Origin of the sequence: Crocosphaera sp. XPORK-15E (assembly GCF_034931425.1) — a bacterium.
Classification (GTDB): Bacteria; Cyanobacteriota; Cyanobacteriia; order Cyanobacteriales; family Microcystaceae; genus UHCC-0190.
In genome coordinates, this window is record NZ_JAYGHQ010000008.1 from 135,591 (window position 1) to 235,477 (window position 99,887).

Genomic DNA, 99,887 nt, shown 5'->3' on the forward strand with positions numbered 1-99,887 from the left:
CATTGTATAGAGTCGATGGGAATTAGGCAACATATTTGATGATTTCTGGTTTAAATTGCTGATGCTCATTGAGTATCCAGCTTTGTAGTTCAGTTGCTTTACCTAAGATAACAGAAACAATCAAATAAGAATATGCAGGCCAAGCAATAACACGATCAAACTCAGAAGGAATAGCCGGATAATCAGGATGAGAATGATAAATTCCAATCAAATTAATTTGGCGATCGCGGACTTCTTTTTGTACTTGTAAAAGAATCTCTGGCGCAATACTAAAACGGTTGTTCTTACTTAAAGTTTGGCCAGTAGAACTTGGGAGATGAGGTAAACTTTCATCAGTGTGAGGACTCCAATTATTCTCAGTTTCCCGTACTTCTAACACAAATTTGTGCTGATTTTCAAGGGTTCCCAAAAGTAACCCACAACACTCTTGGGGATAAGTAGTTTGAGCATGGAGACGAATTTGCTGAAGTTGAGTTGTCGTGAGATAAATCATGGTTGATGATATCTTGCGATAAGATAGTCAAGTGATCAATTCGGGTGTCATAACCTGTAATTTGCTGGGGAGGCAAGAGAAGCCATGGACAATAATGACTGGATTAAGCAATTATTGCTAGTAGGAATTGGAACAACGTCACTGGCAGCAGAAAGATTAAAAGAAGTCAGCGAACAATGGGTCAAAGAAGGTAAAATTAATCCTGACCAAGCTCAAGCCTTTGTTGATGATCTCATGACACAGATCAAAACAGGACAGGGTAATTTTGAGGGTAACATGGAACGTCAACTCCGCAATATGTTACAAGATTTAGGCGTACCTCGTCAGTCCGAAATGGATGAATTAAGAGGACGTATTGACCGTTTAGAACGTCAAGTGAGAGATTTAGAGAATAAGTTATGGCGTTAAAGAAAACCAACCAGGGAAACAGAAAATCTATGCGAGAAATTTTGATTAGTTTTGGCCTTATTGCTGCCTGTAGTTTATTATTGCTACTGAGTTCTGTGTTTAGTAGCCCTAAACAACCAACAGCGATCGCAGCTACCCTCAAAGGTGAACTCACCGAAAACATCACCCAAATTACTCCAGAAACCCTTTTAACCCTGAATATTACCAATAAGGAACTGACAAAAATGGACTTAGAAAACACAGTAGAAACGCCCTCTGGACTCAAATATGTTGAAGTCAAAGAAGGAGACGGGGCCAGTCCCACCACGGGAAAAACAGTGACAGTCCACTATACAGGAACCCTAGAAAATGGCAAGAAATTTGACAGTTCCCGCGATCGCGGTCAGCCTTTCTCGTTTAAAATTGGTGTAGGACAAGTCATCAAAGGTTGGGATGAAGGAGTTGCTTCGATGAAAGTTGGAGGACGACGAACTTTAATTATTCCTGCTGACTTAGGTTATGGTGCGCGGGGTGCTGGTGGTGTTATTCCTCCCAATGCAACCCTAATTTTTGATGTGGAATTGTTAGAGGTTAAATAATACAAAGCAAGAGACATTTTAACAGTCTCAGAACTTAAGTACAAGCCTATCTGTAGAGGTAATTCATGAATTACCCCTACAAAAAACTAATAATGTAAAGTAATTGATGAAGCAGATTTATGCAGTTAACATGGCTTGATAATAATTCCTGGTTAATAGAAATTGCCGGAAAACGCATTCTTCTTGACCCTTGGTTAGTAGGATCTTTGGTATTTGGTAATTTAGACTGGTTATTTAAAGGGGTTAAATCAAAAACCTATAATTTGGGGGAACCTATTGACTTAATTCTCTTGTCCCAAGGATTAGGCGATCATGCTCACATTCCTACCCTAAAAGAATTAGATCATAATATTCCTGTAGTTGCTTCTCCCAATGGGGCCAAAGTAGTCCAAGAATTAGGTTACACCCAAGTGACATCCTTAGCTCATGGGGAAAGTTATACCTTGGATAATCAGGTAAAAATTAAAGCATTTCCAGGTTCTCTTATTGGCCCCCAATTAGTCGAAAATGCTTATGTCATCATCGATTTAATCACAGAACATAAACTTTACTATGAACCCCACGGTTATCATAGCTCCAGCTTAACAGAAGAAGCCCCCATTGACGTTGTTTTAACCCCTGTGGTGGGAATTAGCATTTTGCATCTTCTTCCCGTCTTACAAGGGCAAAATACCAGCCTTAAATTGTGTCAAACCTTAAAACCTCAATTTATTCTTCCCACCGCAGAAGCAAAAGATACAGAATATGAAGGAATACTCGCTACTGTGTTGCGACAAGAGGGAACGATAGAAGGGTTTCGTCAACAATTAAGGGATCATCAGCTTTCCACCCAAGTAATGACCCCGAAACCTGGGGAAATAGTACAATTAGAGTTTAAATCAAGGGAAAAGACAACAAGCCAGGGTTAATTCTGCTATAACTAAAATAGCCTTAATTAACCCATATTTTCGGAAAATTTAGTGAACTGGTATCTAGTGTCTGTCCGTCCTAACAAGCGAGATTTATTCTTAAAGCATTTAGATTTTGCCATTGATAAAAATCAGCTAAAAGAATTATTTGTTGATAGAATATCTCCCTCAGATCCGATGTATAAAGATATGATATTAATCCAAATCAGTAATCTGAAATTAGCCCAAACTCAATTAAGAGGAATTGAGCATTTTCAACGGATAGAACCGAGGCCTTTAACCGAGAAGCAACTGGGGCAGTTTGTGGGGAAATAATCGTCACTACGCGCCGAATTCAGAACGGTTTTGGTGATTATAAGGTTTGGGGTCAATCAAGATAGTTTTTGACAAGGAATAACAGGAAAAACGTCTTTTTTTTCTGTTCAGAGAGGGAGTTAGAGGGGGAATTTTTTCTATTCCTTAACCCCTAACTCCTAACCCCTAATTCAACGACGAGAAGCACAAGCATTTAACGCCTTTAACACTTGATCGGGGTGTTTTTCCATCATAAAGGCTTCCATTTCATAGGGTAAATCTTGGGGATCATAAAGATTTAAACTTTCCCAATCAGCAGACCCCAAACTGACTAAAATGGAACGATAGGTAGATGAATCTGTCTTCATAATTGGGATCACATCACCATTATCAAATCCTGCCGCACAGTCTTGAACGACGTGCCAACTTTCATGGGCTAAAGTTTCGATATAAAGGGTAAAATCTTCTCGATTATTTTGACAAATAGTCATCCGGTTAGGTGCGGGTTGATAATGACCTAATAAACCTGGTTGACAACTTTCATAACTAATAGAAACACCAGCTTTTTGTAAGGCAGTTAAAAATTTACTTTCATAAAAATTATAGCGACTCGAACCATCTCCCGATAAATCGACACACTGTCCATTATTGGTAATTAAATAATTGCTATAATCACAATTGTTGATATGATAAGGGCTGTTGCGGGAAAATTCTTGTGCCATCACGGGGGTAGCCAAAATGAAGCTGCTAGAAACCAAAGAAGCACAAAAAGCAATCGTTGTTCTCATAGATCATAGACTCTCACAATAGGGTTCTGCTATATTATTGAGTGTTCCCCAATCTCTCTGAAAAATCTCGGTTGAGGAGATGATTTAGATCACAGTTGAAATGTGACTACTATCACAGAAAATTGTCTCAACTTAGTTAGATTGACGAGAATGTTAATTGTAGTCATCATCTTGGGAATACTAAACAAGAAGCTTTCATACTCATTAATTCATTAGCTGTTATGGTCATTCAACGAATCCTCAGCACTCTCGTTGTGGTTACAAGTATCACATTAACGGCGCAGGTTCCCCAAACTCTAGCGGAACAATCTTGCTTTTTACAAGGGACCAACGGACAGAATATTGATTTAGGTCATCTCTGTGGGGGAGGCGCACCTCATCCGCCCAAGTCTAACGCCTCAACCAACCAAACTGTTTTTAGAGTTCCCATTAAACGCCGAGATTCAGGTATTCCGGTGGTTGATGTGACTTTTAATGGTAAACATACCTTTGAGATGCTCTTTGATACAGGAGCCAGTGGGATTACCATTAGTACCGATATGGCATCAGTGATGGGCTTAAAACCCGAACGAGGCTCCTTCTCTCAAACAGCAGGGGGTGTAGTTCCCATTGGTATTAGTAAGGTAGCTTCTGTGAAAGCAGGGGAACTGGTATCATCAAGTATAGAAATTGCCATTAATCCAGCCCTTCCCATTGGCTTGTTGGGACAATCATTTTATGGGCATTATGATGTGATGATTAAGGAAGATACTATCGAATTACGGGCAAGGTAAAGAGTAAGTAATAAGTAATAAGAACAATAGGGGAAAGACTTCTGTTACTATGCTTGTTAAAGTTACTAATATTTGAAGCCATGTTTGCTAAAGCAACCTTACCCTGGATAGCAACATTTTTACTGAGTAGTTCCCTTGCACCTGCGATCGCCTATCCTAACCCCTCTTTAATGCTCGCTCAAGGGGCTAATAATCAACAACTTGATGATTTACTACGGGCCGGCAGAGAAGCGGTGGATGCGGGAGATTATCGACAAGCGATCGCTATTTATGAGCAAGCATCTACCATGGATGGGGACAATCCGAAAATCTTTTCTGGTTTAGCTTATTTACACGCACAACAGGGTAATTATCAAGCAGCAGTTAAATATTATCAACAAGCTCTAAAATTAGATTCTAGTAATGCGGATTTTTATTATGCTTTAGGGTATAGTTTGGCGAATATTGGGGATAATAGGAACGCATCTTCAGCTTATTATTATGCCATTCAACTTGACCCAAAATCAATTAAAAGTTACATCGGGTTAGGAGTTGTTTTGCTGCGTCAGGGAGACTATGAAGGGGCAGCAGAATCCTATAAACGAGTGATTGCACTTAATCCGAATAATCCTGAAGCTTTTGCTATTATGGGGTCTTCTTTACTGCAACAAAAAGAGGTTGAGAAAGCGATTCAATATTTAAGTAACGCGGTGGATCGGTTTCCGAGGAATAGTGAATTAAGATTACAATTAGCCAGTGCATTTTTACAAAAAGGACAGTTGGATTTAGGGTTAAAACAGTTAGAAACTGCTGAAAGAATTGATCCAAGTAATTATAAAGTTCAATTAAAAATTGCTAGGATTCTTGAAGTTCAAAATAATTTAGATGAAGCCTTAAAAATTTATCGAAGAATTTCCTATCTTAAGCGCAAATCTCCTGAAGCTCATGCAGGAGTAGGCAGAATTCAATTAGCCCAAAAAGATTATTTAGGTGCTATTGTAACTTATAAAGATTTAATTGAAATTATTCCCCAAAATCCTGAACCTTATTATTATTTAGGAGTTGCTTTTAAAGAGAGAGGCAGAAAAAAAGAAGCAAGAAAAGCTTTAGATCAAGCCCGTCAACTTTATCAGCAATATGATAACAAGGACGGGATTACCAAAGTTGATGAATTGTTAAAGAAATTGTAAAAGTTTTGTCTCAAGAACAAAAATGGGTTGGTAATTAACAACTTTTTTCATTAGAATAAGCTAAAAAGAAACTTCTTTAAGGAGCAATTATTATGGTAAGAACCCTTTCAACGATGTTACCCCTCGGCACAAAAGCCCCCGATTTTGCTTTAGTTGATGCCGTATCAGAAAAGACTATATCTTTAGATACTTTTGGGGACAAAAAAGCCTTATTAGTGATGTTTATTTGTGTTCATTGTCCCTTTGTTAAGCACATTCAGGAAGAATTGGCTAAACTCGGAAATGATTATGTTGAGCAAGGCCTAGGGATTGTGGCTATTAGTACAAATGATATTATAAAATACCCTGATGATTCTCCCGAAAATATGAAGCTAATGGCAGAAACTTTGGGATTTAATTTTCCATTTTGTCATGATGAAAGCCAAGAAATTGCTAAAGCTTATACTGCCGCTTGTACTCCTGATTTCTTTCTATTTGATCGCAACAAAATCCTGGTTTATCGTGGACAATTAGATGATAGTCGGCCCGGTAATGCTCTCCCTGTCACTGGAAAAGATTTACGGGCAGCCATTGAAGGGGTTTTAGGGGATAAATCTCTTGATTCTGAGCAAAAACCTAGTATTGGTTGTAATATCAAATGGAAACCAGGCAATGAACCCCCTTATTTTGGTTAAGCTTGCCATTACTTTTAATCGTGGGTTACGGTGGTTCATAAATTAACCGATGAGTAGCATAATTGATCGCCACCTAACCCACCCTACACAAAAATTTAGGAGATAAATAGGGTGAAGGGCGTTATTGAATTAGATACGGTAGATTTAGGATGGTCATTAGGAATTATGGCGATGGCTATTGTTCTATCAAATTGGCAAAAATTAGGCTTAGAAGGACAATTATTGTTAGCCACAGGGCGATCGCTACTACAACTATTAGTCGTCGGTTATGCGATCGCTGCCATCTTTGAATTAAATCATCCTCTCCCTGTTTTAGCCATTTTAGGGGTAATGTTAACTATTGCGGCCAAAGTCAGCCGAAATCGCATTCCTCATAAGGGTAGAGGCTTATTTGCGCTGATTTGGGGTTCTTTATTCGTCAGTAGTGGTTTAACCCTCAGTTATGCCCTAATTTTGATTATTCAGCCGGAAACTTGGTATTCTCCCCAGTATTTAATTCCTTTGACTGGTATGGTTTTGGGAAATGCCATGAATAGTGGATCATTATCAGGGGAACGTTTGGTTAATTCTATTAATCATAATCAACGGGAGGTAGAAACCTATTTATGTTTAGGAGCGACTCCGCAACAGGCGATCGCTACTTATCGAAAAGATGCCATTCGGGTGAGTTTAATTCCTACTTTAAATCAAATGATGGTGGTGGGAATTGTGAGTTTACCGGGAATGTTTACGGGACAGGTTTTGGGGGGAAGTGATCCTTTAAATGCGGCTTCTTATCAAATTTTGATCCTTTTTATGATTATGTTAACAAATATCCTAACGGCTATTTTAGTTACAGAAGGAGTTTATCGTCAATGCTTTAATGAACAAGCACAGCTAACTATTTAAAAGGGAACTGTCAACAGCCAATAATTAATTATTAGTTATTTTCAATGATGATGAATATATTCGTTTCAATAGCAATTTTATCTTTGATTATTTGGCTATATTTATTACTCTTTAGGGGAGGATTTTGGTTCAGTAATCAACGAATTAATCCTAATTTAAAGCCCTTAAATCATTATCCTTCTGTTTGTGCTGTTATTCCTGCCAGAAATGAAGCGGATGTCTTACCAATTAGTTTAAAATCTTTATTGACTCAAGATTATCCTGGCAACTTTTCTATTATTTTAGTGGATGATCAAAGTGATGATAATACGGGTAATGTAGCCCAAGAAGTCGCCAATAATTGCCAAAAATCTGAGGGTTTACAAGTCATTTCAGGACAACCTTTAGCCCCAGGTTGGTCAGGAAAATTATGGGCCATGGAACAGGGAATTTGTCAAGCCCAAAAACAAGAAAATAAGCCAGATTATTTCCTGTTAACGGATGCTGATATTGAGCATCATTCTAGCAATTTACGGGAATTAATTACTAAAGCAGAAGAAGAAAATTTGGCTTTAACTTCTTTGATGGTTTGGTTAAGATGTCAGAGTTTTTGGGAACGATTTTTAATTCCTGCTTTTGTCTTTTTCTTTGAGAAACTTTATCCCTTTTCTTGGGTAAATAATCCTCGTAATAAAATGGCAGCAGCAGCAGGAGGATGTATTTTAATTCGTCGGGATATTTTAGAAGAAATTGGCGGTATAGAAGTCGTTAGTAAGGCGTTAATTGATGATTGTTCTTTAGCAGCCGCAGTTAAAGCTAAATTACAGGAAAATAGCGAAAATACCACTCAAGGAATTTGGTTAGGATTAAGTGAAAAAACCCGAAGTTTACGGCCTTATGATAGTTTAGATTCTATTTGGAATATGGTAGCAAGAACAGCCTATACTCAGTTATATTATTCCCCTTTCTTGTTATTAGGAACGCTGTTAGGAATGATTTTAGTATATTTAGTTGCACCAATTAGTTTAATTTTAGGGGTGCTTATGGGTAATCAATTAATAGGAATAATTGGGGGAATTACTTGGTTAATGATGGCAATTTCTTATATGCCTACCTTAAAATTATATCGCTGTTCTCCACTGTGGGGATTTAGTTTACCTATTATTGGTCTTTTGTATAGTTTAATGACTTTAGATTCTGCTTGGCGACATTGGCGCGGTAAAGGAGGAGGTTGGAAAGGGAGAGTCTATTCAATTAATAATTAACCAATCATATTACACAATTGTAGAGACGTTTCAGAAAACGTCTCTACTGGTTAAATTAGTTAATCGTTTAAAATTTATTAATCTTGGCTAAATATTGATCTAACTTTTCATTGGTTTCTAGGTAATTGAGAGTAGGGAAGTAAACGGTAGTTAATTGACATAATATTGACAAACTTGCTCAAAGCTGTATATATTTAATAAGGAAATAAGTTTAACCAAGAATATGACCCGAACTTCCACCGCATATTTTGATAATCTCCCCGAAAAGTTTGAAGAAGGCAATCAAGAAGCTTTGGCCGCTTTTGGTAAACATATCCATTGGGGTTATTGGGAAAATCCTAAGACAGCGACTGGAAATCTAGATGATTTTGCCGTAGCTGCTGATAATTTATCAAAAAAAGTTTGTCAAGCAGCTTCTATCGAAAATAATCAAAATATTCTCGATGTTGGTTGTGGTTTTGGAGGCACTATTTCCTGGTTAAATGATAACTTTAATCACTTAAATTTGGTCGGAGTTAATATTGATGCTCAACAATTAGTTAGAGCTAGACAAAAAGTTTTACCTCAAGCTACTAATACCATTGATTTTGTTGAAGCTAATGCTTGCCAAATTCCTTTGATGCAACCGGATTTTGATCGAGTGTTAGCCTTAGAATGTATCTTCTCCTTTCCCAGTCGTGAGCAATTTTTTAAGGAAGCTTATCGTCTCTTAAAAGAGCAGGGAAAACTGACAATTTGTGATTTTCTTCCCACCAAAAACTTTGCTGGAATTTGGCAATGGATTGAACATAAAATTAATCCTCTAGTTGGTCAAACTTATGGTAAACCAAAGGCAAAGAATGCCTTACCTATTAACTTCATTCCTATCTCAAAATATGAAGAAATTGCCAAAAAGACAGGGTTTAAATTAACAAAAATAGAGGATATTAATCGCAATACCCTTCCCACTTATCCCTTGGTTAATCGTTTAATGTGCCAAGATGGTGATGACAATATGGTGCGCTCTACTCAAGGACTTGAATTTGTCAGTAAATTGGGATTAATCCGTTATATGATTCTTGATTTTGAGAAAGATTAACGATTAAGGTAAAAAACGATCTAATGCTGCTTTTAATTGTTCAAGTTCCTCCTCAATATTACCTTCTTTAGCCGCACGAGCAACACATTCATTCAAATGTTCATCTAAAATTAAACGAGATACCCGATCAACGGCTCCTCTAACTGCTGCTAATTGTATCAAAACTTCAGGACAAGGACGACTTTCTGATACCATTGTTTTTACCCCTCTGATATGGCCTTCAATGCGAGACAAACGGTTAATAATTTGCTTTAATGAGGCTTCACTATGAACATGAGTATGGGGAGTCTCATGATCATGATGATGGGTATGGGTGTCAGTCTCTGTAACCATTATGGACTTAGGGGAAGTAGTAGATTCAAGTTTGTTAGAAGTCAATGGATTTACTGGTAACTTTAGATAATGTTTACATTCTGACATATTTTTTCGTATCAAGATTAACAAATTGTAAATAAATTTACAATTTGGCTACCCACAAAAAAATTAGTTGTGCTAGATTTAATACGATTTATTTTACCCTAATTTTCTTAAATAACGCGAGACAGCAAAAACATCGAAAATTCTAGGATAGATCCAGTAAGTTTTCCCTGACCAAGCTTTAAAGGTTTGGTTTAATTTTGTTTGTCTTATAATTATTCTATTCTTATGTTTGAAAATCGGTAATTAATCGTCAATCTCACTTATTATTTTTTCAACAACATCAATTAAACAACAATGAAAACAAACTGGAAAACAGATGAATTAGTTGAACATGGCCACTATAAAAACCAGGAATTAGATTTAAGAAGAATCGGGTTAAATCCCAATTTTTGGTATCCTATTGCTCAATCAAAAGATGTTAAAAAAGAAAAAACTTATGGTGTAACATTTGGAGGAGAACCCATTGTTTTAATTCGCACAAAATCTAATCATGTTTTTGCTTTAGAAGATCGTTGTATTCATCGACAAATTCCCTTAAGTCAAGGGGTTGTCTGCGGTTCTAAGCTTAAATGTACTTATCATGGATGGACGTATGATGAGACAGGAAAATTAGCAGGAGTTCCCTATTTACCTCAAGGAATACCTATTCCTAAAGGCGTTAAAAGTTATCCTTGTCGAGAAGCTTATAATCATATTTTTATCTTTCCAGGAGTAGCAGAATTAGCAAAAACTGTCCCGTTTCCTGAGATAGAAAATTCAACAAATAATGATTATAAAACGATGTATTTTTCCCGTCGAGTTAACTGTCATTATTCCTTTTTACTCGAAAATTTGATGGATATGAATCATCAATTTTTACATCGACGTTTGATGGGAAAAGTTAAACCAAGTTTAATCGAAAATTCTCAAGGAGATAATTGGGTAGAAGCGAAATATAAATTTAAAGGTGAACCCCACCCCACTGCACATTTAGTGTTAGCTGCGGGACGAAATAAAGAGGAAACTGCAACAGATTTTGATATTATGACCATTCGGACAGAATATCCTTATCAAACCCTAACAGTTTGTGGGCCAAATTCGAGCTTACCTGCATTAAAACTTTGGGTTTCATATATTCCCGTTGACAAGGAACAAAAAATCAATCATAGTTTTGGAATGTTGATGATTCGTCGTCCTAAAATACCAGGATTATTAACCCTTTTATGGCCGTTGATGCGATACTTTACAGGAGAGATTTTTGCTGAAGATAAAATGGCAGTAGAAACAGAACAAAAAGCGTATGATATGCAAGGAGGAGACTGGAATCAAGAGATTTTTCCTTTGTTACTTGATGTCCGAGAATTATTAAGAACAAAAGGCATTCCTTTAAATCAATAATTTCCATCCGTAGGGTTTAACGGCCGTTAAACCCTACTAATTCTTTTAGAGTCATTGTCTCGTAACGTTCAAAAGGTTGATGAATCCAAGGATTATCAGATAAATATTCTACATAATAATCAGGTTTAAAAACAGAACAACTTTTATACCAAATTACTGCCGTTTTCATCTCTTGAATATCTGAGAGAGAAGAATCTTTTAACCATTGACTCACTTGCTGTAAACTTACCCCAGAATCAACTAAATCATCCACTAATAAGATACGATTTCCTAGCTTTTTATTGGTCATTGCTAAATGTTCACCAATATTTAATTTTTCCCGAAGACGGTTATCTATTCCCCCATAGGAAGCCGCCGCTACAATAGCTAAAGGAATATCATAGAGACGACTCAGAATATCCCCAACTCGCAACCCACCTTTAGCAATACAAACAATTTGATTAAATTGCCAATTAGATTGATAAATTTGAACTGCTAAAGTTTCAATCTGTTGATGATATTCTTCCCAGGAAACATATAAATCTGACATAGGAGGCAAAAAACAGGAATTGAACTTATTCTTATTTTTCAGAAAATTCTGAAATCATGGGATTATTAAGTTGAGAAACAGGTAAAGCAGGTTTTGAATTATCAGAAGGAATTTGACCCCGTAACTGTCCCATTAAACTCGCCATTTCTAGGGCATTCATGGCATAATTCCAACCCAAATTACTCTTAATTCCTGCCCGTTCTAAGGCTTGTTGCATGGTATCAGTGGTTAAAATGCCAAAAACGACGGGAACCCCTGTTTGAAAGCCTGTGGCGGCAATACCCTTCGCTGCTTCTGCGGCTACATAATCAAAATGAGGGGTATGGCCGCGAATAATGGCCCCTAAACAGATAATGGCATCATAATTACCTAATAGGGCTAATTGACGGGCCACCATCGGAACTTCAAAACTACCAGGAACCCACACATAGTCAACTTGAGTCCCGTTAGGGTCAACATTCACCCCATGACGCTTTAAACAGTCTTGACACCCCGATAAAAGCTTGTCTGTGACTAAATCATTAAAACGACCAATAACAATGGCAAAACGTAAAATAGATGGGTCTTGGGTAAAGGTTCCCTCAAAAATGGTCATAATTGTCCTAAAAATTTCTACAATAAAAATCCCCATCTCTAAGCTTAGCTAAAGATGGGGAAATGGGCCTTGCCACTCTTAAACCACGAAGAAGTTTAAAATAGCAACTAATAAAACCAAAACAGTCCAAATGGCAGAACCTAGATATAGTAAGGGTTTAGACTGATCCCAGTTTTGAGGAGACGCATAAGCAACGGGAACGCCCACCACCATAACAAAGGAAAAGAAAACGAGGGCAGCTAAAACTATTTGAAAGACGATAGACATTTTCGGATTCTCCTAAATTTTTTCTGAAATAAGTATAAGTCACATTATATCACCGCGATCAAACGAAATGATATGAGTTGATGGCGATCGCTTTGCTCCTGAGTCGGACTTTAGCTAGAATATAAAAATGGTACAAAAATTCTAACTTGAGAGAATCTGACTTCGTTATGTTGGCCCAACCACTGAAATATAGGGAGATAATAAATATTTTTGCGCCACTATCTTAGCAATTTCAGGGGTAATTTTAGCAATTTTTTCCTGAAAGTCTTGATCAAATTCAATGCCTAATCCTAATGTCTCATACCAACCGTATAATTGGGCAACTTCAGCATTAGTTTGTTTTCCTAAAGCATATTGTCCTAATAACTTATTTTTGGCAGTTTGTAATTCTTCAGGGGTTAATTCTATTTTACATAATCGTTCTGTTTCTTGCTGTAATCCTTCGAGGGCAATTTTAGTATTAGTTGGGGCTGTTCCAATATAAACCACAAATTGAGAAGGTTCTAAACGGGTAGAATAAAAGGCAGAAACATCATAAGCTAAGCCTCTTTTTTCCCGTAATTCAACAAATAAACGACTTGATAATCCATTGCCTAAATAGGTACTTAATAATTTAAGCACAGCATAATCAGGACTGCTGACTCCAACGGTTAAATAACCTAACATAATGATAGATTGTTGGGTCTGTTGATGCAGAATTTTTTCGCAAGGATCAGAGGTTAAACTCGGAAAGGAAGATAAGGGTAAAGGTTCAGGGGGAATTTGCCAATTACCAAAGGTTTTTTTTATCAATGTAACGGCTTCATCTAAAGTAATTTTTCCTGATAAACTAATAATTAAATTATCAGGTCTAAAATAAGTTTTATGACAATTTTGTAAATCTTCTCGACTCAATTGATTCACTGTTTCTTCTGTGCCTAAAATTGAACCACCATAGGGATGATCCCCATACATGGTGCTTCGTAATTGATTAAAAGCAACATTAAAAGGTTGTTCTTGTTGAGAACGAATTGTTTGACAAATTAACTGTTTTTCTAGGGTAACTTCTTCTTCAGGAAAAGTCGGCGATCGCAGAATTTCTGCTAATAATGCCAACATTTCTGGAAAGTCCCCAGAAACGGTTTTCAGACTCATCATAAAATAATCCGTGGCCGTATCACCTCCTAACCCGGCCCCAATAGACTCGATCGCTTCAGCAATTTCAACGGAAGATAATCTTTCTGTTCCTTTTGTAATTACAGTCGCTAATAAATGAAAAATTCCCGCTTTTTCCCTTGTTTCCCACAATGAACCCGCATTTTTGAAAAAGAAACGCCCAGAAATTAAATCAGCAGTGGAGTTTTCTCGAACAATTAATGTGATTCCATTATCTAAAACTAAACGATGTAGGGACTGTTGTTTTGGGTGGGTAGGGATGGACATTTTTGATGAGTAATGGTTCATGGACTAGCAAGGTTGCATGATGGTGATAGCATACCGTTCTGGTGACAGATATTGACGGGCAATTCGTTGTAAATCCTTGGCGGTATATTGTTCAATGATAGTAGGATAGGTTAAGGACAGTTCTGCACTGGCTAAGGTGTGATAATAACCATAAAGGCCGGCCAGTTGACTGGGGGTTTCTGTCGAAAAGATATAATCATGACAGAGTAACCGTTTAACCTTGCTTAATTCTGCTTCTGTGACTGGTTCTTGTTGTAATTGGGCCAAGCGATCGCCGATCAATTTTTCCACCCGATCTAACTGTTGGGGTTCTAACCAGGCCCCAATAGTAAAGATACTGGAGTCCCGTTGCAAGGAAAAACTACTTTCAATATCCCACACCAGTTGTTTTTCTTCTCGTAATTCTCTCACTAAACGGGAGGTTCTTCCACACCCTAAAATGACTGAGAGGAGATCCAACCCAACACTATCTTCTAATCTTTCCACCCCTGGGCCTATCCATCCCATTAATAAGCGTCCTTGGGCCAAATTCGGCAAATACATCTTATTTCGTCGAATTTCTACTAAGGGGGGTTCATGGTTAATTTGAGTAGGGGGACATTCTGAAGGGACACTAAACCCATCAAAGGTTTTTTCGACTAAGGACAAGGCCTGATCTTCTGGAATATTCCCTACCACCACCACCGTCATGTTATTTGGTTGATAATGGGTACGATGAAAACAACGCATCTGATGGGGAGAATATTGCCGTAGTTGGGTTTCATGGCCTAAAATGGGCCGTCCGTAGGGATGATGTTGATATAACGTCTCGCATAGGGTTTGAAACCCTAACCAGTCAGGATCATCAAAAGATGCGCGAATTTCTTCGAGTACCACCTCTCGTTCCCTGATAAATTCTTCATCGGGAATTTCCGCTTTTAACAAAATTTCCGCTAAATAGGGCAAAGTCTGGGGTAACTGAGTTGCTGCGGTGGTGAGGAAAAAATGAGCATAATCATGACTGGTAAAGGCATTAGTTACACCTCCATGATGTTCAATAACTTGATCAAACACCCCTGGCAATATGTGCTTACTGCCTTTAAAGATCATGTGTTCTAAAAAATGGGCCATCCCTCCCCATTGAGTGGGTTCTGCGATCGCCCCTGCTTTTACCCATACATCTACCACTGCCACTGGGGTAACATCAATTTGTTGATGAATAAGCGTCAACCCGTGGTTTAACTGGATAATCTTAGCGGGAAAACCCAAAGGTGTGCAGGGATTTATTTGTTGTACCAATGCCTAAAATTGTTATGGCTTCTTTAATATTAGGTTATCTTAGAGGCTTTTGTCTTGCCATCTCCCCCGTTATGTCTGGAAACCCTGACATTCTTGTGATAATTCTTCAAATGGAAAAACCGCCGCGCCGTTTTACCTCAGTTTATGACCTGGATAAACCAGGTGGGTGCCGACTTCTTAGCGTTTTCGTTTCCGAGTACAAGCTCGGTCTACTGCCACGTAAGCTAATTAGCTCCCTTAAACTCAAAGCAAGATCAAAAAACTTTATTGGCAGTCACCAACACAGCAGCTTTCCTTTTCTATCTTAATCATTTTTACGGAACGCGGCCAATGGCCAGGGAAAAAATTTTTTGATCTGGGTGTCTGGCTCATTTTTTTTCGATTTCTGAAACGGGAAAGTATTTTAACGGCCACTGCCATAGAACAATTCTAGGGTTTTCACCGTCAAAACTTGAGGTGGTGTAGCATCAGGAGGATAGAGAAAATCAACGGCTACATCGCGCTTTTCTCCAGGTGCTAGGTTAATTCTGACCAAAGGATCACCCTGTTGTCCTTGTCGCTGGACAAGGTGAAAGAACTTCTGTTGTGAGTTGCCAGTTTCATCTTGATAGCTCACCTGTACTGTGCCACGAAAAAATACTTGACCTTGGGGACGGTGGGTAAAAATCAAGCGATCGGCGTACTGATTTTCCTTAAAGGGGGTTTGTAACGTTACTGCTACGGTTTGCCGTTCATTGGTTTTATTGACCAGAGGCAGGGTTAAATTATAGTGAACCCCATAATTACCATGAGCTTGATAAGCAGTATCAGCATAACGCACTAACATGGGCGCACTTTGAATTTGTTGAGTGCCATGGGTTCCGGTGGTTACGGTACTGAGGGGATAGGAAAAAGCTGATCCCCGTTGAGGAATACTAAGATAGGGTTTCCCTGGTTGATCTACCAGTCTTGCTTGCCATTCCGAACCCACAGAAATACCCGCCACGCGACCATAAATAGTCTTGTCAGCTAGATAAACATTAGGAGGAGTAGGAACGAGATCTCTGGGATAAATTAAGTTTCCTTTCGTTACTAAATGTCGCCATTCATTGAGGTTGGGTTCTCGGTAAACGGTGGTTTCTTCTGATGTTTGAGCCACTTCGTACTGGGCTAAATTCGCCATATAGAGGGGGCCATCACTATAAACCCGTAAGAAGGTAGAACGGGCATTACTGGGGTTGATAGGGAGGCTAAACAGCATCCGAGTTTGATAGGGAGGGATGACAATACGACGGGATAATTCTTGTTGGTTGACTCCCCGTAGAATATCTCCCATGAGGCGGGAACCTGGCCCAGAAAATACCCGTCCAGAAGGATCTTCGACAATGGAGGGAAGATTGATAAATGGGGCATCTGTAGAGTTGACATAACTGGCCCCTTGTAAGACTCGAACTACTACTGTTTCGGAGGTTGGGTTATGTACGAGAAGTCCCTGGTATAGTTTTCTGGGTTGGGATGGTCGAGAGATATGATGGGTAAAAACGTCAAATCTTCCCTGTATCGGGTAATTTAGATGGGCGTTGGGGTAGCGTTTACCGTTGGGGGGAAAGGTGGAGAGAAGTACCCCTTCGGTTGAGACGACTTCGGGACTATTGCTATTGAAGACTAGGACATCATTGAGTTTCCCCGGTAAGGGGCGAATTTCCTGGGGTTGGGTAACAAAGTGGGGTTGTGTTTCCCGATAAGTTAAGGGATAGGAGGCTGTTTGTCCGATTAATAGTGACGATAACAAGGAAAGCATAGATTCTGAACCAGCAATTTTAAAGTGAGTTGATAATTTAACTTTATTTTTAGATTGCCGTCATTTACTCGAAATTGTCAATCCCTAAGCAAAAAAAACGCATAATTTCCAGATTAGTTCTTTAACTGAGTCTAGCTCCCTAGGATAGCACAGATTAAATCAAGGGTGTCACGAAAAGTTCCTTGTTATCCATTGAGATTCTCTATTTAATCCATAGAAATCGGTAAATTTGATAGTTAATCCTGAACAAATTGATGATTTTAGCTTTTTTTGTTGATGATTGGTTTAGCTAATTTGACAAATTGATGAGTTTATCTGATAATTTCTCTGTTGATCAAATTGAAGGAAAAATCATGGATATTGTTCGTATTATTTGCGCTATTATTCTCCCGCCTCTTGGTGTTTTCCTACAAGTGGGAATTGGGCCACAATTCTGGATTAATATTTTATTAACCCTGCTTGGTTATATTCCAGGTATCGTTCACGCGGTTTGGGTAATTGCAAAAAAATAGTCAATTTTTGAGATTAAAATTTTAATTTTTAGGGCAGGTTTAAGTTAAACTTGCCCATTGTATTTTGATGTTTTAATTAACTTTTTAAATCCATAATAAGTGTTTTTAAATACCCAATTTCAGTCAGACAATATGGCTCATATTTTCCATCTTCCGATAGAATTGGATATTGATATAATTGCTCGATCAATGATTGAATATCATCAGTTGTATAGTTGCCGTTAGGATAATCATTTAAAATTATTTCTTCGACTATCGTAATTTGTCTTCTTCTAATATCAACTAATTTATCTAAGTTTAGGTTTAAAGTTTGTCTTAAGTCTCTATCAATCTTTTCATTATCAGAATAAATTTTTCCACTGCTGCTGTACTTAATTAAACTTTCACAGTTGTTATCTGTAGGGTTAATAGTGATTGTTATTTCTGCTTTACTTGCTGTACAATGTTGTCTTTTATTTCTTCGACGAGAAGGGCCATTTCCCAAACAACTCCCCAATAAGTTACTATATTCTAGTTCTAATACCTTATACTCAGTTTTAGGTAGCCAATGTTCAATACTCATTTTGTCTATATTTATTGTTCCCAAACAGTAACAACAAATATAACCTTGTTCTTGTAATAAAGTATTTCTTAAATCATTTTTAGGGCTATACTTTCTATATTTAGGTCTTATTTGTTGATAGTATTCTAAAAATTGTAATATAAATCGGTATATTCTTTTTTGCTTAAAGATAGGGATCAAGATAGGTAAAGCAAAAAATACGATGAGATAATCGCCTTCTTGCTTTTTTTGATTAATATAGTCTGACAAAGATGGGGGTTGTTCTTGTTTTTCAATATATTTCATTTAACTCTAGATCTCAGTTTAAATGTTGTATTTAGACTAACAATGTCTAAATCATCTTCTCCCAATAAGTCAGATAATTCATTGATTTTAGCTTTTGCTTCTCTTAGCTTAATATCATCTTTTAACTTAAAACCTTCATCAATTAAGTCTAAACAATCTCGTATTTGTTGTTTAATTTCTAGAGGTCTTTCAGGCACTTCCATGATTTCAGATAAGATTGAATTAGAATCTCTGCCATAAGTATAATAATCTTCATCCTTGGCAGATATAACATTACCATCTTCTAGAATAAAAACATTTTCTCTCTTTACTTTACTTAATACTTGGGGGGAATGAGTGGTAACAATAAATTGACAACTGGGAAAGGTTTTTGTTAATGCTGGAATGATTTCTCTTTGCCATTGGGGATGTAAATGAGCTTCTATTTCGTCAATTAAAATCATACCATTCCCTTGTTTTAAAACCTCATTAACTTCTAGACCAGGATTTGCGATAGCCAAACGTCTCGCAATATCTGCCACGATTAAAATACACTTTTTTTCACCTTCTGATAACTGTGATATGGTTAAATCTATACCATTTTTTGAAATAGTTAATTCTGGTTTAATTGAGATTGAGTTAAAAGATGATTTGTCAGATTTGGTTCTAACAATACGCAAGTCAGAAAAATTGGTCTTAGAAAGATAAGTTAAAAATATTTCTAAAGCATTTCTAATAATTTCAAGTTTTTTACTTCTGTATTCAAAATTTTCTCTAAGTCTCACTTCATTTTCATAATTTTCTTGTTCACTAAACCATTGAAGAAAGTTTTGATAATCATTTAACTCTTTAATTAGGGTATTGTTATAAGCAGCAAATTGATCAGAATGTAGATGTAATGATTTTTCAGCAAAAATTTGAAACATTTTTTTATAATCACCTATTTTATAGATTCTTAATGCACTTGTTTGATAATAAACTAGAATAGGTATGGGATAATTTGATTCTTTTCTAATTCTTTCAGAAAGTTCTTTATTATATTTTATTAGAGAAGTATTTTCGGCTTTTGATAATCCTCGATAACTCGTTAACTTCCAAAGATTGTCTAAATTATTATTTTTGTATAAAATACTATTAATTAGAACAGAAATAATTGATTCTTTTTGACTATCATTAATATCATTGCTGTTGATTCCAGTTCCAGGAAATTGTCGATAATCTATGGTATTTTTGAAGTCGCATATCACTCCATAAATAAAAGCAAAAATAAACTTATAAACGCCATCTAAAATTGATGTTTTACCCGAACCATTAACCCCGATAAATACGGCTAAATCTTTGGGTAACTCTAAAGAAAGTTCTTGAAAGCCTCTAAAATTAGTAAATTCTATTTTTTTAATATACATTGTAAATTTCTCAACTTAAATCAATAAAAATTCTACCAATTTTCTCACACTAAATAATATGTCTCTTTCCCCAACACCCAACCCCCAACCCCTAATAATAAACATTCATTACAACTTGATTAAGGAGGCCACCCCGAATGATAGGCTAAAAAATGCACGTTTATTACTGGAAAAGCCACGATGACTGGAGTTAATGATACACCCTATCTCCTTCGTGCAGCACAAGGAGAAATATTAGACCGTCCACCTGTTTGGATGATGCGACAAGCTGGACGCTACATGAAAGTATATAGGGATTTACGGGATAAATACCCCAGTTTTCGTGAAAGATCTGAAAATCCCGACCTCGCCATCGAAATTTCTCTGCAACCTTGGCGAGCATTTCAACCGGACGGGGTGATCATGTTCTCTGATATTCTAACCCCTTTACCTGGAATGGGTATCCCTTTTGATATTATTGAAAGTAAAGGGCCCATTATTGACCCTCCTATCCGCACTCAAGAACAAGTAGACAACTTACGTCCCCTTGACCCGGAAGCGTCTCTACCTTTCATTAAAACCATTTTACAAACCTTACGACAAGAAGTGGGAAATCAGTCCACTGTGTTAGGATTTGTAGGCTCTCCTTGGACATTAGCTGCCTATGCCATTGAAGGAAAAAGCTCTAAGACCTATTCTGTTATTAAGAGCATGGCCTTTTCTCAACCCGAAATCTTGCATAGCTTTTTGAGTAAAATAGCTGATGCGATCGCAGTTTATGTAAGGTATCAAATTGACTGCGGGGCCCAAGTAGTGCAATTATTTGATTCATGGGCCGGCCAATTAACCCCTCAAGATTACGAAGTTTTTGCCTTACCTTATCAACAACAAATAGTCCGTAAGGTTAAAGAAACTCACCCTGATACCCCTCTCATTCTGTATATTAGTGGTAGTGCTGGTGTATTAGAAAGAATGGGTCAATCTGGGGTAGATATTATCAGTGTAGACTGGACAGTAGATATGGCCGAAGCAAGACAACGGTTAGGTAAAATGAAAGTCCAGGGAAATATTGATCCTGGGGTCTTATTTGGTTCCCATGACTTCATTAAAGCGCGTATTCTTGATACGGTAAGAAAAGCGGGACGGGGTGGCCATATTTTGAATTTAGGTCATGGTGTTTTAGTGGGAACCCCGGAAGAAAATGTCCGTTGTTTCTTTGAAACTGCGAAACAGGTTGATAAGTTATTAGGTGTTCCTGTTTAATTTGGTTGTAGGGACATAATATATTATGTCCCTACAAGACAATGTTGGTCAGAAAGTGTTATCATTCCCATCATTGTCTATAATCCCCTTATTGTAACGAATGAAGCGAATTTTTATTACAGGTGCTAGTGGTTGTATAGGTCATTATATGGCAGAAGCTCTGATTCAGGAAACGGATCATGAGCTTTATTTTTTAGTGAGAAATCCAGATAAGCTACAATTTGATTATTTAAGTCGTCCTAATGTTCATATTCTCACGGGAGATTTACAGAATATTGAACAATTTAGTGACTTATTAAAGACGGTTAATATAGCCATTTTAGCAGCAACCAGTTGGGGAGGAGTTACGGAATCTTATGAAATTAATGTTATCAAAACCCTAGGATTAATCCAATTATTAGATCCCCAAATCTGTGAGCAAATTTTTTATTTTTCAACCGCAAGTATTCTCGATCAACAAAATCAACCCTTACCCGAAGCTGGAGAGTTTGGAACCAATTATATTCGCACTAAATATCAATGTTTTATGCAATTAAAAGAATTACCAATCTATCAAAAAGTAACCACTCTTTTTCCTACCTTAGTGTTTGGTGGAGAACCCAATAAACCCTATTCTCATTTGTCTGGGGGTATTGGTGATGTTATTAAATGGATAGACTTAATTCGCTGGTTTAAAGCGGATGGTAGTTTTCATTATATTCACGCCAAAGATATTGCTCAAGTAGTTATCTATTTAGTCGATCATCCTTTACCTGAAACTGATGAAAAGTTAGTCGTTTTAGGGAACAAAAAAACAACCGTTGATGAAGCAGTAGAAGTCATTTCTGCTTATCTTAATAGACGGATTTATTTTCGTATTCCCCTATCAATTACCCTGATTAATTTCTTTATTAAAGTATTTCGTTTAAGGATGGAAGATTGGGATAGATTTTCGATTAGTTATCGTCATTTTACCTATAAATCGACCTTTACTCCTGCTAATTTTGGACTAAACAATTATTGCACAACCATTGATGATGTAATGAGATTAAGTGAGGGATAAAATCATTAATCTGACCAAAAAACAGCCCGAAAATCCAGAGAATTAGGTTCAGAAATTAACCCCATTCTTTCCACAGGAACGGCCCAACTTGAATGAATAATTATTTGTTGTAAACTCAAAGAGGGTTGAGAACCATCTTCATAATATTCTGTGGCATCCCATAAAGGCTGAGCGTGTCTTCCATTAATAGCAACCACCTCCCCTTTTTGATTTAACAATGGCCCGCCACTCATTCCTTTATAAACATCATTATTAAACCCAACTTGATAGCCCCCTTCTAAGGCTTTGTTTAAAATACTAACAACTTTTCCTGATTTAAAGGCAAACTCATCAGACTGAATATCAGGAATTTTTTTTGTTTTATAATGAGAGTTATTATAACCAGAAAAAGGGAAGCCAACAGCATAAACTTTGTCCCCTTCTTTCAAACTCAAAGATTTTCCTAATTTGGCAACAGCATAGGTTTTTTCTGCTGCAAAAAATTGTAATAATCCTAAATCATCTTCTCCAAAATTAACCGTTTTAACTTCCGTTGCCAAGTAAACTTTGTTATCAAAAGTTTGTACCTGATAGGAAGAACTTGCAGCACGAATAACATGAGCATTAGTAACAACTAGGTACTGGTTTCTATTTTGTTTAATTATAATTCCTGAACCGATATGTTCCCCATCAGAAAGCAGTTTAACGGTGATGATTCTACCCTTTTCATAGAGTTGAGTATCAGAGAGATTTTCTCTGTTAAAAAAGGGAGAGATATCAGCAAAGTTCTGGGTATTACTAGGAAGGGGAATAACAAAACTGCCTAAACACATTGTCAGTCCCCATAATCGCCAATTCATGGTTTAATTTCCTCTACGATAAGGTTTCATCACAATATTGTTATTTAATTCTACTGTAGTTGATGAAGTAGGGTGTGTTAGACAGCTAAAATCCTTGCTTTAAATAGGATTTAACAATCCGTCGTAATGCACCAATTTAGATATTCAATTTGACTTTCATCAACCACAGGAAGGGTACGGATTAAGGTATCTAGATTAACTGAAGACTCCCCATCATTTCTAGGGGAATCAATATTAGGGATTTTGAATGATAGGGGGTTTCCTGTCCGAATTCCTTTATTAATATCCAAGAGTTGCCTTAAGATTAGCTTAGGATTAGCATCCTTTTTTAGAGTGACTAAAACATCCGTTTTTCCCCCTGTTTTTGTACAAGGGCCATTGCGAAATTGTGCTGGACATAAAACCGGATAATTATTGACCTCACCAGTAACAATTTCCTTCAACTTTCCAGAAGCAGCAAAATTACGAAAACGTTTAGATACTTCTTGACAACGTTTAGTATCAGTCCATCCTGATTCTTGAAAGGCCCCAGATTCCCATTTAATCAAAGCAGCTTTTCCTCTGGGAGTATCAACAAAAGTATGCCATTCTTGATTTAATTTAGCACAGAAAAATTTTGCTTTTGTGGTGCTGGCATTACTAGGATTAGGGCTAATAATATTACTAGCAAATATGACTAATAAAAGAGGGGGAATTTTAATTAATGACAAATTTTTCATCGTTCACTACCTTACTTCACACTAGGGGAAAATTAAAACAAAGATTTGCTGATTGTCTAGGGGATAAATTCTAAAGATTCGATAATCTCTAGAGCAGTTTCCTCGAATTTAGAATATTCCTTGATGGCCGCTTCATAGGTAATCAAGTAGACTTTTTCTCTATTCTTAATTGTAATCAATTTTTTTTGAATGTCAAGATTATCTTCTTTCCCTGCATAAACAATCTGGTACGCAGGATTACCCGCAAGAGTAATGGCATTAGTTGCACTAATCTTAGCAGAGGGTAAGCTGATGCTAATTTGCTCAATATTATCCTGATTAATTTCGTCAAGAGGTTTTGTTTCTTGATAAAGTTCCATAATTATTCTGGGTTCAAAATCAAACTTACTTAAAGATTTATTGGGAGTAAATTTAACAAAATCTTTGATAAAATTATTGGGTTCATTGGCTGTAAATTTCCAAGTAGAAGGATAGGTTAATTTGATACCGTAACCTGAATATTGAGATTTTATCAAAGGAGTTTTAACAAAAGGAACAGGTGTATTTTGGCCGATCTCTGCTGGTTTTTTAACAAGTAAAAAGGAAAGAAAAGCAATGATTACTAAAAGTAAAGTAATGAGACTGGATAGTAAGATAACTCCTGATTTATTGAGTGGTTGCTGAGGTGTTATTATATTGGTTTTTTGGATTTTAGTCGGCTTAATAGAAGAAAAATTAGGCAATAAATTTAACCATTTTTCAATAGTTTGTGGTCGAGCTTTAGGAAAAATAGCTAATCCTTGAATAATCGCTTGATTGAGTTCATTGGAAATTGCCGGATTAAAATTTTTAGGTTCAATTAAAGTCTCAATCTTATCTTTTCTATTTCTTGCTTCTGGGGGAGCATTCGAGGTAACACAATAATATACAGTAGCAGCTAATCCATAAACATCAATTTGTTCCCCTGCTTTACCAAATATAGGAAAAGATTGCTCAAGGGCAGTATAACCACCTGATGCAAATGCTGTCATTGGTTTGGTCTGATTAACATTAAATTCGCGGGCAATACCAAAATCAATTAATATAGCTTCATTTCTCTGCTCTCGAATCATAATATTATCAGGTTTAATATCTCGATGTAAGATATTTTGTTGATGAACCCATTGTAAAGCAGAACCAATTTGACGAATATAATTAAGAGCATCAGTTTCTAATAAAATTCCTCGATTTGCTACCCAATCATGTAAGGTTTGTCCAGGAACATATTCCATTACTAAACAAGGTAATTGTGATTCTGTAATTAAACCCAAAACCTTAACAATATGAGGATGATCCTTACATTTCTCTAAACGTTTACCTTCCTCATAAAAATCCTGACAAAACTTATCAAAAAGATGAGCAGGAATTGTCTCTTGATTAAGGGTTTTAATAACAACGCGATCGCCTCTTTGAGTGCGAGCGAGATAAGTAATACCAAATCCCCCTCGTCCTAATTCTCGTTCAATGGAGTAATTGCCTCCCTCTAATAATTTGCCAGGTGGCCAAGTTTCAGTCATTTGACGCAAAAAAAGATAATCACAAGTTATGATAGCTCAAAAAAAAAGACGCGCTTGCTGGAAGCACGCCTTTGGCGATCGCGTCTTTCTATCTATTATTAGAGAGAAGGAACAAACTGTTCTTTTTCAGGTACATGAGTATATTCAGCGACAATTTGCCGAAATTCTGCGCCGTCAATGGTTTCCTTTTCAATCAATAATTCCACCAGGCGATCGATCACTTCACGGTTATCTCGAATAAGTTGTCGGGCTAATTGATGACCTTGTTCTGCTAAAGTTCGCACCTGATCATCAATTTTCATCGCTACTTTTTCAGAATATTCTACACGGTTCATCAAACCGCCACCTAAGAATACTTCACCCGAAGAACTTTCTAAAGATAAGGGGCCTAAGTCACTCATACCAAACCGAGTCACCATCTGACGAGCCATGTCCGCAACTTGCTGTAAATCGCCTCCTGCGCCCGTTGTTACTTCATCATGGCCGAAGACTTCTTCTTCTGCGGCACGACCCCCTAAAGCCCCTGCAATGCGGGCCATGAGTTGTGATTTAGTAGTTAACCCTTGTTCTTCGTTAGGGGTAAACCAAGTTAACCCTTGTGCCTGTCCACGGGGAATTAAGGTCACTTTCTGTACAGGATCATGATCTTTTAGTAAGGTTCCGACGATCGCATGACCTACCTCATGATAGGCAATTAACCGCTTACTCTTACTATCTACCAAGGGGGTTCCTTCCATACCAGCAACCACCCGATCCACCGCATCATCAATTTCTAATAAGGTAATTGCTTCTTTACGACGACGGGCGGTTAAAATCGCTGCCTCATTCAGTAAATTGGCTAAATCTGCACCACTAAAGCCAGGAGTCCGACGGGCGATCGATTCAATACCAACATCGGGGGCCAATTTTTTGTTGCGGGCGTGAACTTCTAAGATTTCAATACGTCCTTTGAAATCAGGCGCATCTACCATCACTTGGCGGTCAAAACGGCCCGGACGCATTAAAGCAGAATCTAACACATCAGGGCGGTTGGTAGCCGCAATAATGATAATTCCTGTATTCCCTTCAAACCCGTCCATTTCTGTCAATAATTGGTTAAGGGTTTGTTCCCGTTCATCGTTACCGCCACCGATACCTGCACCCCGTTGACGGCCTACGGCATCAATTTCATCGATAAAGATTAAACAGGGGGCGTTTTCTTTGGCTTTTTTGAATAAATCTCGTACACGGGAAGCCCCAACCCCGACGAACATTTCCACAAATTCGGAACCGGAAATACTGAAGAAAGGAACTCCAGCCTCACCAGCAATGGCCTTAGCTAAGAGGGTTTTACCCGTTCCAGGAGGGCCGACTAATAAGACTCCTTTAGGAATGCGGGCCCCAACTGCTGTAAAGCGTTCGGGTTGTTTAAGGAAGGTGACAACTTCTTGTAATTCTTCTTTGGCTTCGTCAATACCTGCCACATCATCAAACATGATGCCAGTTTTGGCTTCCATTTGAAAGCGGGCCCGAGATTTACCAAAACTCATGGCTTGGCCGGGGCCACCTGGTAAGTTACTGGAACGACGGAATAAGAAGAATAAAGCCCCAATTAAGAGGATAGGGAATAATAAATTGCCTAAAAAGCCCCATAATGCCCCTTCATTACGAATAGGATGGGATTCCAGTTGTACATCGGAAGCGCGTAATTTGGCAATTAAGTCCGGTGCATTGATAGGTAAATCTACCCGTGACCGTTGTAATCTATCTTCTAATTCAGGATCGCTAGTTTGGACGATGGCAGTCTGTCCCCCTTCATAAAGATCCACACTAAGAATACGGCCTGCATCTAAGTATTCTAAGAAGCGTCCGTAGGTCATGCGAGTATTAGCCGTATTATTGCCTAATTGTCCTGATGCGGGGGAAAAGGCCCCTTGCCACAGGAAAAATCCGACCACTAAGATCGGTAAAGTCCAGAGTAATACGGTTCTCCAAGAAATTTTCATAGGTTAAGGGTTCTCGTAATTAATCAAAATTTGTTTCTCTAACACAATCCGCTGCTTTTGTCAATAGTTTCTGGATAGAAACCGCTAATTTTGCCGGAAAAGCAGATCTAACTTAACTAAATGTAACGTAATTCTCAGATTCCTGGCAAGTTATTTGTCAAGGAGCCATGGCCCCTAAGCTTAAAATCAAGCCCCGTCCCAACAGAAACGGGAAAATTAAGCTCCGGGATGAGCTTGCTGTATGGTTTTAAGATTCAGATCGAAGCGGTTGAGGGTGGTATTGTTATTTAGACTTGAGATAATATAATAGCGATATCGTCCTTGGCCTAGACCCTTCTCCATTATTTGAAACTAGCATGACTCTGGCTGTTATTACTGATCCACCCCCATTATTAATTGATGCTGACGGTGTTGTGCGTGTTGGGAAAACTCGTGTCACCCTAGATACGGTGGTGATAGCTTTTCTCGAAGGTGCTACAGCAGAGGAGATAGGAGAGCAATATACATCACTTCAACTCCCAGATATTTATTCAACCATTGGCTACTATTTAAAACATAAGGCTGAAGTTGATGCCTATCTTTTAGAACGTCAACATAAAGCAGCAACAATTCGGCAAGAAGCAGAGCAGCGTTTTAATCCAGTGGGAATACGTGAGCGGTTACTGACTCGAAGAAATCAGCATAGGTAGTCAAATATGGTTCTATTGCTTGCTGACGAGAATTTCAATAATCAGATTGTACGTGGTATTCTTCGGCAAAGTTCCCATATTGATATTGTGCGTGTTCAAGATGTAGACTTGTCAGGAGCAGACGATCCAACTGTTTTAGAATGGGCTGCACAACAAAAGCGCGTTGTCCTAACCCACGATGTTGCTACGATGATCACCTTTGCTTACAAACGGATTGAAGCAGCATTACCTATGCCTGGATTATTTGAAGTCAGTCGCCAAGTTCGAGTAGGATTAGCGATCGAGGAAATTATATTGATTGCTGAGTGCAGTCTTGAGGGAGAATGGGACGGACAAGTACGATTCTTGCCTTTACGATAATGGTTAATAGTTAATACAGTCCGCCGCAAGATAAGCGGTAAGAAGCCCGAAGTGAGATTTTATTAATAATTCCTGGAAGGAGGGATAGTAGGCATGGTAATTGCACCCCAAATAATGTCTTTAGAGGACTATTTAAACTATGACGATGATACGGATAGCCGTTATGAACTAGAGGATGGGGAATTATTAGTTATGCCGCCTGAAAGTGACCGCAATCTTCGTATAGCTTCGTTTTTATTTGCCTATTTCCTACAAATGGGAATTCCCTCCTACCGCTTAAGAATTGGCACAGAAGTAGTAGTAAGTGGTACAAGAGCAACAGTCCGTTTGCCAGATTTGATGGTACTTACGGAGGAATTAGCGATCGCTTTGCAGTCTGCTAGTCGTTCGACAGTAACAATGGATATGCCTCCCCCTCAGTTGGTAGTAGAAGTAGTATCACCAGGCAAGAAAAATGTAGACAGGGATTATCGTTACAAGCGATCGCAATATCAGGCGCGAGGAATTGCTGAATATTGGATTGTTGATCCCATAGAGCAACGGATTACGGTGTTAAGCTTGGTCGAAGGCTTATATGAGGAAGCTATATTTGAGGGGAATGGGGCGATCGCTTCGGCTTTTTTGTCAGAGTTGGGGCAAGGATCTCAGCTAACCGCAGCCCAGGTATTGCAGATCACGGAATGACGAAAACCCAAAAACAAAGCCCCGTCCCTAGAGGAACGGGTAACTTCAGCAGAATCACCAAAAATTAGAGTTTTTTGTCCGTATTATCTTGATCATTGTTATCTTTAGCCGGGGTGGTTAAGATTTCCCAAGCGGTTTTGGCCGCTTCGTTAAGGCGATCGCCAAAACTGGTCACTTCTTTAATCACGCTATTCCACTCTTTAACAATACCATCCCAATCTTTTTCTACTTCTTTTTGTACTTGTTTGATGGCTTCATCAATGCGCTCAGGATCAAAAAGTTTCCTCTGTTCAATATCTTGGCGAATTCTCCGAACGGTTTCTAGATAATTCTCACGGGCTAATTCTCCCGCTTCTTTTGCTTCAGATAAAGCTTTACCTCTAATGGCCTCAATGAGTGCTACGGTTTCTTTTTGAATCTCACTGGGGGTTTTTGGCGTTTCTCCTGTGACAACCTCTGTATCAACCGCTTTAAGTTCATCGTCTGCTTTGGTTGTCGTCAGTGCATTTTCTTGAGGAACATTTTGCTCAGTTGTCATAATTAATTTTCCCTCTAGTGGACGTTTTACTAAAATAGATAACCCATCGGTATTATAAGCCTATGGGTTGTTGGTTGATTTTATGTTAACTCATCAAACAAGAGTCTCGCGTCTTCTTACTTATAAGTGATCACTCTGGGGAAAGTGTCGGAATATTTTCAATATAGGCCCTAACCGTGTCACAAGGTGGTTCTAAATCGTGTTGCTCTACCATTTGATGATTGTTATTATGAGGTGATGGTGCAAATAAAAATCTATAATCTTCAGCAATAACTTCTTTATCACATTTATGCCATTCTTGACTATAATCTGGGGCATATTCTGTTGGATTTAACATCCGAATTGTATAATAATCTTCTGGTAATCTATCTTGGAAATAGTCTCTAATAGTCTGATTAATAATTAAATAAGATAGCGTCCAATGATGTCCATATTCATGGGCTAAAATTTCCATTAATCTCTCTAATCTTTGTGAATGAGGCAATATTTCTACAACATAAAAATTAAGAACAATTATGGCTATTACTGATTCTATCTCATTGGGATCTTCAGTAGAGAAATAAACTTTAATATCCCAATAACCACCATAGCCACTACGACCATCATTTCTAATAATGATCTTACGTAACCACTCTAATTCAACTTCGGTAGAAAGTAGCTCATCCCTGATAAATGTTTCTAATCTTTGTAATTCCTCCTTACTAAAATTACCTGTTTTGTCATTAATTTGCATAATTAAAATCCTGACATAGTTCAGAGGTAATTTTAGCATATTTAGTTTGTTTGAAGTCTGCGTTTTATAGGTTTTGGCGTTAAATCAGCAAAATCATCATGGGTATCCGTTGTAATAGGAGCGGTTGATATATGTATAATAGTTTTACCGTCAGAATCTACCTTTTTATCCGTAAAAATATGACCTGTTTCATCGTTTAATTTTCCTGACTTGATTTGTGCCAAATAGTCTTCAAGTTCTTCTATTTCTAAGGAGGATGATCCATTTTGGCGAGCTTGAATAATTAAGTTTTCTATATATTGGGTTGTAATTCGCATTGGTTAATGTATCTCCCAAAACTACTTGTAGATCAAAAAAATCTATCTTGCTAATTATATCACATCATCCCATACAATTTTTAGGGTATATTGTTATTTTGGTTGATTTCTTGTGATTGATTAGTAGGAGATGGCAGAAATTTAGATAATATAGGCATTCCTGTTGTCCCTAAGATAGTGAATAAAGTGGTGAATACAGCGATCGTACTTAATAGTTGACGATAAGATAATGATAGCTTTCCTTGGGGTAAGATGATTAGGCCTTTACTCGAAAAGATCACACCGACGCGAAAACTTTGATCGGGTTTAACAGGTCGATTTTCTTGAGGTAATTCTGACATTGGTTTAATGTTTAAGTGGAATCTATGCTTTAGTTTTATCATGAAAAATTATTCAAAAAAGGGCTGTTTAGGATGTTTGTTCCGCCCTAAACAATGGGGCAAACAGGGCAGCATCATTAACCCTAGTTGCCCTAAAATTATCGAAATAACTATGTTATGCTTTAATCATCGCTAAATGTAGAGTGGGCATTGCTCACCAATGCTGTATTATTGTTATTACTAAATAAAATGGAAGGATAACTATGAGTTTTGATAAAGTAAAATCAAGTCCCCAAGGAAAAGAGACGCTTAAAAATGCTATAAAACAAGCAGGTTTAACTCAAGAACAATTACATATACAAACATCTATTAGTCTGGATACCATTAAAAGATTAATATGGACAAAAGATCTTAAAAAGGGTATTCCTGCGAGTGTTGATAGATTTGCTGTGGAAAATATTGCTAAAGCTTTGAATCTAAAACCGACTGATATTGTTGATCCAAAAGAATGGAAAGGGGATAAACTGTTTCAATATAGACAGAAATTTAATGCACTTATTCAGGATAAACAACGGCATTTTATTGGTCGTAAGTTTGTTTTTGACGCGATAGAAAATTTTATAAATACCCATGACAAAGGTTATTTTACTATTGTTGCTAAACCAGGGGAAGGCAAAAGTAGTATTATTGCTAATTATGTTGATACCCATCCTAATTGTATTTACTATTTTAATGTTAGATCTGATAGTCAAAATCGAGCAGATCAATTTTTAGAAAATGTTTGTAAACAATTAATTAACTGTTATAAATTGGGAGATGATCAGTTATCTTTAGATGCAACAAGAGATGGTAATTATTTTAAAGATTTATTAGAAATAATTAGTAATAAACTGGCTGATAATGAAAAGTTAATTATTGTTGTTGATGCTTTAGATGAAGTTGATTTAAACAGTCAATTAGAGGGTTCTAATGTTTTATATTTGCCTCGTTATTTACCTGATAAGGTTTATTTTATTCTGAGTAGAAGGGATGAAGATGAAATTAAACATAGACTATTAATTGAAGCACCAGAAAAGATATTTTATCTACAAGATTATCCCGAAAAGTGTAAGGAAGATATTAGAACTTATATTCAAGCTTGTATAGAAACTTTTGATGATTATAAGGATAAATTGAGAATTTGGCTTGAGAGACAAGCAATAACTAAAGAGAAGTTTATTAATGAGTTGGTAGAAAAAAGCGAAAATAATTTTATGTATTTACGCTATGTTATTCCCCAAATTGCTGACGGATATTATCAAGATTTACAGTTAGAATATATTCCCCAAGGGTTACAAAATTATTATCGTGATCATTGGGGACGGATGAAAATGGATAGAATTAAAATTAATATTGTCTATCTATTAACGGTGGTTAGTCGTCCCATTTCTCGACAGTTATTATCTGAATTTGCCACAGTGGGAGAATTACAAGTGACTGAATATAGAGTACAAGAAGTTCTCAACGAATGGTCACAATTTATTGATAAAATTCCTGTTGATGGAGAAACCCGTTATAAGGTTTATCATCAGAGTTTTGCTGACTTCCTCAAGAGTGATGAAATGGTGAAAGCAGCAGGGGTTGAAATTACTAATATTCATGGGATAATTGCTGATAGATTATGGCAAGAGTTATATGGGGATGATGAGGAAGATGAATAATAATAATATTGGGTTTAACAGTGTTAAACCCCTACGATATTCCCGTAGGGGCATAATACCATTATGCCCTCCATTATGTTCTGATTTATGCCTCAATAATATTGGGTTTAACAGTGTTAAACCCCTACAATATTTCTGTAGGGGCATAATACCATTATGCCCTCCATTATGTCCTGATTTATGCCTCAATAATAGGGGGTTTAACGGTGTTAAACCCCTACGATATCAATAATGAAAAATTAAAATGAGTAAATTACTTGACAAATTTAAAGCAGCAACTCCTGAAAAACAGGAATTTATTTTAAAAGATTTGGCTAAAGAATTAGCCAAGGGTCAACAATTTGATCGGTTGTGTCAGTTATTGACAGATTTTAATTATCTTCAAGTAAAGCTAGATAAATTAGGAGTAGCAGAATTAATTGAGGATTATGATTTAGTTCAAAACCATGAAAGTTGGGAACAACTCAGATTAATTCAAAAAGCTTTGTATATGTCAGGGCATATTCTGGATAAAGATACCAATCAATTAGCAAAAGAACTGACAAGGTTATTAGTAAATTATCAACATTTACCTAATATTAATAGGTTTTTAAAAAACACTCAACAGTATCAAGATCAACCTTGGTTATGTCTGCTGAGTCCAACTATTTCCTCACCCCTTGCACAACCTTTAATTCGGACTCTTACAGGTCATAGTAGCTCAGTAGAAACATTAGAACTAACTCCCGATGGCAAAAAGGTTATTTCTGGGAGTCGGGATTACACTCTGAAAGTGTGGGATTTAGCCACAGGGAACTTAGAAAACACTCTCACGGGTCATAGTAGTATGGTTTACTCAGTGACAGTGACTCCCGATGGCAAACAGGTCATTTCTGGGAGTCGGGACAATACCCTGAAAATTTGGGATTTAGCCACAGGGAACTTAGAAAAGACTCTCACGGGTCATAGTGGTCGGGTTTACTCAGTGACAGTGACTGCCGATGGCAAACAGGTCATTTCTGGGAATGGGGACAATACCCTCAAAATTTGGGATTTAGTAACGGGAAAATGTATCGCTACCTTTACTGCTGAAGCTGACATAAATTGCGTTGCGGTTGCTGCGGATGGGGTTATTGTTGCGGGGGATAGTTCAGGAAACGTGCATTTTTTGCGGTTAATAGGAGGGTAGGGGAGAATTTAGAATTTAGAATTTAGAAGGTAGAATTATGATTATGATTATCGGTCAAGTAATCGCACTATAATAATGATCAATGATTCGAGGTAAAGATACTTTGCCAACCCCAGAACAAGGATTAGTTTGCATTAGATTATGTCAATATCTAACAACTTTTTATCATTCAATTGAGCTATTACGTTTTGATGAACGGGACAGCATAATATTTATCTTTGCTGGAGAAGAACTGCAAATACAAATTGATCACAATGGTTTATGGAGATTTATTCAATGAAAGTCGATTTTCAACGTATGAGTAAAGCAGAATTAAAAGCTTATGTCCTTACCCATAAAGAAGATACGGAAGCTTTTTATGCTCTTGCTGATCGCCTCAAAACAGATAATCAAGACGTACCTTGGTATCCCTCTCCCACTACACCAGAAGCGATCGCTATTATGGAACAAGCTATTAATCAACATTTTAACCATTAAAAGACCAGGCGATCGCTAAATAATGCGATCGCACCATAATAGTTGTAGGAAAAACTCAATTGAGGTGTTAACAACCAATGAACTCCACTGATATTCAATATGTATCCGATGAACAAGGAAAAACCGTTGCAGTTATTGTTCCTATTGATTTATGGAATGATATAGCATCCGAAAGAGAAACCGCTTATTTAATGGCAAGTCCAAAAAATGCAGAGAGATTAAATACAGCAATAGAACAACTCAGAAGTGGCAAAGGTATCGAAAGAGAGTTAATTGAAGAATGATTCTAAAATGGTCGGAACAAGCTTGGCAAGATTATTTATACTGGCAACAAATAGACAAAAAAATGACCAAGCGTATCAATAAATTGATTGAGGATATTAAACGTCATCCCTTTGAAGGAATGGGAAACCCTGAACCGCTTAAACACAATTGGTCAGGTTTTTGGTCACGTCGTATTGATCAAGAACACCGTCTAGTATATGCTGTAGAAAATCAGGACATTCTGATTGCTCAATGTAGATATCATTATTGATTATTTGTCAAGCGATCGCATAAGAAGAATAAGTTTATGTCATTACTTTGGTAAAAAGTCAAAATCTAAAGTTTCTTCCTGAGTAAAAAGACTAATATTAGGAAAATTTTCAAGCAGTAAACCAGTTTCAATACTCGCTTGTTTTACCGCATATTCATAACATTCATTAAACACTTCCTGATAATAAACTTTCAAACTAGGACTAGATTGAAGGGTTTTTACAAGTCTCCTACGGTGTTCAAAAATAGAAGATAACCAGCTTTTAGAACGCTTTTCTGGTTGATATTGGTATTTTAATAAGTGCATTAAAACAACAATGAGATTACTTTCTAGTGCGTGTTTTTCACTCCTTCCCATTGCTTCAATTTCTTCAATTAAATTTTCATAGTCAAGTTGATTAAGTTGGCGATCTCGTAATAACTTAGCAGTTGTTTCTAACCACAAATAAAAATCTTTTTCGTAAAGAGTAGGAGTTATGTAATTGACTTTTGTAGTGATCATTGATTTTATTTTTAATCATAACACATTTTTTTGTTTTTTTGACATTTAGTTATCTGTTGTGGAAAGAATTAAACTTAAAACATTAATTTCATGAGAATTCAAAAAATATTTATCAGTAAATAATTTAGTTCTCATTTCATTTAAACTATAACTTCTAAAGACAATAAAGGGAAATTCTTGATATTGATGACCAATGGGTAAGGTATGGGTGACTGGGTAGAGTGAATGAATATAATAACTGAGAATATCTCTAAATTTATGTTCGCTTGATTCTTCTTCATTATCTATAAAATATTGTTCTATAATTTCCGCACTAATAAAAGCAAATAAAGGAATAGCATAATATTGATCTAAATATGTACTGTGTTGTTCAAGGGTTTGAGTTTTATTCGGTTTCTCCGATAAGATTTTGATAAAGTCTATCGCATCTTTAATCGATGATTTTAAGTTATCTGGAAGTTTTTTACTATACTGAAGATCTTTGAGGTTTTTGATTAATTGTTGATAATTTAATTGTTGTGGTTTTTGCTCAAGTTTTATTTTATATCTTTCTTTTATCTTTTTATCAATAATGGGAACGACTAATAAACTACCACTTATATGACTGCTTTCCAGAGGAAAATAGTTTAATAATTCATAAAAACTATGAGTAATAATTTGTAGAAAGTTATCTGATAATTCAGAACGGAAATCGAGATAAGATACTCCTGATTTAGATTGAGATTGAGATTTAACCGAATCATTCAAAACAATCTCACATTCTCTTAAAATATATTCAAGGTAACTGTAAACCTGTTCTAATTGTTGATAATTTGCATATTTTTTATGTTCTTTTCTAAGCTGTTTAATAAGACTATTAATCTTACTGCTAAAGGTTTCACCAGCAGCAGAAATAGATTTACCTCCAATGGGAATCATTAAAAAATCATTCTTACCAATTTTTCCTGACCCCATAATTCTAGTCATAATTGATGTTTTTAAGATCAATAAAATATTGATCAGTGATAAAACACTTTCTTGAATCGCTAACTGACGATTTTCCTTGTCTTCTTCCCCATCATAAATTGCTTGTTCAGCAAGATAAAATATTAATTGTTTATCCTGTTGATCAATATCTTTATTTCCTCTCCCTCTATAAATAACTTGAATCACTTCCATTAAGTTTTTTTCAATTTCAAATCTAGGAATTTCAACCAGAATGTGTTTAACTTTGGGAAAAGATAATCCGCGACTTGCAGAAGCAGTCGTAAAAATTACTTTAAGTGTATCTTGATTTAGATATTTATTAATTTCTTTTTTATCGCTATCAGATAGACTCGCATGAATTTCTAGATAATGTTTTTGATATTCAAATTCTTGAGACTTTTCAATGTTTTCAATTAAATCTTTTAATCTTCCTTTATCCTGAATATAAACAATAATTTGTTCTAAAGGATAGGTTCTCAAAAGTTGTTGTATGTCTTCTATTATTTGATTTTGAATTGCTTTTTTTAAGGCTTTTTCTTTATAAATTTGCTCATCAAATTCGAGGGATTCAATAAAAACCTTATAGGTGATATTTAAACAGTTAGCAGGATAGGAATTAGTGTTAATAATAACTGCGGGTTTCTGCTTAAACTCAAAATCCTGTAATGATAAAGGTAAAGAATTAGAAGCTTGTCTAAAAAAGATTTTATTTGGTTCTGGTGAACTATCAGAAAGATGATTCGTAATGACATCTGGATCAACAATAGAAGCATCAGCAACAATTATTTTAGTATTAAATCCATATTTGCTATTCAATAAATTAAACTGTTTGTCAATAATTTTCGTAATTCCATGAAGAAAAGAAACTCCGCTTTCATCTCCGGTAATTTCATCTATCATAAAAAATAAATGCTTAATTCTCTTAGCTATCTTTTCCATCTCACCATCAATAACCTCTCCTTTTCTTGAATTATAAGCACTAGAAAATATTCTTGATAAATTTGTTATGGTATCTCCTTGATGATTTTTTTGATATGATTGCATCGCTACAGTCGCAACAATATTATTAGATTCTTGTTGACTAATTAGAGTATTTATCGCTTCAGCAATACTGCGTAAAACGCCTTTATTATTGTTACCTTGATCTTTTAGTATATCTTCACTGTGACGATAAATTCTGGATTGGTTTAAATACTCTAAGTCTAATTCTGATTTTTGGTTAATAAAATGAATATTTTGTCTGATAAATTTATCCTTTGGGTGTAAATTTGAAAGATAATTAACAGTAATTTGTCCTTTATTTCTACTAATTAAATGAGAATTAGTAGTCATAGTGAAAATGCGATCATCACAGAGTTGATGACTTTCTTTGTCGCTAAATTTTTCAATAATATCTAAATTTACTTGTATTCTTGGACTGATATAAAGTAATAAAAAGCCTTCTTTTAAAATTCTTTCTTGCTTTAAAAATTCAGTAATAGCAGTTGTTTTACCAATTCCAGGATTTCCTGTTAAAAAAATATAACTTTTATCAGATTCTAATTCTCTCTTAATCAATTCTTGATGTGCATTTCTTAGATCTAAATTAGAATCTAAATTGAATTGTTTAGCAATATTATCAGGAATCTTAGAAATAGGACTATAAAAATCATCTATTTTCTCTTGATGAACAAAAGAAGTAATCCCATTCTCAGGAATATTTAACATAGGATAGAGAAAGTTTTTTCCATCCTTAAAGCTGTTTGCTGCTTTGCGTTTAATCACGTCTAAAATATTTTTACGTGCAGTTGAAATTTGTTGACCTTGGGGTTTATTTTTATAAATATGGTGACAAGTTTTGAGGATATCTAAATTGTCCTGACTATTATTCAGCGTCATCGAACTAATACCGCGATCGCTATATCCAAGAATATTAAAAGTTAGAGAAATATCATCTTTGAGAAGATTATGATAACCAAGAAATTGAAAGAAACTATAAGCATAACTTCCCGCTTGTATCATTTTAACGATTTCTTTGTCTTTAGTAATAAAAGCAGTGTAATGAGTTGCTAAACTGTCAGATAAATTAATTCCTGGATTTTTAGTATCTAACCCCAACTGAGAAAAAACGCTTTTCCTTTTTAAATAACTAATTTCTTTTAGTAAGATTTTTTTTAGGACTTCAATACTGTGAACATCATCTAATTCATAAATTTCTTTAATAGAAAATATTGAATAATCAAGACATAAGATATTATATTGATTTTTAGATTTAACCAGCATTAAAGTATCTGCTTTTAAAAATTCTCCCCTCTCTTTATATTGATCAATATGTTCTACATTTTTTAACTGAGAAAGAACGGCTTTATATCCTGCTGTTTCTCCTTTATCAGTATAAGTTCCTAAACTATTATCACCATGAAAATAACATTGATAATAAATAATTTCTAACTCCTTATAATTATCTCGTTTGACTCCGATTGCATCTAGGTATTCTTGAAAAAAGTTTAATCCAGATAAAAAAGATTTTTGCAAAAAAAATAGTACCCACTTTTGGATGATTTTTCGATCTGAGTCACTATTTATATTTTCACTATCCGCTAGTTTTTTAATGATTCGTGGAAATTTTAACTGTTGTAAATCTTGGGAGTATAAATCACCAAAACTATTTTTAATATCGTTTTGTTTAATATAAGTCAGGAGTCCAATATTGAACCCAACTTCAAACAAAAATCCTAATTTTTCTCCTAACTTTGACATAACTCTGTTTCCTCATTATCTGGTTTAATATTTAACAATCTTCTGACTTCTGCAAGAAAAGCTAGGGAATTAAACTCAGTTTTATTATTACTATGTTTAAAGATTGATAATGCACCCACAGAGTCATCACCAATTAGTTTTTTATAAGGATCTAATTTTAAATTAATTTTCCCTGACGCTGCTTCATACCGAGAAAAATGAAAAAGTGTCAGATAGTTAAGCAGATCAGTTTTCATCTGATTATCATTAATTAATCCTAAACGAATATCCATATCATCTAAAATTCCCTCATAAATATTTAATAAGGTTGTATAAGATATGACTCCATTATAGTGAGTATCTTTAGCGATAGTAATACCATTAAATAAATTAAAAAATACAAGTGATTGTTGACTAGAATCTTCCATAATTGTCAGTAATTCTGAAGGATCTTGAATATAAAGAGAATTTACTTCTAGTTGAGCATTTTTAACTTTAACAGCAGAATATTTATCAAAGAAAATGGGATAAATTTTAATGTCTTCTTTATCTCCTTTTAAAGCTCGAATAATTTGGGGTGACATAAAAAATAGGTCTTTATCTGTTCCTGTAATGTTTAAAGAACTAGAATAGGGAGATTTTGCAATATATAAAAAATGACGATAACCTTGCTTATAAAGTTCATTTACTTTCTCAATTAAAATATCAGGGTTATTATGGATCTGTTGACTATTATAATTATTAGCAAAAGTTCCTTGATTATACAGTCTAATTGTCTGATCTTTTTTCTGATCTTTTTGACGATATAGACAAATGACTTCTCCCATCATATTAGTAATTTTATAATCATGTTGATGATGGCGATCGCATTCTCGACTAGAAACAACAATGATCGCTAATTTATCTAATTTAGGTCTATAATTATCAAAAGAAAAGATTTTAGGAAGAATAGAATAAAGGGAACTTAGACTATTACGAATTTTAAATGTATTAATGTTCTTAATACAAAATCCTTGAGAACTAAAACGATGCTTTTCATTGAAAATATGAGATAAAACATAAGAACAAGATCTCATGAATTTTTCTTCTGGTGAAGCATCTTCCCCATCAGTCAAATGGAGACGTAATAAAGGAATAAATAAGGGGTTTTTTGCTTCATCTAAGAAGACTTTCAAGCTAATATATTTTAATAAAGAAAAAGTTAGCTGATACCAAAAAGCTTTAGGATTATCTGCATTATTAAAAATTTCTTTTTTGAGACGTTCATAGTTATAATAACAAACAATAAGGTTATTCTCTTTAAAATTATCGTTATAAATTGTTTGACATCGATTTTCTTTGGGAAATAAAACAATAGGGATAGTTTTTATGTCTCGTAAATCATACTCCATACGAAATGTCTGCTTTTCTTGAGTTGGAAAGTAGCGAATATCATTGATTTTCATCTCAACTGTAAGACGACACAATGATTCACTATTAACCGATGCTTTATCAATAGAAATATATTTTAAAGCAGCTTTAGTATTTAATCCTGGTTTAAATAAGGTATTATTACTATCTATAGTATCTGCATCTTTTTCTAAAATACCTTTACTAACACTAATTTTAAGGTCATATTTTCCCGTCTTTAAAGAATTAGGGTTTTTAATTAAGTCTGTCAATAAAGATTTTAGTCTATTAATTTTAACTGGGATATTATATTGTTCAAATCCTTTTTTAATTTGATTAAATAAGTTCTTTTTCTTTTGATCATCAGAACCCTTAAGAATTGGCAAAATAAATTGTTCAAATCCTTTTTGTGGATCATAATTTAATTCTGAAGATCTTTCATAATCATCAGCTAAAGGATTACTACGAGAAGCAAAAACAAAGTAATATAAAAAGACAATTTTTAAGGCTTTTGTTATCAGTTTACTTTTCTCAATTTCATTTCCTAATTTATCTTTATTTTCTTTGCTATCTAAATCAAGACAACTAAGATGATAATTAAAAGAATCAATTCCTCCTTCTGTCTGTACTTTGCCATTTAATTTTAATTTTAATCCAAAGACAAACTCTTGTTGTTCCTTATTTTTATCGTTAATTTCTCCTAAGTAACCTTCTATTTTAGGAATAATTGGCAAATATTCAAAAGCATAAGAAGTGTTGAAAAATTCCCGATAATTAACGTCCACTCCTTGATAATAAACTTTATAATATTCATCAGGTTTATTTTTATCATTAATATAAGTTTCTATCATCTCAAGTCGTCTGATTAAATCTTTGAGATAAATGGCATTATCTTTAGTTTTAACTTGCTCATATAAAAAATATAAATATTGAATTTTAGCAGCTTTTTGAAGTTTACCTAAAGCTTCTTCTACCATCAGCTTTTTGATTAAACCAATTCCATTATCTTGCTGATCTTGATTTTCAAATAAACTTTCAAGAATTTCTTTTAAGTTTTCTTGCTCATCTTCAGAGAATCTATTTTTATCGTCTTCTTCACCATCAATAAAATTCGCTAAACTATTTTTTAATTCAGCTAAAAAACTGGTTGGTTTTTTGACATTAATTGTTAGCTTATGAAACCTTAATAATGGCTTAATATCTGGATGATCTTTGGGAACAGTTAACCGTTGCTTTTGTAAATCATTATTTTCCTTATCAAAAGGATAATTAAACCCTAATTTGTTATTTTCTATGGCTCCTTTAAAATCAGTTAAAGGTATTGCTATACTATCTATATATTCTTGAATTGATCGACTTTGATTGTCAGGTTTACGTAAAGATTTTTGCAATAAATGCTTGATTTTTTTCTGAATATTTTTAAGCTGACTGCTAAACTGATTTTCTAAATCTGTTCTTAAGTTAATAGAAGCACATTTAGTACCTTTAGCTGTATCACTAAAAGGACTAGCAATAGATAAACAAGCAACTTGATAAGCAATTTCATCAATATTCATTAGAAGTCGCTTACCGTCCTCAGACACTTTAAAAAGTTGCTGAGATTTATCACTTTGTAAAACTTCAATAATTTTGTTCAGTATATCACTATAATCCAAACTAACTAGATTATTACTATCTTCTCTTAAAGTATTACCATTATTAGCCATTTTATTGTCATCCGTAATATGAATAATTTTTACAGAAGCTACTTGTAGGGACAATTCATGAATTGCCCCTACAAAAAACACAAATTAGGTCGCCGTTGCGTCATTCCTAATAGTTATTATTCCCAATATTAAAGCTAAAATTATCATCGATAAAAATGTAAAGATTTATTAATCGAGATAGCTTGACTAATTGGCACTAGGAGTGTTATGCTTCTGCCCTAATCCCCTTATGGTCTAACGCCTATGCAACCTATTGATTATCTCATTATCCTAGTTTACTTAATTGTTACGCTGATTATTGGCTTTATGCCCCTTTTATTTCGCAAAAGAAAAGATATTAGTTATTTCCTGTTTAATAAAAAAGATATTCCTGGTTTATGGCGTTCATTACGCAGAAATGATGATCAACAAAGTTTAGAAGACTATCACTTAGGAAATTTCCCCTGGTGGGCGTTAGGGGCTTCAGGAATGGCTTCTAATGTGGATATTGCTGGAACAATGGTTATTGCTGCCCTGGTTTATGCCTTGGGAACTCAAGGCTTTTTTATTGAGATTCGGGGCGGAATTGTGCTAATTATGGCATTTTTAATGATTTTTATGGGAAAATGGACAAGAAGGGCAGTTATTACTGAAAATGGAAAAGAAAGGCGAGTCATGACGACGGCAGAGTGGATGATTTTCCGCTTTGGAAAAGGCAAAGGGGGAGATTTTGCCCGTCTTATTAGTGCTGTTTCTAATATTGTCTTTGCTATTGGGGCAATGAGTTATTTTTCCATTGGTGGCGGTAAATTTATTGGCAATTTAATGGGAATTGATGATCGCTTTGCTTCAATATTATTAGTGGTTTTAGCAGCAGTTTATACCATCGCTAGTGGCTTTAGTGGAGTAATTTGGACGGATGTTTTTCAAGGGCTATTAATTCTTAGTGCAGTCATTTATATTTCCTGGTTATCTTGGACAACGGTGACACTCCCTGAGACATTTTCCGTATCTATTCCTGATGGTGATAGTTTCTTGATTAAGGATTGGAATTTTGCAGACTGGAGTAATATTTATCCTCCTTTTACAGCAGATTTGCCTGGTAATTATGCAATTTTTAATCTGTTTGGTGGAGTCATATTATTTTACCTCCTCAAAACAGTAATTGAAGGTTGTAGCGGGGCAGGAGGATATATGGCTCAACGATATTTTGCGGCAAGAAGTGAACAAGATACTGCATTTTTATCTTTGTTTTGGATTGTTTCAATGGCCTTTCGTTGGCCCCTGATTGCTGCTTTTGCTATGTTAGGGATTCACTATGGTTTAACTCATAGTTCACCTATTACTGACCCTGAATTAATCTTACCCATTGTCATCAATACTTATGTTCCTACAGGTTTAAAAGGATTATTGGTCGCTTGTTTTATGGCCGCCGCAATGTCAACTTTTTCCTCAATTATTAATGCGAGTGCTGCTTATTGGACAAATGATATATATGAACCTTATATGCTCAAAAAGCATCAAAATCAAGGGACTCAAATTGATTCTGAAGAACACAATAAAAAATTAGTTTTTCAAAGTCGTTTAGCTTCTATTTTAATTGTTGGGGTCGGGTTGTTTTTTAGCTTTAATTTGAGTAATATTAATGAGATTTGGGGTTGGTTATCTTTGGGGTTAGGAGTTGGATTAGGAATTCCTCTATTATTACGGTGGTATTGGTGGGAATTTAATGGTTATGGGTTTGCTTGGGGAACTTTAGGGGGAATGATTGCAGCAATTCTGACGAAAGCGGTTATTTTACCCTTAACAAATAATCCTCAAAATCAAGAATATATTCTCTTTTTTGTCCCTGCTATTTGTTCATTATTAGGCTGTATTATTGGCACTTATGCAACTCCCGAAGCCTATAAAACCGATAAAAAAGTAGTCGAAAATTTTTATAATACAACCAAACCTTTTGGCTTCTGGGGAGAATTTAGTAAAGGGTTAACGAGAGAACATAAATTTGATATTATATCTACGTTTATTGCTGTTCCTTGGCAACTATCTCTATTTTTGTTAGGGATGATGATTATGATGAAGAATTGGGACAATGTTAAAATATTGGGGTTAGGATTTTTCTTGTTATCCATTGCTTTATATTTTACTTGGTTAAGTCCTATCATCAAACAATCATTAAGAGATAACAAAAAAGCAAAATTGAAGGAGATGGAGGAAATTTCCTCGTAACCTTTACTAACTTAAAGAAAGGGTGATAACATTGTCTATAATAGTTTTTCCGACCGATTGATCGCCACATCGCACTTCACTAGGCCATGAAAAGATTCCGCAACGTTCTTATCGGTTTTTGTCTTGCTTTGTTCCTCGTACTGGGTCTTTCGATAACGGGATACGCTCAACAACAAACCCCCAATCCTAGCCCGTCACCACAGGCTACCCTAGAAACCCTTGGAGAAGGTTTTCCCGTAACCATAGACGGTTATACCCTCTTTCCGGTGCATCACGGTACAGGGCCGTTGAACGCGGAGGAGAGAGCGCTCTCTATCTCGCGACGGATCGAGAAAATTGCCGCGGATCACAGTCTTTCTCCGAATGATCTGACGATTCGAGTCGATCCGACGGATAACTCCCCCTCGATTATTTTAGGGGATAAGGTGATCCTCACCGTTACCCCCCAAGATGCCAAACTGTATCAGGGAACCCAGACGCAAATAGCGAACCACGCGCTAGAGGAAGTGAAAACGGCGATCAAACGCTACCGGAGCGCTCGCCAAGCCGATCATTTATTACGGGGCGCGATCTATACAGCGATCACCACGGTGGTGTTATATTTATTAATCGCCGCGATTCTATTCCTATCGGAGCGAATTTTTTTCGCGATCCGACGGGTGATCGTCTCGCTAGTTCCGGGATGGGGAATTCAGAGTTTTGAAATCCTGTCACCGGAGAGAATCGGGAATATTGTTCTGCGGATTCTGAAATTCCTTCGCTTTCTGGTAATTTTAACCTTAGTTTGTTTCTATTTGACTTTCGTACTACGGTTCTTCCCGTGGACGAGACCATTCGGCGATAACTTTCTCACCTATTTCCTCGATGCGATGGATCTGGTCGCTAAACAGATCGCCATTTATCTGCCGAATCTTTTCATCGTCGCTATCATCGCCGCGATCACCTACTATGTTCTGAAAACGATCCGACCATTTTTTACGGCGATCAAGCAGGGAAATCTTCGGGTGCAGGGGTTTTATCCCGACTGGGCGGGGCCGACCTATAATATTTTGCAATTCCTCATCATAGCTCTAGCCACGATACTCGCGTTTCCCTACCTGCCGGGGTTTTATTCTCCCGCGTTTCAAGGGATATCGGTTTTTATCGGGATTTTATTTTCCCTCGGTTCCACTTCGGTGATCTCCAATATCGTCGGGGGAGTGATTTTAATCTATACCCGCGCGTTTCAACTGCGGGATGTTATCTCGATCGGCGATGTGACGGGAGACGTGATCGAGAAAACGTTATTAGTTACCCGCGTCCGTACTCCCGCGAATCGCATCGTCACGATCCCGAATTCGGCTCTTTTAAATACGAACGTGGTGAATCTTAGCGTCTCCCAGAGGGAATTTGATCGTCCCCTGATCCTTCAAACCACGATTACGCTAGGTTACGATGTGCCGTGGCGAAAGGTTCACACTGTCCTCATCGACGCGGCACTAGCGACAGAACATATTCTCGCCGATCCCGCTCCTTTCGTCCTGCAATCGAGTCTCGATGATTTCTCAGTGGCCTATCAGTTAAACGCGTACACCGATCAACCGCAATTGTTTCCAATTATCTATTCGGAACTACATCAGAATATGCAGGATAAATGTAACGAAGTTGGGATCGAGATCCTATCTCCCAATTATTTCGCCCTTCGCGATGGTAATCATTCAACCATTCCCGAAAATTATCTACCGACGGATTATCAAACGCCGACCTTTGGAATTAATTCGGGGAATCGGAACGGATAAGTTTTTTAATGCACTCGGATGAGTGAAAACCCCTAAATTTAAGAATTGACAAGCATTTCAACGATCACGAAGAAATATATGGCAAATAGCAATTTACTACGTCTGTTTAAGGGAGTCGGCACATGGGCGATCGGTGGTTCCCTCGGAGGGTTGGTTGGCTCCCTGACTGCGGTGATGCTGACTCAAGCGATCAAGCAAGTTCTCGATTTCGTCTCCGGCCTAGGGACTCTCTGGATGCTGCTTCTGCCACTGCTCGGTGTTACGTTAGCGGTACTGGTACTGAACGGACTAGGTAAGGGCGCGCCCTTACAAACATTAGCTCCGCTTCAGGACGAAAATCTTGATCGGCCTGCTAAACTGAGTTGGTACATTTTCCCTCATGATGTCGCTCGAGCCGATCTGACCGGTGACGTGGTGAACACGGCCGGAGTAGAGGAGCGGTTTCCTTGGAAGCGGGCCCCGTTGCGCGCCCTCGCCATCTTGTCCACGGTCGGGTTGGGAGTGGCGATGGGAACCGAATCCCCTGCGGCCCATATCGGCGTAGCGACAGGAGTCTGGGTGGGTAGCCGCAATCCAGGACTAGGCTGGCTGGTACGTCCCTCCGCGATCGGTGGTGGTGCGGCGGCGGTGTCAGCCCTAATGGGTATCCCTCTGGTGGGTAGCTTCTTCATGTTCGAGTTGGGGCTGCGCCGAAAAATTCCCCTTACCCCGGAACGGGCGGCCGCGATGTTAGCGGGGGGACTAATGGGTTGGGGGGTCAACATTGTCTTCAACCTCAGTCTGATCCGGCTGGTCGTGCCTAGGGTTCCCCCTGCTGACTTGTGGAACGCGGTGGGGGCCGCGTTGTTCATCGGAGCACTCGCGGGTGTTATTACATCCCTATCGGGCGAGGCGATCTACTGGGCTAGAGGCTTACAGACCCGTCCGGCTGTTCGTCTGCTGTTCGGGGGTCTGGCCATGCTGGTGCTGGCACTCGTGATAGCACAAATCGCATCTCCGGCGGCGGCTTTCGGTCCGGGTGGAGCGGCCATCGTCTGGGCCGAAACCGCAGATCCTACCCCTTACCACCTGCTGGCAGTATCCTTGCTCCGAGCGGCATTCACCACTGCCGCGGTTGTGGCGGGAGGGTGTGGTGGAGTGTTTGTACCTTTCCTAGCGATCGGTGACTTGGGGGGCCGGGTGTTCGCTGATGCCTTCGGGGTGTCATCGGATCTGGCGGGGGCGGCCGGGGCGGCGGCCGGGATCGCCGGTGGCTATCGGCTACCTCTGACAGCCATGGCGATGGTGCAGGGGGTCGGTGGCCCGACAGGCTCCACCCTAACTTGCCTCGCAACGGTTGGGGTCGCTACTTTTTCGGGATTGATAGCCGCGCGGACGGCCGATAAACTCTCTGATTCCTTACGCGCGGCGATCGGCAAGAATCCATCGTCGAAGGACTAATATTACCGAAAAATTAGGGGTTCAAGCCCCACATTTTATGGCGCACAGTCCCGACAACCCCTGCTATAATGATACTACGACTTCAAATGCTCAATAGTCAGGAACCTCAGCCCTTTAGGCATGAGGCTTGAAAGAGAAATCTAGCAAGCCATTCTGACCAGACCACCCTGAGCTTGTCGAAGGGTAGCCGTTACTTGAGTCAAGACACCCTGCGGATGCGAAGCTAGTCCCCTGCTCTGTCGTTGAAAGTTAAACAGTCTTAAGGTCACTGAGACAGTGCTTTCAGCCTAACAAGCTCTTGTAACAGGTCGAAGCTAACATTACCCCAGAAATGGGAGGCTCACGCGGGTTGTTCATGGGGGAAACCCCCAAGACCACACCCGCTCCTTAAGAGCAAAACATTATGCGTACAGGGTTGTAAGGTTTGAGATGGTAATTGTCCCATTGAAAGTGCAATACAAAAGCACACCGAATCAAGCAACCCCAAGGCGGTAATGGGACAAATACAAAGCCGTCCTCCGCTATCGCGCTTAGGACGGGGTTTCTACCCAATTTTCTGATGATAGGGAGTAACAATCTAATGAGTAATAGTAGTTTTTTTACGGATTCTCAAAAACAGTTTAATGAGTCGAACCAAAAGCTTTTAAAACTCTGGGAAGAGTCCCAAACTGAGTTGTTTGAGTCACAGCAAAAGCTTATTTACAAATTGATAGATAGTATGGATGGTGGGACAAGTCAGACAAGTTTCCCGGAAAGCTTAGAGAAAGCTCTAGATTTTCAACGAGAACTCATCAATTCTTCCCTCAATGCTCAACAAGTAACAGCGCATTTAGCAATAGAAACCCAAAAGCAATTATGGGATAGCTTTTTCCAAATGACGAAAAAAACAGCCTAGAATCAGGGCTGTTTCATTCTCGAAAAAAGTTGTCATTGCGAGCCTTAGCGAAGCAATCCGTTCGCAATGACCTATTAAGAACGTATTTTCAGCCATTCTGCAATCACGGGAGGTAGGTGTTGTTGTACTTTGCTACTAACATACATACCGATGTGTCCGACGGGGAAAGAATGCACTGTATAGTCTTTTGTACCAATATACTTTTCTAAGGCTAAGGAAGACGCAGGGGGGACTAAATGATCCTTTTCGGCATACAGATTAAGTACAGGTAATTGAATATCACCTAAATTTATCTGATTATCTCCAATTATTACTTCACCTTTAATTAACTTATTTTCCTGATAGAAATCCTTAAGAAACTGTCGGTAGGTTTCCCCCGCAAGATCAGGACTATCAAAGATCCACTTTTCCATACGCAGAAAGTTAATCAGCTTGTCTTCGTCATCCATGATGTCTATAAAATCTATATATTTCTGAATCCCTAGCTGCCAAGGTTTTAGCCTCACAAACTCGAAGTTGAGATACTCGCCGGGGATATTACCTAAAGCATCCACCATTAGATCAACATTGAAAGCTTCTGCCCTCAGAGTGCAGCCCCCCTGCATATTCAAAAGTGTATTTGAGAGTTTAAAATCGACTGGGGCAATCATTACAATTAGGTTTTTAACCTTTTCTTGATAGATAGCACTGTAGCAGAGAGTAAATATTCCACCCTGACAAATTCCTAGCAGATTAATTTTGTCTAAATTATGCTTTGTTCTGATGAAATCAACACAGTTATTAAGATAGCCATTAATATAGTCATCTAGAGTCAGCCAACGGTCAGCCCTGGTAGGATAGCCCCAATCAATTAGATAAATATCCAAACCCAATTTCAGTAAATTAGCAACTAATGAGCGATTTTCTTGTAAATCAACGATCAGAGGACGATTGATCAAGGCATAAACCATCAGGACAGGAATGCTCAATGGCTGTTCTACTACTGGCTTAAAGCGGTATAAAACAACTTTGTCCTCACGATAGACCACCTCTTTAGGTGTTACCCCAATTTCGAGGTCTTCTTCCCGTAGGTGACTCAAATTTGGGGAACCTTTGGCCATTTTTTTTGCGATTTCAGTATACTTTTCGACGGCTTCCTCAAAAGGCATTGGCATCATTAGAAACGGCAGCATGGTTTTATATTTCCTTGTGGTAAATGTTTATTGTTCAGGACTTAGGCAAAGCCTGTATACATAGTGTTTTATTGTAGGGGCAATTCATGAATTGCCCCTACAGTTTGGTAAGTCCTATTGTTATTCAAATTCAATCAGATGTCTGAGTTGGTATTTCTTCTGAATCTTGCGAAATTGTTTGCGCCTGAGCTTCATATTTAGCTAAAGTTTTTTTGAGGTTCTTAACTTCTTTTCGCAACTCGTAGATACTTTTATGAACTTCATCCACTTCGCTGCGTATGGGCATATTCATCATTTTCATCCATACTTCCATTAACTCTTGCTGACAGAGTTTATGCTGATTCATGGCATTCAAAAATTTGCCCCGAACCTTGAGATTGTCTTCTGAGCAAAATGCTTTTTCAAATACTTTATCAGCAGTGCGACACCACAGTTGTTGAAACTGTTGCCAGTCTTTAACTTTTTCCCCCGTTTCTGCCAAGGAGATCATCTCTTGCATTAGTTCTTCAAAAGATTGCAGTTGAATCTCAGTTAAAACTATCTGATAATTAATGCTCGTCGGATAGAGTTTCTCCCAAGCATCAAATGCTTTCATTAATTTTTGGTTAAAGCTGCGACTCTGGCCCCACAAGGGAATCTGAGTCAAACTGCCCAAGGTTTTCTCATACATTAAGTTCCAGTAGAGGTTGTTTAGCTCAATCCAAGGTTGACTAGCACTCATTTTCTCAGGCTTACCGAGTGATTCGATAGATGCCCCTAACCCATCTACCCAAAGTTGGTTAAACTTCTGCATCTCTTGAATATAGATCTGCCATAATTCTGCTGGATCTTGACTATTTTTGAGCGTTCCCATTAATAATTCTTCAACCTGATGGCGTAGCTTCTCGGTGTACTCAACCTGATGTCGTAGCTTTTGCGTGTAGTTATTTAAGGATTCTTGCCAGTCTTCTCCAGATTCAAATTTGGGAAAGAAATCCTGCCAGGCATTTTCCATTTTTTGTTCCTTTATTGAGAATTTCATATTAACGCTTCAAGAATACAATAGCGCGAACTTCATAATTAGGGAAAATGTTAACACCAAGTTATTAAAGGTCAGGTAGTTTACGACAAGAATAATTTAATGTAATCTTAAACATCCATGTATATAGTGGCTTAGTATTATTCATTGGCAAATAAATTCGGACTCAACTATAATCTGTAGCAGTAATTTTGAGGAGTGTTCATGAAAACTAAAATTGCGATCGCTTGTCAGGGAGGCGGTAGCCATGCTGCTTTCACAGCAGGGGCCCTTCAAACCCTTTTTGAGAATAATATTCAAGACAAGTTTGAGATTGTGAGTTTAAGTGGAACATCAGGAGGAGCTTTGTGTGCGGCTTTAAGCTGGTACGCCCTCAAAAAAGGCGAGAATCCGGCGGCGGGGCGATTACTTGATTTCTGGAAGGATAATACTGCCCAAACTTATCAAGAACGTCTGTTTAATAGTTTTGCCATTAACACCCTAGAATTTACCAGCAAAGGAATACTTCCACAGTTTAGTACCAGTCCCGCCTCCCAAAAATTTAAGAAATTGATGTCTTTTACCACACAAACATTAGGTTTGAGGAGTGGATTTACCAATTTTCAGGAATTGCTAGAAGCTCACATCGATTTCCAAGAAGTCGCCTCTTGGGGAGTACAACCAAGCTCTCCTGTTCTTCTTTTGGGTGCGAGTAATGTTCTCACCGGAAAATTGTGGATGTTTAACTCATCTCATGAACCGATTAAAGTTGAGCATATTCTGGCATCCTGTGCGATTCCCAATATTTTTCCAGCCGTTGAAATTGGTGAAGACGCTTATTGGGACGGCATATTTTCAGATAATCCCCCCATCACTGAATTGACCAGTCCCTACTTTGTTGGTTTGGAAAATCTTCCCCAAGAAATTTGGGTAATTAAGTTGAACCCAACACGCAGAGATACGATTCCAGTTTCACCTGATGATATTTTAGATAGACGTAATGAACTTGAAGGGAATGTTTCTTTATTCCAAAGTTTGCAAAGCGTTGAGAGACTTAATGATCTCTTATTAAGAGGAGCATTTAAAGACGAGTTTTTACACGAGATGGGTGTTCAACACCCTATCAAAATCCCCAAATCTTTTGTTGAAAAAGAAGACAAACCTTACTATATTCCTTTTCTAGAAATGTCCGAGGACTTACAAAAAAGCCTCAACTATGAAAGTAAACTTGATCGCAGTCCCGAAAGCATTAATCGACTGATTGAAGATGGGAAAAAACAAGCGAAAACATTTCTAGAAACAAGATTATAGAGAGATTAAAAAATGGATAATTGATAATTACATCTCTCTTGAAAGGAGAGGATTGAGAAAAAATTTTTTTCTTTTTTCCCCCTATTAATTATCAATTATCAATTATTAATTATCAATTATCAAGTTCCATCAAATTTGCAAAATAAGAGTGAGAATATGCAACAAGTCTACATTGTTTCATCAGTACGCACGCCCTTGGGTCGATTCGGCGGAGTTCTGGCCGATTTTTCCCCAGTGGATTTAGGCGCAATATCTATGCGGGCCGCGCTACAACGGGCTGGAGTATCTGGGGACTTGGTAGACTTGTACATTTTCGGTAACGTACTCCGTTCTGGTCATGGACAGTTATTGCCTCGTCAAGCCGCGTTTAAGGCGGGTATTCCAGACACAGCCAACGGATATGCAGTGGATATGGTGTGTTCGTCAGGAATGATGAGTGTCATGAACGGTGCTATGGCGATCGCGGCTGGTGAGGCTGACATCGTACTTGCGGGTGGCATGGAATCCATGTCCCAAAGCGGATTATTACTATCCCATCGAGTTAGATGGGGAACTAAATTACTGCTAAATTCGTCCGAGCAAATTATTGATCTCTTAGTGTCTGATGGTCTTAGCGATCCCACCACATCGGAAAAGATGGGAGATCAGGCTGAAAAGTTGGCAGAAACTTATGGCGTAACCAGAGAAGAACTCGATGAAGTATCTGTATATTCTCATGAGCGGGCCACAAGTGCGACTCAGCAAGGTTTATTAAAGCACGAAATCGTACCGATTGAGGTCAAGGGCAAAAAAGGTGTGCAACTGGTAGAAGAAGATGAAGGAATTCGTCCAGATACCACTAAGGAGAAACTGGCCCAACTCAAACCTGCTTTCAAAGCAGATGGAATATTCACGGCGGGTAATAGTAGTCAGATATCAGATGGGGCCGCTGCTCTGGTTTTAGCAAGTCAAAGGGCAGTAGAAGAACACGGACTCAAGCCGATTGCTCGCATCATGAAAGGAACCTTAGCGGGCGGGGAAACGTGGCGGTTTCCAGAAGTTCCCATTTATGCTGTCAAGAAGCTTTTAGAGAAGTTAGACATGAAAATCACCGATTTTGACTTATTCGAGAACAATGAGGCTTTCGCGTTGAGTAATATCTTGTTTAACCGATTTTTGGGGGTTCCTTACGATAAACTGAATGTCCATGGAGGGGCGATCTCTTTGGGACATCCCATAGGTGCTTCAGGGGCGCGTATTATTGTGACACTGCTTAATGCTTTGGAGCAAAGAGATGGACATCTAGGATTGGCAGCAGTCTGTCATGGCACTGGTGGTGGCACAGCGATCGCCATCGAGCGATTAAAGTAAAAGAACAGTTAACATCTACTTGACGATATGCAATATTTAGGATTAGAAAACAAAGTCGTCTTAGTGACTGGCGGCAATCGAGGCATTGGAGCAGCAATTGTTAGTCTATTAAAGGAGTTGGGAAGTCAGGTCGCTTACACTTATCGTAGCGATCGCAATTTGGACGAGGATTCTCTGGCCATTCAAGCCGATGTGACTGATTCGACAGCAATGGCACAAGCAGTGGAAGAAGTCGAACAGAAATTAGGGCCGATTTACGGAGTTGTCGCTAACGCGGGAATCACGCGAGACAACTTTTTTCCCAAATTAACCATCAATGACTGGGATGCGGTCATAGAAACTAACTTAAAGGGAATATACAATACACTAAGCCCCGTGATTCCAAAGATGTATGAGCGACGAGAGGGTTCAGTTGTCTGTATCAGTTCTATTTCGGGTGAGAGAGGAAACATTGGTCAGACAAATTACGCAGCCGCTAAAGCGGGTGTCATTGGTCTGACGAAATCTCTCGCGTTAGAGGCGGCCCGGTATGGAGTACGGGCTAATGCTGTGGCACCAGGATTTATTGAGACGCAGATGACTAACGCTATGCCAGATAAAGTGAAAGAGAAAATCATTGCGGAGATTCCGTTCCGTCGCTTCGGTAAACCCCATGAGGTTGCTTGGGCGGTCGCTTTTTTGCTTTCACCAGTCGCTAGTAGCTTCGTCACTGGCACTGTTCTCCAAGTTAACGGGGGTCATAACACTTAGGGGTTGAAATCTAAGTTATACCTTTTAATCCCGATGGTCTGGCATAATTTGAATAAGGATAACGACAGACACCCCTATTTTAATCGTCTATGACTGCAACTATACCCGAATTACCAACCCAATACGACCCTAAAACCACTGAGGCCAAATGGCAAGAAGCTTGGGAAACTCATCAAGTCTTCAAAGCAGACAGCAGCAAGCAAGGGAAAACCTTTTGCATTGTTATCCCTCCCCCCAACGTCACGGGAAGCTTGCACATGGGCCATGCCTTTGAAGATTGTCTCATGGATGTGTTGGTGCGGTATCATCGTATGAATGGCTACAATACCCTGTGTCTCCCTGGAACTGACCATGCGAGTATAGCGGTTCATACAATTCTTGATAGGCAGTTAAAAGCAGAAGGCAAAACCCGTTATGATATTGGACGGGAAAAATTCTTAGAAAAAGCTTGGCAATGGAAGGAAGAATCTGGCGGTACAATCGTTAATCAGTTAAAGCGGATGGGTTTATCTGCTGATTGGTCAAGGGAACGTTTTACTCTTGATGAAGGGTTATCAAAAGCGGTTAGAACTGCCTTTGTAAAACTCTATGAAGCAGGGTTAATTTATCGGGGCAATTATTTAGTAAACTGGTGTCCCGCTTCTTTATCTGCCGTATCAGATTTAGAAGTTGAAAGTAAAGAAGTTGATGGATATTTATGGCATTTTCGTTATCCTTTAACCGATGGTAGCGGTTATGTAGAAGTGGCAACCACAAGACCGGAAACCATGTTAGGAGATACGGGAGTAGCTGTTAATCCTAATGATAAACGCTATCAAAAATTAATCGGTAAAACTGTAACTTTGCCCATTGTGGGGCGAGAAATTCCTATCTTTGGAGATGAATTAGTTGATCTTGAATTTGGGACAGGTTGTGTGAAAGTTACGCCGGCCCATGACCCCAATGATTTTGAGATGGGAAACCGTCATAATTTGCCGTTTATTAATATTATGAATAAGGACGGCACTTTAAACGAAAATGCGGGAATTTTTGCCGGACAAGATCGGTATGTAGCGAGAAAAAATATGGTTAAAAAGTTAGAAGAAGATGGCTTTTTAATTAAGATTGAAGAATACCGTCATGCGGTTCCCTATAGTGACAGGGGAAAGGTTCCAGTTGAACCGTTATTATCAACTCAATGGTTTGTAAAAATTGACCCCCTTTCACAAAAAGCCTTAAAGTTTCTTGATGAACAAAATTCACCTCGGTTTGTACCGGAAAGGTGGACAAAAGTTTATCGAGATTGGTTAATTAAATTAAAAGATTGGTGTATTTCTCGTCAATTATGGTGGGGTCATCAAATTCCTGCTTGGTATGTTATCAGTGAAACTAATAACGCAATTACCGATCATACGCCTTTTATTGTGGCGGATAATGAAACAGAAGCCTTAGAAAAAGCTCAACAAAAATACGGCAAAAATGTTAAATTAGAACAAGATCCCGATGTCTTAGATACTTGGTTTTCTTCTGGTTTATGGCCTTTTTCAACTTTAGGATGGCCCGAAAATACAGAAGATTTTAAAACTTATTATCCTACCAGTACCCTAGTAACAGGATTTGATATTATCTTCTTTTGGGTAGCCAGAATGACCATGATGGCCGGATATTTCACCGACCAAATGCCCTTTCAAGATGTCTATATTCATGGACTGGTACGGGATGAAAACGGCAAAAAAATGTCTAAATCTTCCAATAACGGTATTGATCCTTTAATATTAGTGGCCAAGTATGGAACCGATGCCTTACGTTATACTTTAATTAGAGAAGTAGCCGGGGCCGGTCAAGATATTAGCTTACAATATGACCGCAAAACTGATGAATCAGAATCCGTTGAAGCTTCCCGAAACTTCGCCAATAAACTCTGGAATGCGGCCCGATTTGTGATGATGAATTTGAAAGGAGAAACCCCCCAAAGTTTGGGAACTCCTGATATAGATAAATTAGAATTATGCGATCGCTGGCTACTTTCCCGTTATTATCAAGTAGTAAAAGAAACCAGGGATTACATTGAATCTTATGGCTTAGGAGAAGCCTCTAAAGGGCTTTATGAGTTCATCTGGGGGGATTTGTGCGACTGGTATATTGAACTGGTAAAAACCCGTTTATGGCAAGATATTCCCTCCCGTTTGGTGGCTCAACAAACCTTGGCATTAGTGTTAGATGGTACGCTCAAGTTACTCCATCCCTTCATGCCCCATATTACCGAAGAAATTTGGCAAACCCTCACTCAAAGTAAGGAGCAATTTTTAGCCCGACAACCCTATCCTGTGGTAGATGAAACCTTGATTAACCCAGAGTTAGAGGAATCATTCACCCTGTTATTTGAAACCATTCGCACCCTGCGTAACCTGCGGGCCGAAGCGGATATCAAACCAGGAGCCAAGGTTTCCGTAATATTACAGAGTGAAAGTGACCAAGAAAGGTCTATTCTAGAATCGTGTCAAACTTACATTAAAGACATTGGGAAAGTGGAAAAATTGACCATTACACCCCAATTAACACAAGAGACGGAACAAGTGATTGCTGGAGTCGTCGGAACCATACAGGCGTTAATTCATCTGTCGGGTGTCGTTGACATTGCCAGTCTTCGTGCCAAATTAGAGAAGAGTTTAAGTAAAATTGAAGCTGAAGCTAAAGCTCTCACGGGTCGCCTAAACAACTCTGGTTTTGTTAATAAAGCCCCCCAAGAGGTTGTTCAAGGGGCAAGAGATGCTCTTGCTGAAGCTGAAAAACAAGCTGAAATCTTACGAGAACGTCTCAAAAGTCTGGAATAGTAAGAACAAAGCCACCCCTGAAACCCTAATCCGCTATGCTGTACCTGGCCCAAGTGAAACAGAATAAGACTTCAGGCGAGATGGAACTTCAGTTACTGGCACGCCAACAGTCTCAATACCTCTGGGATGTGATTGACTCAGAGGTTATCTCCTATGAACCTTCCCTACCGTTAGGTGATGGGGCCTTAGTGTTGGTTGAGTTAGGAGATAATCAACAAGTTGTTAAGGTTGAAGCAGCGCAAAATTGGGTGATTCACCTGGTTGAAACCTATTTAAGTAATGAGGTGATGAACCCTGAATGGGTGGAACAAGAACAGGAAAAAGTTGAACAATGGCGACAGGAAATCACTGCTAAAAGTTTAGATTTAACCCGTCGCCAATTAGAATTAGAAACCCAAAAAGAACATATTCAAGAATTAGAAGCAAAGTTAAAGGAAGAAAAAGAAGCTTTAGAAATTCTTCGGCAAAAGTTGGAAGAATGAGAGGAAAAACTGGTTAATGATAATGAGAGTGATAATTAGTGTGGGGTGGGTTAGGTGGCGATAGCTATGCTGCTAATTTATTCATTAATTATCCACCGTAACCCACCACATTAGGGGCAATTCATTAATTGCCCCTACATAAGTCATATGATTTAGTTAAAGAGAGAAAAAACCAAAAATGTCTCTAAAATGTTTCCTGATTTAGAATACTTTAAATACCAAATATGTTATAGTCAAAACATAAAGGATTTTAGAGGCAAGTTTCATGTGGTGGCGTTCTTCTCGATTAGATCGCATTGAACAGAATATGGAACAGATACAGCAAAGCATTCAGCAACTTTCTGAAATTAGTATTGCAACAAATCGCCGCATTGATCGCTTTGTTGAAGAAATGCGAGAAAGTCATAGGGAACAGATAGATCGAACTGAACAACTTCAACGGGCAGTGGAGTATTTGCTGAGTAAAGATAGCTAAATGGTTGATAAAATATTTTTTGATTTAGAAAACTTTAAATAAAATTAATCCTTGTATTCTTTTGTTCCCTTGGCACAAGTAAAATCAATTCTTTGATTACCTGTCATCATAATAGGTGATGTTGTCATCATAGGTTGTGGAATATCTTCGATTTTAGTCACAGGAGAAGTCGTAATACAGAGAGTTGTAGTATATTGTCTCATTTGAGGATTAAAAGAAACCGCAGTTACTGCCCCTGGAGTCCATTGATTAGGTTTGTTAGGAATACCATAAGTTATCATTGTATAAGGGTTTATTTTGTCTATTTTATATGTGAAGTTACGATCAGATGGAAGTGCCATCTGTTCTGTAGTTTGAGGCATTTCTCCCTTCTCTAATAAATAAACTTGTTGACTGCGTATGATGCTTTTCATTAGTATTGGAAGGTGATATAACACATTTCGAGGAACTGCATATTTTTGATAAGTAAAATATAAGATTACTGAGGAAATTCCAGTAGAAAACAATAAAATAGCACTGATAATTATTTTTTTAGAAAAAGGACTAAGACTTTCTTTCGTTTGAGGAAGTTTAGTCTGAGAAATTAGGTATAATTGTTCATAAGCTTGGCGAGATAATTGAATACGTTTTTCCGGTGCGGGATTAATTAATTGTTCTAACCAAGTCACTAAATTAGGATTTAATTCTATTTCATAACTAAACTGTAAACGATTATTATGTAATAGTTCTGATGGAGATTTTCCTGTTAGTAATTGAATCAAAGTTGCTCCTAATGCGTATAAATCTGAGGCAGGAATTGCTTGTCCCCATAATTGTTCTGGTGGTGCATAACCATTTGATCCAACAATAGTAAAAGTTGCTCCTTCTTGACGAGTTTTATCTTGAACTGCGCCAAAATCTACTAAATAAATATGACCATCTTCACCTAAAATTAAGTTACTGGGTTTAATATCTCGGTGGATAATAGGAGGGTTTAATTCATGCAAATAGATTAAAATATCTAGGATTTCTAAAGCAATACGAAAAACCTGTTTATCGGTCATTTTATGATGTTTATCCAGCCATTGTTTTAAGGAAATTCCAGGAATATAATCTTGTACTGTAACCAACCAAGTTAAGTCAGATTCTTGTTGTTTATCTAGGGTAAAATAATCTCGATAATTGGGTATTTTTGGATGATCTAAATTTTTGAGAACTTGAGCTTCTCTTTCAAATAATTTAATCGCTTCCCAGGTAACATTGGGATTAATAGCTAATAGTTTAATGATAACTTCTTCTGTCGGTGATGTTTCTAAATCAATTGCTTTCCAGGTTTGACGGCCTGCATATTGACTCAGTTTTTCTTGTAATTGATATCGTTGGTTAAGAATAGTATCAAGGGTTAACATAATTAGAATAAGTTAGGTTGATCAAGGTTAAAATTTAACAGTAACACAGTCTTCTAGACTGTCAAGATTCAGAGGTTTTTGTGATAGAGTTGCTGATAGTCTCTAGACGATTTTTGAGATAATGGTTTAACCATAATTTTTCTTGATACGAAATGTCTAAATAATAACTTTCTTTCTTTTTTGATTGCTTTTCTTGAATAATTAAATTATCGAACTTATCAATATAAAATAAAGTCAGTTTAGAAAGATGATAAGATTTTGTTTTTGACAAACTTATCAAACTTTTTTTGAGTCTAATTAATTGATAATCACTATATATATTAATTTCATAATTCGTAAATGTACCAATTTTTATAAATCCCAAACTATTGATATTATGAAGCAATTGAAAAAGTATATTATTGAAACTTTTTGCATATAGTTTAATGAATTTGCTCAAAATTCTAAATTCTATTTTCAACCAAGCTAAACCAACCAAAGAAAACTCGAAATAAATCAATACAAAAACAAATATTACCCAAAAACTGCGTAGAAATAATAGGGAAATTACTGTCAAAATTTGCGGTATATAAGTATACTTATACTTTAAATCTTTAATTTTTGAAGATACCTTATCGCCTAAAAAATAGATAAGAAGACAACCTGGAGCGAGAACTATGTGCATGATTAAATTGAATTTAATTAGTTGAGAAATAGCCAATAATAGATTGCCAAATGGTTGTACATAATCTTTAATTAATCCAGGAGTCTTAAACATAATTAAAATAATAATAATTAGGCTTAAGAGCAAAATAGCTAATAAAATAAGACCTGATAATTTTATAAAATTAAAGCCAATTGTTAGTAATTGCTGACCCCAATTGGTTTTATTAAAATATACTGTCAATAGTTTTCCTGGAATTGATAAAATAGATTGATGAGAAGATTCTTGTAATTGTATCTTACTCGCCAAGGGTAAAGCAATAAATTCTAAACTATCTTTAGGAAAACGCTTATTATTCAGAGAAATTAATGCTTCTTTTGCTGTTTTAAATCTACTGTTTAAATCAGGGTTAATTAAACGCTCGATCCACTTAACAAAAAATGCTTCAATACTCAAGCGATCGCTGAATTGAATTCTTAAATTATCTTGGGGTAAATTAATAGGAGAAACCCCTGTTAATAAGTGAATTAAAGTTGCACCTAACCCATATAAATCAGAAGCAGGAACCGCTTTTCCCCATAATTGTTCTAGAGGTGCATAACCTGTTGTTCCCACTACAGTAAAGGTAACACCTTCCACAGCAGCAGCATTTTGAACGGCTCCAAAATCCACTAAATAAACTTGCTCATCTTCTGTTAAAATTAAATTACTGGGTTTAATATCTCTGTGTAAAATTGGTGGTTCAAAGTTATGTAAATATTGCAGAATTTCTAAAACTTGAATAGCAATATTTTTAACATTTTCTTCTGTAAAGTGTTTTCCTTCTTCTAATAATTGCTGTAAGGTTTTCCCTGGAATATAATCTTGAACTAACCCAAACCAACAAAGACTTTCTCCTGCTTTCTTTTCTATGGTAAAATAATCTTGATACCTGGGAATTTTGGGATGATTTAACTGTTTTAAGACATCCCCTTCCCGTTCAAATAATTTATAATCATCCCAGTGCATTTCCGAATGAAACGCTAACAGTTTGACAATAACCGATTGATTGGGGGATGTTATAATATCACTGGCTAACCAGGTTTGACGGCCCGCATTATTGGCCAAACATTGGGTGAGTTGATAGCGATCGCAAAGGATTTGTTGAGATTGTAACATAGGGATTAGATACCCTGAGTCTTAGGGTTACGTTTATTATGCCCAATTTCACCCTTAAACTAACACACTCCCACCTTATTGTTGCTTTTACCAATGTATTAAACTTGATGGGTAGCACTATATTTCCCCTGGCTTTTTGAAGATTATTCCCCATGTATATGTATAACAATTTTTCTGGAATGACTATGCTGACGATGCTCCCATAAATATATAGCTTGCCAAGTTCCTAATAATAATTTTCCGCCAGATATGGGGATTTGTTCGGAGGTTTTTGTTAAAGTAGAACGAATATGGGCCGGCATATCATCAACCCCTTCCGTGCTATGAAAATAAAGTTTAGGATTTTCAGGCACTAAGGTTGCCAAAAAATTAGATAAATCTTTTAAAACATCAGGATCGGCATTTTCTTGAATGATTAGAGATGCCGAAGTATGACGGACAAAAATAGTACATAATCCGATATTAATTCCAGATTTTGCCACAATTTTTGCAACTTGATCCGTAAGAGGATGAAAGTCTTTTCCTCTGGTTTGAATAATTAGTTCTTGTTGATAATAATTCATTTACCTCTGGTATTCCTCCTGATCTGACTTTTCCAGCACTTCTACCCTGTTCTAATTTAGGCTAACTAATTCTACACACAATGTCAAACAGCTTATTATTTATTTTATGATTCATCTTCAAATTTATAACCCACCCCGACAACCGTTTTAATAAAGGTAGGATTTGCAGTATCAGGTTCAATTTTTTTGCGTAATCTTCTCACATGAGTATCGACAACCCTTTCATCCCCAAAAAAGTCATTCCCCCAGAGTTTATCTATTAATTGAGTGCGACTCCATACCCGTCCAGGATAACTCATAAAAGTAGATAATAGATTAAATTCTAAAGTGGTTAATTCTAAGGTTTCTTCTGATTTATTTGCTAGTTTTCTGGTGGCAACATGACGATCCAAATCTACAATAAAATGAGCAGTTTCATACGTATTATTTTGGGTTGATCCATGACGTAAACTACGTCTTAATAAAGCGCGAACTCTTGCGACTAATTCAATGGGACTAAAGGGTTTTACTAAATAATCATCGGCCCCGGTTGATAGTCCAATAACCCGATCAATTTCTTCTCCTTTTGCAGTTAACATTAAAATATAAGGGTCTTTAGCGGTTAATTTTTGACGAATACGAGTACAAACCTCTAAACCATCTAATTTAGGTAACATTAAATCTAAGATAATTAGATCTGGTTCTTGTCTCTGAAATAATTCTAACGCAGCTAACCCATCATGAGCAACTTCACAAGAAAAAGACTCTCTTTCTAAGGTTTCTTTAATCAATTTAGAAATTTCCATGTCATCTTCAACGATCAAAATTTTCATATATTTGACATTTCTAACTCCCTATATTTATCAACTTCGATTAAGTTTTTAAAGTCCTGAAATTGACAAAAATCATTATTTTGATTAACGGTTCCTGTCTGCTTCAACTGTTCAAAATAGTGAGAAACTGCGTTAGTCCCACTTAATAACCCTGATAAGGCAAAAGCAACTAACTTAAATCCCATTTTTTCAAGTTCATTGACAGTCAAACAAGGAGTTTTTCCTCCTTCAATAATATTAGCAAATAAAGGAATATCAGGAAAATAGGTGACAATTTTTTCTAATTCTTCAACCGACTGTGGGGCTTCAATAAAAATAATATCAGCCCCCGCTTCTTGATATTGTTTCCCTCGATTTAAGGCTTCATCAAGTCCATAAATTGCCCTGGCATCTGTTCTCCCAATAATCACTAAATTACTATTATTTCTGGCATCAACAGCAGCTTTAATCTTCTTTACCATTTCGTCAGTCGGGATGACTTTTTTCCCTTCAAAATGCCCACATTTCTTGGGCCATTCCTGATCTTCTAAAATGATTCCTGCTGCCCCAAATTGTACTACATCTTCAATAGTTCGTCTGACATTTAAGACATTTCCGTATCCTGTATCAAGGTCACAAATTACCGGAATATTAACAGATTTAATAATATTTTTGACCTGATTTAACATTTCCGTTGCTGTTAAAAAACCCATGTCAGGAAGACCAAGCAGAGAAGCAGAAATGCCAAATCCACTGGTAAAAATAAGAGGAAATCCGGCTTTTTCTGCTAACTTAGACCCGATACAATCATAAACTGCTGGTGCAGCCAAAATTCCTGGTTCATCTAATAATTGACGTAACTTATTTGGTGCAGTCATAGGTTATTTTAATTAAATACTTCTGCTTGTTTGAACGGTGTGCCAATTTTATCTTTTTTAGATACAATTGGTTCTTCTTTTAATTGCCAGTCTATACCAAGATCAGGATCATTCCAGAGAATTGATCTTTCATATTCTGGGGCATAATAATCGGTGGTTTTGTATAAAAATTCTGCTGCATCAGATAATACTAAAAAACCGTGAGCAAATCCTTCAGGAACCCAAAATTGTCGCTTATTTTCTGCACTGAGAAGACATCCCACCCATTGGCCAAAGGTAGGGGAATTTTTGCGAATATCAACCGCAATATCTAACACTTCTCCTACCACAACTCTCACTAATTTTCCTTGGGGTTGTTGAATTTGATAATGTAATCCTCGGAGAACATTTTTTAAGGAACGGGAATGATTATCTTGAACAAAATTGAGATCAAAACCTATTGCTTCCGTAAAGGCTTTATGATTATAACTTTCATAAAAAAAGCCCCTTTCATCGCCAAAAATACGCGGTTCAATAATCAGGACATCAGGAATTTTTGTGGGTGTTACGTTCATTATTAGATCTGATTGAAGTAGTAAGTAAGTAAATTAAGTTTGTAGTAGGCTTTTAAAAGCTTACTATGAGGGCTAAAGCCCCCACTACAAACTGATATATTAAACAGCGACAGTTACCCAATTTTGCAATTCTTCCCATCCTAACCCTTGTCGAATAATAGCAGGAGGATTGGCAGTCATATCAACAATGGTTGAAACTTCAAAACCCGGTTCTAAGTCATTATCAATAATTAGATCAACCTGATTATCAAAAATGTCAAATAGTTTGGCTTTTTCTAAGTCAAGGGTAGGAAATTCTCCATCTTCATCAGGTAAATGGGCAGAAGTAGAAATAATAGGATTACCTAACTCTTTTAAAATTACCTGACAAATTGGATGATCAGGAACTCGAATTCCTGTAGTTTTCCGTTTAGGACTCATCACCAATTTTGGCACAAGTTTAGTCGTGGGAAGCAAAAAAGTGTAAGGGCCAGGAACCACCCTTTTCATAATACGATAAGCCTCATCTGTAACTGCCGCATATTCGGCAATATTTGAGAGAGAAGAACACAAAAATGTCAGGGGTTTATCATTAGATAATTGCTTTAATTGCCGAACCCGTTGCACTCCCGATTTACTATTGAGATCGCAACCGATCGCGTAAACTGTATCTGTAGGATAAAGCATGATCGCCCCTTTTCTGAGGGCATCACAAATTTCCTCAATGCGACGAGGTTGGGGATTATCAGGATGAAGATCGTAGAGGATAGCCATAGTTTATGACAAAGATAGCTTATTTTGACTGTGCAACGGGAATCGCTGGGGATATGTGTTTAGGCGCATTGGTTGATAGTGGTGTTCCTTTAGAATACTTGATTGAGCAACTCAAAGGGTTAAAAATTGACCAAGAATATGAGTTAAGTCAAGAAAAAGTTCACCGTCAAGGACAGGTGGCCACCAAGGTTCATGTTAATTTATTGTTAGATCAAACACCAGCCCAAAAATCCCAAACAACACATCATCACCATCATACCAATCATCCTCCTGCTCGTCATTTACCAGAGATTGAATTAATGATTCAACAGGCAAATTTGCCATCACGGGTGACGGAATGGAGTCTTGATATTTTTCGTCAGTTAGCCATCGCTGAAGGGGCTGTACACGGCGTTGAACCGGAAAAAGTCCATTTTCATGAGGTGGGGGCGACAGATGCCCTTGTAGACATCATAGGGACTTGCTTAGGGCTAGATTGGTTAGGGGTTGAGGTGTTATACTGTTCGGCGATGCCCACGGGTGGGGGGACAGTTTGGGCGGCCCATGGTCGTTTACCTGTTCCGGTTCCGGCAGTGCTAAAGTTATGGGAGTCCCGTCAAGTTCCGATTTATAGTAATAATATTGACCAAGAATTAGTGACACCAACTGGGGCAGCTATTGCGGTTACTTTAGTGAAAAGTTTTGGACAACCACCGCAAATGAAACTGGAAAAAGTTGGTTTAGGGGCTGGTTCAAAGGATTTGCCAATTCCTAATATTTTACGTTTGTGGATTGGGGAAAGTATAGCAGAAAAAAAAACAGTAATCTAGATGTAATTGCTGTCTTAGAGACTCAAATTGATGATTTAAGCCCGCAAGTGTTTGGGTATGTTTTTGATGGTTTATTGAATGCGGGGGCGTTAGATGTGTTTACCCAGTCGGTTAATATGAAAAAGTCTCGCCCTGGAATTTTATTAACTGTTATTTGTCCCTTAGATAAAGTTTCGCTATGTGAGGAGATTATTTTTAAGGAAACCACAACTTTAGGCATTCGTCAATTAATACAAAAACGGTCTATTTTAGATCGAGAAATTAAGACAGTTGAGATAAAATATGGTCAAGTTAGGGTTAAGATAGCTAGTCAAGGAAAGGGAGAAGAAAAAACAATTATTAATGTTCAACCAGAATATGAAGATTGTGCCGCCTTAGCTAGAAAGTTTGATCAACCATTACGAAGCATTCAACAAATGGCATTGGAGGCTTTTATAAAAACAAATAAAGCATGAATTAATCATTATTTGTCGGGGTATTCATTAGCTAATAATCATGTCATTAATTAAAGCTTATTTAAAATGGATTATTGTCGGATTTACATTGTTTTTTATAATAATAACCTTTAAAAAGCATTGGCAAGCGGTTACAGCAATTAGCTTAAATTCTCAAGGATGGTTATGGTTATTCTTGGCTTTAATTACTACATTAATGGCTCATATTTGGTCAGCATGGGTATGGTTATGGATACTCAAATTATTTAAACAATCTTTTAGTAATCAATGGGGTTTAAAAGTTTATTTAATTACCAATATTTATAAGTATTTACCTGGTAATGTGGGGCATTTTTATGGGCGTATTTCTGCGATTTCTAAACAAGGAGGTTCTCTAGCTGTTGCTAGTTTAAGCGTTTTACTCGAACCTTTAATAATGGCTGCTGCTGCTTTATTAATTGCTTTATTAAGTCATTCTCTTGGGTTAATTGAAACCACCAATAATCTAGGAATACTATGGTTACAGGGATTGGCTTTAATTGTTGTTTTAATTGGTATTCATCCTTTAATTATTAATCGAGTTATTGGGCTTGTAAATAAATTAAAATCAAAGGAAAATATCAAAGAATCATCTGTTTATTTAGATCGTTATCCTGGTAACATTTTATTGGGAGAACTAGGATTTGTATTGTTAAGAGGATTAGGATTTATTCTGGTTTTTCTGGCATTTATGCCTGTTACTATCTCACAAATTCCTATTTTACTTAGTGCCTTTAGTTTTGCTTGGTTACTAGGTTTAATTATTCCTGGTGCGCCTGGAGGAATGGGAGTTTTTGAAGCAACAATTATCACCTTATTTCAATCATCAAATTTGCCAATTAGTATTGTTTTAAGTGCCATTGCTATTTTTAGAATTATTAGTATTTTAGCTGAACTTATTGGGGCAGGAATAGGATATTTATTCGGTAATTTATCTAGTAGAGGTAATTCATGAATTACCTCTACTAGATGTCTGCTGAGAGAATTTATAAACTAATTTAAAAAATAGTTTAAATTTTCCTTAAATTTTTGGACTATTCTGGAAAATAGAGGTAAGACAGAAGTAAAATATAGAAAGGAGGCAAGACAATGATAACCCTATTAATTGTATGCACCATCACTTTAATTAGTTTAACCCTTGTTTTTGAAGCCATTTTTTACAACGAAGAACATCAGTCTATGTAACAGGACAAAAAGTAGGGGCATAATATATTATGCCCCTACAGAAGTCAGCAGTATTTTAATCTAGATCAAACATGGAACTTAAAATTATCCCCTTAGAAATACCCGAAGAATCTAACCTAATTTTAGGTCAAAGTCACTTCATTAAAACTGTAGAAGATTTATATGAAGTGATGGTAGGAATATCATCACAGGTTAAGTTTGGAATAGCCTTTTGTGAAGCATCTGGCCCCAGATTAATTCGTTTTACAGGTAATAATGAAGCATTACAAACCATTGCGGTAAAAAATGCTCAACTAATCGCAGCAGGCCATAGTTTTATTATTATGTTAAAAGATGCCTTTCCGCTTAACTTTTTAAACAGTATTAAACAATGTCCAGAAGTGTGTCGAATTTATTGCGCTACAGCTAATCCTGTACAGGTAATTATTGCTGAAACCGAACAAGGAAGGGGAATTTTAGGGGTTATTGATGGCTATTCTCCCCTAGGTATAGAAGGAGAAAAAGACATAAAAGATAGACAAGAAATACTCAGAAAATTTGGCTATAAACTTTGATAGTAGGAGTAATTCATGAATTACCCCTACAAATATTCTCAAAAATTGGAGTATAAGAAAAAATTCTCATCCCCAAAAATTAAGGCGATATTCTTTATTTACTCCCAGTAAAGAGAGATTGAAGGCTTTGTAGTAATTTTACAACAGGATTAACTGTTTCTGGGGTTGGGGTCGATTCTTTAACCGTTTTGGTTGTCGGTTGGGTTGGGGTTGAGGTTGACTTTTTAGCTTTAGGTGACTGAAGACTCGTTAAAAATTTCTTTAACTTATCTTCATCGGATAAAGAAGCGCGTCGAAGCTCTTGCGCTTTTTTGGATAATTCCCCTTCTCCAATATAAGCCAACCAGTTCTCAAAATCGCCTTTTTTTAAGTATGCGAGTCCTTCATCGGGAGACTGTTGGCAGACTCCGATTAAATCTTGTACGCTGTAGGCAAGTTGCCCATTGCTAAATCTAAATGGTTCTGTCATTGTCTCTTTTGAATGTTTTAGCGAGTTGCAGTTATCAATTGTAACGATTTATTTGAAAAAAGACTGCCCAGTGATCGGTTTTGTGTCAATTAATCATAACTTTATGACACTTTCAGCTAAAACTCAGATTCCCATCACCTTAAACTTAGTTTAATCTCAGATCATAAAAGATGATGAATGTTGTTCTCTGTTTAATGTTACCCCATGAAGTTTTTACCCCGTCTTAATGTTACCCCTCAGAAGCTTAAAAATGTCTTAGATCCAACTTCCCTACGAGTAAGATTAACGGTTGGTATTGCTGCGGTTTCTATCCTAGGGTTAAGTGGGGTTGTTACTTGGATCAGTTGGCGAATGCAAAATATTTTAGTCGTCACTCACAAAAATAATACAAAATATATTGCCGATCGTTTTCCCCATGATGTAGAAATCTATAGCGATATGGTTTCTATTCAGGAGGGAACCCAGAAAGCCATTGATAATCTTACTAACACCAACACCCTCTTATGGGTTAAAACGCCTCAAGGGGAGATTTTTGCCCAGTCTATGCCCCTAAAAATGGGCAGTCGTGGCACACAATTAGTCTCCTTGACTGATATTCCCACTCAACCTGATTTACAATTGGTCAATGGACGTTATTGGTTACTCTGTGCCACGGATTTAAAGGTCAAAGGTGTTACTTTAGGGGAGTTTTATATTGCCCAAGATATTACTGGGGATCAAACTATGTTTCTCAGTTTAATGCGGAGTCTCAGTTTTGCCAGTTTAATTACTATTGTTTGTATGACTGTGGTAATTGCTTGGTATATCAAAAAATCTTTACAACCCCTAAACCGTATTAGTCAACTAACCGCTAATATTTCTGCGGAACAATTAGGAGAGGCAAAAATTCAGTTAGAAAATGCCCCCAGTGAGGTGAAAGCATTAGCTAAAACCTTGGAAACTACCCTAATGCGTCTCTCAGAAGCTTGGGAAGATCAACGTCAGTTAGTGAGTAATGTTTCCCATGAGTTACGCACTCCTTTAACTGTGGTTTCTGGTTATTTACAAAGTACCTTGCGCCGAGGTCATAATTTAACAGATATTCAACGAGAAGCCCTAGAAACAGCAGCATCAGAAGCAGATCGTACTATTCAATTATTACAAGATTTATTAGATTTAGCTAGGGCAGATAGTGGCCGGATGTACTTTCATTTTGAACCTATTATTCTGAATGAGTTATTAGCTGAAATTCAGGGAATGGTTAGTCAATATCCTATATTAATTAAATTTTCCCTACCTGCTGATCAGGTAATAGTGAAAGCTGATAAAAATCGTCTCAAACAAGTTTTATTAAATTTAATTGACAATGCAGTTAAATATTCTCAGTCTGTCGAGCCAATTATCATTAAACTTGATCAGGAAAAGGGAAAGGCGAAATTACAAATTTGCGATCGCGGTATTGGTATTCCTTTAGGAGATCAAACTCGTATTTTTGAGCGATTTTATCGGGTAGATGAAGCGAGAAGTCGTCATACTGGGGGAACGGGACTAGGGTTATCTATCGTCAAAACCTTAGTAGAAGGAATGGGGGGAACTATTGGGGTTATCTCTCAAGTCGATCAAGGGAGTACCTTTACGGTAATATTGCCTTTATATCGATAATTTTGGTTTAGTTATTCACTACTCATTAATTTAACTCACTGAGGATGAAAACACAAGAAACGAATCAATACTTATTAACTTCAGGAGATGGGGAACGGAAGAAACTTGATGTTAATTTCTGGTTAGTCTCCATCATTGCTTTAATGCTTTCGGTTGCGGTTTATATGATCGCTTTTCTGTTTAGAACTTCTTTTTTTGGAGTTCTTTTATATGATCGGGGAATCACTCAATATTTGGTTATTTATTTAGCATCAATTGTGATTGCTTTGACGGTAATTAAACTCGTTAAACTACAACAAGAAAAAAGTGCCTTAAGACGTTCCTGGGTTCCTCAATCAGTGAATTTTGATAATCCTCAGTCACGAGATTTATTGGTTTTACAAAAAAATTTAGCTAAACAAAATAAACTTTTAGCCATTCGTTGTAGTCGGGTAATTGGGGCTTATATTCAATCAGGAAGTCGCAAAGCAGCCGCCGAATTAGCCTTAGATGATTCCTCTTTTTATTTAAGTGCTTCGGAGTCTTCTTATACCTTTCCTCGTATCCTTGTTTGGGCCATTCCCTTATTAGGATTTATTGGGACAGTAGTTGGTATTAGTCAAGCGGTTAATGGGTTTTCTGGTTTCTTAGAACAAGCGGGAGAAATTGAACAAATTAAGGAAGGAATTGGCACAGTTACCAGTGGTTTGGCAGTGGCATTTGATACCACATTATTAGCTTTATTATTGAGTGTTTTAGTGATGATTCCTTTAGTATTAGTGGAAAGAATGGAATCTCGTTTATTACTGAGAATTGATATTTATCTCAATGATGTTGTGTTTCCCCGTCTCAAAGAAAGAGGTGAAGATTTGGACTATGATGGTATTAATAACTCCATTCGTCAAGCATTTAAAGAGTATTTACCCACTCCCGAATCTTTAATTGAACCGGCCCATGCTTATGCAAAACAAGCAGCACAAAGTCTCTCTCAGAGCTTTATTTTTGAAGTTGAAAACTTACAAACTTTGAGCAGTAAATTAATTGAACAAATGGAACAATTAAACCAAATGAATCTACAAGAAAAAAGCAAATTTTTAGAAACCCTAGAACAGCAATTAAACGTTAACAGGGAACTATCCCAATCGATGATTAGTGAAATTCAAAAAATCAAACCTGTGTTAGAAAAATTAAGTAAACCTCGAATTATTACCTTTACTGACTCAGAGGAAATTTAGAATGCGTCGCCGTACTTTTTCTAGAAGTTCCCTAGAAGTTGAATTATTTCCCTTCCTTTCAATTTTGGCTTGTACCATTGGTACACTGATTTTACTGATCATTGTTTTAACTACTCAGCTATTACAAGATGACCGAAAAATAACCATCATAGCGAAAACAGAAACCACCGGAGAAAACCAAGGAAAAATCCCTAAATATATTGAATGTCGAGAAGATGGAGTCTTGTTACATCCTAGTCAAGTTTTTGTTGCTAAATCAGATCTTAATAATTATCGATCGCCTTTAAATAAATTAATCAAAGAAGTGCGAAAAAATCGCCATAAACAATATTTAATTGTGGCCCTTCGTCCCGACGGAATAGAGGTATTTCAAGAAGTAAGAGATCTGGTAGAAAAACAAGGAATTGATATTGGATATGAACCCATTGATCAAGATTGGAAATTAACCATAGAAGAACTAAAAAAAGATGAGAAATAGAAGACAGAGAAAACTCAATTCACCCAGTCAAAATCTAGATTCTTTTTTAGACATTCTCACCAATACAGTTGGTGTCTTAATGTTTATTAGTTTATTTATTACTGTAGTTGCGGTAGAATCGAGTAGTATTGTTAGCACTCCCTTAGTTTCCAATACTAAAAAGAAACCTCGATTTTTTGAAGTCAGAAATAATAAAATATCCTATATTAATGATGAAGAAGTAGATCGTCAAATTGCCATTTTAATGAAAAATCTTCCCGAATGTAGCTTACCAGAAGTTCCCAGTAATCTTGATACCTACACCTATCAATACTATTTAGATCGCATTCAAGAATATCAATCTTGTCGTGTGCAAACTATCCAAAGTTTTAAAGGATTTCGGGGACAAACAGAACATTACAAAGTCAAATTTTATGACCTTGATGCCTTATTATATGAACCTTTAACCCCCGAAACCGGAGAATCTTATAAAACCATTTCTCAAACCGATTCAGAGTTTAATAAAACCCTAGAAAAATTCGATCCTAATACAGATTATTTGGCCTTTATTGTTCGTCCTGACAGTTTTTCGGCGTTTCGAGTTGCTAGAAAACAAGCTTGGAAAGCAGGGTATAATGTAGGTTGGGAACCATTAAAACAAGACACCCCTATTGTATTTGGATCGAATGGTAGAACCGTTGGAGTTCAATAAAATAGACATTATAGATTTTAACGATTTAAACAAAACTCATTAATTTCCTGTTCTATCCACTTAATAACTTGTTTAACTGCGGGTTGTAAACTGGGACTAATTTCTAATCCTAAACCTAAGTTTTCTGCTTCAATTAAATAAACCATAACATCCTTAGGAAAATCCTCCTTAAATATCTTTTTTCCGGCGGCCAAGGCATGATCCCAACGAAAATCATGTAAACTATAACTTGGTTCTGGTAACGCTTCTAATTCTTCTCCTGGAACCTTATAAATTGTCCCTGGTTCTGAATCTGTAGAACAAGCATCAATAATGATTAATTTTTGACTTCCTCTTGCTTGAAACATCACCTCCATTCCCGCAGTCCCACAATCATAAATCCGTACATTAGATAAGGGATTTTTGCTGAAAATTTCTTGTAATTTCTGAGCAATAATTACCCCAACTGCATCATCACAACGATTCAAATTACCACAACCAATAATTGTTAACATATTTCGTCTAATCAAAATCTATGTATGATTCTACCTGTAAATTCATCGCAACTCAATAGAATGTTAGATTATGCCGTCAGACTCTATCCACGTTATAAACAAAAAGACATCTATTAAGTGGTAATTTATCTCAGGAAAAATCAATCACCCTTAGTCAGACAGAATTATTATCAGCGAGGGAAAACACATCATGAATTTGAGGTTATTCGTCTCTGGGAAACCCCATCTGAAACATTATTACAATCTCCTGGGCTGTTTCCTTTTGCTATACTAAGTAAAGTTGAAAATCGAGAAAATCTACTCAGGCAAATTGGACAAAAAATTGAGCAGATAAGGGATTTAACAGAACAAAGTAACCTAGCTGCATCAACTGCCATTTTAGCTGGATTAGTATTAAATAAAGACATCATCCAAAGATTATTGAGGAATGACATCATGAAAGAATCAGTTATTTATCAAGAAATTGAAGATCAAGGAAGACAGAAAGAAGGAGTAAATATGATATTACGTCTATTAAACAGACGTATCGGTGGCGTATCTCCTCAATTATCCCAAAAAATTCAAAGTCTTTCTATCGAACAATTGGAAAACCTGGGAGAAGCTTTATTAGATTTTCACTCCACAGAAGATTTAGAGCAATGGTTTAATCATTTATCTGTTTAGTTTGATAGAAATTATTGAGGTTTTAATTCAAAATTATCAGCTTTTTTCAACAGTTTCTAACTGCCATTCTTCCCTAGATATTTCAACAGTTTCTAGGGCTTTGTGGCAGAAATTATTGATATCTTTAGCTGATAAATTAACGTTAATGAACGCCCCATTTTGCAGTTTACGAGTAGAGTGAAAATCTTTATTATCCCATCCAACAAAGCGAGGAAATTGTTCTATGATATCTTTAAATCGGTCTGATTCTACATCAGCAATCTTATTTAAAGTAACTTCTAAAACATCTCGCCATGTTCTTACAGAAAATTCTTGTCCAAAAATAGTTAATAATTTAGGAGTTTTTCCTGTGATGTTATTTACTTGAGGAGGTGGAGCAGATTCATCTCCAAAATAATTCCAAATTTGTAAAGCAATATCGGCGAGATATTCTGCTCTTTTTTCTATATCTTCTTTACACCATGATTGTTGATCTTCAAAATATTTATTTAACTCCACATGACTATTATTTTTAAAGTGACTGCGTTTAGTGATAAAATCATCATTAGAAAGCTCAGAATTAAAGCCTGTAAGTGTCAAATTACCCAAAGAATGAACCCACAATTCATGAGTAATTGCCCAATCTTCTCCTAAATGTTGTTTCCACCATTGACTAAGCTTTTGAGGCATGATATGTTCAATAGATAAATCATCGAAAGATACTGGTTCTTTATGCTTATAAAAAGCTTCAATAGATTCGAGAATTAATTTAGTTTTTTTAGAACGATTATTCCCATAAAGCTTAACTTCCATTAATCTATCTTTAAACTCTTGATCTTTGGGATAATCACGACTTTGTAAAGCTAATTTTAATCGTTCAATAAAGCTATCTGAAGCTAGATTAGTCTCTTTACTAACTTGGGCATAAAGTAAAGCAAAAATTCTATTTAATCCTCTCGTTTGAACATTACAAACAAACCGTCGCAAAATAAAGTTTTCTAAGATTTTGAGAATATCTATAAAATCTTTTTCTGTTATTTTTGCTTGCATCCAATCATCATAACAGTTTAATAAAAATGGATAAATAGTAGTAACTTCTAAACGGTTAAGACGATGGAGATAGTAACGAATATTTTCTTTTTGCTCTTGTTCTGGATTTAAAAGCTTACCATAATTTTGAGAAAACTTATATAAACTTTGAAGATATTCAACAGCATTTTTATCATTAATCTGAGCTTTAATTTCAACGTAAATTTCATTTTCTCTAACTTCTATACCTTTCTTAATTAGATAATGTCGAATAAATTCTGTGAGATTGTCTTTTAAAAGAGCTTGCATCGGTTCCCAATATTTTCTATAAATAGATTCTTGTTCATCTGTAGGAATTAGCATAAAAAAATAGTTGCGAATCAAATCTGCTTGTGTTAATGGTTTGCCCTTAGCATTAAGACTTTCAAACACGCGATAAGGATCATCATCAATACCAAGAACAACACTAACAAGAAAAAAACTACTACAGATAATGTTCTTTATTTTAGATAACTCTAGTTTACTTTGCTGAATTTTTTTTTCAAAGAAAAGATAACATAGAGAAATATTACTTTCCTTACTTTTTGATTGATTATCAATGATTTGATAAAAATTTTCTCTATCTAATTGTAATTGTGTCGGTTGTATTTTATATTTTTCTAATCCTTCATTATAGGGATTTACTAACAGAGTATTATTGATTTGTGCCGCTAAATTTTCATTTTTTGACTGTGTAGCTCTATCTCGTAAAGCAGCTAGAAGAATAAAAACAGTTGTTAAACGTTGTTGTCCATCAATTAAGAGATATTTTGTAACTCCTTCTGGTACAGATGTCGTCGGAATAGTCACAATAGAACCCATAAAATGAGGGCGAGGGTTCTCTGTGTTACAAAGTTCAAGAATATCATCCCACAAATCTTGCCATTCCTTTTTTTTCCAACTGTAAGCTCGTTGAAATAAAGGAATAATGTATTGTTTTGTCCCTTCAATGATCTGTTGTAACTTAGTTTCTGAAGCTTGCATTTGTGAATCCCTCTTGATAACCTTATATTGGTAGTGTTCCCAAATTTTAGTCAATCTGCACAAGTTTAGGTATTTCTATAAAATTCCTTAAGGTTAACCAAAAGATTACCTCCATAGCTAACAATAGAATTAATTTTATTTTATAGATGACAAAAATGGGTGAGAAAAAGCGCATTGGAATTCTTACCAGTGGTGGAGACTGTGCTGGTTTAAATGCCGTAATTCGTGCAGTGGTTTATCATGCGATCGGAACCTATAATTGGGAAGTTGTTGGTATTCGAGAAGCGACTCATGGGTTAATGACTCGTCCCCCACAAGTGATGGAATTCGAGATAGATAAACTCGATAACTTATTGTTAATGGGAGGAACAATTTTAGGAACTACGAATAAGGGCGATCCCTTTGCGTTTCCTATGGGTGATGGTGAGTTACGCGATCGCTCTCAAGAAATCATTGACGGTTACAATAGTTTAGGATTAGATGCTTTAATTGGTATTGGTGGAGATGGCAGTTTAGCGATTTTACGTCGTCTCGCTCAACAAGGGGGAATTAACTTAATTGGTATTCCTAAAACTATTGATAATGATGTGGGTGCGACTGAACTTTCTATCGGTTTTGATACGGCTACAAATATTGCCACAGAAGCCTTAGATCGTCTCCATTTTACCGCAGCAAGTCATAACCGAGTAATGATTTTAGAAGTCATGGGGAGAGATGCGGGACATATTGCTTTAGCTGCGGGAATAGCGGGGGGTGCCGATGTAATTTTAATCCCAGAAATTCCCTATAAAATTGAAAAAGTTTGCCAGAAAATTCGCCAAAGACAAGAGAGAGGAAAACACTTTTGTTTGGTCATGGTATCAGAAGCCGTGCGGACAGATGTGGGAGATCAACTCAAGGAAATTAAACAATTTGGCGAAGATCGTTTAGGGGGAATTGGCAAATATATTGCCGAACAAATTGCCGAGAAAACTGGGGCAGAAACCCGCGTTACCGTATTAGGACATATTCAACGGGGGGGAATACCTTCACCTTTTGATCGCCTTTTAGGATCGGCGTTTGGCGTGGCTGCGGTTGATTTAATTGCCCAAGGAAAATTCGATCAAATGGTGGCTTGGCAAAACCGACAAATTATTAGTGTTCCTATTGCTGAAGCTATCAAAACTTATCGTACGGTTGACCCTGAAGAAACCTTAGTTAAAACGGCGAGAGGCTTAGGTATTTGCTTAGGAGATTAAAACCTTTCTCCAGTCTTTTATGATTAGGATAAGTAGGTCATAAAAAGCAACCTACTTATTTTTTTATATCGAATTTTAAGTAAGCCAAGTAAAAATAATTTTTTCTTCAGCTTGTCTAAATTCTATATTAAATTTATCAAAAACCACTTCTCTTCCTAACAATAATTGTTCAGATTCTGTTGGATTTTGTAACCAAGCAACCGGAGCTATAAAAGTGTGTTTATCAATTGTAATTTCGAGATTACGCAGCACATATTCAACCCTTCCGCCAATGGTTTCTGCTAACAAAGTTGATTCTGCATCAGCTAAATTCAATCCTAAATCTTGACCAACTTTTAAGGAGAGAAGACTAATTTCTGCTCCTGAATCAACTAACATAGTAACTTCAATTGCTCGATCATGATGTCTTAATTTTACTGAATAATTTGGTTGCCAATCATGACGAACAACAGATCTAAAATGAATCGGTAAAATTTGAATAGAACAACGATGAGGAGGAACAACATAAATTAAATAGTTTTTTCCTGAAGTATTAGCAAGATCTAAAACATCTTGTAAATTTTCACCATGACTAATGATTCCTTCCTCATTGTAAGCAATATATTGATTTTTATATAAATCTAATACCATGTGACGGTTAGTATTTAACCATTTAATAATTTTCTCTGCTTGTTCTTTTGACGGTGAGTTAGACATAAGACTATACCTGTTCTTCTATAAAAAAAGATGAGCATGGCCCACCCTTATTATAAATAAGATATTTTGTTATGAACAACTAATTATCAATTATCCATTGTCCATTATCCATTGTCCATTATCCATTGTCCATTATCCATTAACTTAATTACCAACTTAACAAAGGTTGAAACCCATGCTTAACAGAAGCTCCTCCTATTTGTTCCATTTTCGTTACTGTAATTTGATTACGTCCCCAAGAAAAATTAGTATGCCATTGTTCAAACTCTAATAAAATAGCTTCAGCAAAACAGGCAAACATCTGACGAGAAGGAACATCCATACTGACAATTTCCATAATTTTCCAGTCAATATCTAAAGAATGTTCCACAATTCCCCCTTTGAGAATATGAACATCAGGATGTTGAATTTTCGTGCCTAAATTCTTCGGATAACCCCCATCAATAATCAAACAGGGTTTCTTCAAGGTTTCAGGGTTAATTTCTACCCCTTTGGGCATACTCGCCACCCAAACAATAATATCAGCTTGGGGTAATGCCTCCTCTAAGCCCATAATTTTACCCCGTCCTAACTCCTCCTGTAACCCTTGTAAACGCTCTTGATTACGAGCAATTAACAAAAGTTCCTTAACCTCCGTTTTACGGTCTAACCAACGACAAACTGCACTGCCAATGTCTCCCGTTGCCCCACAAACCGCAATAGTGGCCTGAGATAAGTCAATTCCCAGTTTAGCCGATGCTTGCTCTACCTGACGACAGATCACATAAGCGGTGTGAGTATTTCCTGTAGTGAAGCGATCAAATTCGAGAGAGACATTCCGCACCTGCTTGTTATCTTTGAGGTTAAATTCTTCAAAAATAATCGAAGAAAACCCCCCCAATGCCGTAATATTAATCTCGTTTTTCTGTGCCAAGGCCATCGCATTCAATATTTTGCGAATTGCTGCTTTAATCCGTCGGTTTACCAGCATTTCCGGTAGAAAACAGGATTCAACATATTTTCCTTCGATAGTTTGTCCCGTAACACTGGTAACATGGAAATGATCGACGATTTGTGGTGGGGCTGAACACCAAAAATCAAGACCTTGATTGGCGTATTCAGGATAGCCAAGGGCATGAGCAACGGACTGGGCGTGTTCTAAACTTGTAAGATGACCGATCAGAGCAAACATTGATTATTCTTGATAATAGTTAGGCAGAAAAGAGACTGGATAATAAGAAAAAGTTAAGACTCTTAACAATCTTACCCTAAACTGCACGAAAGACTTCTGATTCTCTGGAACTCAACCTGAAAACAGGGGCTTAATACGATTAAGCCCCTACAGATGCCTTAATTAAGCGAAAATTGTTGATTTAAGCAGCACGTAACCCATAGGAAGACATTTTCATGATTTCGCGGGTAGAGAAACCAATATTACTTAAGGCTTCTCCATAGCTGATCATAAAGTCTTCTACTAATGCTTCTTTTTCCATGCCTAAAACTTCGGCATCATTTTCCACTTCATTGAGCATTTGCCAAACGATGGGTAAGTTATCTTTGTTAGCTTGTTCTAATTCGGCTTTCGAGGCTTCAAAATGCCCTTTTAACCAAACTTCCCCAAAGTTAAGATGGGTATATTCATCTTTAACTACCCCTTCAGTGATTTTGCGAGCAAAGGGATCAGCCACAGGAATATAAATATTATAAGCAGCGATCGCAAAAGCTTCGATAATCAGAGATTGAATGAGTAAACAGGTGATAATTTGGCCCTCTGCTTTGGCAGTTTGGAAGTTGTCGTGTAGTCGAGAGAAAAATTCCTGAGCATAGGGCATATCAGGGGTAACATCTAAATTTTTACCACAAGCTTGAAACCCTTTTTTATGACGGTTTTCCATCTTAGAGAGACTAATTAACTCCTCTCCATCTTCTGGCAACAGTTTGGCCATGTCAATGTAGTTTTGATAAGCTTCTTGCTCACCTTCAATGACAATGGCATTAATGCGACTGTAAGCATCTTTGTAGGTGTCGCTTTTAAAGTCAAGCTCTGAGCGTAAAGCAAGCTCTTGCATAAGCTAATTTATCTCCTATTGGTTATCAACTGGGTTAGAGGGCTAATTTGTATCCTTATGGTATAAGGCCTTTTAGGTTTAACTTTAAGTAGAGGCGAACGGCCGTTTGCCCCTAACATTCATCTTAGGTTCTACTGTAGTGCAAAATGGTGGGAAACGGGGAGGGTGTGTCAGAATTTAGAAGTCAGTGGTTCAGCTGATCGCTCACCAACCAGTTAGAAGTCAGAAGTAAAATACAAGGGTTTTTCTTTTCTTAAGACACAGCAAGAAATTGCTAGATTACACTAGAAAGAACATTGCATAACGTGGTAGTGAGTGAAAACACGATGAAAAAAACCCTATTTTTGAGTCCTCCTTCTTTTGATGGTTTTGATGGAGGTGCAGGGGCCAGATATCAAGCGAAACGGGAAATTACTTCTTTTTGGTATCCCACTTGGTTAGCGCAACCAGCAGCTTTAGTACCAGGTAGTAAGCTAATTGATGCACCGGCCCATGATCAAACCGTAGAGGATGTCCTGAAAGTTTCTAAGGACTATGAACTGGTTATTATGTATACCAGTACCCCTACTTTGCCCAACGATGTCAAATGTGCTGAAGCTATTAAAGCCCAAAACCCTGACATTCAAGTGGGTTTATTGGGGGCCCATGCGGCGGTTTTGCCCACTGAAACCCTAGCAGAAAACCCGATTTTAGATTTTGTTTGTCGCAACGAATTTGATTACACTTGTAAAGAATTAGCTGAAGGTAAGTCCTACGATCAGATTAAAGGACTCAGTTACCGGGATCAATTCGGTAATATTAAACATACGGAAGAACGGGAATTAATTCATGATTGGGATGCTATGCCCAGTGTTTTTCCTGTGTATAATGATCACCTCAATTTCCGTAATTATTTCATCGGTTATTTGCTCCATCCTTACGTTTCTTTATACACTGGTCGAGGTTGTCCTGCTAAGTGTACTTTTTGTCTATGGCCCCAAACTATCGGGGGACATCAATACCGCGCTAAAAGTCCTGAAGCTGTAGGCCAAGAAATGGCTTTAGCTAAGTCTATTTGGGGTGATTCTGTCAGAGAATATTTCTTTGATGATGATACTTTTACTATTGACAAAAAGCGGGTAATAGCCATTAGTGAATACCTCAAAAAGTTAAATCTAAGTTGGAGTTGTAACGCCCGCGCTAACCTAGATTATGACACCTTGAAAACTCTCCGAGATAATGGCTTAAGACTTCTTTTAGTTGGGTTTGAATCTGGTAATCAAAAGGTTCTGGATGGGGTGAAAAAGGGCATTAAATTAGAAGTTGCCCGCAAGTTTATGGAAAACTGCACCAAGTTAGGAATTAAGGTACATGGTGCTTTTATTATTGGTTTACCTAATGAAACAAGGGAAACCATTGAAGAAACCATTCGCTTTGCTTGTGAAGTAAGTCCCCATACCATTCAAGTATCTATTGCTTCTCCTTATCCTGGCACAGAATTGTATCAACAAGCGCAAGAAAATGGCTGGTTTACTAATAAAGATTTAGTTGCTAGTTCGGGAATTCAATTGTCTACTTTACAATATCCTGATCTGTCAGCATCGGAAATTGAAGATGCCGTTGAACAGATGTATCGTCGCTTCTATTTCCGTCGTCAGACTATCGTTCCTATTGTCAAAGAAATGTTAGTTGATCCTCAAATGTTAGTGCGTCGTTTACGGGAAGGACGGGAATTTATGTCTTATCTAAAAGAACGTCATACTCGTAGTTTAGTTAACGCTTAAGTCTAGTATAAACTACTTTTTGTCGGGTGGGCATTGCCCACCTTATTTCATGTTAAAAAGTTTGATGACATCATGAAGCTTAACAGCTTATGTAGGGGTTTAACACTGTTAAACCCTGTTCCTTATTCCTTCTTCTGTAAATAGTGAATAAAGTTCATGGTTATTTCCACTAAATTTAAACAAAAAAGCAGGTAAAAGTACCTGCTTTAAAGATTGACTAAAGTCCTTTAGACTTACTTCACACTAGCCTTAGCACCCGCTTCTTCGAGTTGCTTCTTGACAGCTTCTGCATCATCTTTGCCAGTGGCTTCCTTGACAGGTTTAGGAGCAGATTCAACAAGATCTTTTGCCTCTTTCAGTCCTAAACCAGTGATGGTACGAACAACCTTAAGAATGGCGATCTTCTTATCAGCAGGAACTTCTTCAAGAATGACATCAAATTCGGTCTTCTCTTCTTCTGGTTCAGCCGCGGCCGCACCAGGAGCAGCAGCCCCAGCCATCATCATCATGCCACCAGCAGGAGCAGCAGCACTTACTCCAAAGGCTTCTTCAATTTGCTTAACTAACTCAGAAGCTTCTAATAAAGAAAGAGATTTCAGCTTTTCGAGAATTTCATCAGTTGCAGCAGACATAGTTTAACTCCTTGACAATAAATGAACAAATTAGATAATGAAACAAACACAATTGATTGAGGGGTGATGCTTAAGCCGCATCTCCCTCTTCTTTGGCTGCCATTGCGCCGATGACTCGACCCAAAGAACTTGGCACTTCGTTGATACCCCGTCCCAAAGACGATGGAACCTCTTTGATGCCAACGGCCAGTTTGGTAGCGATCGAATTGATCGCGCCGGCCACTTGCCCCATGAGTTCCTCTTTCGAGGGTAAGTCAGCGATCGCTTTGACCTGATCTTCGTTTAGGGCTTGCCCTTGCATGACACCACCGCGAAATTCGGTTTTTTTGGTGTCTTTTTTGAAGGCTTGATAAGCCCTAACTGCGCTTCCTACGTCATCTTTGACTAAGACAAAGGCCGCTGACCCCTTCAAAAAGTTGGTCATGGGTTGCCAAGTCTCGTTTTCTGCCACCGCTTGCTGCATAAAGGTGTTTTTTGTCACCTTACACACAGATCCGGTGGGACGTAGGCGGTTCCGCAGATCGGTAATTTCCGCAACGGATAGCCCTTGATAATCAATGACAAAGGCCAGTTGCGCGTCACTCAAGAGTTCCTTGAGATCGGCGATCACCGCTGCTTTATTTTCCCTGTTTCTCCCCATTCTGCTCTCACCTCCTTGGTTTGTGGGAAAGTTTATCGATGGACAAAAAATAAACCCCTAGCTTTATGCCGGGGCCGAAGTCGAATAACATTCCAGAAAAAAGAGCTTTTATCTCCCTTTATTTCTGGTGTGTTTTCTGTCTTCAGGCTTCAACCTCGGCAGGATATTAAGCTGTTTGCTCCTGCTGTCTTCGGTATAACCAAAGTTCAGTTTTTAGTTGTTTTAGGGGTTTATTTTACAGTTACCAGTAGGGGCGAAGGGCCCTTCGCCCCTACCTAAGTTACTTATTTTATCCTTATGCCTCTTCTAGTTTTAGATCTCGTAAGGCATTAATGTCAACCTGGATCGATGGCCCCATAGAAGCGGCCACAAAAATGCTCCGCCAGTAGCGACCTTTTGCCCCAGGGGGACGGTTACGCTCAATGGTTTCTTGTAAGGCTTTAAGATTAGCCAACAAGTCTTCAGGGGCAAATGATGCCTTTCCAAATCTAACATGAACAATCCCTGTACGATCAGCCCGAAATTCTAATTTTCCTGCCTTAAATTCGGCGATCGCCTTTCCGAGATCAGTAGTTACGGTTCCCCCTTTGGGAGAGGGCATCAAACCCCGTGGCCCTAATAAACGTCCTAATTTAGCGACTTTCGGCATCATATCAGGGGTGGCAATTAAGACCTCAAAATCCATCATGCCCTGTAAAATTTCGTCGATCAGTTCTTCTGATCCTACTACATCTGCCCCCGCATTGCTGGCTTCTTGCACTTTTTCCCCTCTAGCAATAACGGCGACTCTCACTTCTTGCCCGGTTCCTTTGGGTAAGGAAACCGTTGTCCGCAGTTGTTGGTCGGTATATTTGGGGTCAATTCCTAAGCGAATATGGGCTTCGGCTGATTCATCAAACTTGGCTGTGGCCGTTTCTTTGAGGAGTTTTAAGGCTTCTAACGGCTCATAAATTTGGTCTTGGTCGATCTTGGATAAGGCTTCTGTTATCCGTTTTGAGAGTTTTTTGGGCATTCTTTCTCCTAGGGTGCTAACGAAGCGAGGCTTCTCCCCATAATTTACTGATTCAGGTCTTAATTAGTCTTTGATGGTGATGCCCATGTTACGGGCTGTCCCTTCCACAATGTTCATCGCCGCGTCAATGTCGTTGGCATTGAGATCGGGCATTTTGGTTTGGGCAATTTCCTTGAGTTGATCGCGGGTAATGCTGCCCACTTTTGTTTTATTCGGCTCGTTAGAGCCTCTTTCCACCCCAGCAGCTTTCCGAAGTAAAACGGAAGCGGGAGGCGTTTTTAAGACAAAGGTGAAACTACGGTCTTCATAGACCGAAATCTCAACAGGAATGATCATTCCGACTTGATCGGCGGTTTTGCCGTTATATTCTTTGCAAAACGCCATGATATTGACCCCATGTTGACCCAAGGCGGGCCCAACGGGGGGGGCGGGATTTGCCTTTCCAGCGGGAAGGGCAAGTTTAATCAAGGCAACAACTTTTTTGGCCATCGCTAATTAATTTTGTTTCTCAATTTGATTAAATTCCAGTTCAACTGGGGTGTCTCGCCCAAAAATTGAGAGCAAAGCTCGCAATTTGCTTCTTTCTGGGCTGACTTCTATCACTTCTCCTTCAAATTCTTTGAAGGGGCCCGACAGAACCAGAATTTTGTCGCCGATTTCCAGATCAATCTTCACGACTGGTTCTTGAATCTCGGACTGTTTAAAGATCCGTTCCACTTCTGAGGGACTCAGGGGAACGGGCCTCACATGACCCCGGCCTCTACCATATCGCCGTTTTTGTTCAGCACCCACAAAGTTAATCACATTGGGGGTGTTTTTTACGACTTGCCAGGCTTCATCGTCCATGATCATCTTCACCAAGACGTAACCAGGGAAAACTTTTTCTTCCCCTTGCTGACGCGCACCATCTTTACGGACTTTGATCGTCGGGGTTTTGGGAATTTGAACCTGAAAGATACGGTTGGCCACATCTAGGGTATGAATTCGTTGTTCTAAGTTGGTTTTAACCCGCTTTTCACAACCAGAGGCTACCTGAACAGCATACCAGCGAGGGACTGATTTCTGTTCTTCTTTTTGTTGTTGTTCGAGTTCGGGTGATCGATCGTGAGCAAAACTCATTAAAATACCTTCCCAGATCCCCAAGTAAAGAGGTTATCCACAAGATAAATAACGGTGGCGACTAAGCTTACCATGAGAATCACGGCGGCTGATTCGCTTAAAAGTTGTTGTCTAGAGGGCCAGACAACTTTAGCCAATTCCTCCTTAGTTTCACCAATTAGCTTGGTGACTTTTGATTGGTTATCGGCTGATTTCACCTCGCTTTTATCTCTTTTGGTGCCTTCTTTTCTGACCACGGTCATTCTCTCCCCAACATAAAACAACGAGTTTTTTCTGACTGCGCCTGATTGGCCTCTAATAACAAAGGTTACGCGCCCTGGAGGACTTGAACCCCCGACATCAGGTTTTGGAGACCTGCGTTCTACCAACTGAACTAAGAGCGCACTGCCTGAGCCATAACCAAGGGCTATGCTCTAAACCTTTTTTATCATAGCGCAGTTTGATCCTAATTTGTTCGCTTTGTGTGCGCTGTTGTCAGGGTATTTTATAAAGGACGATCAAAACGCTGACGAATTCGGGTGGCTTTACCGATGCGATCCCGTAAATAATACAGTTTCGCGCGGCGGACTTTACCACGACGGACTATTTGAATATTCGCAATGCGTGGGGAATGTACGAGAAATACTCTCTCGACTCCTACTCCTTGGAAGGTCTTCCGCACGGTAATGGTTTCGTTAATTCCTCCATTCCGCATGGCAATCACCGTTCCTTCATAGGGTTGGATTCTTTCTTTCCCCCCTTCCCTGATCCGTACACCGACGCGAATGGTATCACCGACATGGATGGTCGGCAAATCATTCTTGAGATGTTCGGCTTCTATCTCGTTGATAATTTGTTCGGCGTTCATGGCTTTGCGCAAAATCTCACAATTTCTTATCATACCTCTCTTTTGTTTTAAGAGCAAGGACTTTGAAGGTAGAAATTTATTTATCTTAATTTTAGTTAAATTACTTTAGAATTGTACTCAATCCTTCAAGATTGATTGATCCCAGTTTACAGCTAAATATCCAAGATTTTTAGGATTGGGGACTGATATTTTGCCCCTAGGGTTAGGGTATTTAGGGGTCAGGCGATCGCCTTGAGGGTACTCACCCTCAATTCTAGTCATCATGAGGCTTTTCACCCCTTCTAGCTGAGTTTTAGCCAGGGAAAATGACAACTCAGATAAATTGTATTATAGGCTACACTGAACCTCAACATTGATCTGGGTTACAGACATTTTTGACCCTCAAAAATGCTCCCTAAAATCCCATCCCCGAAAACCCCTAAAAAGTAACTGTTATAGTAAGAGGTGAACTGAATTCCGTGACAGCACTGGGAGGCCCGAGAAGCTTACCCAGTCTTTTTATTTGATTATTCCCCTTCCAACTCTGGTAATTTCAATAACATTCCTGCGACAAACCAATAATAAACAGCCACGGGATCAACGGCTAGGGGGTAATAATGAGGATTATAACTGATAAAGAGAATAAACAGCCATAAACACAGTCCAAGGCGGCTTAAAGCCGGAGTTTTGAGAGAACGATAGGACTGAAAGGTAAGAATAGTTAAAGTCGTCACCACGCTCAAAAACCCGAAAAATCCTAAGATCCCGATTTCATAAATAACTTTGACGGGGAAAATTTCAATCAGTTGAATGGTTCCCACACGACGGGCCGCACTAGCGGTTGTCCCTAACCCATGGCCTAACCATTTTAGGCGATCATGGGCTAACCATTGAAATTGATCAGCCATAAATTTTTGAGGGGGAGAATATTGCCAACGACCAATAAAATCCCCAATTATGTTACCAATAAACCCAACTTGAAAACTAATTATTATTGTTAAACCTAAGATAATTACAAACTTAATAAGTAGCGTTTTTTTTCTGCTTTCTGTAGCTAAAAGTAAGATTAAATAAATCAATGGAACTAATAACAAAGCCGTTCTTTGTCCCGAAATTAAGGCGGAAATTAAAACAGTAATTATTGAGCCAAAACTTATCCTTTGCCAGAGACGAGATGGTTCACTAACCATTACCCCATAGGTAATAAAACTACCAGCAACTAGGAACCAAGACCACTGCCAAGGAGAAACAAAGGTTCCTGGAAGTCGAATTAAATCTTGAGGGGGATTATATAATAAAGAACCACCGACAAAACATTGAGCTTGTAGACTTGCTTTTGTATTCGCTGGTTCAGGTAAAGTGATACTTCCTGCACAAATTTCATTGATTAAAAATAAATATTGAGTGATGCACAAAATACACGCAATTAAAATTAAAATCATCAAAATACGATTTAATATAATCAAATTTTTTTGCGTATTAATCCAATAATAACCACAGAGAATTAAGGGAATATATCCTAACCAAACTTTTAAACCAACGATGCCCATTAATAAAGGTTCCTCACTATTTCCTGCCAGTTGTTGCGGGAAATTAACTAAGGAAAAAGTCAATAAACAAAGTAAAATAAAAACACATAATACTATCAATAAAGGTTTGATTTTAGGTTGAAGCGTAGGCCAAACTTTATGACCAATAACTAGGGCAAAAAAAGCGGGAAAATAGAAAGCATCTTTAGCTAAATGAAATAAAGGATAGGAACTGGTATAAGTAACTTCACCGCCAACAGGTTGAAAAACTCCGGCGATCGCATAAGTAATAGTTCCCCCTAAGGGTAAATAAATTAAAAAAGCTAAAATACTCCAACGAGGAAAACAATAAGAAAAGACCAAACAAGGAATCAGTAAACCTCCTATAATGGCGGCTTGAGTTCCTGCTATTAACAGACAAAGAGAACTAAAAAAAACTGTAGTAAATAGAGTGATAATTATGAGAATAATTAGTTTTTCAGTCTTCATTTTAATCAGAAAAATTACATTAGAATGCGTTAGTTTAAAGTAATACCTTTTCCTTTTTCATTAAATTCTGTAACTGTTTGCTCTGATAATTCATGGGTAGTCATGGCTTGTAAAATTTCTAAGGGTAAGGTTAAATGATCGGCCCCTGCTTGTAAAGCATCGGCTGCTTCTCTAGGGGATTTTAAACTAGCGGCTAAAATTTCAGTTTGACTCCCTTCAAGTAGTTGCGCCATCTCTTTAACTAATGCTAACCCATCCCCTAATAATCTGGTTGCGCGGTTAACATAAGCAATGGCATATTTGGCCCCTGCTTCTTTTGCAATTACGGTTTGTGCGCCGCTATAAATTGCTGTCACAGCGCAAGTAATTTCTGATGAAAGGGTTGCCGTAACTTGAAAACCGACGGCTGTGGCAGGAATTTTTAAGACTGTTTTTTCTCCAATAATTTGATAAGCTTTGCGTCCCTCACTAACCATCGTTTCAAAATCTGTTGCTGTTAGTTGATAATACAATTCTCCAGGACTAATAGCTGCTAATTGTGTTAAGGTATCTTCTGGAGATAATTCACTTTTTCCTAATAGGGTAGGATTGGTAGTAATTCCTTTTATCCAGCCAAATTTGAGGGCAATTTGCGCTTCTGTCAGAATAGCAGAGTCAAGATAAAGCATGATGATTAAACATAAAACCTCTTTATTATACCTGAAGTGGATAGCGCGGGCCTTCCCGCGCTATCTTGGGGGAATAAATGTAGGTTGGGTTTCGTCCCTCAACCCAACCTACATTTATGATTGAGAAAATTAAGATTATATGTTCAGAGAAAACAAATAGAAAACTGATGATAATGATAGCATTATAATTACATAGCACAACAGATTAAGGTATTTGACTTAGGGTAAACTTTTATGGAACTTCTTCCCTCAGAAATTCTCGCTACCAACAAATTTGATCAATGTGTTCTTAATCTTGCGTTAATTAATATCTGTAACCAAGAAAGTTACATTGGTCAAGGGATGAAACAACGTTATAACGCTTGGAAAGCGGAAACTGATGAGGCGATCAATAATCCTTGGTTAGACCTCCATCAGTTTACCATTTATGTTCCTCATCCTGACCAAAAATATGAAAATATGACCCTAGAAGAAGGGTTAACCTTGGGTTATAATCTTGAAGTTGAACCCGTCCTCGATCGCAATGAGATCCCTTATGATATTCCAGAGGGTGGGCATTTTGTGGTAGTTCTTAAACAACACAAAGTTGATGATAGTTTTAGAATTGCTGCTACTGGAATTTTTGTCCGTCCCTTAGCTTTGTTAAGTCTAGATGTGGTAACTGATCCCGAAGAAGGAAAATATCATTCTTTGGTCGTTCAACATCCCATTATTCGAGATTATCCTGGAGATCTTCAACAAAAATTATTGCAATTTGTCAACCAAGAAATTAATATGAGAGAATTGCCCAATGTGGTTGGTTATGTTGATCAAGCAGAAAATAGTGATTATCGTCAACCATCTTGGCAGGAAATGTATTTAGAAGGTCAAGGTTTAAAGCTTTTCTAATGTTTGGTAACACAAAAGGCAAAATTAGATTAAGCTTGCTAAAGATTCCAATTCTTCTCTTAAAGATAAGGGGTTATAACCTAACTTAAAAGCTTTGGAACTATCTAAAGCTGTATCAGGCGATCGCGGGGCAGACATGGTTACATCTTTTTGTTGACAAGGGGTTATTAATTCTGGAGAAAAATCAAAAATTTCTGCCATTAAACACCCAAAATCATAACGAGAAACCCTTTCTTTTCCTCCTAAATGTAAGAGATCGCCTTCTAAGTTTTCTAAGGCCAATAATAGCCCTTTTGCTGCAGTTAAAGCACTCACGGGGGTTCTATATTCATCAGTAAATAAACTTAATTCTTTCCCTTCCCTAAATGTCTTCAAAAAGAATTGAATAAAACTCTCTGCATAGGGGGAAGGAATACCAAACATTAATGGCATTCTACAGATCACAGTTTTAGGATAAATTGCCAACATTCCTTGTTCTGCTTTAACTTTTTGTTCCCCGTAATAACTAATAGGTGAAACTGGATCAGTTTCTTTATAAGGTGAATTTAAACCATCAAAAACTAAATCTGTTGAAGTGAAAACACAAGGAATATTGAGATCAGCGCATAATTGAGCAATATTTAAAGAAGCAGTAACATTAATTTTATAAGAGTCTTCAGGATTATTTTGACAATAATTTGGTTTTGATGCTGCTGCTAAATGAATCACTGCATCAGGTTTTATTTGATTAAATATCTCTTGTAAATCAATAATATTTGTAACGTCAACCTTGACAAATTTTACATTATTAATATTAATTTGATGAAAATAATAAGTACCATAAACTTGCCAATTTTGTTGAGCATATTGACAAAGATTGTAGCCTAAAAATCCACTTGCACCCGTTACTAAAAGCTTTTTCATGTTTCTATTATCATCATCTAATTTTATATTATTGTAGGGACAATTCATGAATTGTCCTTACTTAAATCAGCATTGCCATAGAATTAATTATAGATTCTGATTCTATTTTATCATCATTTCTTTCTAACAAAAACGCTTGCATTCCTACAGCTTTGGCTCCGTCATAATCTTCCTTTTTACTATCACCAATATGCCAAGCTTCTTGGGGTTCACATTGATGTTTTTCTAAAGCTTTAAGAAAGATGTTAGGATGAGGTTTTGCGGTTCCAGTTGTGGAAGAAATAGTAATAGTAGTAAAAAATTCACTCAAACAAAATAGATCAAGTACCTCATAAATTCTAGTATCAAAATTAGAAATAATTGCTAACTCAATGCCTTTTTGTTGCCAATATTTCAAAGCAGGAAACACATCCGTATACAAAAACCAAGGATGAGGAGTTACAAAATAATCATAAATTTGCTGAAAAAAGCTATCAAAATCAGCAAATTGATCAATAACATCTACTTCCGTAAAAGTATCATAAGCAACCTGATACCACCATTGATATTCTAATTCAGAAATCTCCATGATATCAATACCAGGAAATGCTAAGGGTGGAGACAGTTTAAAACGCTTATAAAAAGCTGTTTCTAACAAATCAGATGAACATTTTACCCCGACTGTAGAAGCAAGATAACTATATACTTCTCCAACGCTTCCCTTAACCCCAAATAATGTACCAACAGCATCAAGAAAAATCACTTTAGGTTGTTGCATAATCTTACAATTTCTAACTGATGATTTTTGCATAGACATTGAATAAGTAGATGGTTATAATTAAACGTAATGTGGGCAATGCCCACCCTACAAGTTTTGTTTGTTTAATTATGCTCATTTACTTACAACATCTGCACAAAATTAGTTTGATAACCATTCAATTAACGGTTGTGTAATCCAATTAATTCCTACATTTAATTGATGTTTTAAGGTAGGTAAACGATACAAATAAATCAACCTTCTAGCAATATAAGCTAGGGGGCCATCTAATTTTAATCCTAACCCTGATAATGTCGCATTATCAATTCCTAATGCCATCATTTCTCCTAATGGTTGATAACGGAAAGGTAAGAGGGGACGATTAGTAATTGATGCCCACAGATTCCAAGCACAATAATCAGACTGTTGAAATGCGGTTTGTGCAGTTGCAGGAATTCGGGTTCCTAATTGATCGTAACAGTCAGCAATGTCACCCAACGCATAAATATTAGGATGATCAATTATCTGCAATTCTGGCGTAATTTTCAATAACCCTTGTGGATTTTGTTGGAGGGGTAAACCTTTAATCAAATCTAATGCTTGGTTTCCCACCGTCCATAATACCAAGTCAACAGGAATGACATCAATTTGACCTTTATAAGCTAAAGAAATGCTATCAGAAGCGACTTGAGTTACTTCAGTTTCTAAGTCTATATAAACTCGTCTTGCTTCTAAGGCAGTTTGGGCAGCATTTTGGTTAAACTCAGGAGAGTTTCTTAGAATTTTGTCCCCTCGTTCAATTAACCTTATTCTTCCAATTTCTCCCAGAGTATCTGCCAATTTACAGGCTAATTCTACCCCACTGTAACCACCACCAACAATGGCAATTCTAATTTTTTCTGCTTGAGATGCTTCTAATAAACGCAATCTTTCTTTGATACGATAAGCATCAGCTAAAGTACGAAAAGGAATAGCATAATCTTTGACACCACTAAAATTATCTAAGGGTGTTTTTCCTCCCATTGCTAACACTAACTTATCATAATGTAAGCTATGATGATTCTCTAATTGTATCTGTTGATTGTCAATATCAATACCCGTAACACATCCCTGATGAAAACGAATCCCTGTATTGCTTAAAAGTTCCTCATAAGGGGGGGATATTTCCCAAGTTTGCATCTCCTCAGTAATTAATTCATACAATAGGGGAGTAAACAAAAAGCGATCGCTTTTATCAATGAGGATAATTTCTGGGGTACGATCATCCTCCCAAGGTAACTGACTGAGACGTAAAGCGGTATAGAGTCCCCCAAACCCTCCCCCGACAATGCAAATGCGTAATGGTTGTTCACTCATAAGTTGGGTTGATAAGGTTAACTATATATATCTTAACGATCTTGGGGCATTCGCGGGCCGTAGAGAAATTGTAGAGAACATCTTTACATTAAGGTAAAGTGGTATTTTTGCCAGATTTTGAGGATTAATCAGTAATATAGATAGAGTTAAGTCTATAAACAAAAACTCCACGGGCTAATCCCGTGGAGGTCAAAATGGTTACTTTAAATAATGACACAAAAATCAATAAATGGACAACATATTTAAGATTTAGTTTCATTAAATTAATCTTAAGACGTAGAGAAACTGGTTAGAAATTAGGATGAAACTCGTATTGAGTAAAGGAAGTTAACCCATTGAGGTATGTGATAGAATCCTGACATAGAGTGATTAGATAAGTCACAAGAATTAGCATAAAATAAATTATCCGAAATTAGTAGGGGCGGTTTTTTTACATCAGTTATGATTCTCACAAATAAGTTAAATAAACCCGCCCTCCCCTGTGTCATTAATTTGTGATCGGAAATGATGCTTTATAAAGTGAGTTGTAGATTGAAATGGTTAGCTATTGTCTTCATAATTGCTAACTCCTCTAGAGTGATCACTCCGTCCAATTTAGCTACTTTTTCACATTGAGCAAGTAAAGCAATAGCAAAATCTTGATTTAATTGTGATAGTAAATTGTCCAAAGAAGGGGGATTGTTTGAATTTTTGGTGATTGTTTCTAACGAAGCAGGACTAAGATTTAATGTTTGTAATTCTGGGAGAATCATTTCTCGTGTTTTATTAGGATTTCCTGCTAAAAATAAATGAACTAAAACCTGATCAATAATAACTTCTTGAGCAATGGCTTCTTGAAGGTATTCTTTTCCTTCCAATTGAATTTTTTCAAGAGTAGCTTCCATTTCTAAAGGATTAAATTTTGCTTCATAGAATTGACAAGCACTATGTCCTAAAGCGTAGATGATAAGAGCATTGGTACTTGCTCCAATTACAGCACCCGCAGCAGGAATATTTCGTAAAAATCCCAATCCTGCTTTGACAGCATATTTCCCCCCTAATTTAGCCGCTTGACTGCCTCCTAAAGCTAAGCCAAAAATTGTTAAAATTTCCCCTTTTCTTGCATTATCTTTTAAGTCTAAACCATAAGAACAAGCTATCTGACAAACCATTTCTGCTTGTAACAAAGTCGTTGCTGCTAAATCTACAGCAAACATGGCAGCAGCCACACCAGGAATTAGACTACTGGCTAATCCTGTTCCACCCGAATATATCGCTTTATCTACAATAATATGATGAGCAATTTCAGATGGCTTTTCATGAGGATATTTTTGTTGTAATTGTTTAACTTCTGTCTCTGCTTTAACAACATCAACCTTTTCAATAACCGCAACTAACCAATCAATTTGAAATGCTTTTGTTAATTCCTTGAGTTGAGGGTTATTACTGACTAAATCGTATAAGTATCCAACACCATCTGGTATCGATAAAGCTGCATTACCAATTGCTGCTCCCGCATTTACTGTAGCACCAGCAACTGCCCCTCCAACACCTATGGTACTATCAGCCACGACTCCTCCTGCTTGTGTCATTGCACCACCAATAGCCTCACCTGCACAAGTTGCTGTTTGAGTGATAGAATCCCACCAAGACGATTGGGAAGCCTCACCCTTCAAAGGCTCCATCTTTTTTGGTGGGACATGACGGGTGTTGTGTTCTTTCGAGGAGGAGGTGTGAATAACGTTTTGGGAAGTAATTGGCTGTATTGCTAATAATTCTAAAAGAAATTCTTGATCCCAGTCAGGTAAAGTATTTCCTTCTTTTTTACCATAAACTTTGATCTTTGCTACGGATTCAAGGTTGAGTTTAATTAAATTTTCTTGGATGAGTTTTATTGATTTTTCTTGATCGGGAATGTCAGCAGCCTCTATCATTATCACCAGATAAGTTCCTTTCAGAGAGACTTCAGAGACATTTAGAGCAAAACACTCTAGACGAGCGTTGAGAAAAAAAGTGATCAAATTGGTATCAGTCTGAGTAGCAATATTCATAGGGTTTGACAGGATTTACTAAATACTTACTATGATTATTCCCACTGAAATAACGAAAATCACACAGCAAACCATATAACAATATCGTTTTAGTCATAATTTATTTAAGATAAGTATTTTATAAACTTTTTATCAATTCTTGCTTAATCTAAGCTAGAATTGTGAAGAAATCTATAGTAATGTAACTATACCCCTCTCAACCATCGCATCTTATGTCTCTCCCCATTCGCAACGTCGCCATTATCGCCCACGTCGATCACGGTAAAACGACCCTGGTTGATGCCCTCCTCAAACAGTCCGGTATCTTCCGCGAAGGGGAAGATGTTCCCGTCTGCGTGATGGACTCCAATACCCTCGAACGAGAACGGGGTATTACTATCCTCTCCAAAAATACCGCCGTTCACTATAAAGATACTCTAATTAACATCGTAGACACCCCAGGACACGCGGACTTTGGGGGAGAAGTCGAACGAGTATTAGGCATGGTTGATGGCTGTATCTTAATTGTAGATGCCAATGAAGGCCCCATGCCCCAAACCCGTTTTGTTCTCAAAAAAGCTTTAGAAAAAGGTTTACGTCCCATTGTCGTTGTTAATAAAATTGACCGTCCCAATGTAGACCCCCATATTGCAGTTGATAAAGTTTTTGATCTGTTCGTCGAATTAGGGGCTGATGACGATCAATGTGATTTTACTACTTTATTTGCTTCCGGTATCTCAGGTTATGCCAAAGACAACCTAGAAGATGAACCCGAAGACATGAAGCCTCTATTTGAAGCGATTTTACACCATGTTCCGCCACCGGCCGGCGACCCCACCAAACCCCTACAACTCCAAGTTACGACCTTAGACTATTCAGAATATTTAGGGCGTATTATTATTGGTCGTATCCACAATGGAGTGATCAAATCTGGACAACAAGCTGCCTTAATGAAAGAAGACGGTAGCATGGTCAAAGGCAAAATCACTAAATTACTAGGTTTTGAAGGACTGCAACGGGTAGAATTAGAAGAATCTAGTGCAGGTAATCTTGTTGCAGTAGCCGGGTTTGCAGATGCGAATATTGGGGAAACCTTAACCTGTCCCAATGAACCCCTAGCTTTACCTTTAATTAAGGTTGATGAACCAACCTTACAGATGACGTTTTCTGTTAATGACTCCCCCTTTGCGGGCCAAGAAGGAAAATTAGTCACCTCCCGACAAATACGCGATCGCCTGATCCGAGAATTAGAAACTAACGTCGCACTGCGGGTTGAAGAAACAGACTCCCCTGATAAATTCTTAGTTTCGGGACGGGGTGAACTCCATTTAGGGATTTTAATTGAAACCATGCGTCGAGAAGGGTATGAGTTTCAAGTGGCCCAACCCCAAGTTATTTATCGGGAAGTCAAAGGACAACCTTATGAACCCTTTGAATATTTAGTCTTAGATGTCCCCGAAGAAGCCGTCGGTTCTTGTATGGAACGTTTAGGACAACGGAAAGGGGAAATGAAGGATATGCAAACCGGGGTTAATGGACGTACCCAGTTAGAGTTTGTCGTACCTGCAAGGGGTTTATTAGGGTTCCGTGGCGACTTTATTCGTCTGTCACGGGGTGAAGGTATTATGAACCATAGTTTCTTGGAATATCGTCCCCTTTCCGGTGAGATGGAAACCCGTTTCAATGGGGTGATGATTGCTTTTGAGGAAGGAACTTCTACCTTCTATGCGATGAAAAACGCAGAAGATCGGGGCGTTTTCTTTATTACTCCGGGTACAAAAGTGTATCGTGGAATGATTATTGGGGAACATAACCGAGGTCAAGACATAGAATTAAATGTCTGCAAGACCAAGCAGTTAACAAACCATCGTGCTTCTGGTGGGGAGGAATTAGTTCAATTACAGGCCCCCGAAGATATGAGTTTGGAACGGGCTTTAGAATATATTGGGGCTGATGAATTAGTGGAAGTCACACCCCAGTCTATTCGTCTTCGCAAAATGTCAGCGAAAAAGTTAGCAAAACGTTAATTTTTTCAGGTTGTAGTAGGGTGGGCAATGCCCACCTTACTTAAATAAATTAACTTGAATTATGATTGAAACTGCTAAACTTTCGGTTAAAGATTATCAGAAAATTGTAGAAACAGGAATCTTTGGCGGTCGCCGGATAGAGTTAATTGAAGGAAAATTAATTGAGGTGAGTCCAGAAACGCCAAATCATGCTAACTTTAACAACAAACTTTATAAATATTTTCTCACTTTATTTAATAGTTTAGCAGATGTTCGCTCTGCTCATCCCGTCAGTCTTTCTAATTCTGAACCACAACCAGATTTAGTTTTAGCTAAACTTCCTGATACTTTATACGATACAAAACACCCTAACCCAGAAGATATTTATCTGTTAATTGAAATTTCTTATTCAACTTTAAGTTATGATTTAAACGAGAAAAAAGAAATTTATGCTAGGTCAAATATTCAAGAATATTGGATAATTGATCTTGAAAATCATCGTTTAATTATCTTCCGATATCCTCAAGGGGAAGACTATCAAAATAAACTTGAATTAAACACTGGTTTAGTTTCCTGTCTTGCTTTTCCTAATGTTAAATTAGATGTTAACAGATTGACTTATTAATCAAGAAAATTGTCACAATAAACCCCATCATACAATATAGTAACAAAAACAAAGAAAAGTTAATGGATATAAATATTTATTAACTTTTAAACCCAAAACCTAACACCAAATGATACAATCACCAAAAATTTACTTGGAGATTATTTTTCATGGCTAATATTAGAATTTCCGACATCAATCTTTCAGAAATGGAAGAAAACTACCTTTTAACTAATTTGTCAGAGCAAGAAATGGAAGAAATCGTTGGTGGAGGGTTTCTAGGAAAATTGATTGGTGGTGTTGTCGGTGGTGTTGTTGGCTTTTTCGTAGCTGGCCCGGTAGGAGCGATAGCTGGAGTTGGTGCTGGAGCTACTTTAGGTGACGCTACTCAAGAAGTTATCAGGGGCAACTACTAAATCCTCGTGTAGACTGTTAATCTACCTCATGAATCTGAGAAACGCTATATCTATCTTCTGTCACTTTAGGAGATTTTAACCAAGGCAAGCCATTTCAGCCAACGATAAATCAGGGTTTAACCCCAGAGTGACAGAAGATATCTATCTTCCTTCCGCGAGAGGACTCCCGCTACACCGCCCAAGCGGTTAGCGGTGAGAGTGTCAACTTCTTCCAAGGACGGGGTTTTAAACCCAAATTTCTGATAAAATCCAATAGCAAAAGTTCCCTTAATTGCGAATCTTACGACTTTTGCGCCAAGCTTGCCAACCCACAGAGCCTAATAATATTGTTGCACCGATCGCAAATCCCCAACCACTAGGAATATTGGATAAACCAAGGGCAATACTACCAACCCACAAAGTCAGAGCATAGATAAATAATACCGTCAGACGATGGGAAATTCCAGCTTGAATGAGACGGTGATGTAAATGACGTTTATCCGCACTAAAAGGGGATTTTCCTTGACTAAGACGGGAAATAATCACCGCTGACATATCCACAATGGGAACAGCCAACACCACAAAGGGCAACAAAACGGCAGTTACTGCAACCGTGGCCACGGCTGCAACTTTAACCAAACCAACGGCCCCAACTCCAGCCAAAGTAAACCCCATAAAATAGGCCCCCCCATCTCCCATAAAAATCTGGGCGGGGTTAAAATTATAGCGAAGAAAGCCCAAAGCTGCCCCCGCTAAAGCTGCCGCAATTAAAGCGGCGGCGGTTTGTCCCATAAATAAGGTTAAAACCATCATCACCACAGCAGAGATACCACAACCCCCTGCGGCCAGGCCATCTAACCCATCAATCCAATTTATAGCATTAGCCATGCCCACCAGCCAAATAACAGTGATCGGCAAACTAAACCAACCCAATTGTATCAAATCCGCAAAGGGGACTGAGAGGAAATCAATGCGAACACCTACACCCCAAGCACAACTGGCCACAACAGTTTGTAAAATGAGGCGACGCATGGGGCTTAAATTATAGAGATCGTCTGCTAACCCAATGAGAAAGAAGGCCACACCCCCTAGGGTTACGCCCCAAATTTCCCATTCCTTATTGGGGGGAAGCCAGCCAAACCCGCCAAAAACCCACACCAATAACAGGGCGGTGATAGTTCCAGCAAAGATGGAAACACCCCCTAACCGAACCATGGGGCGTTGGTGCATTTTGCGGTTATTTTCGTCATTTTTCGGATTATCAACTAGCCCCTGTTTTCGCCCAAACCGATTAATAATGGGGGTACTCCACCAAACCACGGCAAGGGCGATGAAGAAAGCGGCGAGATGGTATAGTTCTCCTGGCATTGACATGGGCCTAGTCTGTCCCTTGGGTCGAGTTTAACAAGATTTACAAACTACGTTACTCTATTTTGGCTAGACCTTTCAACAATGGACAATGGACAATGGACAATTGATAATTGATAATTGTCCATTGGTAAACGACCATTCTCTGCTTTCTGATTAAGCAAGGACAGGAACCGGAATATTGAGATGGGGATACAAAGGAAAGCGATCGCATAAAGCCTTAACCCGACTCAAACAATCTTGTTTAACCCCTTCATCCTTGGGATTTAAGAGACAATCAGCGATAATGTTGCCAATTTCAACAAATTCTTCCGTTCCTAGCCCTCTGGTGGTCATAGCAGGGGAACCCAGACGCAAACCACTGGTCACAAAGGGAGACTCTGGATCAAAAGGAACTGTATTTTTGTTAGCGGTAATATTAATCGTACTGACTAAGTTATTTGCTTCTTTCCCTGTCATACCGATGGAACGAAGATCCACTAACATTAAATGGTTATCAGTGCCACCAGAAACCAGTTTAAAGCCCCGTTGCATCAATTGATTAGCTAAGGCTTGAGCATTGGCGATCACTTGCCCTGAATAGGTCTTAAATTCTGGTTTGAGGGCTTCTCCAAAGGCTGCTGCTTTAGCCGCAATGACGTGTTCTAAGGGGCCGCCTTGGGTTCCCGGAAATACGGCTTTATCGAACTGTTTGCCTAATTCGGGGTTATTGGTCATAATTAAACCTCCTCTTGGGCCCCGTAGGGTTTTATGGGTGGTGGTTGTTACCACATCACAGTAGGGTAAGGGGTTAGAATGATGACCAGTGGCAACTAAGCCCGCAATATGGGCAATATCCGCTATTAAATAGGCTCCCACTTCATCGGCGATCGCTCTGAATTTTTCAAAGTCAATAATTCTGGGATAGGCAGAATACCCACAAATGAGGAGTTTGGGCTTTTCCTTACGGGCCAATTCCAAGATTTGATCATAGTCGAGGCGTTCGGTGTCAGGATTAACCCCATAATGAGACACTTTAAACCATTTTCCCGAAACATTAACAGGGGAGCCATGGGTTAAATGTCCTCCATGGGATAAGTCCATCCCCATGATGGTATCACCAGGGTTGAGGAGAGCTAAGAATACAGCAAAATTGGCTTGGGCCCCTGAGTGGGGTTGTACATTGGCATGGGCTGCCCCAAATAGTTCTTTAACGCGATCGATGGCCAATTGTTCCGCCCGATCTACCCATTCACAACCGCCATAATAACGTTTTTTGGGCAATCCTTCCGCATATTTATTGGTTAACACCGAGCCTTGGGCAGCTAATACCGCTGGAGAGGCAAAATTTTCACTAGCGATTAATTCTAGATGCTCCCGTTGGCGTTGTAGTTCCCCTTGAATAATACTGGCAAGGGTTGGATCGCTTTGAGCTAAAAAATCTAAATTGGTGTCAGTCACGGTTAATTAATCCTTTCGCTTTGGCTTACGGTGTCCCAATTTTTCATTATAGTTAATCGATACCTTAATTTTTACCATCTTGAGGATCAATATTCTCTGCGATCGCCGATCTCCTCAAAAAACGTATAACTTCACCAATTCAATTAAGTCATACATCAAAGTCTAACAAAATATACGTGAAGTTATACATCACTCTTTTAAATTGAAATAAGAGGAAACACGGTAGTGACCTCCCCAGTTAGTGATAGTACGTTTGATTGAGGAATAAAAATATGGCTGATCTAATCGAAAATCTGAGTGTTGCCTTACCCGATACAGTTACATTTAACTTTGTCACCCCCGGCGACGATAATCCCAATACAGGTACGACTACAACAACTGGTGGTGGCGAACCTAGCTATTTTGACATCCAAATCACCGGAACTACCTCACTAACTGGCAATTATGATGGGTATTGTATTGACACAGATCGTCCTATTGGTACAGGTGGAACATTAACCGCTAAAGTCTATTCCAGTTATGAACCCTTA

100 protein-coding genes, 1 tRNA gene, 1 other RNA gene, 1 pseudogene and 1 other annotated feature are annotated in these 99,887 nt (G+C 37.6%); of the genes and pseudogenes, 49 read left to right on the forward strand and 54 right to left on the reverse strand.

What is annotated here, in order from left to right; genetic code table 11:
• Positions 1-22 precede the first annotated feature (22 nt).
• Positions 23-493 carry a M67 family metallopeptidase gene (locus VB691_RS10175; protein ID WP_323291379.1) on the reverse strand — a complete coding sequence of 157 codons (471 nt, stop codon included), beginning with the start codon at positions 491-493 and terminating at the stop codon, positions 23-25.
• 84 nt (positions 494-577) lie between these two features.
• Here VB691_RS10175 and VB691_RS10180 point away from each other — a divergent pair, with 84 nt between their 5' ends.
• The 4 genes from VB691_RS10180 to VB691_RS10195 all read left to right on the forward strand — a co-directional run bounded on the left by VB691_RS10180 (position 578) and on the right by VB691_RS10195 (position 2,702).
• A complete protein-coding gene (locus VB691_RS10180) occupies positions 578-901 on the forward strand; it encodes a phasin family protein (protein ID WP_323291380.1) in 324 nt (107 codons plus the stop codon).
• 29 nt (positions 902-930) lie between these two features.
• Positions 931-1,479 (forward strand): FKBP-type peptidyl-prolyl cis-trans isomerase, encoded by a 549-nt coding sequence (locus VB691_RS10185; RefSeq protein WP_323291381.1) that lies wholly within the window; start codon positions 931-933, stop codon positions 1,477-1,479.
• A 119-nt stretch (positions 1,480-1,598) separates the two neighbouring features.
• Positions 1,599-2,387 carry an MBL fold metallo-hydrolase gene (locus VB691_RS10190; RefSeq protein WP_323291382.1) on the forward strand — a complete coding sequence of 263 codons (789 nt, stop codon included), beginning with the start codon at positions 1,599-1,601 and terminating at the stop codon, positions 2,385-2,387.
• Positions 2,388-2,438: 51 nt separating this feature from the next.
• Positions 2,439-2,702, forward strand: coding sequence for a hypothetical protein (locus VB691_RS10195; protein WP_323291383.1), 264 nt, complete (start codon positions 2,439-2,441; stop codon positions 2,700-2,702).
• Positions 2,703-2,872: 170 nt separating this feature from the next.
• On the opposite strand, the gene VB691_RS10200 is transcribed toward VB691_RS10195, so the two are convergent.
• On the reverse strand, positions 2,873-3,469 hold the full coding sequence (locus VB691_RS10200) for a hypothetical protein (protein WP_323291384.1): 597 nt from the start codon (positions 3,467-3,469) through the stop codon (positions 2,873-2,875).
• Between the two features lie 221 nt (positions 3,470-3,690).
• Between VB691_RS10200 and VB691_RS10205 the strand changes: the two genes are divergently transcribed.
• The 6 genes from VB691_RS10205 to VB691_RS10230 all read left to right on the forward strand — a co-directional run bounded on the left by VB691_RS10205 (position 3,691) and on the right by VB691_RS10230 (position 9,295).
• Positions 3,691-4,242, forward strand: coding sequence for a retropepsin-like aspartic protease (locus tag VB691_RS10205; RefSeq protein ID WP_323291385.1), 552 nt, complete (start codon positions 3,691-3,693; stop codon positions 4,240-4,242).
• Between the two features lie 80 nt (positions 4,243-4,322).
• Positions 4,323-5,411 (forward strand): tetratricopeptide repeat protein, encoded by a 1,089-nt coding sequence (locus VB691_RS10210; protein WP_323291386.1) that lies wholly within the window; start codon positions 4,323-4,325, stop codon positions 5,409-5,411.
• 92 nt (positions 5,412-5,503) lie between these two features.
• A complete protein-coding gene (locus VB691_RS10215; RefSeq protein WP_323291387.1) occupies positions 5,504-6,085 on the forward strand; it encodes a thioredoxin family protein in 582 nt (193 codons plus the stop codon).
• 111 nt (positions 6,086-6,196) lie between these two features.
• On the forward strand, positions 6,197-6,973 hold the full coding sequence (locus tag VB691_RS10220) for an ABC transporter permease (protein ID WP_323291388.1): 777 nt from the start codon (positions 6,197-6,199) through the stop codon (positions 6,971-6,973).
• A 47-nt stretch (positions 6,974-7,020) separates the two neighbouring features.
• A complete protein-coding gene (locus VB691_RS10225; protein ID WP_323291478.1) occupies positions 7,021-8,217 on the forward strand; it encodes a glycosyltransferase in 1,197 nt (398 codons plus the stop codon).
• Between the two features lie 223 nt (positions 8,218-8,440).
• The gene (locus tag VB691_RS10230; RefSeq protein ID WP_323291389.1) at positions 8,441-9,295 is read left to right on the forward strand and encodes a class I SAM-dependent methyltransferase; all 855 of its coding nucleotides are present in this window, start codon (positions 8,441-8,443) and stop codon (positions 9,293-9,295) included.
• Positions 9,296-9,298: 3 nt separating this feature from the next.
• Here VB691_RS10230 and VB691_RS10235 read toward each other — a convergent pair whose 3' ends face one another.
• Positions 9,299-9,628 carry a metal-sensing transcriptional repressor gene (locus VB691_RS10235; RefSeq protein WP_323291390.1) on the reverse strand — a complete coding sequence of 110 codons (330 nt, stop codon included), beginning with the start codon at positions 9,626-9,628 and terminating at the stop codon, positions 9,299-9,301.
• A gap of 381 nt (positions 9,629-10,009) precedes the next feature.
• Here VB691_RS10235 and VB691_RS10240 point away from each other — a divergent pair, with 381 nt between their 5' ends.
• Positions 10,010-11,092 (forward strand): aromatic ring-hydroxylating dioxygenase subunit alpha, encoded by a 1,083-nt coding sequence (locus VB691_RS10240; protein ID WP_323291391.1) that lies wholly within the window; start codon positions 10,010-10,012, stop codon positions 11,090-11,092.
• Positions 11,093-11,108: 16 nt separating this feature from the next.
• Here VB691_RS10240 and VB691_RS10245 read toward each other — a convergent pair whose 3' ends face one another.
• The 7 genes from VB691_RS10245 to VB691_RS10275 form a co-directional block, all read right to left on the reverse strand.
• Complete coding sequence (locus tag VB691_RS10245; protein ID WP_323291392.1) at positions 11,109-11,621, reverse strand: phosphoribosyltransferase; 513 nt, start codon at positions 11,619-11,621, stop codon at positions 11,109-11,111.
• Between the two features lie 31 nt (positions 11,622-11,652).
• Positions 11,653-12,216, reverse strand: coding sequence for a 6,7-dimethyl-8-ribityllumazine synthase (gene ribH, locus VB691_RS10250; RefSeq protein WP_323291393.1), 564 nt, complete (start codon positions 12,214-12,216; stop codon positions 11,653-11,655).
• A gap of 78 nt (positions 12,217-12,294) precedes the next feature.
• Positions 12,295-12,483, reverse strand: a complete 189-nt coding sequence (psbZ, locus tag VB691_RS10255; protein WP_323291394.1) for a photosystem II reaction center protein PsbZ — start codon at positions 12,481-12,483, stop codon at positions 12,295-12,297.
• 165 nt (positions 12,484-12,648) lie between these two features.
• Positions 12,649-13,905, reverse strand: coding sequence for a pitrilysin family protein (locus VB691_RS10260; RefSeq protein ID WP_323291395.1), 1,257 nt, complete (start codon positions 13,903-13,905; stop codon positions 12,649-12,651).
• A gap of 24 nt (positions 13,906-13,929) precedes the next feature.
• Positions 13,930-15,204: a pitrilysin family protein gene (locus VB691_RS10265; RefSeq protein ID WP_323291396.1), complete on the reverse strand. Its 1,275-nt coding sequence runs from the start codon at positions 15,202-15,204 to the stop codon at positions 13,930-13,932.
• A gap of 112 nt (positions 15,205-15,316) precedes the next feature.
• Positions 15,317-15,499: non-coding RNA, 6S RNA (gene ssrS / locus VB691_RS10270), on the reverse strand.
• Positions 15,500-15,607: 108 nt separating this feature from the next.
• Positions 15,608-16,984, reverse strand: a complete 1,377-nt coding sequence (locus tag VB691_RS10275) for a DUF3370 domain-containing protein (RefSeq protein ID WP_323291397.1) — start codon at positions 16,982-16,984, stop codon at positions 15,608-15,610.
• A 353-nt stretch (positions 16,985-17,337) separates the two neighbouring features.
• Between VB691_RS10275 and VB691_RS10280 the strand changes: the two genes are divergently transcribed.
• A complete protein-coding gene (locus VB691_RS10280; protein WP_323291479.1) occupies positions 17,338-17,496 on the forward strand; it encodes a YqaE/Pmp3 family membrane protein in 159 nt (52 codons plus the stop codon).
• A gap of 76 nt (positions 17,497-17,572) precedes the next feature.
• Here VB691_RS10280 and VB691_RS10285 read toward each other — a convergent pair whose 3' ends face one another.
• Positions 17,573-18,343, reverse strand: a complete 771-nt coding sequence (locus tag VB691_RS10285) for a retron system putative HNH endonuclease (protein ID WP_323291398.1) — start codon at positions 18,341-18,343, stop codon at positions 17,573-17,575.
• Complete coding sequence (locus VB691_RS10290; protein WP_323291399.1) at positions 18,340-19,728, reverse strand: AAA family ATPase; 1,389 nt, start codon at positions 19,726-19,728, stop codon at positions 18,340-18,342. Before VB691_RS10290 ends, VB691_RS10285 begins: the two co-directional genes overlap by 4 nt.
• A gap of 180 nt (positions 19,729-19,908) precedes the next feature.
• Here VB691_RS10290 and hemE point away from each other — a divergent pair, with 180 nt between their 5' ends.
• Positions 19,909-20,970, forward strand: coding sequence for a uroporphyrinogen decarboxylase (hemE, locus tag VB691_RS10295; protein WP_323291400.1), 1,062 nt, complete (start codon positions 19,909-19,911; stop codon positions 20,968-20,970).
• 100 nt (positions 20,971-21,070) lie between these two features.
• Positions 21,071-22,012 (forward strand): NAD(P)-dependent oxidoreductase, encoded by a 942-nt coding sequence (locus VB691_RS10300; protein ID WP_323291401.1) that lies wholly within the window; start codon positions 21,071-21,073, stop codon positions 22,010-22,012.
• 5 nt (positions 22,013-22,017) lie between these two features.
• Here the strand turns inward: VB691_RS10300 and VB691_RS10305 are convergent, their stop codons facing one another.
• From VB691_RS10305 to ftsH2, 4 genes are all read right to left on the reverse strand, one after another.
• Positions 22,018-22,851 (reverse strand): serine protease, encoded by an 834-nt coding sequence (locus VB691_RS10305; protein ID WP_323291402.1) that lies wholly within the window; start codon positions 22,849-22,851, stop codon positions 22,018-22,020.
• Positions 22,852-22,961: 110 nt separating this feature from the next.
• Positions 22,962-23,570 carry a COP23 domain-containing protein gene (locus VB691_RS10310; RefSeq protein ID WP_323291403.1) on the reverse strand — a complete coding sequence of 203 codons (609 nt, stop codon included), beginning with the start codon at positions 23,568-23,570 and terminating at the stop codon, positions 22,962-22,964.
• Positions 23,571-23,626: 56 nt separating this feature from the next.
• Positions 23,627-25,105, reverse strand: coding sequence for a protein kinase domain-containing protein (locus tag VB691_RS10315; RefSeq protein WP_323291404.1), 1,479 nt, complete (start codon positions 25,103-25,105; stop codon positions 23,627-23,629).
• A 98-nt stretch (positions 25,106-25,203) separates the two neighbouring features.
• Positions 25,204-27,090 carry an ATP-dependent zinc metalloprotease FtsH2 gene (gene ftsH2 / locus VB691_RS10320; RefSeq protein WP_323291405.1) on the reverse strand — a complete coding sequence of 629 codons (1,887 nt, stop codon included), beginning with the start codon at positions 27,088-27,090 and terminating at the stop codon, positions 25,204-25,206.
• A gap of 356 nt (positions 27,091-27,446) precedes the next feature.
• Here ftsH2 and VB691_RS10325 point away from each other — a divergent pair, with 356 nt between their 5' ends.
• The 3 genes from VB691_RS10325 to VB691_RS10335 all read left to right on the forward strand — a co-directional run bounded on the left by VB691_RS10325 (position 27,447) and on the right by VB691_RS10335 (position 28,823).
• Complete coding sequence (locus VB691_RS10325; RefSeq protein WP_323291406.1) at positions 27,447-27,779, forward strand: DUF433 domain-containing protein; 333 nt, start codon at positions 27,447-27,449, stop codon at positions 27,777-27,779.
• A 6-nt stretch (positions 27,780-27,785) separates the two neighbouring features.
• Positions 27,786-28,139: a DUF5615 family PIN-like protein gene (locus VB691_RS10330; RefSeq protein ID WP_323291407.1), complete on the forward strand. Its 354-nt coding sequence runs from the start codon at positions 27,786-27,788 to the stop codon at positions 28,137-28,139.
• A gap of 93 nt (positions 28,140-28,232) precedes the next feature.
• Complete coding sequence (locus tag VB691_RS10335; protein WP_323291408.1) at positions 28,233-28,823, forward strand: Uma2 family endonuclease; 591 nt, start codon at positions 28,233-28,235, stop codon at positions 28,821-28,823.
• Between the two features lie 64 nt (positions 28,824-28,887).
• Here the strand turns inward: VB691_RS10335 and VB691_RS10340 are convergent, their stop codons facing one another.
• The 4 genes from VB691_RS10340 to VB691_RS10355 all read right to left on the reverse strand — a co-directional run bounded on the left by VB691_RS10340 (position 28,888) and on the right by VB691_RS10355 (position 30,752).
• On the reverse strand, positions 28,888-29,361 hold the full coding sequence (locus tag VB691_RS10340) for a hypothetical protein (protein ID WP_323291409.1): 474 nt from the start codon (positions 29,359-29,361) through the stop codon (positions 28,888-28,890).
• 130 nt (positions 29,362-29,491) lie between these two features.
• Positions 29,492-30,094, reverse strand: coding sequence for a hypothetical protein (locus VB691_RS10345; protein ID WP_323291410.1), 603 nt, complete (start codon positions 30,092-30,094; stop codon positions 29,492-29,494).
• Positions 30,095-30,135: 41 nt separating this feature from the next.
• A complete protein-coding gene (locus VB691_RS10350) occupies positions 30,136-30,411 on the reverse strand; it encodes a hypothetical protein (protein ID WP_323291411.1) in 276 nt (91 codons plus the stop codon).
• Between the two features lie 80 nt (positions 30,412-30,491).
• Positions 30,492-30,752 (reverse strand): hypothetical protein, encoded by a 261-nt coding sequence (locus tag VB691_RS10355; RefSeq protein WP_323291412.1) that lies wholly within the window; start codon positions 30,750-30,752, stop codon positions 30,492-30,494.
• A 242-nt stretch (positions 30,753-30,994) separates the two neighbouring features.
• Here VB691_RS10355 and VB691_RS10360 point away from each other — a divergent pair, with 242 nt between their 5' ends.
• The 6 genes from VB691_RS10360 to VB691_RS10385 all read left to right on the forward strand — a co-directional run bounded on the left by VB691_RS10360 (position 30,995) and on the right by VB691_RS10385 (position 34,611).
• Positions 30,995-32,431, forward strand: a complete 1,437-nt coding sequence (locus VB691_RS10360; protein ID WP_323291413.1) for a helix-turn-helix transcriptional regulator — start codon at positions 30,995-30,997, stop codon at positions 32,429-32,431.
• 244 nt (positions 32,432-32,675) lie between these two features.
• Positions 32,676-33,599, forward strand: a complete 924-nt coding sequence (locus tag VB691_RS10365) for a hypothetical protein (protein WP_323291414.1) — start codon at positions 32,676-32,678, stop codon at positions 33,597-33,599.
• Positions 33,600-33,681: 82 nt separating this feature from the next.
• On the forward strand, positions 33,682-33,879 hold the full coding sequence (locus VB691_RS10370; RefSeq protein ID WP_323291415.1) for a DUF6888 family protein: 198 nt from the start codon (positions 33,682-33,684) through the stop codon (positions 33,877-33,879).
• On the forward strand, positions 33,876-34,076 hold the full coding sequence (locus tag VB691_RS10375) for a DUF6887 family protein (protein WP_323291416.1): 201 nt from the start codon (positions 33,876-33,878) through the stop codon (positions 34,074-34,076). The genes VB691_RS10370 and VB691_RS10375 overlap by 4 nt, the downstream gene beginning before the upstream one ends.
• 77 nt (positions 34,077-34,153) lie before the next feature.
• Entirely contained in the window at positions 34,154-34,360 is a 207-nt protein-coding gene (locus VB691_RS10380) for a prevent-host-death protein (protein ID WP_323291417.1), read from the forward strand.
• A complete protein-coding gene (locus tag VB691_RS10385; RefSeq protein WP_323291418.1) occupies positions 34,357-34,611 on the forward strand; it encodes a Txe/YoeB family addiction module toxin in 255 nt (84 codons plus the stop codon). Before VB691_RS10380 ends, VB691_RS10385 begins: the two co-directional genes overlap by 4 nt.
• A 42-nt stretch (positions 34,612-34,653) precedes the next feature.
• On the opposite strand, the gene VB691_RS10390 is transcribed toward VB691_RS10385, so the two are convergent.
• The 3 genes from VB691_RS10390 to VB691_RS10400 are packed head-to-tail and all read right to left on the reverse strand — an operon-like array spanning position 34,654 to position 41,945.
• Positions 34,654-35,112, reverse strand: coding sequence for a DUF29 domain-containing protein (locus VB691_RS10390; protein WP_323291419.1), 459 nt, complete (start codon positions 35,110-35,112; stop codon positions 34,654-34,656).
• Positions 35,113-35,157: 45 nt separating this feature from the next.
• Positions 35,158-38,817, reverse strand: a complete 3,660-nt coding sequence (locus tag VB691_RS10395; RefSeq protein ID WP_323291420.1) for a C-terminal helicase domain-containing protein — start codon at positions 38,815-38,817, stop codon at positions 35,158-35,160.
• Positions 38,805-41,945 carry a hypothetical protein gene (locus VB691_RS10400; RefSeq protein ID WP_323291421.1) on the reverse strand — a complete coding sequence of 1,047 codons (3,141 nt, stop codon included), beginning with the start codon at positions 41,943-41,945 and terminating at the stop codon, positions 38,805-38,807. The genes VB691_RS10395 and VB691_RS10400 overlap by 13 nt, the downstream gene beginning before the upstream one ends.
• A gap of 189 nt (positions 41,946-42,134) precedes the next feature.
• Here VB691_RS10400 and VB691_RS10405 point away from each other — a divergent pair, with 189 nt between their 5' ends.
• The 4 genes from VB691_RS10405 to VB691_RS10420 all read left to right on the forward strand — a co-directional run bounded on the left by VB691_RS10405 (position 42,135) and on the right by VB691_RS10420 (position 48,212).
• Positions 42,135-44,099, forward strand: a complete 1,965-nt coding sequence (locus VB691_RS10405; RefSeq protein ID WP_323291422.1) for a sodium:solute symporter family transporter — start codon at positions 42,135-42,137, stop codon at positions 44,097-44,099.
• 86 nt (positions 44,100-44,185) lie between these two features.
• Positions 44,186-45,877, forward strand: coding sequence for a mechanosensitive ion channel family protein (locus VB691_RS10410; RefSeq protein ID WP_323291423.1), 1,692 nt, complete (start codon positions 44,186-44,188; stop codon positions 45,875-45,877).
• A 78-nt stretch (positions 45,878-45,955) separates the two neighbouring features.
• A complete protein-coding gene (locus tag VB691_RS10415) occupies positions 45,956-47,317 on the forward strand; it encodes a chloride channel protein (protein WP_323291480.1) in 1,362 nt (453 codons plus the stop codon).
• Positions 47,318-47,897: 580 nt separating this feature from the next.
• Positions 47,898-48,212, forward strand: coding sequence for a hypothetical protein (locus VB691_RS10420; protein WP_323291424.1), 315 nt, complete (start codon positions 47,898-47,900; stop codon positions 48,210-48,212).
• Positions 48,213-48,286: 74 nt separating this feature from the next.
• Here the strand turns inward: VB691_RS10420 and phaC are convergent, their stop codons facing one another.
• Together phaC and phaE are read right to left on the reverse strand one after the other, a co-directional pair.
• Positions 48,287-49,384, reverse strand: coding sequence for a class III poly(R)-hydroxyalkanoic acid synthase subunit PhaC (gene phaC, locus VB691_RS10425; RefSeq protein WP_323291425.1), 1,098 nt, complete (start codon positions 49,382-49,384; stop codon positions 48,287-48,289).
• A gap of 130 nt (positions 49,385-49,514) precedes the next feature.
• On the reverse strand, positions 49,515-50,378 hold the full coding sequence (phaE, locus tag VB691_RS10430) for a class III poly(R)-hydroxyalkanoic acid synthase subunit PhaE (RefSeq protein ID WP_323291426.1): 864 nt from the start codon (positions 50,376-50,378) through the stop codon (positions 49,515-49,517).
• 228 nt (positions 50,379-50,606) lie between these two features.
• On the opposite strand from phaE, the gene VB691_RS10435 reads away from it, so the two are divergent.
• The 6 genes from VB691_RS10435 to VB691_RS10460 all read left to right on the forward strand — a co-directional run bounded on the left by VB691_RS10435 (position 50,607) and on the right by VB691_RS10460 (position 57,562).
• Positions 50,607-51,692, forward strand: coding sequence for a patatin-like phospholipase family protein (locus VB691_RS10435; protein ID WP_323291427.1), 1,086 nt, complete (start codon positions 50,607-50,609; stop codon positions 51,690-51,692).
• Between the two features lie 156 nt (positions 51,693-51,848).
• Positions 51,849-53,042 (forward strand): thiolase family protein, encoded by a 1,194-nt coding sequence (locus tag VB691_RS10440; protein ID WP_323291428.1) that lies wholly within the window; start codon positions 51,849-51,851, stop codon positions 53,040-53,042.
• 27 nt (positions 53,043-53,069) lie between these two features.
• A complete protein-coding gene (phaB, locus tag VB691_RS10445; protein WP_323291429.1) occupies positions 53,070-53,792 on the forward strand; it encodes an acetoacetyl-CoA reductase PhaB in 723 nt (240 codons plus the stop codon).
• An 89-nt stretch (positions 53,793-53,881) separates the two neighbouring features.
• Entirely contained in the window at positions 53,882-56,605 is a 2,724-nt protein-coding gene (locus tag VB691_RS10450) for a valine--tRNA ligase (RefSeq protein WP_323291430.1), read from the forward strand.
• Between the two features lie 35 nt (positions 56,606-56,640).
• A complete protein-coding gene (locus tag VB691_RS10455; RefSeq protein WP_323291431.1) occupies positions 56,641-57,087 on the forward strand; it encodes a hypothetical protein in 447 nt (148 codons plus the stop codon).
• Between the two features lie 265 nt (positions 57,088-57,352).
• Positions 57,353-57,562 (forward strand): hypothetical protein, encoded by a 210-nt coding sequence (locus tag VB691_RS10460; protein ID WP_323291432.1) that lies wholly within the window; start codon positions 57,353-57,355, stop codon positions 57,560-57,562.
• A gap of 44 nt (positions 57,563-57,606) precedes the next feature.
• Here VB691_RS10460 and VB691_RS10465 read toward each other — a convergent pair whose 3' ends face one another.
• From VB691_RS10465 to VB691_RS10495, 7 genes are all read right to left on the reverse strand, one after another.
• Positions 57,607-58,950 carry a protein kinase domain-containing protein gene (locus VB691_RS10465; protein ID WP_323291433.1) on the reverse strand — a complete coding sequence of 448 codons (1,344 nt, stop codon included), beginning with the start codon at positions 58,948-58,950 and terminating at the stop codon, positions 57,607-57,609.
• A 61-nt stretch (positions 58,951-59,011) separates the two neighbouring features.
• Positions 59,012-60,751, reverse strand: a complete 1,740-nt coding sequence (locus tag VB691_RS10470) for a serine/threonine-protein kinase (RefSeq protein ID WP_323291434.1) — start codon at positions 60,749-60,751, stop codon at positions 59,012-59,014.
• A 143-nt stretch (positions 60,752-60,894) separates the two neighbouring features.
• Positions 60,895-61,314, reverse strand: coding sequence for a secondary thiamine-phosphate synthase enzyme YjbQ (locus VB691_RS10475; RefSeq protein ID WP_323291435.1), 420 nt, complete (start codon positions 61,312-61,314; stop codon positions 60,895-60,897).
• A gap of 104 nt (positions 61,315-61,418) precedes the next feature.
• Complete coding sequence (locus VB691_RS10480; protein WP_323291436.1) at positions 61,419-62,126, reverse strand: response regulator transcription factor; 708 nt, start codon at positions 62,124-62,126, stop codon at positions 61,419-61,421.
• Positions 62,123-62,983, reverse strand: coding sequence for an isocitrate lyase/PEP mutase family protein (locus tag VB691_RS10485; RefSeq protein WP_323291437.1), 861 nt, complete (start codon positions 62,981-62,983; stop codon positions 62,123-62,125). The genes VB691_RS10480 and VB691_RS10485 overlap by 4 nt, the downstream gene beginning before the upstream one ends.
• Positions 62,984-62,991: 8 nt before the next feature.
• Complete coding sequence (rfbC, locus tag VB691_RS10490) at positions 62,992-63,537, reverse strand: dTDP-4-dehydrorhamnose 3,5-epimerase (protein WP_323291438.1); 546 nt, start codon at positions 63,535-63,537, stop codon at positions 62,992-62,994.
• 99 nt (positions 63,538-63,636) lie between these two features.
• On the reverse strand, positions 63,637-64,290 hold the full coding sequence (locus tag VB691_RS10495) for an L-threonylcarbamoyladenylate synthase (RefSeq protein WP_323291439.1): 654 nt from the start codon (positions 64,288-64,290) through the stop codon (positions 63,637-63,639).
• 5 nt (positions 64,291-64,295) lie between these two features.
• Between VB691_RS10495 and larC (VB691_RS10500) the strand changes: the two genes are divergently transcribed.
• The 4 genes from larC (VB691_RS10500) (at position 64,296) to VB691_RS10515 (ending at position 67,311) form a co-directional block, all read left to right on the forward strand.
• Complete coding sequence (gene larC, locus VB691_RS10500) at positions 64,296-65,099, forward strand: nickel pincer cofactor biosynthesis protein LarC (protein ID WP_323291440.1); 804 nt, start codon at positions 64,296-64,298, stop codon at positions 65,097-65,099.
• Entirely contained in the window at positions 65,057-65,554 is a 498-nt protein-coding gene (gene larC / locus VB691_RS10505; protein ID WP_323291441.1) for a nickel insertion protein, read from the forward strand. Before larC (VB691_RS10500) ends, larC (VB691_RS10505) begins: the two co-directional genes overlap by 43 nt.
• A 40-nt stretch (positions 65,555-65,594) precedes the next feature.
• Positions 65,595-66,527 carry a lysylphosphatidylglycerol synthase transmembrane domain-containing protein gene (locus tag VB691_RS10510; RefSeq protein WP_323291442.1) on the forward strand — a complete coding sequence of 311 codons (933 nt, stop codon included), beginning with the start codon at positions 65,595-65,597 and terminating at the stop codon, positions 66,525-66,527.
• A gap of 301 nt (positions 66,528-66,828) precedes the next feature.
• The gene (locus VB691_RS10515) at positions 66,829-67,311 is read left to right on the forward strand and encodes an adenosine-specific kinase (protein ID WP_323291443.1); all 483 of its coding nucleotides are present in this window, start codon (positions 66,829-66,831) and stop codon (positions 67,309-67,311) included.
• A gap of 94 nt (positions 67,312-67,405) precedes the next feature.
• On the opposite strand, the gene VB691_RS10520 is transcribed toward VB691_RS10515, so the two are convergent.
• A complete protein-coding gene (locus VB691_RS10520; RefSeq protein ID WP_323291444.1) occupies positions 67,406-67,780 on the reverse strand; it encodes a hypothetical protein in 375 nt (124 codons plus the stop codon).
• A 204-nt stretch (positions 67,781-67,984) separates the two neighbouring features.
• Between VB691_RS10520 and VB691_RS10525 the strand changes: the two genes are divergently transcribed.
• Genes VB691_RS10525 through VB691_RS10540 form a run of 4 tightly spaced genes read left to right on the forward strand, consistent with a single transcriptional unit; the run spans position 67,985 to position 71,804 of the window.
• Complete coding sequence (locus VB691_RS10525; protein ID WP_323291445.1) at positions 67,985-69,421, forward strand: HAMP domain-containing sensor histidine kinase; 1,437 nt, start codon at positions 67,985-67,987, stop codon at positions 69,419-69,421.
• Positions 69,422-69,465: 44 nt separating this feature from the next.
• Positions 69,466-70,635, forward strand: coding sequence for a MotA/TolQ/ExbB proton channel family protein (locus VB691_RS10530; RefSeq protein ID WP_323291446.1), 1,170 nt, complete (start codon positions 69,466-69,468; stop codon positions 70,633-70,635).
• Position 70,636: 1 nt separating this feature from the next.
• The gene (locus tag VB691_RS10535; protein WP_323291447.1) at positions 70,637-71,113 is read left to right on the forward strand and encodes a hypothetical protein; all 477 of its coding nucleotides are present in this window, start codon (positions 70,637-70,639) and stop codon (positions 71,111-71,113) included.
• Positions 71,103-71,804, forward strand: coding sequence for a hypothetical protein (locus tag VB691_RS10540; RefSeq protein WP_323291448.1), 702 nt, complete (start codon positions 71,103-71,105; stop codon positions 71,802-71,804). Before VB691_RS10535 ends, VB691_RS10540 begins: the two co-directional genes overlap by 11 nt.
• Before the next feature lie 17 nt (positions 71,805-71,821).
• On the opposite strand, the gene VB691_RS10545 is transcribed toward VB691_RS10540, so the two are convergent.
• Positions 71,822-72,298 (reverse strand): hydrogenase maturation protease, encoded by a 477-nt coding sequence (locus VB691_RS10545; protein ID WP_323291449.1) that lies wholly within the window; start codon positions 72,296-72,298, stop codon positions 71,822-71,824.
• Between the two features lie 57 nt (positions 72,299-72,355).
• Between VB691_RS10545 and VB691_RS10550 the strand changes: the two are divergent.
• Positions 72,356-72,961: pseudogene (locus VB691_RS10550) on the forward strand (Rpn family recombination-promoting nuclease/putative transposase); the annotation flags it as partial.
• 36 nt (positions 72,962-72,997) lie between these two features.
• Here the strand turns inward: VB691_RS10550 and VB691_RS10555 are convergent.
• Positions 72,998-74,992, reverse strand: coding sequence for a DUF262 domain-containing protein (locus tag VB691_RS10555; RefSeq protein ID WP_323291450.1), 1,995 nt, complete (start codon positions 74,990-74,992; stop codon positions 72,998-73,000).
• A 155-nt stretch (positions 74,993-75,147) separates the two neighbouring features.
• On the opposite strand from VB691_RS10555, the gene VB691_RS10560 reads away from it, so the two are divergent.
• The gene (locus tag VB691_RS10560; RefSeq protein ID WP_323291481.1) at positions 75,148-76,230 is read left to right on the forward strand and encodes an ATP-dependent 6-phosphofructokinase; all 1,083 of its coding nucleotides are present in this window, start codon (positions 75,148-75,150) and stop codon (positions 76,228-76,230) included.
• Between the two features lie 75 nt (positions 76,231-76,305).
• Here the strand turns inward: VB691_RS10560 and VB691_RS10565 are convergent, their stop codons facing one another.
• From VB691_RS10565 to VB691_RS10575, 3 genes are all read right to left on the reverse strand, one after another.
• Complete coding sequence (locus VB691_RS10565) at positions 76,306-76,926, reverse strand: retropepsin-like domain-containing protein (protein WP_323291451.1); 621 nt, start codon at positions 76,924-76,926, stop codon at positions 76,306-76,308.
• 148 nt (positions 76,927-77,074) lie between these two features.
• Positions 77,075-78,097 carry a long-chain acyl-[acyl-carrier-protein] reductase gene (locus tag VB691_RS10570; RefSeq protein ID WP_323291452.1) on the reverse strand — a complete coding sequence of 341 codons (1,023 nt, stop codon included), beginning with the start codon at positions 78,095-78,097 and terminating at the stop codon, positions 77,075-77,077.
• 181 nt (positions 78,098-78,278) lie between these two features.
• Positions 78,279-78,974, reverse strand: a complete 696-nt coding sequence (locus VB691_RS10575) for an aldehyde oxygenase (deformylating) (RefSeq protein WP_323291453.1) — start codon at positions 78,972-78,974, stop codon at positions 78,279-78,281.
• A gap of 326 nt (positions 78,975-79,300) precedes the next feature.
• Here VB691_RS10575 and hpnJ point away from each other — a divergent pair, with 326 nt between their 5' ends.
• Positions 79,301-80,737, forward strand: coding sequence for a hopanoid biosynthesis associated radical SAM protein HpnJ (hpnJ, locus tag VB691_RS10580; RefSeq protein WP_323291454.1), 1,437 nt, complete (start codon positions 79,301-79,303; stop codon positions 80,735-80,737).
• A gap of 233 nt (positions 80,738-80,970) precedes the next feature.
• Here hpnJ and rplL read toward each other — a convergent pair whose 3' ends face one another.
• The 10 genes from rplL to VB691_RS10630 all read right to left on the reverse strand — a co-directional run bounded on the left by rplL (position 80,971) and on the right by VB691_RS10630 (position 87,652).
• Entirely contained in the window at positions 80,971-81,369 is a 399-nt protein-coding gene (gene rplL, locus VB691_RS10585) for a 50S ribosomal protein L7/L12 (protein ID WP_323291455.1), read from the reverse strand.
• Between the two features lie 70 nt (positions 81,370-81,439).
• The gene (rplJ, locus tag VB691_RS10590) at positions 81,440-82,009 is read right to left on the reverse strand and encodes a 50S ribosomal protein L10 (protein ID WP_323291456.1); all 570 of its coding nucleotides are present in this window, start codon (positions 82,007-82,009) and stop codon (positions 81,440-81,442) included.
• 39 nt (positions 82,010-82,048) lie between these two features.
• Positions 82,049-82,221, reverse strand: a sequence feature (ribosomal protein L10 leader region).
• Between the two features lie 83 nt (positions 82,222-82,304).
• Positions 82,305-83,021: a 50S ribosomal protein L1 gene (gene rplA / locus VB691_RS10595; RefSeq protein WP_323291457.1), complete on the reverse strand. Its 717-nt coding sequence runs from the start codon at positions 83,019-83,021 to the stop codon at positions 82,305-82,307.
• A 63-nt stretch (positions 83,022-83,084) separates the two neighbouring features.
• Positions 83,085-83,510, reverse strand: coding sequence for a 50S ribosomal protein L11 (rplK, locus tag VB691_RS10600; RefSeq protein WP_323291458.1), 426 nt, complete (start codon positions 83,508-83,510; stop codon positions 83,085-83,087).
• Between the two features lie 6 nt (positions 83,511-83,516).
• Positions 83,517-84,140 (reverse strand): transcription termination/antitermination protein NusG, encoded by a 624-nt coding sequence (nusG, locus tag VB691_RS10605; RefSeq protein WP_323291459.1) that lies wholly within the window; start codon positions 84,138-84,140, stop codon positions 83,517-83,519.
• Entirely contained in the window at positions 84,140-84,376 is a 237-nt protein-coding gene (secE, locus tag VB691_RS10610; RefSeq protein ID WP_323291460.1) for a preprotein translocase subunit SecE, read from the reverse strand. The genes nusG and secE overlap by 1 nt, the downstream gene beginning before the upstream one ends.
• A 74-nt stretch (positions 84,377-84,450) precedes the next feature.
• Positions 84,451-84,523, reverse strand: a tRNA-Trp gene (locus tag VB691_RS10615).
• Positions 84,524-84,624: 101 nt separating this feature from the next.
• Positions 84,625-84,987, reverse strand: a complete 363-nt coding sequence (gene rplS / locus VB691_RS10620) for a 50S ribosomal protein L19 (protein ID WP_323291461.1) — start codon at positions 84,985-84,987, stop codon at positions 84,625-84,627.
• A gap of 506 nt (positions 84,988-85,493) precedes the next feature.
• On the reverse strand, positions 85,494-86,984 hold the full coding sequence (locus tag VB691_RS10625) for a hypothetical protein (protein WP_323291462.1): 1,491 nt from the start codon (positions 86,982-86,984) through the stop codon (positions 85,494-85,496).
• Between the two features lie 29 nt (positions 86,985-87,013).
• Entirely contained in the window at positions 87,014-87,652 is a 639-nt protein-coding gene (locus VB691_RS10630; RefSeq protein ID WP_323291463.1) for a transaldolase family protein, read from the reverse strand.
• A gap of 234 nt (positions 87,653-87,886) precedes the next feature.
• Between VB691_RS10630 and VB691_RS10635 the strand changes: the two genes are divergently transcribed.
• The gene (locus tag VB691_RS10635) at positions 87,887-88,540 is read left to right on the forward strand and encodes a hypothetical protein (protein ID WP_323291464.1); all 654 of its coding nucleotides are present in this window, start codon (positions 87,887-87,889) and stop codon (positions 88,538-88,540) included.
• Between the two features lie 24 nt (positions 88,541-88,564).
• On the opposite strand, the gene VB691_RS10640 is transcribed toward VB691_RS10635, so the two are convergent.
• The 4 genes from VB691_RS10640 to VB691_RS10655 all read right to left on the reverse strand — a co-directional run bounded on the left by VB691_RS10640 (position 88,565) and on the right by VB691_RS10655 (position 93,565).
• The gene (locus tag VB691_RS10640) at positions 88,565-89,443 is read right to left on the reverse strand and encodes an NAD(P)-dependent oxidoreductase (protein WP_323291482.1); all 879 of its coding nucleotides are present in this window, start codon (positions 89,441-89,443) and stop codon (positions 88,565-88,567) included.
• 61 nt (positions 89,444-89,504) lie between these two features.
• Complete coding sequence (locus VB691_RS10645; protein WP_323291465.1) at positions 89,505-90,200, reverse strand: HAD-IA family hydrolase; 696 nt, start codon at positions 90,198-90,200, stop codon at positions 89,505-89,507.
• Between the two features lie 141 nt (positions 90,201-90,341).
• Positions 90,342-91,535, reverse strand: coding sequence for an NAD(P)/FAD-dependent oxidoreductase (locus VB691_RS10650; RefSeq protein WP_323291466.1), 1,194 nt, complete (start codon positions 91,533-91,535; stop codon positions 90,342-90,344).
• Between the two features lie 512 nt (positions 91,536-92,047).
• Positions 92,048-93,565 carry an EcsC family protein gene (locus VB691_RS10655; RefSeq protein WP_323291467.1) on the reverse strand — a complete coding sequence of 506 codons (1,518 nt, stop codon included), beginning with the start codon at positions 93,563-93,565 and terminating at the stop codon, positions 92,048-92,050.
• A gap of 212 nt (positions 93,566-93,777) precedes the next feature.
• Between VB691_RS10655 and typA the strand changes: the two genes are divergently transcribed.
• From typA to VB691_RS10670, 3 genes are all read left to right on the forward strand, one after another.
• Positions 93,778-95,571 carry a translational GTPase TypA gene (gene typA, locus VB691_RS10660; protein ID WP_323291468.1) on the forward strand — a complete coding sequence of 598 codons (1,794 nt, stop codon included), beginning with the start codon at positions 93,778-93,780 and terminating at the stop codon, positions 95,569-95,571.
• 61 nt (positions 95,572-95,632) lie between these two features.
• The gene (locus tag VB691_RS10665; protein WP_323291469.1) at positions 95,633-96,175 is read left to right on the forward strand and encodes a Uma2 family endonuclease; all 543 of its coding nucleotides are present in this window, start codon (positions 95,633-95,635) and stop codon (positions 96,173-96,175) included.
• A 149-nt stretch (positions 96,176-96,324) separates the two neighbouring features.
• Complete coding sequence (locus tag VB691_RS10670; RefSeq protein WP_323291470.1) at positions 96,325-96,570, forward strand: hypothetical protein; 246 nt, start codon at positions 96,325-96,327, stop codon at positions 96,568-96,570.
• Positions 96,571-96,837: 267 nt separating this feature from the next.
• On the opposite strand, the gene VB691_RS10675 is transcribed toward VB691_RS10670, so the two are convergent.
• Positions 96,838-97,917, reverse strand: coding sequence for an MraY family glycosyltransferase (locus VB691_RS10675; RefSeq protein ID WP_323291471.1), 1,080 nt, complete (start codon positions 97,915-97,917; stop codon positions 96,838-96,840).
• Between the two features lie 156 nt (positions 97,918-98,073).
• Positions 98,074-99,357, reverse strand: a complete 1,284-nt coding sequence (gene glyA, locus VB691_RS10680; protein ID WP_323291472.1) for a serine hydroxymethyltransferase — start codon at positions 99,355-99,357, stop codon at positions 98,074-98,076.
• Positions 99,358-99,629: 272 nt separating this feature from the next.
• On the opposite strand from glyA, the gene VB691_RS10685 reads away from it, so the two are divergent.
• On the forward strand, positions 99,630-99,887 hold a 258-nt coding region (locus VB691_RS10685), incomplete at its 3' end, for a hypothetical protein (protein ID WP_323291473.1).

Bases quoted from the DNA above. Each gene is read 5' to 3' on its own strand.
- VB691_RS10175 (WP_323291379.1), bottom strand. From the start codon at position 493: ATGATTTATCTCACGACAACTCAACTTCAGCAAATTCGTCTCCATGCT.
- VB691_RS10180 (WP_323291380.1), top strand. From the start codon at position 578: ATGGACAATAATGACTGGATTAAGCAATTATTGCTAGTAGGAATTGGA.
- VB691_RS10185 (WP_323291381.1), top strand. From the start codon at position 931: ATGCGAGAAATTTTGATTAGTTTTGGCCTTATTGCTGCCTGTAGTTTA.
- VB691_RS10190 (WP_323291382.1), top strand. From the start codon at position 1,599: ATGCAGTTAACATGGCTTGATAATAATTCCTGGTTAATAGAAATTGCC.
- VB691_RS10200 (WP_323291384.1), bottom strand. From the start codon at position 3,469: ATGAGAACAACGATTGCTTTTTGTGCTTCTTTGGTTTCTAGCAGCTTC.
- VB691_RS10205 (WP_323291385.1), top strand. From the start codon at position 3,691: ATGGTCATTCAACGAATCCTCAGCACTCTCGTTGTGGTTACAAGTATC.
- VB691_RS10210 (WP_323291386.1), top strand. From the start codon at position 4,323: ATGTTTGCTAAAGCAACCTTACCCTGGATAGCAACATTTTTACTGAGT.
- VB691_RS10215 (WP_323291387.1), top strand. From the start codon at position 5,504: ATGGTAAGAACCCTTTCAACGATGTTACCCCTCGGCACAAAAGCCCCC.
- VB691_RS10225 (WP_323291478.1), top strand. From the start codon at position 7,021: ATGATGAATATATTCGTTTCAATAGCAATTTTATCTTTGATTATTTGG.
- VB691_RS10230 (WP_323291389.1), top strand. From the start codon at position 8,441: ATGACCCGAACTTCCACCGCATATTTTGATAATCTCCCCGAAAAGTTT.
- VB691_RS10235 (WP_323291390.1), bottom strand. From the start codon at position 9,628: ATGGTTACAGAGACTGACACCCATACCCATCATCATGATCATGAGACT.
- VB691_RS10240 (WP_323291391.1), top strand. From the start codon at position 10,010: ATGAAAACAAACTGGAAAACAGATGAATTAGTTGAACATGGCCACTAT.
- VB691_RS10245 (WP_323291392.1), bottom strand. From the start codon at position 11,621: ATGTCAGATTTATATGTTTCCTGGGAAGAATATCATCAACAGATTGAA.
- ribH (WP_323291393.1), bottom strand. From the start codon at position 12,216: ATGACCATTTTTGAGGGAACCTTTACCCAAGACCCATCTATTTTACGT.
- psbZ (WP_323291394.1), bottom strand. From the start codon at position 12,483: ATGTCTATCGTCTTTCAAATAGTTTTAGCTGCCCTCGTTTTCTTTTCC.
- VB691_RS10260 (WP_323291395.1), bottom strand. From the start codon at position 13,905: ATGTCCATCCCTACCCACCCAAAACAACAGTCCCTACATCGTTTAGTT.
- VB691_RS10275 (WP_323291397.1), bottom strand. From the start codon at position 16,984: ATGCTTTCCTTGTTATCGTCACTATTAATCGGACAAACAGCCTCCTAT.
- VB691_RS10280 (WP_323291479.1), top strand. From the start codon at position 17,338: ATGGATATTGTTCGTATTATTTGCGCTATTATTCTCCCGCCTCTTGGT.
- VB691_RS10285 (WP_323291398.1), bottom strand. From the start codon at position 18,343: ATGAAATATATTGAAAAACAAGAACAACCCCCATCTTTGTCAGACTAT.
- VB691_RS10290 (WP_323291399.1), bottom strand. From the start codon at position 19,728: ATGTATATTAAAAAAATAGAATTTACTAATTTTAGAGGCTTTCAAGAA.
- hemE (WP_323291400.1), top strand. From the start codon at position 19,909: ATGACTGGAGTTAATGATACACCCTATCTCCTTCGTGCAGCACAAGGA.
- VB691_RS10300 (WP_323291401.1), top strand. From the start codon at position 21,071: ATGAAGCGAATTTTTATTACAGGTGCTAGTGGTTGTATAGGTCATTAT.
- VB691_RS10305 (WP_323291402.1), bottom strand. From the start codon at position 22,851: ATGAATTGGCGATTATGGGGACTGACAATGTGTTTAGGCAGTTTTGTT.
- VB691_RS10310 (WP_323291403.1), bottom strand. From the start codon at position 23,570: ATGAAAAATTTGTCATTAATTAAAATTCCCCCTCTTTTATTAGTCATA.
- VB691_RS10315 (WP_323291404.1), bottom strand. From the start codon at position 25,105: ATGACTGAAACTTGGCCACCTGGCAAATTATTAGAGGGAGGCAATTAC.
- ftsH2 (WP_323291405.1), bottom strand. From the start codon at position 27,090: ATGAAAATTTCTTGGAGAACCGTATTACTCTGGACTTTACCGATCTTA.
- VB691_RS10325 (WP_323291406.1), top strand. From the start codon at position 27,447: ATGACTCTGGCTGTTATTACTGATCCACCCCCATTATTAATTGATGCT.
- VB691_RS10330 (WP_323291407.1), top strand. From the start codon at position 27,786: ATGGTTCTATTGCTTGCTGACGAGAATTTCAATAATCAGATTGTACGT.
- VB691_RS10335 (WP_323291408.1), top strand. From the start codon at position 28,233: ATGGTAATTGCACCCCAAATAATGTCTTTAGAGGACTATTTAAACTAT.
- VB691_RS10340 (WP_323291409.1), bottom strand. From the start codon at position 29,361: ATGACAACTGAGCAAAATGTTCCTCAAGAAAATGCACTGACGACAACC.
- VB691_RS10345 (WP_323291410.1), bottom strand. From the start codon at position 30,094: ATGCAAATTAATGACAAAACAGGTAATTTTAGTAAGGAGGAATTACAA.
- VB691_RS10350 (WP_323291411.1), bottom strand. From the start codon at position 30,411: ATGCGAATTACAACCCAATATATAGAAAACTTAATTATTCAAGCTCGC.
- VB691_RS10355 (WP_323291412.1), bottom strand. From the start codon at position 30,752: ATGTCAGAATTACCTCAAGAAAATCGACCTGTTAAACCCGATCAAAGT.
- VB691_RS10360 (WP_323291413.1), top strand. From the start codon at position 30,995: ATGAGTTTTGATAAAGTAAAATCAAGTCCCCAAGGAAAAGAGACGCTT.
- VB691_RS10365 (WP_323291414.1), top strand. From the start codon at position 32,676: ATGAGTAAATTACTTGACAAATTTAAAGCAGCAACTCCTGAAAAACAG.
- VB691_RS10370 (WP_323291415.1), top strand. From the start codon at position 33,682: ATGATTCGAGGTAAAGATACTTTGCCAACCCCAGAACAAGGATTAGTT.
- VB691_RS10375 (WP_323291416.1), top strand. From the start codon at position 33,876: ATGAAAGTCGATTTTCAACGTATGAGTAAAGCAGAATTAAAAGCTTAT.
- VB691_RS10380 (WP_323291417.1), top strand. From the start codon at position 34,154: ATGAACTCCACTGATATTCAATATGTATCCGATGAACAAGGAAAAACC.
- VB691_RS10385 (WP_323291418.1), top strand. From the start codon at position 34,357: ATGATTCTAAAATGGTCGGAACAAGCTTGGCAAGATTATTTATACTGG.
- VB691_RS10390 (WP_323291419.1), bottom strand. From the start codon at position 35,112: ATGATCACTACAAAAGTCAATTACATAACTCCTACTCTTTACGAAAAA.
- VB691_RS10395 (WP_323291420.1), bottom strand. From the start codon at position 38,817: ATGTCAAAGTTAGGAGAAAAATTAGGATTTTTGTTTGAAGTTGGGTTC.
- VB691_RS10405 (WP_323291422.1), top strand. From the start codon at position 42,135: ATGCAACCTATTGATTATCTCATTATCCTAGTTTACTTAATTGTTACG.
- VB691_RS10410 (WP_323291423.1), top strand. From the start codon at position 44,186: ATGAAAAGATTCCGCAACGTTCTTATCGGTTTTTGTCTTGCTTTGTTC.
- VB691_RS10415 (WP_323291480.1), top strand. From the start codon at position 45,956: ATGGCAAATAGCAATTTACTACGTCTGTTTAAGGGAGTCGGCACATGG.
- VB691_RS10420 (WP_323291424.1), top strand. From the start codon at position 47,898: ATGAGTAATAGTAGTTTTTTTACGGATTCTCAAAAACAGTTTAATGAG.
- phaC (WP_323291425.1), bottom strand. From the start codon at position 49,384: ATGCTGCCGTTTCTAATGATGCCAATGCCTTTTGAGGAAGCCGTCGAA.
- phaE (WP_323291426.1), bottom strand. From the start codon at position 50,378: ATGGAAAATGCCTGGCAGGATTTCTTTCCCAAATTTGAATCTGGAGAA.
- VB691_RS10435 (WP_323291427.1), top strand. From the start codon at position 50,607: ATGAAAACTAAAATTGCGATCGCTTGTCAGGGAGGCGGTAGCCATGCT.
- VB691_RS10440 (WP_323291428.1), top strand. From the start codon at position 51,849: ATGCAACAAGTCTACATTGTTTCATCAGTACGCACGCCCTTGGGTCGA.
- phaB (WP_323291429.1), top strand. From the start codon at position 53,070: ATGCAATATTTAGGATTAGAAAACAAAGTCGTCTTAGTGACTGGCGGC.
- VB691_RS10450 (WP_323291430.1), top strand. From the start codon at position 53,882: ATGACTGCAACTATACCCGAATTACCAACCCAATACGACCCTAAAACC.
- VB691_RS10455 (WP_323291431.1), top strand. From the start codon at position 56,641: ATGCTGTACCTGGCCCAAGTGAAACAGAATAAGACTTCAGGCGAGATG.
- VB691_RS10460 (WP_323291432.1), top strand. From the start codon at position 57,353: ATGTGGTGGCGTTCTTCTCGATTAGATCGCATTGAACAGAATATGGAA.
- VB691_RS10465 (WP_323291433.1), bottom strand. From the start codon at position 58,950: ATGTTAACCCTTGATACTATTCTTAACCAACGATATCAATTACAAGAA.
- VB691_RS10470 (WP_323291434.1), bottom strand. From the start codon at position 60,751: ATGTTACAATCTCAACAAATCCTTTGCGATCGCTATCAACTCACCCAA.
- VB691_RS10475 (WP_323291435.1), bottom strand. From the start codon at position 61,314: ATGAATTATTATCAACAAGAACTAATTATTCAAACCAGAGGAAAAGAC.
- VB691_RS10480 (WP_323291436.1), bottom strand. From the start codon at position 62,126: ATGAAAATTTTGATCGTTGAAGATGACATGGAAATTTCTAAATTGATT.
- VB691_RS10485 (WP_323291437.1), bottom strand. From the start codon at position 62,983: ATGACTGCACCAAATAAGTTACGTCAATTATTAGATGAACCAGGAATT.
- rfbC (WP_323291438.1), bottom strand. From the start codon at position 63,537: ATGAACGTAACACCCACAAAAATTCCTGATGTCCTGATTATTGAACCG.
- VB691_RS10495 (WP_323291439.1), bottom strand. From the start codon at position 64,290: ATGGCTATCCTCTACGATCTTCATCCTGATAATCCCCAACCTCGTCGC.
- larC (WP_323291440.1), top strand. From the start codon at position 64,296: ATGACAAAGATAGCTTATTTTGACTGTGCAACGGGAATCGCTGGGGAT.
- VB691_RS10510 (WP_323291442.1), top strand. From the start codon at position 65,595: ATGTCATTAATTAAAGCTTATTTAAAATGGATTATTGTCGGATTTACA.
- VB691_RS10515 (WP_323291443.1), top strand. From the start codon at position 66,829: ATGGAACTTAAAATTATCCCCTTAGAAATACCCGAAGAATCTAACCTA.
- VB691_RS10520 (WP_323291444.1), bottom strand. From the start codon at position 67,780: ATGACAGAACCATTTAGATTTAGCAATGGGCAACTTGCCTACAGCGTA.
- VB691_RS10525 (WP_323291445.1), top strand. From the start codon at position 67,985: ATGAAGTTTTTACCCCGTCTTAATGTTACCCCTCAGAAGCTTAAAAAT.
- VB691_RS10530 (WP_323291446.1), top strand. From the start codon at position 69,466: ATGAAAACACAAGAAACGAATCAATACTTATTAACTTCAGGAGATGGG.
- VB691_RS10535 (WP_323291447.1), top strand. From the start codon at position 70,637: ATGCGTCGCCGTACTTTTTCTAGAAGTTCCCTAGAAGTTGAATTATTT.
- VB691_RS10540 (WP_323291448.1), top strand. From the start codon at position 71,103: ATGAGAAATAGAAGACAGAGAAAACTCAATTCACCCAGTCAAAATCTA.
- VB691_RS10545 (WP_323291449.1), bottom strand. From the start codon at position 72,298: ATGTTAACAATTATTGGTTGTGGTAATTTGAATCGTTGTGATGATGCA.
- VB691_RS10555 (WP_323291450.1), bottom strand. From the start codon at position 74,992: ATGCAAGCTTCAGAAACTAAGTTACAACAGATCATTGAAGGGACAAAA.
- VB691_RS10560 (WP_323291481.1), top strand. From the start codon at position 75,148: ATGGGTGAGAAAAAGCGCATTGGAATTCTTACCAGTGGTGGAGACTGT.
- VB691_RS10565 (WP_323291451.1), bottom strand. From the start codon at position 76,926: ATGTCTAACTCACCGTCAAAAGAACAAGCAGAGAAAATTATTAAATGG.
- VB691_RS10570 (WP_323291452.1), bottom strand. From the start codon at position 78,097: ATGTTTGCTCTGATCGGTCATCTTACAAGTTTAGAACACGCCCAGTCC.
- VB691_RS10575 (WP_323291453.1), bottom strand. From the start codon at position 78,974: ATGCAAGAGCTTGCTTTACGCTCAGAGCTTGACTTTAAAAGCGACACC.
- hpnJ (WP_323291454.1), top strand. From the start codon at position 79,301: ATGAAAAAAACCCTATTTTTGAGTCCTCCTTCTTTTGATGGTTTTGAT.
- rplL (WP_323291455.1), bottom strand. From the start codon at position 81,369: ATGTCTGCTGCAACTGATGAAATTCTCGAAAAGCTGAAATCTCTTTCT.
- rplJ (WP_323291456.1), bottom strand. From the start codon at position 82,009: ATGGGGAGAAACAGGGAAAATAAAGCAGCGGTGATCGCCGATCTCAAG.
- rplA (WP_323291457.1), bottom strand. From the start codon at position 83,021: ATGCCCAAAAAACTCTCAAAACGGATAACAGAAGCCTTATCCAAGATC.
- rplK (WP_323291458.1), bottom strand. From the start codon at position 83,510: ATGGCCAAAAAAGTTGTTGCCTTGATTAAACTTGCCCTTCCCGCTGGA.
- nusG (WP_323291459.1), bottom strand. From the start codon at position 84,140: ATGAGTTTTGCTCACGATCGATCACCCGAACTCGAACAACAACAAAAA.
- rplS (WP_323291461.1), bottom strand. From the start codon at position 84,987: ATGAACGCCGAACAAATTATCAACGAGATAGAAGCCGAACATCTCAAG.
- VB691_RS10625 (WP_323291462.1), bottom strand. From the start codon at position 86,984: ATGAAGACTGAAAAACTAATTATTCTCATAATTATCACTCTATTTACT.
- VB691_RS10630 (WP_323291463.1), bottom strand. From the start codon at position 87,652: ATGCTTTATCTTGACTCTGCTATTCTGACAGAAGCGCAAATTGCCCTC.
- VB691_RS10635 (WP_323291464.1), top strand. From the start codon at position 87,887: ATGGAACTTCTTCCCTCAGAAATTCTCGCTACCAACAAATTTGATCAA.
- VB691_RS10640 (WP_323291482.1), bottom strand. From the start codon at position 89,443: ATGAAAAAGCTTTTAGTAACGGGTGCAAGTGGATTTTTAGGCTACAAT.
- VB691_RS10645 (WP_323291465.1), bottom strand. From the start codon at position 90,200: ATGCAACAACCTAAAGTGATTTTTCTTGATGCTGTTGGTACATTATTT.
- VB691_RS10650 (WP_323291466.1), bottom strand. From the start codon at position 91,535: ATGAGTGAACAACCATTACGCATTTGCATTGTCGGGGGAGGGTTTGGG.
- VB691_RS10655 (WP_323291467.1), bottom strand. From the start codon at position 93,565: ATGAATATTGCTACTCAGACTGATACCAATTTGATCACTTTTTTTCTC.
- typA (WP_323291468.1), top strand. From the start codon at position 93,778: ATGTCTCTCCCCATTCGCAACGTCGCCATTATCGCCCACGTCGATCAC.
- VB691_RS10665 (WP_323291469.1), top strand. From the start codon at position 95,633: ATGATTGAAACTGCTAAACTTTCGGTTAAAGATTATCAGAAAATTGTA.
- VB691_RS10670 (WP_323291470.1), top strand. From the start codon at position 96,325: ATGGCTAATATTAGAATTTCCGACATCAATCTTTCAGAAATGGAAGAA.
- VB691_RS10675 (WP_323291471.1), bottom strand. From the start codon at position 97,917: ATGCCAGGAGAACTATACCATCTCGCCGCTTTCTTCATCGCCCTTGCC.